This is a genomic window from Acinetobacter sp. YH01022, from assembly GCF_013420235.1.
Lineage (GTDB): Bacteria > Pseudomonadota > Gammaproteobacteria > Pseudomonadales > Moraxellaceae > Acinetobacter.
The window spans coordinates 1-105,741 of record NZ_VOYP01000003.1 but is presented as its reverse complement, the minus strand read 5'-3'; the positions used below and the strand labels follow the sequence as shown (position 1 = coordinate 105,741).

Genomic DNA, 105,741 nt, shown 5'->3' with positions numbered 1-105,741 from the left:
AAACTGCTGAAACTGCTGAAACTGCTGAAACTGCTGAAACTGCTGAAACTGCTGAAACTGCTGAAACTGCTGAAACTGCTGAAACTGCTGAAACTGCTGAAACTGCTGAAACTGCTGAAACTGCTGAAACTGCTGAAGAAATCGAAAAAAAACTAACTATGATTCAAATTAGATTAGTCTCTTATCTAGCAACAGTAAATCATCCTCGTCCCAAATCTTTAACTGGATTCACCAGCGTTTTAAAGAAATGTATTCCAGATCAAGATGTGGATGAAGCTATTAGCTTACTCAAGAAATATGATCTAATTCAAATAAATAGCAAGCGTCAGATAAGCTATAGTTCAATCCTGTTACCGAATTAAATGTATGTCGATACTTGCGTTTTATATTCAGCTTATGCAACTCTAATAAAGGAATAAAAAGGTTGTACTATGGAAAATACTGGAATTTGGATTACAGTCTTCATCGTGCTGTTTGTGCTCGGCTCAATTTTCGGGCTACGTGTCAGCCCAAGAGAGAAAGCATTAGGTCTGATGCGTGAAAGAGCGCGCAAGATGGCTTTGCATCCGCGTTTAGTGGCCGCTCCCGATTGGACCAAAGTGCCCATGGCAACGGAAAAACGCGCCAGCATGGTGGCCTATTACAGCGTCTTAATTCCAGATGCCCGACTGCCATTGATGCGTGCACGGGTCGAAGATCAAAAACTCAAAGTTGTGCAGGGCGATGAAAAGTTTAACGATTTGCCCATTGCATTAAAGGGCATTTATGCTATTGATATGCAGGCAAACTGTGTAGGACTCTATTGGGATGAAGAATCAGACCTTCGGGCAACACAGTTAGATGACATCAAAGCTTATTTAACGTCTTTGGCTGAACTTTAATTTATAACTCCATCAAACAGGATTAACGGTTAACTATGGCGAACGCTCCTCGGTCCACATCCAAAAGCACCACAGCAAAATCACCGAGTGCTGCGAACAAACGTGCCTTAGTGATTGTGGAGTCGCCTGCAAAAGCGAAAACAATCAACAAATATTTGGGTCCAAATTACATCGTAAAATCATCGGTGGGCCATGTCCGTGACTTGCCGACGGGTGGTTCGAAAACGGTAGAAAAAAAACCGGCAACCCGTACCAAACTGACCGATGAACAAAAAGCGGAAAAAGCGCAACAGGCTTTGGTCAACCGTATGGGCGTTGACCCTGAGCATGGCTGGAAAGCGCATTATGAAGTGCTTCCGGGTAAAGAAAATGTCGTGGCGGAACTGAAAAAACTGGCATCGCAAGTCGATGAAGTCTACCTTGCAACGGATTTGGACCGTGAAGGGGAAGCCATTGCCTGGCATTTAAAAGAAGTCATTGGCGGAGATGATTCACGCTATCAGCGCGTGGTGTTTAACGAAATTACTAAAAATGCCATTCAGGAAGCTTTTAAACAGCCGGCACGCCTGGATATCGATAAGGTCAATGCGCAGCAAGCCCGCCGTTTCCTCGACCGTGTTGTAGGCTTTATGATCTCGCCACTGTTATGGGAAAAAATTGCCCGCGGTTTGTCGGCAGGTCGTGTACAGTCGGTTGCCGTCAAACTGGTAGTGGAACGCGAACGTGAAATTCGTGCCTTCATTCCTGAAGAATACTGGCAGGTTTTTGCAGATACCAAATCTCAAAAAGATGATATCCGCCTTGAAGCGGTGAAGCAGGGCGGTAAAATCCTCAAGCTGCACAATAAGGCTGAAACCGATGCCTTATTGAATCTGATCAAAGATGCTGAATATAAAGTTGCCAGTCGTGAAGATAAACCGACCAAGGTCAACCCAAGCGCACCATATATCACCTCAACCCTGCAACAGGCTGCAAGCACACGTTTAGGTTTTTCTGTAAAGAAAACCATGATGCTGGCGCAGCGTCTGTATGAAGCAGGTTTTATCACCTACATGCGTACCGACTCCACTTTCCTGAGCGATGATGCAGTCAATATGGTGCGTGGTCATATTGAATCTGAGTTTGGTGCAAAATATCTGCCTGCCAAGCCAAACCGTTATGGCAACAAGGCGGGTGCACAAGAAGCCCATGAAGCCATTCGCCCTTCAAATGTGGCGTTGAAAGGCGACAGCCTTGCAGGCGTAGAACGTGATGCACAGCGTTTGTATGACCTGATCTGGCGCCAGTTTGTAGCCTGTCAGATGACTCCGGCAGAATATCTGTCTTCGACCATTTTAGTCGATGCCAACGGTGTGGGGCTGAAAGCCAAAGGCCGTACTCTGGTCTTTGATGGTTTCACCAAAGTGCGCGGACAAAACAAGTCGGATGATGATGTGTTATTGCCTGCCGTGAAAGTGGGTGAAATACTGAAACTGGAAAAACTGGATCCATCACAGCACTTCACCAAACCGCCGGCACGTTTCACTGAAGCCTCACTGGTAAAAGAATTAGAGAAAAAAGGGATTGGTCGTCCTTCGACTTATGCCGCCATTATTTCCACCATTCAGGATCGTGGCTATGTGAAGCTGGATAATCGTCGTCTTTTTGCCGAAAAGATGGGCGAAATTGTGACCGATCGTCTGGATGAAAGTTTCAATAACCTGATGAACTATGACTTTACCGCAGATCTTGAAGGTCAGCTGGATAAAGTGGCAGATGGTCAGCGGAACTGGAAAGAGTTGCTGGATAATTTCTACGGCGACTTTAAGAAGCGCTTGACCACAGCACAAGGCGAGCACGGCATGCGCCGTAACCTGCCTGTGGAAGTGGAAGCGGTACATTGCCCTGAATGTTCGCGTCCAATGCAGATTCGTACTGGAACCACAGGCGTATTTTTGGGATGTTCAGGCTATAACCTGCCGCCTAAAGAGCGTTGTAAAGGCACGCTGAATTTAACCCCGGTTGAGTCTCTGGCCGCGCTGTCGGATGACGACGCAGCAGAAACGGCTGACTTGATGTCGAAAAAACGCTGTCCGATTTGTGGTACAGCCATGGACAGCTATGTAATTGATGGCGGCCGTAAACTGCATATATGCGGGAACAATCCGGACTGTGCCGGTTTTGAACTGGAAGAAGGCGAGTTCAAGATCAAGGGGTATGATGGTCCAACCATTCCATGTGATAAATGTCATGGCGAGATGCAGCTCAAGACCGGTCGTTTTGGACCTTACTTTGCCTGCACCAGTTGTGACAATACCCGTAAAGTGTTAAAGAATGGTCAGCCTGCACCTCCGCGTGTAGATCCAATTAAAATGGAACACCTGCGTTCGACCAAGCATGATGACTTCTTTGTCCTTCGTGATGGTGCAGCCGGTCTGTTCCTGGCAGCCAGCAAATTCCCGAAAGTGCGTGAAACCCGCGCACCGAAAGTGGCTGAACTCCGTACCGTGGCCGAGCAGCTGGATCCCAAATATCAGTTTATTTTACAAGCACCGGATGTCGACCCTGAAGGCAACCCAACCTTGGTGAAATTCAGTCGTAAGAATCAGGCGCAATATATTGGTTCGGAAACGCCTGAAGGTAAGCAAACCAAATGGTCACTGGTTTTCAATGATGGAAAATGGGTTGAAGCTTAAGTTTTAAGAAATGCAAAAAATGCTGACGGAAGTCGGCATTTTTTATGCTAATAGCACGACGGAACTTTATCGTGAATAAATTAAATTGGAGAAGCTCATCTGTGACTTTGGCTTTGCCTAAATGAGAAGTAAAGCTTCGCAAGAAAGGCATTGTCATCCACATAACTCGCCAGTTACCGTTAGCTTTTTCATTCTTAGCAGGAATATTCTATATTTTATAAAGGTTTGTCTTGGACAGTTACGGATGATTTCTTGTGTATCCAATGTTTGGATGGATTGTTAAAATTTGATTGCTTAATAACGAGAAAAATTAATGTGGAAAAATATTCGCATACTGTGTTTACTCATCATTCTGTTGATTGTTGCAGTTAATGCCTACCGTGACCAGAACCAGGACTGGTCCAAACCCATTATTGTCATGCTGCATCCTGTCAATGCAGATGGGCGAGCTGCGACTCAACATTACATTCAATCGCTGAATTTGTCTGAACTGAATGGAGCACAAGCATATCTCCAGCAGATGTCGGCACAGTATCGCGGACAGCCAATTGCCATTTACTTTCAGTTGGGTCGTGAACTGAAACGATTGCCCCCGAAAGTACCCCCACAGGCAACCATGCTGGATAATATTTTATGGAGTCTGAAATTCCGTTTTTATGCATGGAAACAGCATGAAGGTGCTGACGGTTCACCCAGTGTGACCCTGTATTTAAATTATTATGATCCCCAAAAAATTAAAGAGTTGAAACATTCCACTGCCTTGCAAAAAGGCCGTATTGGCTCGGTGAATTTATTTGCATCGAAAAAACAGGCTGAACAAAACAAGATTGTACTGGTACATGAGTTGCTCCATGCTTTTGGTGCAAGTGACAAATATGATTTAACGACGGGTCAGCCCATTTATCCACTGGGTTATGCCTATCCAAAGCAGCAGCCTTTATTTCCTCAAGCCAAGGCCGAGCTGATGGCCGGGCATATTCCAGTTTCGCAACAAAAAAGTAAAATGCCGGATTCATTGAAACAGACTTTGATTAATGAAATCACCGCAATCGAGCTGGGCTGGAAAAAATAATCCTTGGGGATAACGATGCTTTTATCCACAGTTGCATATCGGGCTGTGGATTAAAATGCAGAGAAATAACAGACTTTTGACCGAAAATCAGCTAAAACTACAGGTATTCCTAAACAAAAGACTTGAGAAAAAACATGAGAACAGTAGGAAATGATTTAGTTCGACATCAGCTGCATGAAAATCGAAAGTGGTATTTAGGTCTGGGCATTGTGCTGACCTTGTTTGCTCTTGTACTGCTTGCTTCACTGCCTTTTGCTACGCTTTCTGTGGTATTCCTGTTTGGCATACTGATGATGATTGGCGGTATTCTGCACTTTGTTGCAGCTTTTAAAATTTTTGAAGGGGGGACTCGCTGGCTATGGGCCCTGTTTGGTGTACTGTATCTGGTCGCTGGTTATTATGCTTTTAGCACACCGGTAAAAACCGCGATTGTGCTGACCAATCTGTTGGCCATTGTATTGATTGTTGCGGGTATCATCCGTATTTTTAGTGCCATTATTTTTAAAGCCTATCAAGGTTGGGGCTGGATCTTATTTTCGGGCCTGTTAACCCTGGTGACCGGGATTATGATTTTAAAATCACCTGATGCACCGTTCTGGGTACTGGGGCTGTTCCTGGCGATAGATGTTTTATTTCAGGGAATTAATTATTTGACTTTAGCGTCGTATATCAAACGTGAAGTACCGCAAAGTTCGGCAGATGTATAACAGTGAACTGGGAGAAAAGGGCGCATAGAGCGCTCTTTTTTATTGTATAAAGATTTATTGCTTTCATTTTTTGTTGCTTATGCCTAAAACCTTTGTGCTTGCCCCCGATTCCTTTAAAGAAAGTATGACCGCCGAACAGGCCTGTCAGGCGATGCAGCGTGGCATTCAAAATGTATATCCAGATGCGGTGTGTATTTCGGTGCCCATTGCAGATGGTGGTGAAGGTACGCTGGATGCTTTGATCACAGCATTGTATGGACAGAAGATTGCATGTGAAGTCAGTGGTCCTTTTGCCTCGCAAAAAATCCAAACCTACTTCGGTTTAGTCGATGGGAGAAAAACAGCCATTATCGAAATGGCCAAAGCCAATGGCATCCATCTTTTAGAACCTGCCCAGCGCAATCCTTTATTCACCTCCACTTTGGGTACGGGAGAAATGATCAAAGCAGCTTTGGACTTGGGCGTCGCTAAAATCATTATTGGTTTGGGTGGCAGTGTCACCAATGATGGCGGAAGTGGTATGGCACAAGCCTTAGGCGTCAAGTTTCTGGATGCTCAAGGCCAAGCGGTTGCTTTAGGCGGTGGTCAGCTTGATCAGATTCAAAGTATCAATCTTTCCGGTTTGGATGCCCGTTTAGCACAGACTGAGATCGTTATCGCCAGCGATGTGAACAATCCTTTATGTGGTGCAAATGGTGCATCTGCTGTTTTTGGTTCGCAGAAAGGGGCGACAGCTGAAATGGTGAAAATACTGGACCGAAATCTTGCTCATTTTGCATATGTGATTGAATCAGCATTAAACATCAGCAAACAAAATATCGCAGGGGCTGGTGCAGCAGGTGGTCTAGGCTTTGGTTTGATGGTGTTTGCAGGTGCCAAGATTCGTTCAGGTGTAGAGCTGGTAATTGAACAGACCAAATTGACAGAAAAAATTGCTCAGGCTGATTATGTATTGACGGGTGAAGGCAAAATTGATTTTCAAACTAAATTTGGCAAAACACCATTTGGGGTGGCGCAGGTCGCGAAGCGATTGAATAAGCCTGTGATTGCTTTTGCGGGTCTAGTTGGCGATGGTATTGATGAACTTTATGACTTGGGTTTTAGTCAAATTATCGGGATTAATCCTCCTGAAATTTCAATGGAACATGCAATTGCGCATGCTTCAATGTATTTGGAAGAAGCAGTTGAGCAATATGTAAGAAACTATAATTTTAATGAACTTATATTAAATAGTTAAGACATCATCAAATTTGTGAAGTTCCTTCTCCCTCAGGGAGAAGGCTAGGATGAGGGGAGTTTTAAATAGTAACCTCTCCCTAACCCTCTCCTTAAAAAGGAGAGGGAATAACGATGGGCATTTGATTGAGTAAACACAGTATTCAGTTTTTGAAAAAATGCTTAAGGAATAAAAAAATGAATCAAGGCGCATTACTCAGGTTTTACTAAAACCTCTGTTAAACTATTCATCTCCCTAGCACGATGAGACACCATGAGTTTAGCCACCCTGATTAATGAATTAAACCCGCAACAAAAACAGGCTGCCACCACGGAGGCAAAGCATAGTCTGGTACTTGCAGGGGCAGGCTGTGGCAAAACCAAAACCATTGTGGCTCGTGCAGCTTACCTGATTGATCAAGGTGTACCAGCTAATCAAATTCAAATTTTGACCTTTACCCGCCGTTCCGCTAGTGAAATTGTGGCACGTGTCGAATTGGCTTTGGGTGAGCAGGCCAAAGGTTTACGCGCATCCACCTTTCATACTTTTTGTATGTATCTGCTGCGCCGTATTCCGAAAGCTTTTGGTCTGGAACAGTTTTCGATTATCGACCGTGATGATCAGTTGATGATGTTCCGCTTAATTCGCGGTAAGGATGATAAAAAAAATCCCAATGCACTGCCAAAACCGAAAGAGCTGTGTGATCTGTATTCCTTTGCCCGCAATACCCGACAAAAACTCAGTATTGCTTTAGAGAAACAGCATCCTGAATTTTTGGAATATAAAGATCAGATTGCTGACATTATGAAAGAGTATGAGGCACGAAAACGTGCGCGCAGCTTTCTGGATTATGACGATATTCTGGCAGTTGTGGCATCGGCACTGGCTCAATCGGAAGGTCTCAGTGATTATGTCGCCTCGATTTGCCAGCATATGCTGGTGGATGAAATGCAGGATACTAATCCGCTGCAATGGGCTTTGCTGGAACCATTAAAAGATAAAGTCAGCCTGTTCTGTGTGGGGGATGATGCCCAGTCGATTTACGGTTTTCGTGGCGCAGACTTTGAAAATATCCACCATTTTAAAGAACGCGTACCGGATGCACAGATTTTTAAACTGGAACAGAATTACCGTTCTACACAGCAAATTTTAGATCTGTCCAACTGGTTGCTTGATCAAAGTCCAATCAAGTATGAGAAACGTCTGGATGCACATCGTGGCGAGGGCATTAAACCCAAACTGCATATCTTCCCGAACGAGTTTGATGAAGCCAAATGGATTGCCATTGATATCAAAGAGCGGCATTTTCTGCAAGGCACGCCGTGGCATGATCATATGGTACTGGTGCGTTCCAGTTTTGCCGCACGTCACATTGAGGCGGCCTTTATTCAGGCCAATGTGCCGTACCGTTTTATTGGTGGCATGAAACTGCTGGAAACCGCACATGTCAAAGACCTACTTAGTTTATTGCGGGTGATTGCCAATCCGCTGGATGATATTGCCTGGATGCGTTTTCTGACCTTATGGAATGGCGTGGGAGATGTTGGAGCCAGTAAGCTGGCGCAGCAATTATTGCAGCAGGACAATCCAGAACTGATTTTCGACAAACTGGAAAAATTTGGCCGCATTCCCGAGAAAACGCTGCTGATCATGAAGCAGATGTCGGTATTAAAAGATCAGGTGCAGGCTTGTGTCACTTTGGGGATAGAAGCACTGCTCGAACAGCTGGAAGAAAACTACGCCAAGAAAGACTGGTCGAAACGCATGGGTGATTTTGACCTGGTCAAGCAGCTGGCCACCAAACATGATCAGCTGAGTGAATTTCTGGAAGAATATGTGCTCGATCCGGTCTCGATCAGTGAAATAGAACGCCAGTCTGAAGATGATGTGGTGACGCTGATTACCATCCATTCGGCCAAAGGCACAGAACAGAAAATTTGTTATGTGGCCAATGTTTCTGCCGGACAGTATCCGCACGCACGTGCGCAAGGCAATTTTGATGAAGTGGAAGAAGAACGCCGGGTGCTCTATGTGGCTTTAACCCGTGCCAAAAATGAACTGATTTTAACCAAGCAAAATCTGAATCTTTGGGCGCGGGATCAGGTCGATGAACAGGGACGAAAAATTGAAAGCTATTTCCTGAATGACCTGACCCGCAACCTGTGTACGACCGAGACCCATTACAAGCCGCGTCAGCAAACCGTAAAAAGTGCCTTAATTGAGCGGCAATCGATTAATTTAGATTTTGGTATCGATCTCGATTAAACTATCTCAATATTGAAGTGCAAAAAGTAAGTAGGCGAGTGCTTTTTGGTTTTTTTAGCCTATTGAAAGGTCATCAGATGAAAATTTTAGTCCGTAATTTAGAACGTACAGTGACAGAAGCTGAATTGCTGGAATTGTTTAAGCAATATGGCACGGTAGAGTCATGCACCTTGGTTCTAGATGCTGCAACAGGTAAATCAAAGGGTTTTGCTTTTGTGGAAATGCCACATGGCCGTGAAGCGGTGAAAGCGATTAAAGGCTTAAATACCCTGCGTTTGCATGGAGCGGGGATTCGTGTGAAGCAGGCTGAAGACAAGCCAGCGGCGGAATAAAAACTAAAAGGAGCCATGCTCCTTTTTTTATGGATAAAATAACCAGGCTTTGATCAGGTTGAATTGGTCTATTGAATCCCCATCTCTTGATCTGGAAGGATGTAAATTCTTCTGGCTGAAATCATCCATGATCATTGAAGTGACACTCGATATCTCACTCATTGAAATGAATCTTCCACAATTTTTATTGTAATTTTTCTGAAAGACCGTTTAATCTTAACGGTGTAATCATGCCAAATCTTAGGAAATCACCATGTCTCGTGTTGCTCGCTTTCATGCCGATCGTACCAATCAGAAACTGTATTTTGCACGTCTTGCATGCCAACAAGCAGAACAAACCGATCATATTCAGCAAGCTCAGGCACATCGTGAAGCGGCGGTATTTCATTTGCATGGTGCGGTATTGGCATTTTTGCAGGAACTGGTTCGTTACTACCGTTTAAATGATTTTGCCCCGACCTTGAAATCGATTGAAGAACATATGGCAGAAAAAGGACAGATTTCGCCTGAAGTGACTGTGATGCAGCAGCTGGCGAAACAGGGTTTTATTGCCGAGCTAAAACGTGCCTACCGTATGTGTCAATATGCACCGGAACCGAGTGCTCCAGAACCTGAAGATGAAACCTCTTCCAACCTGATTATTAAAGTGACTCAAACGCCTCAAGCCTGGCTGCCGGATACCAAGATTCTTCGTGAATGGCATCGTGACCTGACCCAGTTAATTGACGGTTTTCGTAATGAGATGGTTGAATTTTAAACTTTAGCACCGGTACTCTTGAAGTTTCTGTCATCGACCTTATATAAATAGTCTAAGTAATGCAAAGTGCAACAGCCCTTTGCCACCATGTTGAACATGGAGGATATATGTCTATAGAACATTTGAAAGAATTATTTGGTAGTCAAGAAGCGATTTTAGAACTTGTTCAACTTGAAGGTGGTGAGTTGGCATTGCGAAATGCAGGCTCTGAAAAAGAACCGCTGGTCAAGATTCAGTTTAATGATCAGGTCAAAGCGTTACTTGGTGATCAAACGCAAGTAATTGCCCAGCACATGATGCAGGCGGCTTTGTTTGCCATGATGGAAAAGCAGGTCAATGAATGGCAGGCTGAAGTCATGGATGAACAGCCGAAGTATCTGAGCTAAACTTGTTTAAACCTAAAAAGCGCACTTTGGTGCGCTTTTTTATGGGCTGCTGATTAGTGTGTCGGTGCTTGATGATGCGCAATCTGAATCTGATTTAAAATATGATTGGTCATGTTGATGGCCATTTCTTCTTTGGCAAAATAAACCTGACCAATATTTTCACGGCGAATCACTTCAGCTTCTTCCTTGCTTTCGGCACATACCAATACCTGAATTTGTGGGTTCAAGGTTTTGGCAATGTCGACAATTTTATGGATATCCAGAATATCCATTGGAGACAGTACCAGCAGGCGTGCATGCTGGATATGCGCCTGAATGAGTACCCCGGCTTCGGTCGCGTGTCCGGATACCGCCGCAATGCCTTTGTCACGTAGGCTTTCAACGATCTCACGGTTTTCCTCGGCAATTACCACTTTAATTTCTTGCTGCATTAAGGCTTTGGTAATACGACGACCGACTTCACCATGACCAACAATCACCACCTGATCACGCAAGTATTCTTGTGAGACTTCATCTGGCAACATCGATAGTGGGTCACCACTACGTTCAAGCAAGCGGGCCAAATGTGAGCGTTCACGAATCCAGTTTTGTACCGGTTCAATGGCAGAGAACACAAATGAATTTAGGGTAATCGAGATAAGCGCGCCGGCTAAAATCAGGTTTTGTCCTTCTAAAGACAATAGATTTAGTGAAACGCCTAAAGTTGCCAAAATAAAAGAAAACTCGCCAATTTGTGCAAGGCTGGCACCCACTGTTAAAGCGGTGTTAATTGGATAACGGAAGAACAGTACCAGTGCCATTGCTGCGATGGTCTTGCCAATCATAATAATCGCCACCACGGCCAGAACATGCCAGGGCTGCTGCACTAAAATCATGGGATCAAACAGCATCCCTACTGACACAAAGAATAAAATCGAGAAAATTTCACGTAAGGGTAAAGTTTCTTCTTCGGCACGATGGCTGAAATCGGACTCTTTCACCACCATCCCGGCGAAGAAAGCACCCAGTGCCATCGACACACCAAAAACCTTATAAGCACCAAAGGCTATAGAAACCGCAGCGGCCACTACGGTCAAGGTAAACAGTTCACGCGATCCCAGACGTGCAACGATCTGCATAATCCAGGGTACCAGACGTTTACCTACAATCAGCATAAAGGCAATAAAGCCGGCTACTTTCAATAGGGTGACAGCTAAAGTCATCCAGATATTGGCATTTGGGTCTGAGCCGGAAATGGCTGTTCCACCCAGTAAAACTGCAGTGGCAGGGAGCAGGACCAGTACCAGTACCATGACCAGATCTTCAACCAATAACCAGCCCACAGCAATCTTGCCGTTTACAGAGTTGATCAGACCTTGGTCTCCCAAGGCTTTCAGGAGGACCACGGTACTGGCACAGGACAGGCTTAGACCAAACACCAGTGCCGAGCCAAAACTCCAGCCCCAGATCATCGTTACGCCTATCCCAAGTAAGGTTGCTACAGCAATTTGCAGAACTGCACCTGGTAAGGCAATACGGCGTACCTGCATCAGGTCGGTTAAGGAAAAATGCATGCCAACCCCGAACATCAGGAACATGACCCCAAGTTCAGCCAGCTGGTTGGCAAGATGAATATCGCCTACAATGCCTGGTGTATTCGGGCTAATCACAATACCCGCAACTAAATAGCCAATCAGGGGAGGAAGATGAATACGTGCAGCAATATAGCCAAAAATGAGTGCCAGTCCAAAGCCAACGGCAAGTAATATAATCAGATCTACATCATGAGGCACTAAAGACTCCTTAAGCTTGAGCCAAAGTTAAGGGTAAAAAAGAATAAGCACAAAAAATGCCAAAAAAGAATGTCTAGAAGTGTAACAAGTCGGGTAAAAAAAATGCAAAAAAAAACGACCCGGAAGGGCCGCTTTTTTCAAGAAGTCAAAATTATTTAATTTTAGCTTCTTTGAAGATTACGTGTTGACGGATTTTTGGATCAAATTTTTTGATTTCCATTTTTTCCGGCATAGTACGTTTGTTCTTAGTCGTAGTATAGAAATAACCTGTACCAGCTGAAGAAACTAGGCGAATTTTATCACGCATTGTACTGACTCCTTAGATCTTTTGACCTTGAGCACGAAGATCAGCAACAACCTTTTCAATGCCCAATTTGTCGATAATACGCATACCCTTAGTGGTTAAACGAATACGTACGAAACGTTTTTCGCTTTCTAACCAGAAACGGTGGTGATGCAGGTTCGGCTCGAACCGGCGTTTGGTTTTGTTATTGGCGTGCGAGACATTGTTTCCAACGACTGGACGCTTGCCGGTAACTTGGCAAACCTTAGACATGGTGAACTCCATTGCTAGACAGCACCGATTGTGCGGCTAGTCATTAAAAGTAAACGGATGAAATCATTCAAGGGGCGTTTTATACCAAAAATACGCTTAAAAGACAAGCGAATTTAAGAAAAACGCGGCATGATCATGTGTGATAGATCATGCCTTGATCAGTTATCGAAGAAGGGTCTTGGAAATTAGTTTGTGAATCGGCTTGTTAAACGGTGGGAGAATGAATTTTAAGCTATACAGCTTTGGATTAGACATTACTGACCGTTCATGCGACAAACTGAAGAAACCTTCTGGACCATGATATTTGCCCATACCTGAAGCACCGACCCCACCAAAAGGTAAGTCATCCTGTGCTACATGGGTTAATACCATATTCTGTCCGAAATGCCCTGAATGAGTATGCTGTGCGACATAGTCGGCACGCGCCTGATCAAAGTCGAAATAGTATAATGCAAGTGGACGAGGACGGCTATTAATAAAGTCAATCACATCGTCAATTTGATCATATTCGAGAATAGGAAGGATCGGACCAAAAATTTCCTCTTTCATAATCCGCATTTCCGTTGTGACACCGGTCACGACGGTTGGCGCAATTTTTCGAACCTTGCTTAAATCTTCATGTGCCGGATTTAATTCAATAATTTTAGCGCCATGGGTACGGGCATCTTCCAGATAGCCCTGCAGGCGGTTGTATTGTTTGTCATTAATAATCGAGGTGTAATCCTGATTGTATTCAATACTTGGATACATCTCTTCCACACAGGCTTTAAAATGTTCAACAAATTCGGCGGTTTTACCTTTAGGCAGGAACATATAGTCCGGTGCCACACAGGTTTGACCTGAATTCCACAGTTTACCTGCAGCCAGGCGCTGTGCCACATCTTGCAAATCAATAGAAGGATGAACCAGTACCGGTGATTTTCCGCCCAGTTCTAAAATTACCGGCACCAGGTTTGCTGCGGCTGCTGCCATGACGGTTTTACCAATTTCGGTTGAACCGGTAAAAACAATTTTATCAAAGGCTAAATGGCTAAAAGCATCGGAAACTGGTCCGCCACCATTAATCACGGCAACCAGTTCGGTCGGAAATGCTTCACCTAATGCTTTTTCCAAGGCACGACCAAAATGGCTGGAGGCACTAGAAATCTTGATCATGGCATGGTTACCGGCGGCAATTGCACAAATCAGTGGACCAACCGACAACAATAATGGGTAGTTCCATGGAGCAATAATCCCGATCACACCCAAGGGTTGATATTGCACCCATGCTTTTGCCGGCTGATGGATAATTCCAACATGGCGCTTCGAAGGTTTCATCCAGCCGGTCAAATGCTTGCTATAATATCTGATCTGTTCAAGGCAGGTGAGTAGTTCACCGATTTTGGTTTCACCAATAGAACGGTTACCATAGTCCTGATTAATTGCTTCAGCAAATTGATCTTGATATTTAACTAAGATACGCTTGAGGCGTGCTAAACGGTCAATCCGCTCTTTTGCCGATGGAAAGGAATGACGCAGGTAAGCGTGCTTTTGCTGTTCTAGTACGTCGTGTAAGTGCTGAATATTAAACGAATGTGGTGTCATTGAAGTTGTTTTTGTCTGACTGTTCATGACCTGCTACCATTGAATAAAAAGCGATTAATTTAATTTTTAGAGTAAAAACTCTAAATAGTCAAGTTACTTTATGTGTTAGTTCGCTAACCTATTGAATGAATGGTTACTTTAGGATGTCTCACTCCAAAACGGTGAAAACCAAAGAACGTATTTTACAGCTCAGCTTACAGTTATTTAATGAACGCGGTGAGCGTTCGGTAACAACCAATCATATTGCAGCTGAACTAAATATGAGCCCGGGTAATTTGTATTACCATTTTCGCAATAAAAACGAAATCATCAAAGAGTTAATGGAGCAGTATCAAGGCGAAACTCTGGAGATGCTGGCATTGCCTGATGATCGTCCGCTTGATGCCAACGATAAAATTCGTTATTTTCAGGTGCTGAGCAGCCAGCTTTGGGCCTATCGCTTTTTGCATCGTGATGTCTATCATTTGGTTGAAAATAATGAAGATTTTAGAAAAATGTATCCACGCTTTGCCGGACAGGTGATGCAGCAGGGGCAAAAAATCTATAAAGCTTTCGTGAATGCGGGCTTAATGGAAATGACAGACTCAGAAATTGAAGCCCTGATTATTAACTTGTGGATTGTTTTGACCAACTGGACCAACTTCCTGTATATGTCAGGTCATATTACCGATTCGAACCATCTGGAAGAAAAGTGGGTCTGGCAGGCATTACGTCAAATGGTATTTCTGGAAGGGGCTTACCTGCGTGGTGAAAGCCGTCAAACCTATGAACATTTACTTGAAACGCTTGGCCCTTCAGAGCTTTTTGAAAGTTTATCGTCCAGTAAAAAACATGATGCAGGCTAGCCTATTTAGAAAGCCTAAAAAAAGCGTTAGAATACTCGGCTTGTTTTTCAATTTAACTGATTAGTGATATTAACCAACATGAATATGTCCACTGCTAACACGGCACGTTTACTGATTACTTGTGAAGATAAACCAGGTATCGTGCAAGCTGTTTCGAGCTTTTTGTATCATCAGGGAGCAAATATTACCGCACTTGATCAATACGCGACTGAAGCTCAGGGCGGACGTTATTTCATGCGTGTTGAATTTGAACTGGAAAATTTGCAAAGCCGTAAAGAAAGTTTAACCCAGACTTTTGCCACCAATGTGGCAGAACGCTATGACATGCACTGGCGTCTGGCACTGGTCAGTGATGTGAAAAAAGTCGGGATTCTGGTTTCTAAAGTCGATCATGCCTTGCTTGAGCTGTTATGGCGTCATGCGCGTGGCGGTTTACCATGTGAAATTACCAAAGTGGTTTCAAACCATGACACCTTGCGTGAAGCAGTAGAAAACTTTGGTATTCCATTTGAAGTGGTGCCGGTGAATAAAGAAAATAAACGTGAAGCCTATGCCAAAATTGATGAAATCATGCAGGGCAACGATTTACTGATTCTTGCGCGTTATATGCAAATTCTGGATGAAGAGTTTGTTAAAAACTGGGAAATGAAAATTATCAACATCCACCATTCTTTCTTGCCAGCCTTTGTTGGTGCGAACCCGTATAAACAGGCCTATGATAAAGGGGTGAAACTGATTGGTGCAACAGCGCATTATGTGACTGCTGACCTCGATCAGGGCCCGATCATTGAGCAAGATGTAGAACGAGTAAATCACGATTTTACCGTCGATCAACTACGTGAACTCGGACAAGATGTGGAACGTAATGTTTTGGCTCGTGCAGTGAAATGGTATCTGGAAGACCGTATTATTGTGGATGGCAACAAAACAGTTGTTTTTCAATAAATATTGCTAAAAATACCAGTTTAAAAGGCATGTTTTAGGCATGCCTTTTTCGTTTTCGATTCAAAAAACTCATCAAAACGGGCATTTTAATAGTTGCAAATGAAAACACTTCTCATTTATTATTACCATGCTTTAATTGTACTAACCGATGAGCCTGATTGCTGCAATCTTTATAGATCTACAATCGCTTAAATTAGGTAACTGATTTTAATGAGTCAATCCTCCGCTCTAAAGATGCAAACTCCCAATCCAATGAAAAAGAAAATGATCACTGCTTTGCTTGCGGTGGTGGTGGGTCACATGGGCGTGTTGTGGGCGGTAGGGCACATGAAAACTCCGGAACTGAAACCGATTGAAAAAGAACCGTTAAAGGTGCGTTTTGTAAAAATTCAAGAGCCAGCAAAACCGCTACCACCAAAGCCTAAAGCGGAACCGAAAAAGGAACCCCCAAAACCGAAAGAAGTGAAACAGGTTGAAATTGTAAAAAAACAGCTTCCACCCCCACCGAAAAAGGTAGAAAAGGTTCAACAAGTTAAAAAAGCAGAAACACAGAAACCCGTGATCAAACCGGTGGAAGCACCATCCAAACCGACAGTAACGACCGCGATTTCTGAAACCAAAGTGGTGAAACCTGTTCCGGTGACACCTCCACCTGCGCCAGTTACACCGCCTGCACCGGTTGCGCCTCCTGCATTGCCATCACCAAAAAATGTTTCGATTGGTGGTTCAGGCGTGCAATGGAGTCGTTCTCCTAAACCATCCTATAGCAATAGCGACCTGCAAGGGCAAACGCGTACAGCCATGGTGTATATTGAAGCGAATGAAAAAGGGGTAATTACCTCAGTGCGTATGGTACGTTCGACCGGTGTTCCTGCTTTAGATGAAAAGATTTTACGCTCAGTGCGTAGTTCCAAATTCAAACCGTACAAAGAAAATGGCGTGGCTTATCCAATCAAGGCTAACCTCCCATTGGAATTGACAGTGAATCCACGCGGCTAACATTTATTAGGAGTTCGAGTATGAACTTTTCAGTTTATTGGCAACATGCTGATGCAGTGAGTAAAACCCTGTATTTCGTGTTATTGGCAATGTCGATTGCGACATGGACCATCTTCATTTTACGTATAATGGGGACTCGCCAACTGAAGCAACAAGCTTATGCTCAACTTTCTCAAGCGTTAAGCAAGTTAAAAGCAAAATTTGCAGCTTTGAATTTTGAACAACGTAAAGCGGTCGCTGAACAGGCGTTGTTGCGTCAAATTTCAGTTGAAAAATCCAATGCTGAAAAAGGTGTGGCAGTTTTGGGTACCATTGCTTCACTGGCACCGTTTGTGGGTTTGTTTGGTACGGTTTGGGGTATTTTCCACGCGCTGGTTGCAGTAGGTAAGAGTGGTCAGGCAGGTCTGGCACAAGTGGCGACACCTGTTGGTGAAGCCTTGATTATGACCGGTCTAGGTTTGGCTGTCGCGATTCCTGCGGTACTGGCTTATAACATGTGTACCCGTGCCAATCGAAGTTTGTCACACGAGTTACAAGATCAGGCACACAGTTTGTTGATTGATACCATGTTGCAACAGGACAGTGCAGCTCAGGTAGAAACTAAAGCAGCAGCAAACAATCTGGTGGGAGGTCAGGCTTAATGGGCTTTCAATTGGGCGAAGACAACGATGTAGGTATGAATGAGATGAACCTCATTCCACTGATCGATATTATGTTGGTATTGATGATCATCTTCCTTGTGACAGCAACCGTTGCTAACCCGTCAATTCCATTAACCTTACCTAAAACAACAGCAGATATTACGGATTTGCCGCCTAAAAACGTCACCATCAGTATTAATGCCAGTGGAGAGGTTGCCTGGAATGGCAAGGTGCTCACGCTTGATGAATTGCAGACGAAATTTAACCAAGCGGGTCAGGAACAGCATCAGCCAACCATTATTTTGAAAGCAGATAAAGAATCACGTTATGATACGGTTGCACAAGTGATGTCTCGTGCGAGCGAAGCAGGGCTCAGCGATATTGCTTTTGCGACTGATAACTAATCTGATCCTTTAAAAAAGCGACCTTTAAGGTCGCTTTTTTATGGCTAGAATTTTCTACACAGTCGCTTATTCCGGTTTCAGCAGGTCCTGAAACTTGCTGCGCAATTTCATTAATTTCGGAGGGATGGTGAAATTGCAATAGCCTTGCGCAGGATTGCGAGCAAAGAAATTCTGGTGATATTCTTCGGCAGGGTAGAACTGCGGTGCAGGGCTTAGTTCAGTCACAATATTGAGACCTTCTGCTTTCAGGGCATTAATTGTGTGTTGTGCCTGCTGTTGCTGTTCATCATTAAAATAATAAATCACAGAACGATATTGAGTGCCGATGTCATTACCTTGACGGTTTAAGGTCGTTGGATCATGCGTGGTAAAAAAGACATCTAACAGCTGAACGAAGCTTATTTGCGTTTCATCATAATCAATCAGAATGACTTCGGCATGGTTGGTATCGCCACGGCAAATATCATCATAACTCGGATGTTCAGTATGGCCACCAGCATAACCACTGACCACTTTTTCCACACCTTTTAACTGTAAAAAAACGGCTTCGACACACCAGAAGCATCCACCACCGAATAAGGCCTGTTGCATAGTTTGATCCTGTATTTGCTTATTGTTTTTAATATAGAGGCTTTCTATGAAGCTAAAATGTATTGAAACATTTTAAACACAAAAGCCTGAGCTTTCAGGCTTTTATTTGAGCAGTTTAACGTGGTTGCACCGGACTGGTAAATTGCAGCAGCACGTTGCCGTAGCGATCAAGCAATTTAAGCGTTTTCCCGAAAACCTGATAGTGGGCTACTTTAGCCAAGGCTGCATTAAATTGTTCAGACGGATTGTTATTGTCCAGACAGGCCATTTTAGTCCCTGCCATTTGACTGAGCACCAGGGTATCTCGACCTGCTGCATAGCTGCCCATAATACGATTGCAGCCATCGGCACCGCTGACACGTTTAGTTATGGCATCAAATTGTAAACTTGGAATATTGTGTGCAGTCGGTGCTGTCTTGATTGCGGTATTGCCAATATGGGTGGCAATCCAGCTACGGTTTTGCAGTTGCACTAAATTGGCAGTTTCAATGGTAGCAGATGCACTTGGTGTGGTTTCACAACCTGTCAAAGCAATAGCAGTGCCCAGTATGCCAACAGCAAATATTTTTTTTAACATATTGGAGTTCTCATTCTTGGTTTAACTTGGAGTCTATATAAACAAAAAAACAGGCTTTTCACTAGGATTAAATGGATGTTTTTTATATTTTTAATTTTAAAATTCAGCTGATTCGTCTGTTATAGCTGCGGGGATGCCCTGACGAATCAGGCGTGAATATTGTGTGCTGGGGATATTCTTTAACTGGCTGACGCGCGGGTTAATGTAGGCAATCTTATACCACTGTTTCATGCTTAAGTCATGGGAAATGGCATTCAAGTCATAGAGGTAATTAGGTAAATATCCTGAAGCCAGCAGGCGGTAATTTGTTGGGAAAGGTCTTTTGGATATTGCCTGTACCATGTCAAATACCAGCGTGGTGCAGTTACTGGTTAGGCTGTTATACCATTTTGGCTGATGTTTTAATTCATTGGCTTTATGCAGATATTCTTCAAACAGGGCACGTATTTCACTTTTTGGCATATTAATTGGAAAAAAATAGACCTGTTCGCCACGAATATTGCTGCGGGTATAAATCAGATCCTTTTCATCGGCTGCAATCAGGCTGAGTTCATATTTTCTGAAAAAACCGCCATACGTGGAAAATTCTTCATTTTTCTGTTTACGAATTTCAATTGAAAAGGTCAGTGGCGGGCTGTTGGTAAAATCGAAACTGACCAGTGTATGAGCAATGCGTGGTCCCATCCAGTACGATGTAATAATATTTACACCGCTAATCTGGTTTAAATCAAACTGCCGGGTTTCCCAACGTTCATCATAACTGCCATCCGCATGCCAGTTAAAATTGCGTACATTGTGCAGTGTAACCAGATTGCCCTGTTGCTCATAAGATAGTATTTGGGCAACTTCCGGATTCCATTCACGATCCTGTCTGGCTTGCAGACCAAAATACCAGAATAAGCCGACAAGAAAGAACAGAACATAGATCAGAACATCAGTCTGACGGTTCAAAACATATTGGGTGATATAAAGGCCGAGTATGCTTAAGGCAAAAGCGATCCAGATGCCGATCAGTAATCGTGTGACTAAGCCGCCAAAGGGTTGCTGAAACCATAAGGCCAGACACAGCCAAATAGAGGACATAATAACGAACAGACCGAACGCAGTGTGGAGTAGCACCATGCCCAAGGCAAGAAGGAATTTTCTTGTTCCAGTATTATGCATATTTGACTGTTATCTATAATTATTGCCTTTATTTTCGGTACGTTGCGAACTCAAAAGCAATTCCAGTTTTGTCATCAATATGTTGTTCTGAGACGACCTTTTTAAATTCAGCTGGAATTTCCGGATAGTAGGCATCGCCTTGAACGTCTAGTTCAACATGGGTCAGCTCTAAACGGTCGGCAATGTTCATGGTCTGTTTAAAGATTTCACCGCCGCCAATCACAAAGATTGATTCAGGTTTTTCTGATGCTTTAACATCGGCAACGGCTTGAGCCAAGGCGTCTTCAATAGAGTAGGCTACTTTGGTGCCTTCAAATGACCAGTCGGTGTCACGGGTAATGACCCAGTTGACCCGTTTTGGCAAAGTGCGGCCCATAGACTCCAAGGTCTTGCGTCCCATGACCACCACACCGCCTTGGGTGATTTCCTTAAAGTGTTTGAGGTCAGCTGAAATGTGCCAAGGCAGGTCATTATTTTTGCCAATGCAGCGCTGTTGATCCATGGCCACAACATGCACAACTTCTAAATTTTGGAAGGTCATAAAGTTCGCCTTATCTGATTATATTCCCGGATTTTTTTATTCAATTCCCCCTTTTTTTTAAAGGGGGAATTAGGGGGATTAGGAATTTAAGTGGAATGATGAATGAGAAAAAATTAAACCGCTACTGGCGCTTTAATGCCGGGATGCGATTCATAGCCGACAATTTCAATATCTTCAAATTTAAACGCGAAGATATCTTTAATTTCTGGATTCAGTTTCAATTGGCAAAGCGGCAAAGGTTCACGGCTAAGTTGTAATTGAGCCTGTTCAAAATGGTTCACATATAAGTGCGTGTCGCCACCAGTCCAGACAAAGTCGCCTACACCTAAACCGCAAACTTGCGCAATCATGTGTGTGAGTAGGGCATAGCTGGCGATATTAAATGGAACGCCTAGAAATACGTCGGCACTACGCTGATACAACTGGCAGGATAGCTTGCCGTCCTGTACAAAAAACTGGAACAGGGTATGGCAGGGTGGCAGGGCAACCGTTCCCGCTTCTTTCGGATTCCAGCCCGACACAATTAAACGGCGTGAATTGGGATTGGTTTTAATTTCGTTGATCAGCCATGTGATCTGGTCAAAACCATCCTGTTCATATAAACCATTTTCTTTTTTGGTTGCGCCAAAATTACGCCACTGATGACCATAAACCGGACCCAATTCACCTTCAGGACGGCCAAAACGCGCCGTTTGTTCTGCAGTAGCCCATTCATCCCAAATCGTAACTTTGTTGTCTTGCAGATATTTAACGTTGGTATCGCCTTTGAGAAACCACAACAGTTCAATCACGATGGAACGAAAATGCACTTTTTTGGTGGTCAATAAAGGAAAACCTTGAGAAAGATCAAAGCGCATTTGGTGACCGAATACTGAACGTGTACCTGTGCCCGTGCGGTCGCCTTTATCGCCACCGTTGTCCAGGATATGTTGTAAAAGGTCTAAATATTGACGCATGTCTCTCTCATAATATTGTGAATTTCTTGTGGCACATATTAGCCTTTTTTTACCGGGGAGGAAACTGTATCCATTAAGGGAGAAAGCAAGTTTAAAATATGGTGATAATTTTTATAAATAAATGATTTATATGTTTTTTGTTGGTGTTTGCAAAGTGGTATAAATACTAGGGCCTAATCTTGACGGTGTTTAATTAAAAGTTATAGGGGGAAGGAAAATGGATTACATTTTATTGAATGTATTTTTCCCGGGCTTGATAAAAAATCTGATAGGCCTGCCAATAGCCAAGAATAAAAACATGGGTTCATCATTTAAATGAAGTAAAGCATGTGTGGAGAAAGCAATACATGATCTGCTGAACGCCAGATTGTGTATTTATTCTGTTCAATCCCAGCAATTTATCAATTGAAAATCCGGATTTCAATGACAGCGCAATGTGGATGGAGTGAGGATAAAATAAATTTATCAGCAGTATTGGATGATAAAAAACTACAAAAAATAGTCAGTTAACTCACTTATCGGTAATTTATTTATATTTAATTACATTTGTTATATGAAAAATCACATTTTAGGGGTTACCATCTTGCCGTCGAAATGAGTGAAAAGCCGGTAGTGTCAGGCTTAGGAGTGTTTGGTAAAGAATGGTTTATGATCATAATGTAAACATGAGTGAAGTTTATGCTCCTGTTCAGGCAAACATCATAATTCGTTCCCAATCGGGTAAAAAATCGAAAAAATCTTCAGAATTTCAGACTGGGCAGGCCATAGCTAAAAAGAATGTGCTTGCAAAGAATGGCCAGCGAATTGATATCAGTAAATTCACCGATTTCTTGCAGTCCGTTTCTTCAACCAGCAGTTCACAAAAATGTGCCAAAAGTATCAGACTTGCTTTGGAGTCGGCGGGTGCAAGATTTCAAAGTCATCCCGTCGCTGCGGCAGACTGGGGAAATACCCTGATGAAAATTGGTTATCGAGAAATTAATCCTAAGTTCGATGCCCCGAAAGAAGGTGATATTTATATTATTGATCGAACCGGCAAACATGTGTATGGACATATTGCAGGATTTAACGGCAAGCAATGGGTATCTGACTTTAAGCAAAGAAGTTATGATGTTTATAATGAAAAAGGCCTGATCTATAAATATTACCGCCCGAGCTTTTAACTTTTTAAAAAGTTAAAAATAGCTAAACAGAACATTTTCTCAGAAATTTTTCTGAAATAAAAAAGATGCCCAAATGGCATCTTTTTTATTTCACCTTTAACTTAAGGCAACGGTTTGACTGGACTGCCGCCTAAAGCCTGCATCAAGGTGACATAGGCATTGTATTGGCTCTGTTTGGTTTGAACCCAAGACAAACGGGCATTACGCGTGGTTTCCTGCGCATCAAGCAGGTTTTTCAGGGCAATGGCACCATTGCGGTAACGTACTTCAGTTAGATGCTCGGTTTTCTCTGCAAGCTGTACATTGCGTTCTTGCAGTGCCACCTGTTTGTTTAATTCGGTACGGGCAGATAAGGCATTTTCCACATCGGCAAAGGCCTGATACAGGTTTTGACGGTACTGGACAATCGCTTTTTCATAATCCAGGTTACTGATCGCCAGATCTTTTTTCATGTCGTTATATTGCAGGAACGGCAGGCTGAGATTGGCACCCAAAGTTAATACCGGATTTTGCAAGAGACTGGTTAAAGATGTGCTGGAAGAGCCCAGGTTTCCGGTCAGGTTAATGGAAGGATAATAACTGGCTTTGGTGGCATCTTTAGTGGCAAGTGCCTTGCGTAAACGCAGTTCACTGGTTTGTAAATCCGGACGACGTGACAACAGCTCTGCTGGCAAACCTGCAGAAATAGCCGGTAGGGCAATACGCGGTAAACGTTGCGGTTCGGCAATATTGAGCTGCTGTACAGGTTGATGCATCAACGCTGCCAATGCTGTTCGGGTTTCGACTTTCTGCTGTTCAATCTGGCTTAAGGTCGCTTTTTGACTTTGCACCGATTGTTCCGCAGAAGTTAAATCTAGACCGGAAACCGCGCCGGCACGATATTGGCTGCGCACCAGCTCAAAGGTTTTTTGCGTACTGGCTAGGTTTTGTCCGGCAATTTGATAGCGTTCATTTAAATAACCTAACTGCCAGTATAAATTGGTCGTAGTGGCAATGAGGCTTTGTGCAGTAGCTTGCAAATCCTGTTCAGTCGCTAAAGCTTCCCATCTGCTGGCTTCGGTTTGACGTGCCAGTTTGCCGAATAAATCCAGTTCATAGCTTACGCCGCCACTTAAAGACAAGCCGCGTGAAGCATCATCCCCTGAATTCAGATCAAATGTATGTCCAGCGGAAACACTGGAGTTGACCCGAGGGCCTTGCTGGTTTTTCGCCAAACCGGCCTGTAAACGTGCCTGCTGCAAATTAATGCCGGCAACCACCAGATCGCTATTGCTGGTTAAAACCTGATTGACCAGCTGGTTCAGCTGCGCATCGCCAAATAAGGTCCACCATTGATCGGCATAGACATCGGCATGCACCTGCTGACTGAGTGCTTTGCTATTCTGGAAGCTGCCTGGAATATTCACGGCAGGCTGTTCGTACGGTGTTTTAACCACCGCAGCACAACCGACCAGTGAGCCAGTTAAAATAAGACTAGCAATAAGTTTGGTAAAATTCATTTGTATTCTAGGTATCCTTATTCTCGAGAAAGTGCATCGACAGGATTGAGCTGTGCTGCATTACGGGCAGGGATAAAGCCGAAGATAATCCCGATCATGCTTGAGCAGACAAAGGCCGCTACAATAGAGGTGGTGGAATAAGCCATCTGGAAGGTACCGCCAGCAAAATGACTAAACAGCTGTCCAATACCTAAAGATAAAAGCACCCCCAATATTCCGCCTAAAATACAGACCAGTACCGCCTCAATCAGGAACTGCTGCAAGATGTCACTTTGCCGTGCACCGACGGCCATACGCACGCCAATTTCCTTAGTACGTTCAGTTACAGAGACCAGCATGATGTTCATAACCCCAATACCGCCGACAATCAAGGAAATTACTGCAATTGCAGACACCAACAAGGTCATGGTTTGTGTGGTTTGCTGAATAGTTTCACGGATACTGTCTGCATTTTGGGTAAACACATCCTGTGCGCCGTGGCGTTGTACCAATAAATTTAAAATGGCATTTTCAGCTGCCGCACTTGGGTATTCGTCTTTGACCCTGATAATGATGCTACGTACATTTGCCTGTCCTAACATACGGCTCATCACTGTGGAATAGGGTAGGTAAACATTCAGGCTGTCTGAATTACCCATCATCGATTTTTGTGCTTCAACTACGCCAATGATACGACTGGGAACACTGCCCAACAGAATGACCTGACCGACAGGGTCGGTACCATCACTAAAAAACGTCTTTTGGGTATTGTCATCAATCACCACGTCCTGAGCACGTTCAGTCACGCCTTCTTTGTCAAAAGGCTGTCCTGAGGCAAAGTTCATACCTTTTACATAAAAGAAGTCTTCACTGACACCATTCACTGTGGCAGAAGCTTCGGTATCTTTAAAACGTGCAGTGACGCTGCTATTGACTGAAGGACTGACCCCATCGACATAGGGCTGTTCGGCCAAGGCATCAGCATCGGCAGGAACCAGGGTTTTTGCCTGGGAAGTTTTGGAGTTATCCCCAAATCCACGACCCTGATAGACGGTAATGGTGTTGGTGCCGAGACTACTGATATTTTCCAGAATTTTTTTTTGTGAACCATTGCCCAGTGCGACTACAGATACCACCGATGCAATCCCGATAATGATCCCGAGCATGGTCAGGAAGGTACGCATGCGGTGCGCATTCATCGCCAGCAGTGCCATATGAAAGGCTTCGCCTAGCCGGTCCGCCGCAGAGCGCCAAGAAGATGTTTTTTTCTGTGCAGTTTGTTCTAAGGTCTGTTTTTCTACAACTTCATCTGTGGCAATTCCAGGTACATTCGGTTTATCTGAAATAATGTTGCCGTCACTAATTTCAATAATACGTGAGGCATTTTTGGCAACGTTATGATCGTGGGTAACAAGGATGATGGTATGACCTTTGGCATTCAGCTCGCGCAAAATACGCATCACCTCAATACCACTGTTTTTATCCAGTGCACCGGTCGGTTCATCGGCCAGAATCACGTCACCGCCGTTCATCAAGGCACGTGCGATGGAAACACGCTGCTGCTGGCCACCGGAAAGCTGACTGGGGCGGTTTTGGGTCTTTTCAGCCAATCCCAGGTCCGAGAGCAGCTGGGTGGAGCGCTGTTGACGGGCAGAGGCATCGACACCTGCATAAATGGCCGGAACTTCAACGTTAGCTGCCGCGCTTAAATCGCCCAACAGATGATAACGCTGGAAAATGAAACCGAAATATTCACGGCGCAATTGTGCCAGTTCATCTGCTTCTAATTGACGTGTTTCACGCCCTTTGACCTGATAGCTCCCGGAGGTCGGCTGATCTAGACATCCCAAAATATTCATCAGGGTGGATTTACCCGAACCGGACTGCCCGACAATCGCGACCAGTTCTCCGGGATAAATCTCTAAATTAATGCCCTTTAAAATCTGAATGGTGCTTTCCCCAGCGGGGAATTCACGAGTCAGATCTGTGACCTTGAGCAAAGGCTGTTGATCTTGACTCATGATTACATTCTCACTGGCCCGGCACCACCACCTACACGGTTACTGCGTTTGGCAGCATCATTTGAGGTATCTGAAGCATCTGCAATCACCACTTGGTCACCTGGCTTTAAGCCTTTAATTACTTGAGCAGTGACACGGTTGTTCAAGCCGACCAAAACAGGTTGCGGTTTGGCCGTACCATCTGGCTGAACTACACGGACCATCGACATGGAGGCCTTGCCTTGTTCAATCAGTGATTTTTCTTCCGCAGACAGTTGCAAGCGTTTAGGGCGGTCAGTTTGCGCTTGATCATGATCAGTCTGATTTTGTTGTTTTACCTGGTCTGCATTACGATCAGCACGTTTGCCTTGAGGGCGATTTGAACTTTGCAAGGCTGCTGCTGGTACAGTCAATACATTTTTTGCTTCAGCCAGGACTATATACACTTGCGCAGTCATATCAATACGCAGTTTGCCATCTTCATTGGGTACATCAAACAGGGCGTTGTAATACACAGCCGTGTTTGAAGATGAAGTGGATGAGTTATTGCTTTCTGTATTGATAGAGTTCGGTGCCGGTTCTACCTGGCGTAGTTTGGCATAATGTTTTTTATCGCTATTGCCCAAGGTGGTGAAATATACGGTTTGACCTTCTTCAACTTTCATCACATCAGCTTCAGAAATTTCAGCTTTAATCGTCATGTTGTCGAGCTTGGCCAGTTTGACAATGGTCGGTGCACTTTGATTGGCGTTAACGGTTTGACCTTCTTCAGTCACAATGGCCACGATGGTGCCATCCATAGGTGCAACAATCCGAGTGTAGCCCAAGTCTTCTTTGGCTGTTGCCAGGGTTAAGCGCGACTGTTCAATCTGGGCATTAATGGCCAAAATTTCCGCTTGGGCAGTTTTATAGCTGGCCAATGCAGCCTCAAGTTCTGCACGAGAAGTTGCATCTTGCGCATACATGGCTTGCTGGCGTTGATATTCCGCTTGAACTTTAGCCAAGTTTGCCTGTTTGACTGCCAGTTGAGCCTGCTGGTTTTTAATGCTTGCTTCAGCCGTTTTCAGGTCATTTTCCTGACGAATCGAATCAATTTGCGCAATCAGCTGACCCTGTTTCACCTGGTCACCCAATTGCACATACATTTTTTTCACCTGACCTGAAACCTGCGCCCCGACGCTGACCATTTTGGTGGCTTCAAGTACACCGGTTGCAAGTACAGAGTCTTCAATATCGCCACGCGTGACTTCACTGCTAATGTATTGCGGCGCTTGTTCTTTTGGTTTTAAAAAGAACCAGGCGGTGACTGCAATAACAAGAATACTGACTATGGCGACAACTATTTTAGACGGTTTTATTTTTGGCATAGTGAGCTGATAAATGAGGAAAATTGCAGCAATTATAAAAGCTAAATAAGGATAAAACGTGAACTTTTTAAAAACAAATGAGAATTATTTTCTTTTTGAAGTTCTATTAAAAATTTACTAAACAGAGAGTTGATTCCTTTTTAACAAAACTTTTAGCATGAATGAATAGAGCAGAGAAATTTTATTAAATTTCGATTCCATCAATTTTCTAAAAGATGGTTTTCAGCCTGATGCTTGAGTTTTTCAAAACGCTGTTGAGAAAGTGGAATGTCGTTCACAGAATCCGTGGTATCAAGATGTATTGGATTTTAGTCGAATGATAATAGATTTATTTAATGATTTTTATTTAGATAGCTTTTTCGTGCTGGAGATGTTGATTTCTTTTTTACCTTCACTCTCCTGAGTTTCCAACTGGTAGACATAATTTAAAAAATCTTTGTTTTATCTCTAGATTTAAATAAAAAAAGTTTGTAGTATTAAATCCATAAAATAATTATGGGTTTAATAATAAGAGCATTAATCCCCATAATTATGCGAAAAAGATCATAACTTTAATATTAAAATTTGTAAGAGGTAAGTGATGGAATGGAATCAAACCTATAATATTGGGATTGATGTGATTGATAATCAGCATCGTCAGATCTTGGATTATATTAATGCTTTGGAGCAGGTGAAAAACACGGGGCAGCGCGATAAAATTAAAGAGGTTTTGGAGGATTTAATTGACTACACCCAGTCGCATTTTAGCTTTGAAGAAAATTTGCTGGAACAAGTCAGTTATCAATACTTACCATCACATCGTGGTATCCATGACTTATTTGTAAAACGTCTGAATGATTACCGCCTGAAATTTGAAAAAGGTGAATCCATTGAAAAAGACTTGTATCGTCTGCTGTCCAAGTGGCTGATCAACCATATTCAGCATGATGATCAGGACTATGTCGATGCAGTGCGAGACAATATGTTGAGCTATCTACGTAAACAAGAAGAGAAAAAAGGCAAAAGCTGGTTTTCACGTTTCTTTAGTTAGGCGCTTGGCGATAAAAATAAGGTTTGACCACACATGCTGCTAATGGCTTGCAGAACCAGATGTTCGGGGTTTTCTTTGCCTAAACCTTTTATTGAAGCATCAATGCGTAACAATAGGGATGGCCAAGTCAGGAAACAGTTCGGATTGAGCCGTCTTAAGGCTTGTTGATATTGGCTAACTTTATTTTTCCAGATGCCCAACTGTAAGGCATTGTGTGGCTGTTCAAAAAGTTGCATCAGTAAACGCATTTCTTTGCTGATGCTCCACAAGATCAGGCTCATCGGTTCACCCGAGGCAATTAAATACTGGAAAATTTTAATTGCCTGAGCCAGATTGCCTGCAAGCAGGGCATCATTTAAATCATAAGTGGTGTAGCGCGACTGATCTTGTAGACATGAATACAAATGATCAATCTGGATGATCTCTACATCAGCAAAAGTATCACTGACGCGCATGAGGCTGTTTTTTGCAGCCAGCAGATTGTGCTCGTGGTGCTGTTCCAGCCAGGCCCAAGCATCAGGGGCCAGTTTGATGCCCAGCTTTTCGGCCTCAATACTTAAAATCCGTTGCCGGTCTTGCGGATAATTGGCCGCAAGTGACACTGTCACGCCATTGGCATCCACCACCTGAAAAAAACTGGATTTTAGGCTGCTGCTGTCCTGTTTCGGCATTACCACCAATAGCAGGTTTTGTTCATTATGCTGGATATAGCTTTTTAGTTGCTTGATGCCATTGGCATCGGGCTTGATATTGCCATGTACTTCAACAGCCAGTTGTGTGGAAAACAAGGACAGGCTGTTTAAAGCATTAAAGACATTTTTCCAGTCACTGACATTGCCAATATCATAACGCTGACGTTCAATTTCCTGTTTTTGCCAACTCTGCCGGAAAGCATCAAGTAAATTTTGTTCGAGCAGAGGTTCCTGACCATACATAATCCAGGCACCGCGAGCTTCATCAACACGTTTGAGTGCTTGGGGATAGTCAAGTTTCATCGCACGATTTTCTATATTTAAGGTTGGGTCGTAGAAGCCGCTGGTTTGGTCACGACTTTGGGTAAACGGTTGGATGAAATCTGACGCACAATTTGCTGTGCCACATCATCAACAATCACCTGATTGAGGTACTTCTGTTCCTGATCATCCGTGTTTACCGTAGCCACATCATATTGATAGCTGCGTGAAGCTGTGATGGCACGCGGTTCAGTAACCGGATTACCTTGTGCATCTTCAATACGGAAAGTCACGGTTAAGCGCAGTAGGGTTTCCACCAGTTTGCCATTCAATTCATGACGCTGTGGGGTGTAATCCAGTACACGCAACACATAAGCATCGGGACTATTGCTCAGCTGAATACCTGTTGCACCCAAATAAATTGCAAGTTTTTCATGCAATTGTCCTGCATTATCCGGCAATGCCAATTTCATTTTAGAATAAGCCACAGGAGCAGTTGTCGGGTTGGTGCCTTTTAAATGAAAGCCACAGCCCACTAAGCCTGCACTTAGACCACAAGTTAAAACAATTGCTGCTAAACGTTTGCCCAAATGCATGCGTTGTCCTCTGTATTGTTCTTCAAAGCAAAAAAGGAAGATCGAAAAATATGTAGTGATTGTATGTGCAAAGCCCGTTGATTGACAACGGGCTTTGTTTGGTAATTGTGAAATCTCCCCTAACCCCTCTTTGATAAAGAGGGGGAAAGCCTCCCTTTTTCAAAGGGAGGTTTGGAGGGATTCTTAAACCACCAAGTTTACTAACTTATTCGGCACCACAATTTCTTTCTTGGTTGGACCGGTCAAGAATTGTTGTACTTCAGGCAATGCTTTGGCTTGTGCCAAGATGTCATCTTTAGATGCATCCACAGACACTTCGAGCTTGCCGCGAAGTTTCCCGTTGATTTGAACCACAATCGTTTGTGTATTACGTGTTAATGCAGATTTATCTACAGCAGGGAACGCAGCAGTTGTTAATTCAATACCAAACTGAGCCAATAAAGTCTGGCTTACGTGTGGCGCAAATGGAGCTAATAAAGTCAGAAGTGTGGTGATGGATTCACGAGCAACAGCAACATCGTTGTCATCTTTCGTTTCGAACTTGTTGTTCGCATTTAACAATTCCATCATCGCTGCAATGGCAGTGTTGAAGGCATGACGACGTTCAATGTCATCACCCACTTTCTGGATGGTTTCATGCGTTTTACGGCGTAAGTCTTGCGCAGCCGTAGAAAGCGCCACTTTGTCGATGTTTGAAGCATTGTTACCTTGCTCAAGGAAACCGGTTGCCAAACGCCATACACGTTTCAAGAAACGGTTTGCACCTTCAACACCTGCATCAGACCATTCAAGAGATTGATCTGGTGGAGCAGCGAACATCATGAATACACGTGCAGTATCTGCGCCGTATTGGTCAATAATCGCTTGTGGGTCGATACCGTTGTTTTTCGATTTCGACATTTTTTCCTGACCGCCAACCACGACTTCTTGACCATCACCAGTGTATTTTGCAGAAAGCACACGACCTTTTTCGTCTTTTTCCAGCTCGATATCCGCAGGGTTAAACCAGGTTTTCTTGCCTGATTCTGCTTCACGGTAGTAAGTATCAGCCAGTACCATACCTTGTGTTAACAAGTTGGTGAACGGTTCGTTGCCTTGTACCACACCTTCATCACGCATCAATTTGTGGAAGAAGCGCGCATAGAGCAAGTGCAAAATCGCGTGTTCAACACCACCGATGTATTGATTCACAGGCAGCCAGGTTTGACCTGCTTCAGGTTTGACCATGCCATCTGTAAAGTCTGGAGATGCATAACGTGCATAGTACCAAGATGATTCTACGAATGTATCTAATGTATCTGTTTCACGACGTGCGTCGCCACCACAGCAAGGACATTTTGTCTCGTAGAACTCAGGCATTTTGTTCAATGGGTTACCTGAACCGTCTGGCACTACATCAGTTGGAAGGACAACAGGAAGTTGATCTTCTGGTACTGGCACTTGACCACAGGTGTCACAGTTAATCATTGGAATTGGACAACCCCAATAACGCTGACGAGACACACCCCAGTCACGTAGACGGAATTGAACTTTAACGTTGGCAAGACCTTGCGGCTCAAGTTTTGCAAGGAAGGCATCAAATGCACCCTGGAAGTCTAAACCGTCAAATTCGCCTGAATTAACCAGTTTACCTTCTTTAGAGCCGTACCATTCTTGCCATTGAGTTGCATCAAAGTCAGCATCATCAGCGCCTTTGGCATCAATCACTTGCTTGATGGTTAAGCTATATTTGTTGGCAAATTCGAAGTCGCGTTCATCGTGTGATGGAACCGCCATCACCGCACCTGAACCGTAAGACATGAGTACGTAGTTCGCGATCCAAACCGGAACTTCTTCACCCGTTACAGGGTGCTTCACAGAAAGACCGGTTGCCATGCCTTTCTTCTCGGCAGTGGCAAGATCTGCTTCTGCCACAGAACCCATACGGCATTCTTCGATGAATGCTTGTAATTTAGGGTTAGTTTCAGCTGCTTTTAGTGCCATAGGGTGTTCTGCTGCAACAGCAACATAAGTCACGCCCATTAAAGTGTCGGCACGAGTGGTAAATACAGTTAAACCATCTGCATAGACGTCTGGGTTCGCTGAAGGGAAGGTGATTTCCATCCCTTGTGAGCGACCAATCCAGTTACGTTGCATGGTTAAGACTTGTTGTGGCCAACCGTCTTTTAAAGTTTCTAAATCGTCCAGTAATTCTTGCGCATAGTCTGTGATGCGGAAGTAGTACATTGGAATATCACGTTTTTCAACCAATGCACCTGAACGCCAGCCGCGGCCATTTTCAACCTGTTCGTTTGCTAGAACAGTTTGGTCTACAGGATCCCAGTTCACGGTAGACAACTTACGGTAGATCAGACCTTTTTTATAAAGCTGAACGAATAACCATTGTTCCCAGCGGTAGTATTCTGGTGTACATGTTGCAAATTCGCGATCCCAGTCAATCGACAGACCGAGTTTTTTCAACTGATTACGCATGTAATCGATATTTTCAAAGGTCCATTTTGCAGGTGCAACCTGATGGGCAATCGCCGCGTTTTCAGCAGGTAGACCGAATGCATCCCAACCCATAGGTTGCAACACGGTTTCACCTTTTAGACGGTGGAAACGGCTGATTACGTCACCAATCGTATAGTTACGCACATGACCCATATGCAGTTTGCCACTTGGGTAAGGGAACATCGAGAGGATATAACGACGTGGACCTTCTACAGTGTCGGCAACTTTAAAGGCTTTGCGAGATTCCCAATCCTGCTGGACTTGAGGCTCAATCGCACTGGCTTGGTATTCAGAGTCAATGTGAGTAGTCATATACGTAATACAAGAGAACGGTTAAAAAATTTAGCCCACAGCATAGCGCAAAATGCGATGCAATGTCAGTTTTCAGATCAGGATTTTATCTTCCTGGTCACTAGACATGGAACTTTTAAACATATCCTTTAATGATCTCATGTTTTTGAATTCACAAGTTTCTCTTTGTTTTATAAATAAGCTGCTTCTATTGATGCGTGGATTTCTTGTTATCTGATCGCACCAAACATGCTTGCATAAGGATCTTTCTTATATGTTGTCTGGACAATGCTACTACTTTTTCAGCTTGTTCAGTTTTGTGTTGAAAGGTTGATATAAGTCTGGTCTCTATGCACGTTTCGGCGGAGATGCTTTGCCAGCATGCGTTGAATCCCTGTTATCCAATCCTTTATAAAAATCTTCAGCATACCTGGATGGGGAAAAATAATATGAGGGGCAATATTATTCGCAGCATCAACAAGCAGAAGTACTCATCTATTCATTACAGCGAATAAGGCTTAAGCATTTGCGACCCTTTTTTCTAAGGTGAATATAGGGTTCTGTTACCGCTCTTTTCATCTTTATAGTTTTTTAGATTATCTAGAGTGATTACCGGTTCGTAATCACTCCTGGGCACAATATAATATTATTGGACTTTAGGTGTTGCAGGAATGCTGCCTTCTGGAATTGCGGGAATTGTTGGATTAACGGGTTTGTTTTCTTGAGCAGTATTCTTGGCTTCTTTCACAGCATTTTTCACAGCATTATTTTCTTGAGCCGCAGGACTAGCAGAATGTGCGGTGCCATAAGTCTCCACTTTACCTTTCTTCTTTGCCGATTTTGGTGGTGGGGTGGTGGTGTAGTGCGTAGACCCTTTGGCATCCACCCATTTGTAATATTCTTTGGCAAAACTCGTGGTTGAGCTGAGACTGAAGCTAAAGCATGCAGCCATGAATGCAATTTTGATGAAAGATGATGCCATAATAATCAAGTCCTTATTGTCATAATCAGTTGGATAGAGTGTGGGATAAATAGAACTCCTGATTGCTTCAGTATTTTATATGATCTTGATCGTTTTGCAGAGAAAAAAGATAAACTGCCCCAAAATGCAGATAAATGAATGATTAGGCAATCGTACTATTTGATCTTCATTTAATTAGAAAGATACTCCTTGATTCGCTACGGTGTTGTGACTCTGAATACAAAAATATATCCAGATACAAAATCAAAGTGTAAGAAATACATTTGAATTAATAAAAACATTTTTTAATAAAATAAATATTCATTCCATTTTATTATAATTTTTATATTTATTTTTTATGAAAATATTTTTTAATTATTTGAAAAATATAAAAAAGTTAATTTTTTTTTATTATGGTGTGCACTGCTAAAGACAAAACTGATGAATAAAAAATGAATAATTTAAAATTAAGCTATAAAAAGCTAATTTTTAAACTTGACTTTAATACTCGAAACCACAAAAATGCTGCTTTAGTTTTATATGCCTTAGATCGATCACCCTTCGAATAAGAGCCTTTTAGCAATGGACTTCTTCTCTAGCCGAGAAGCTGAACAAAGCCAACAAAATATGTTTATCCCAACATGTTTTAGACCTCATATTGCTCAAACAGCGACCAGGTCAGATTTTTTTCTTATTGCTATGAAAACTATGAAATTTGTGTGCTATAACAGAGCACACAGTGAATGAATGAATCACCACAAATGCCCTCCATTTGTGCGTGAAAAAAGATTAGGGTGAATCACGTTGGAACTTTTATCTGGTGGTGAAATGCTTGTTCGCGCATTGGCGGACGAAGGCGTTGAACATGTTTTTGGATATCCAGGCGGCGCAGTACTGCATATTTACGATGCGCTCTTTCAACAAGACAAAATTAATCATTACCTTGTACGTCATGAACAGGCTGCCGGTCATATGGCTGATGCTTATTCGCGTGTAACAGGTAAAACTGGTGTGGTACTTGTCACATCAGGTCCAGGCGCGACAAATACCGTAACGCCAATTGCAACGGCTTATATGGACTCAATCCCAATGGTGATTTTGTCTGGTCAGGTTGCAAGCCATCTTATCGGTGAGGATGCGTTCCAGGAAACCGATATGGTCGGTATTTCTCGTCCAATCGTAAAACACAGTTTCCAAGTGCGTCATGCCAGCGAAATTCCTGCGATTATTAAAAAGGCATTCTATATTGCTTCTTCAGGCCGTCCAGGTCCTGTGGTTGTCGATATTCCTAAAGATGCGACTAATCCTGCAGAAAAATTTGCTTACGAATATCCTGAAAAAGTGAAGATGCGTTCGTATCAGCCACCACATCGTGGTCATTCAGGCCAGATCCGTAAAGCAATTGACGAATTGATCAGTGCTAAACGTCCAGTGATTTACACTGGCGGTGGTGTGGTACAGGGTAATGCCTCAGCATTATTGACTGAATTGGCTCATTTATTGGGCTATCCGGTAACCAATACTTTGATGGGCTTGGGTGCATTCCCGGGCAATGACCCTCAATTTATCGGTATGTTGGGTATGCATGGTACTTATGAAGCTAACATGACCATGCACAATGCAGACTTGATTCTGTGTGTAGGCGCACGTTTTGATGACCGTGTGACCAATAATCCGGCAAAATTCTGTCCAAATGCCAAAGTGATTCATATTGATATTGATCCGGCAACCATTTCTAAAACCATCATGGCGCATATTCCAATTGTGGGTGCGGTAGAGCCGGTACTTCAAGAGATGCTGGTACAGTTGAAACAAATGAATGTTTCAAAACCGAACCCTGAAGATATTGCAGCATGGTGGAAGCAAATTGATGAGTGGCGTGCAGCACACGGCTTAAAAGTTGTAGCCCCAACTGATGGTACGATGAAGCCACAACAAGTCGTTGCCGCTTTAGATAAAATTACCAATAGCCAGGCGATTATTACTTCTGACGTTGGTCAGCATCAGATGTTTGGTGCGTTGTATTACAAATACACGCGTCCACGTCAATGGATTAACTCAGGTGGTTTGGGAACCATGGGTGTAGGCCTGCCTTATGCCATGGCTGCGAAATTGGCATTCCCAGACCAGCAAGTGGTATGTATTACCGGTGAAGCATCGATTCAGATGTGTATCCAGGAATTATCAACATGTAAGCAATATGGCCTAAATGTGAAAATTCTTTGCCTCAACAACCGTGCCTTGGGTATGGTGAAACAGTGGCAGGATATGAACTACGAAGGTCGTCATTCAAGCTCTTATGTTGAATCATTGCCTGACTTTGCTAAGTTGATGGAAGCTTATGGTCACGTGGGCATCCAGATTAACCATGCTGATGAACTTGAATCCAAGCTTGAAGAAGCCATGGCCATCAACGATAAATGCGTATTTATTAACGTTATGGTTGACCGTAGCGAGCATGTATATCCAATGCTGGTTGCGGGTCAGTCGATGCAAGATATGTGGTTAGGAAAAGGGGAGCGCACTCAATGAGACATATCATCTCTGTTCTCGTAGAAAACGAAGCGGGTGCACTTTCACGTCTGGTGGGATTATTCTCTCAACGTGGTTATAACATTGAGACTTTGAATGTTGCACCAACCGAAGACCCAACCATGTCACGTTTGACGCTGACCACGTATGGTGATGATCATAAAATTGAACAAATCACCAAACAGCTGAATAAACTGGTTGAAGTAGTGAAAGTGGTTGATTTGTCTGAGGGTGCGCATATCGAGCGCGAACTGATGCTGATTAAAGTGAAATCACTTGGATCGGCACGTGCAGAAATCAAGCGTACCGCTGACATTTTCCGCGCACAAATTGTGGATGTAACCCCGACGACTTATACCATTCAGATTGCCGGTACAACTGAAAAGCTTGACGGTTTCATTGATGCGCTTGCAGAAAATACCATTCTTGAAGTAGTGCGTTCAGGTGTATCGGGCATCGCACGTGGCGAAAAAGTTTTAACAGTCTAATTTTTTAACACATTCTACTCATCGTGGAGATGAGGATCCAGGTCAATGAATACCAATAACATCATTGACCTGGATAAAAGGAAACATAAGCATTTAAGCGGAGACAGCAATGCAAATTTTTTACGATAAAGACGCAGACTTATCGATCATCCAATCTAAGAAAGTAGCGATCATTGGTTATGGTTCACAAGGTCACGCGCATGCGCTTAACCTTAAAGACTCTGGCGTTGACGTAACTGTAGGTTTACGTGCTGGTTCGACTTCTTGGAAAAAAGCTGAAAATGCTGGTCTTAAAGTTTCAGAAGTTCCTGCTGCTGTTGCTCAAGCTGACTTAGTCATGATTTTGACTCCAGATGAGTTCCAATCTCAACTTTACCGTGACGTGATCGAGCCAAACATCAAACAAGGCGCGACTCTAGCATTTGCTCACGGTTTCTCTGTTCTTTACAACCAAGTTGTGCCACGTGCTGACTTAGACGTAATCATGATTGCGCCTAAAGCACCAGGTCACACTGTACGTTCTGAATTCCAACGTGGTTCAGGTGTTCCTGATTTAATCGCGATTCACCAAGATGCTTCTGGTAACGCGCGTAATGTAGCACTTTCTTACGCTTCAGGCGTAGGTGGCGGCCGTACCGGTATCATCGAAACTTCATTCCGTGAAGAAACTGAAACTGACTTGTTCGGTGAGCAAGCGGTTCTTTGTGGTGGTGCTGTTGAACTGGTTAAAATGGGCTTCGAAACTCTTGTTGAAGCGGGTTATGCGCCTGAAATGGCTTACTTCGAATGTCTACACGAACTTAAATTGATCGTTGACTTGATGTTTGAAGGCGGTATCGCGGACATGAACTATTCAGTATCGAACAATGCTGAATATGGCGAATACGTAACTGGTGTTGAAGTGATCAACGAACAGTCTCGTGAAGCAATGCGTAATGCGCTTAAACGTATCCAATCTGGTGAATATGCGAAAATGTTCATCCAGGAAGGTGCGTTGAACTACCCATCTATGACTGCTCGTCGTCGTCAAAACGCTGCTCATGGTATCGAAGTAACAGGTAACAAGTTACGTGCAATGATGCCTTGGATTCAAGCGAACAAAATCGTTGACAAAGAGAAGAACTAATTTTTTAGTTTAATCTTTAAAAAACCCTTGTTGATACAAGGGTTTTTTATTGTCTAAAGTATTTTTAGTTTTTTGATGAAGATCAGTCTATTAATAATTCGCAACAAAACACAGCGGCTGAGGATAGATCAAATGTAATTTTAAGTGTGATAGAGTAGACATAATTTATTGTTAAGTTTGGCTGAGTAATGAAAACTCAAATCCTGCTATGTCTTACCACTTTATCTTTTGCATGTTTAAGTTTTGCAGAAACAGTGCCTGTAACCAGGATTGATCACCTTAAATCTTTCACAAATGTTCGGGTCTCTATGCAGCGAATGTTGCGTTCAGATGATGGACGCTATTTTCTTGATTTGTATGCAGGAATCTGGAATCCACACGGCAAATTCCATGATTTGAACGAGCAAAAAGCGATTGCTTTTAAAGGTTTGCAAAAAGGAGATCAGCTTAATCTTAAATCGGTAAGTGTAGAGGGGGAGGCAACAGCATCTGAACAATATCAGTTGAATGGAAATTTAAATGCCAATACAGGACAGATGTCATCAGTTTTGATCACAGCAAAGAATAACGAAAGTATTCCAATTCAATTTGGGCCTGCATTTACAGCAGTAGAAAAGCCGCTGTTCATATTTAAATTTTATGGTCTTGAAAATCTCCAACAGCCTTATGGAAGAGCCTTAAAACAAGTGGATGTATGGAATAAAACGACCAATACAGTCGTTCAAAGTTTGTCAGGGTTTACTGCTTATCCCAAGAGTATTGGCTATATGGATATTAATCTTGATGGCTATTATGACATCGTGCTTTCAGATACTTCCAATGAACGAAAAATTGAAGATAAGCGCTTTATCTACTGGATGTATAACCCTAAAACCCATCAATTTCAACGCTCCCCCCAATTAGAAAATATTACTGGATTTCCAGCTGTTCAGGGAGAAAAACAACAAATTGATTTCGGTTATGGGCAGGTCTATCAAGTAAAAGATGGCTTATTAAATCGGGTAGAAAATAATTGAAAAATATTTTATAAAATATTTTTTTAAAAAATATAAATAAAAAATGAATTTGCATTAATTATTATTAAAAGAAAAATATTTAATTGGATGAATGTTTATCTTATAAATTCCTTAAATATTTATATGAATAATATTTTTTACTAAATGGTTATATGTCAAATTTTTATAACCATAAAATATTACATGTTGTATTAAATAAAGTCAGATACATTACGGTTGAGAAAACATTGGTATTAAATAAAAACAAGACTAAAAATAATTTTTTCGCCTTCTCTTTTTTATAAAAATAATTTATATAAGTTTTATTTTTGTTTAAGTGGTTATTTTCTAAATGAATTTATTTTTTTTTGATGGAATTTGGAATTAAATTTATTGTGCCTAAAGAACAGTATTAATGTTTGAAAAATAAAGTAAAATTATCGATAAAATCACATATTTTTTAAATAATAAGCTGTAATTTACAAACTTTTGTAAATTATGTAACTTTATTTTAAACTAGTGTAAGTTGAGATAATTTTAAAAATAATAATAAAATTAGTGATTTAGTTGTTTTTATGTGTTTTGAAGATTATTTTATTGTTTTTTTATTTGACATAATTGGAAACATTTCTAAATTGTATCAATTTATTTTGTATCGTAACCTTATTATAAATATAGAATTAAAGTTGTAAAGCAAATAAAAAACAAACATTAAATTGATGTATTGTGAATAATACCATTTTTGCATTTTTTAAAATTAAAGATAATAAGATAGGTCAACGGTTACGTAACCTTACTCATAATAAAAAGAGTTACATCGTAATCGTTAAAATAACTATACACACATATTCTTTTAAAAAAAGAAATGGAGAAAATCATGAATAAAATGACCCAAGCTGCATTAGCGGCATTAGTACTTGGCGTTTGTGCAACAGGCGTGTATGCAGAAGATGATTTGGCAAGAGGGATACCAACTCCACCACCACCTTCAGGTTGTGATGTAGATTGTAGTGGTAAAATTGATATTAAACTTAAAGTTGAACCGCATTGTGAACTACAAGTACTTACTCCTACTTTGACTTTACAAGATAAAGTGGGTGGCGATACTGCACAGGGCAGTTTCCGTGTTGGGGCAAATGCACAGTTTAAGATTGGTTTAACAACTGCAAATGGTTCTAAACTTAAAATGGGTGCTAATGAAATTCCTGTTACAATTACCACCAAACGTAATGGTACAACCACTATTCCTTTGAATGCGACAACAGCAGGTCAACCATTTACGCCAGGAGGGTGGACGCCTTATGATGTTACTGTTGTAAGTCCACAAGTTGGTGTATCTAAACCAGTAGGTACTTATACTGAAGAATTGCGAATTGCTGTTTCATTCTAATTTTTAATTAGAAATAAAAAAAGTTGGTATCACTTTATAGTGATGCCAACTTCACTATAAAAAGATCAAAATTTAAAAATAAAAAATAATAGGTAGGGGAAAATGAATAAGTTATTTTCGATGTTCGCTATTTCTATTGTGTTGGCATGTTCACAGACAATTTATGCAGGACTAAAAATTACGCCTATCCAACTATATATATCGGATGTTAAAAAACAGCGTAGTGCTACCGTTACATTAGATTATAGTGAATCTGATCAAGCTAAAATATTTGAAGTTTCTGCCGTTAAATGGGGACAAAATGCAGAAGGGGAAGATGTTTTAGAGCCTGATAATTCCGTAGTGATTAATCCTAAAAACTTTGTATTACAACCCAATAGTAAGCAGATTGTTCGGGTAGGGTTTACTCAAATGCAAGCCCCAAAAAAAGAAGAAACTTGGCGAATCATTTTTAATGAAATTGCACCTACTGTAAAAGAGTCAAAAGTTAATTTCCTGTTTAATATTTCTGTCCCACTATTCGTAGGGGTACAAGAAAAAGTGAAGCTAAATTTTAACCCGGTATATAATGGATCACAGCTTTCATTAAATGTGAAAAATAATACCAATACACATGTTCAAATTAAAAAAATAACCATTCTAGATGACAAGAAAAAAGAAGTTGCAGTCACTACAGATATGAAATATTTACTTAATAATCAGCAACAAAAATTTAATTTTGGTGAGATTAAGTTGGGGAATTTCAATAAATATAAATTAATTATTGAAACAGATAGAAGTGAATTGCCGATGGAATTTAATTTGTCAGGGTGAGGGGTTATGCAAAAAATCATATTGTTTTTGCCATGTATATTTTTAAATATAGTCCTACCTATTCAGCGGGTAAATGCAGAGGAGAACAATGTTTTTTTTAGTAACGTCTGGTTAAATGGTATAGATAAAAATATAGAAACATTAGTATTTGAAGAAGATAAAAAAATATATATAGAGTGCCAATCTTTAAATGCTTTAGAGTTGAAAGGAGATTATTTTCCTGTCCATCCCATAAAAAAAGAGTTTTGCTTGGTTTCACTGAACCCAGCTCTTGCTGAAATAGATACACATGTACAGTCAGTAAAACTAACAGTACCCGCAGAGTATTTTCAAGCTAAAGAAATAGATCAAGAAAAATTGATTATGCCTAATAGGGCAGCTTTGGGTGCTTTTTTAAATTATGATCTTTTTTATGAGCAGACTTCACAGGATGACCAATTTAATTCATTAGCAGAATTAGGGGTGTTTAAAGATTATTGGTTATTTCAAAATTCTACGCTTATACGAAATTTAACTGAGAATGAACAGGCTCTGGCACCAGAAGAGGTAAAACAAGAAAAAATAGTTCGTCTAAGGTCCGCTTTTGATCTAGATTTTCCTGATAAGTTTTTAAGTTTAACCGTGGGTGATACCACTACTATTTCCAACCCCTTCGTTAATTCAGTACGTTATGGTGGTTTAAGTTTTGGAACAAATTTTACAGATCGGCCTGACTATATTTATTGGAATATGCCGACTTTAAAAGGAAGCGCTGTTTTACCCTCAACTGTGGATTTATATATTAATGGGGTTAGTATTTCTCAACAAAGAATTACTCCGGGGAATTATACTTTACAGCCTGGTGCATTGATTCAACAATCTGGAGATGCTCAGGTAGTGGTAGAAGATATTTTGGGTAATAAAACAGTCCAGAGTTTTCCTGTATATATTAATAATAAACTGCTTAAACCTGGGTTAAATGAATATAATATTTCTTTAGGTAAGATTAGATATAACTATGATCTTCAAAGTAATGATTATAGGGAATTTTTTTCTAATATCTATTTTAGGCGGGGTATAAGTAATTTAACTACCCTTGGGTTTAATGCTACATATAGTGAAGAAGTAAAGAATCTGGGTTTATTATGGACTCAAGCGATTAGTAAATATGCATTATTAGACGCTTTTATTGCAGGAAGTGATAGTAATGATGGATCTGGCTATTCGGTAGGTGGCTCGATTAGTCGTACTGTAAATAATATTTACTTGGGTTTTAGTGGGCAGTATTCCACTGATAATTATAAAACTTTGGGCTATAGCAATGAAGTACTTATTCCAAAATATGATTATATTTTTTATTTCAGTATGTATGATTTGCCAATAATAAATAATTTTAATTTAAATTATTTAGAACGAATTTATTATGAAAATGATAATTTTAATATTTCAGATAGCCGTATATTAAATCTAAGTATTTCTAAAATGCTGCGTTCAAATCTTTCATTTAGTATTTCAGGCTTTAAAGAGTTTGCTGGTGATAAAAATTCTGGTGCATATTTATCTTTAAACTATAGCTTAGGTAATAACAAGAATGCTTACTTCTCGCATTCAACAGATAATGAAACAAGGGTGCAATTTGTCAAAGCATCTCCAGCACAAACTGGGTTTGATTATGTTTTGGGGGCAAATCAGCGTCGTGGAAATTTAGCTTATCAAGCTGCGGGTTTATTAAAATCAAATGTAGGTGATTTACGTGTTCAATTGGACCAATCTGATGAATATGAAAATAATCAGGTGATTTATCGCGGGGCTATTGTCTGGTTGGGTGGAAAAGTAGCATTAACAAAATCTGTTGATAATGCATTCGCTTTAGTTAAAGTTCAGGATTCTCCAGAGATTGATGTTGCAAGGTCATTATCTCCTGTAGGAAGTACCAATAAAAATGGCTATTTATTTGTACATAATATTATTCCTTATGTGCCCTATGATATTTCGTTTGACCAAAATCAGTTAGCAATTGAAGATGCATTTGATTATTCGAGCCAAAAAATGATTGGCTTAAATCAACGGGGCTATATTCTAGATTTTCCTGTATATCATACCCAACAAGTCATTTTGCGTTTATTGGATCAAAATAATCAACAGATGCCTCGTACAAGCGAAGTATATATCAATGGTGAAGAGAGCCAGTATTTCCCTGTGGATGCCCAGGGTAGGGTGTATTTATATGGATTAAAACCGAATAAATATCGGTTTTTAGCGAAAGCCAAGGGTGGCGAGACATGTCAGGGTACTTTTGAGGTGTCAAATCAGAACCAAAAAGCGCTAGAGCAGTCAGTTATGGATGTTATTTGTCGCTAGAGAGGGTATTACAATGAAAAAAATTATCATGGTCATTTTACTCTATGCAAATTGTGCTTTCGCTTATGCGGGGCAATGCTATTTAAATGCTATATCCGAACCGGTCATGCATTTGGCAGATTATTATCATAGTTTTGCTGCAACTTCCTTTAAAGTCTTTTGTGACCAGTCCTATGCAATTAAATTTAGCAGTCAAAATTTGCGTAGCTCGGATGGTTCGAGTTATGTATCAAATGGTACTTACCGCTTGAAAACCCGAATGAATATTTCGGGTCCTGTGAGAAATCAGTGGAATGTGCCTCTTTCCCAGTCGGGAAATTCAAAAGATAGTAAATATGTCATTGCGGTACGATTGGAAGAACAGCCTTCTATACGTACGCCAGTTGGCATATATAGCGATGTAATATACGTAAACCTATTATTTTAATTATTTTGTATGCCAGTGAAGGACTGGTCTGTAATTGAACGTAAACGTAAAACTGAAAAGAGCTGTTTAAAATAGCTAGCTTTGGAAGAGGAGCGTGTTTTTATTGGCTGTTAGCATTATACAACGTTTCAATAAACAGTCATCTAAGAATCATCAAACTGAAAGAATTAACATCTAAGCTAAATCTAAAATAACGATATAGGTGCTGTATGGCAAATTTGTATGCGAGCAACCTGCTAAGACAACAAAATTTTCCAGAAAATTTCCAATTTTATTTTAAAAAAAATAAGCAAGACCGCATTTTTGATGATGTCGCGATACTCACTGGGTTAATTCGCCCACGGCTGAAAATTGCCATTGTGACAGAAACCTGGTCTCCAGAAATTAATGGCGTGGCACTGTCTCTATTGCAACTCTGCAAGGGTTTGCAGAAACAGGGCCATAAAATTTTACTGATTCGGCCGGAACAAAAGCAGCTGTGTGATCAATTTTTGCCAAATCAGCAGTGTTTAGTCAAAGCTCAGGCTATTCCTCAATATCCAAGCTTGCAATTTGGCTGGCCACAATTTTTAAAAGTTTCTCAGGCATTGGATCAGTTTGCACCAAATGTTGTGCATATTGTTACAGAAGGACCATTGGGATTAAGCGTTTTGCAGGCAGCGAAGACAAAGGGCATACCTGTTTCAAGTGCCTTCCATTCACCTTTTCAAGAATTTAGTCGCTATTTCGATTTAGCCTTTTTAATTAAGCCCATTCAGCGTTATTTACGTTGGTTTCATAACAATACACAACTGACCTGTATTCCCAGTAAAGATACTGAATATATTTTAAGAGAATTTGGCATTTGTTGTCCTTTTGTTGTGGTGGGGCGTGGCGTGGATGTTACGCATTTTTCACCCCAACATTACTCCAGCGTTTTACGTCAGCAATGGCAGGCAACACCGAGTACTCAGGTCATGCTTTATGTGGGACGGTTGTCACCTGAAAAGGAAATAGATGTTCTGGTTCAAGCCTATCTCTCCATGAAGAAAAATAACCCGGATATCAAACTGGTGATTGTGGGTGATGGTCCGGAGCGTGGTCGTCTCGAAACATTATGCCAAGGACATGATGTCATTTTTACAGGAAATTTATCAGGTCAGAAACTTGCCCAAGCTTATGCAAGTGCAAATGTTTTTGTATTTGCCAGTCAGGTTGAAACCTTTGGCAATGTGGTGCTGGAGGCCATGGCAAGCGGTTTGCCAGTGATTGCCTATAATTATGCCTGTGCACATTTGCATATTAAACACGGCTTGACAGGTTGGCTGAGTTCTTTGGGTGATAAGACAGGTTTTATGCAGTCAATGTATCAGTTGCCGAGCAATCAGCAATTGAAACATATGGGACTGGAAGCTCGAAAGGCCGTGCAACATATAGGTTGGCAATATCCAGTGCAACAATTTGAGCAAGCACTGTATACGGTAGCGATGGAGACAGCAATGACATCCTAAATTTTAAGCGACAGCTTAAAGGAGCATCATCATGGATTTAAAAAAAGCAAAAATAACGATGTTGGATCTGGATTTAAAAGGGTGCTTGTATTTGAATAATTTTTCACATTCACATACGGTAGCCCACTTTTTTAAAATAATCAGCCGTTTTGGCAATGGTTTGTTCTGGTTCATTATGCTCGCCAGTCTATGGGTGCTGGAAGGGGTATTTTATATTGTACAAGTGTTATATCTACTGGTTAGCGGATCGGTAGGTACCGTAATTTATAAAATCTTAAAACAAAAAACGGTACGTCCTCGACCTTATCAAGTACATCAGGTGATTCGATTGCAAGAACCGCCGCTCGACCATTTCAGTTTTCCTTCTGGTCATACCCTGCATGCTGTCATGGCCAGTACGGTCATGGGTTATATTCAGCCCATGCTATTGATTCTGATGTTACCTTTTACCATTCTGGTGGCGATATCACGGATGGTATTGGGGCTACATTATCCGAGTGACGTGCTGGTAGGCGCATTGATTGGTGTCGTGATTGCTGGTGGCATTATTGAGAGTGCGCCTTTTTTTAATATCATGTTGTAAAAATGCAGCTGATCAATCAGGAAAATCACGCGATTTTTCCAAAATTTGCTAAAGTATTGCCACTGATTTGAACATATTAGGAATAGCCATGGGTTTGCGTTGGACAGATACTATTGATATTGCGATTGAGCTTTCTGAAGCACATCCAGATGTAGATCCGCAATGGATTCGTTTTACCGATTTACACGCTTGGGTATGTGCATTACCAGACTTTAATGATGACCCAACCAAATCGACTGAAGGTTTGCTGGAAGGAATTCAAATGGCTTGGATTGATGAAGTGCGTTAAGCGCTACATCGAAAAAAGCAATTTTTTTACATATCAAAAGCAGAAAAAAGCCCATTATTCGGTATAATGCGGCAAATTTTCATGTCAACAATTGATTTAAGGAGCCAATCAATGGCTATTGAACGTACTTTATCTATCGTTAAACCAGACGCAGTTGCTAAAAACCACATCGGCGACATCTTTGCTCGTTTCGAAAAAGCTGGTCTTCAAATCGTTGCAACTAAAATGAAACACTTGACTCAAGCTGAAGCTGAAGGCTTCTATGCTGAGCACAAAGAACGTGGTTTCTTTGGTGATTTAGTTGCGTTCATGACTTCTGGTCCAGTTGTAGTTTCAGTTCTTGAAGGCGAAAACGCAGTTCTTGCTCACCGTGAAATCCTTGGCGCAACTAACCCTAAAGAAGCTGCTCCTGGTACTATCCGTGCAGACTTTGCTGTAAGCATCGACGAAAATGCTGCTCACGGTTCTGACTCTGTAGCATCTGCTGACCGCGAAATTAACTATTTCTTCGCGCAAACTGAGATTGCTCCACGTACTCGTTAATACGCAGTATTCAAGCCAGATAAGTGTTATTATACTTATCTGGTTTTTTTATTCTCTGAATAATCCTCTGCTCAGATATTGAGCTTCTCCTTTCATCTTTAGGCATGGTTTAGGTAATACACATGAGTACTGAAGTAGTCGCTACATCAGCAATTTCTGATGCACAGCAACCATCTCCATCCGCTCCGACGCAGCAAAATTCTGTGGAAAAAGTGAACTTACTTGGCATGTCACGTCCGCAAATGGAAAAATTCTTCGAAGATATGGGTGAGAAGAAATTTCGTGCCGGGCAGGTGATGAAATGGATTCACCAATTCTTCGTGACCGACTTTGCTGAAATGACCAATATTTCCGGCAAACTGCGTGAAAAATTAGAAAAGATTTGTGAAATTAAAGCCCCGGAAGTGGTGCATAAAAACTATTCCAAAGATGGTACCCGTAAGTGGGTGTTCCGTGTCGGTGATGGTGATGGTTCTCTGGTTGAAACCGTGCTGATTCCGGCAGAAGACAAAACCGGTTCTCGTAAAACCCTGTGTATTTCTTCACAGGTCGGCTGTGCACTGGACTGTTCATTTTGTTCTACGGGCAAACAGGGTTTCCAGCGTGATTTAAGCCAGGCTGAAATTATCGGTCAGCTGTGGATGGCAAATTATTCCTATATGGAAGATGTGCCTGTGGCAGAGCGTGAGCGTTCTGTGACCAATGTGGTGATGATGGGCATGGGTGAGCCATTGTTGAACTACGATGCCGTGCTGAATTCAATGCGTATCATGCTCGATGATTTTGCATATGGCATGTCTAAACGCCGTGTGACCTTGTCGACTTCGGGCGTGGTGCCAAAAATTGACCAGTTGGCGCAAGATATTGATGTCGCCTTGGCGATTTCATTGCATGCCACCAATGATGAGCTGCGTAACGAGCTGGTGCCGATCAATAAAAAATATCCTTTAGAGCAGTTGATTGCGGCTTGTCAGCGCTATATTGGCAAAGATGGCAATGAAAGCTCACGTAAGCACGTGACCATTGAATATGTGATGCTGGATGGCGTGAATGACCATCCTGAACATGCACAGCAAATGATTAAGCTGTTAAAGAACTTGCCAAGTAAAATTAACCTGATTCCATTTAATCCGTTCCCGCATGCACCCTATGGGCGTTCCAGCCGTAACCGGATTATTTCTTTCCAAAAAACTTTGTCTGATGCCGGTTTTGTGTGTACGATTCGTCAGACGCGTGGTGATGATATTGATGCCGCGTGTGGACAGTTAGTTGGACAAGTTGCTGACCGTACCCGTCGTGCGGAACAGTGGAAAAAGAAAGTGGCGCAGCAGAATGAGATTCTGCGCACTCAAGGATAATAAAGGGGATGTCAATTGAGAAAGCCCACATATAAATTAGCTTTTATTACAACAATTTGTATGTCCGCGATTTTTGTTGCCGGGTGCCAAGCACCAGCAACAATCGGGAAAAAAGATCCTGAGAAGGCAGTGAAAGTTCGCACTCAATTGGCGGCAGAATATATTAAGTCTGGTGATCTGGATTCAGCAAAACGTACTCTGGATCAGGCACTGGAAGTAGATTCACGTGATTCAACAGCAAATATGATGATGGGGGTTTTACTGCAACAAGAGGGCAGTAAAATCAGCATGGACAAAGCAGAGAGCTATTTTAAGCGCGCAATTTCTGCTGATCCGAAAAATGCACAAGCGCGTAACAACTACGGTACTTATTTGTATCAAATTGAGCGTTATAATGACGCGCTTGAACAACTCAATGTGGCCGGAACTACGTTGGGCTATGAACAACGCTACAGAGCATTGGAAAATGCGGGACGGATTTATTTAAAGCAAGGCGATATGGTGAATGCTGAAAAAACATTCAAACAGGCTCTGCAAGTAAATCGTGACTCTTATGTTTCAATGTTAGAGTTGTCAGAAATTTTTTATCTCAAACAGCAGACCGCCGCTGCAACACAATTGTATGAACAGTTTGTGCGCAGTGTTGGTCAAAAGAATCAAGGTGCGCGTGCGCTTTGGATTGGTATCCGAATTGCGCGGGCAAATAGCGACCCAATGGGAACGCAGGTGCTTGTCAATCAGTTGCGCGCGCTTTTTCCCGAGAGTCCGGAATACCAACGTTATCTGCAATTACAGTACAGTACTGAGGCCGTATGGAAGTAAATCCTAATTCACCGCAATCGAATGGTTCAAGCGTAGTACCCACTGCGTTAGGAAATGTTCAGCGTCCAGGCGAGTACTTACGTCAAGTTCGAATTGCACAAAAGCGTGAATTAAGTGAAGTGGTCAAAGATTTAAATATCCCTATAAAGACTTTGACTGCTTTAGAACAAGATGATTATAAGTCTTTGCCGGAAGCTACCTTTATTAAGGGTTATTATCGTACCTATGCGAAGTACCTGAAGGTGGATGCAAGTTCTATCATTCAACGTTTTGATGAAATTTATCAAAATGATACAGGATTGTTGCCCAATCATGCCTTAAACAATTCACCAATTAAAATCATGGGTAAGCTACCGGGTTCTAATCGTGATCGTAACAAGAAATGGTTAAAACGTATTCTGCTTGCTTTGGTGGCACTGATTGTCATCGCTGCTGTTGTGATGGGGATACAAAACTGGTCATCCAGCAAAGATGCCCAGAGCCCTGAAGCAGCACCTGCCGAATCCGATGTGCAGGTGCTGAATCTGGATAACTCGACTGTAGTTTCGGGCGACCAGCTTGAGTTAGAGTTTAGCCAGCCAACTTCTGTGCATATTGTAGATTCAACGGGTAAAGTGTTGGCAACAGGCCGTCAGGCATCTACCTTGAAGCTGAATGGTGAAACCCCTTTCCAGATTCGTCTGGATGATGCAGCATCGGTAACGTTGAAGTTAAACAATGAAAATATTGCATTGTCACCTTATACCGTCAACGGAAAAGCAGATTTCCGTTTGTCACGTTAATGAGTCAAGAATAGAGCGATAGCAATGATTGAAAATCCGATTAAGCGCCGTCCCACTCGTAAAATTCGTGTCGGTTCTGTGTATGTAGGTGGTGATGCCCCGATCAGCATCCAGAGTATGACCAATACCGAAACCTGTGATGTTGCTGCAACTGTTGCACAAATTCAGCGTTGTGTAGATGCCGGTGCCGATATCATGCGTGTTTCCGTACCCAGTATGGAAGCAGCGGCCGCATTCGGTGAAATTCGCAAGCAGGTGAATGTTCCGCTGGTGGCTGACATTCACTTCGACTATAAAATTGCTTTAGCGGTGGCGGATGCGGGTGCAGACTGTTTACGGATTAATCCGGGCAATATTGGCTCGGAAGCAAAAATTCGTGAAGTGGTGGCTGCGGCGAAACATCATGACATTTCTATGCGGATCGGGGTGAATGCCGGTTCACTGGAAAAAGATATCCAGAAAAAATATGGCGAACCAACTGGTCAGGCATTGCTTGAATCGGCCATGCGTCATATCGATATTTTAGACCGCTTAGACTTCCATGAGTTTAAAGTGTCGGTGAAAGCTTCGAACGTATTCCTGACTATGGATGCATATCGTCTTTTATCTCAACAAATTGATAATCCACTGCATTTAGGTGTGACCGAAGCCGGTATCTACCGTACCGGTTCAGTGAAGTCGGCGATCGCTTTAGGTGGTCTACTGATGGAAGGCATTGGCGATACCATGCGTATTTCACTGGCGGCCGAGCCTGAAGAAGAAATCAAGATCGGTTTTGATATTTTAAAATCACTGGGTCTTCGTTCCAACGGCATTAACTTCATTGCCTGCCCAAGCTGTTCACGCCAAGAATTTAACGTGATTAAAGTGATGCAGGCACTGGAAGAACGTCTGGAAGATATTCGTACTCCAATGGATGTATCCGTGATTGGCTGTAAAGTGAATGGTCCGGGTGAAGCCAAAGAAGCCGATATTGGCGTAGTAGGTGCAAGTCCGCGTTCACTGGTGTATCGTAATGGCGAGAAAAGCCATTTAATCGATACCAATCAATTGGTTGATGAAATCGAATCTATGGTTCGTCAACGTGTTTCCGAGCTTGAAGAAGCTAAATCTAAAGAGATTATTCGCACAGGTTTTTCTGAGTAGATCATGAGTTCAATTGTCGCAATCAAAGGTTTTAATGACATTCTTCCAACGCAAACCCCCGCGTGGAGATGTCTTGAACAACATTTAGCATCACTTATGGATGCTTATGGTTACCAGCAAATCCGTTTGCCGATGGTTGAGCAGACCAATCTGTTCAAGCGTTCAATTGGTGATGCAACCGATATCGTCGAAAAAGAAATGTACACTTTTCTGGACAAAGGTAATCCACCTGAGTCTTTGACGCTGCGTCCAGAAGGAACTGCAGGCTGTGTACGTGCCATGCTTGAGCATAACTTGCTTCGCGGTGCAACTCCGCGTGTGTGGTATATCGGGCCAATGTTCCGTTATGAAAAACCGCAAAAAGGCCGTTATCGCCAGTTCCACCAGTTTGGTGTGGAAACTTTTGGCGTGGCAACACCCGACCAAGATGCAGAACTGATTCTGATGACGGCACGTTTGTGGAAACGTATGGGTGTTGCGGACAAAGTTAAACTTGAACTCAACACCTTAGGTGAGTCGGATGAGCGTGCAGCATACCGTGCAGCACTGGTTGAATTCCTGGAATCGCATAAAGCCGATCTGGATGAAGATTCTCAGCGCCGTTTAACCACGAATCCGCTCCGTATTCTTGATTCTAAAGATGCGAAGACACAGTCGATTCTGGAAAATGCGCCTAAGCTGCATGATTTCATGGGTGAAGAAACCTTGGCGCATTTTGCTCAGCTTCAGCAATATTTGACTGATGCTGGCGTAAGCTTTGTTATTAACCAGAAGTTGGTACGTGGTCTGGACTACTACAACAAAACAGTCTTTGAATGGACCACCACGCATTTGGGTTCACAAGGTACCGTATGTGCCGGTGGTCGTTATGATGGTCTGGTTGGTCAGCTTAAAGGCAAGCCTGATCAGTCGGTGCCTGCGGTGGGCTTTGCCATGGGTATGGAGCGTTTGTTGCTGCTACTTGAACAGGTGGAAGACAATACGCCAGTCCGTGACTGTGAAATGTTCCTGGTTTCAGACCCTGCAACTCAAGGTCAAGCCTTGGTGCTTGCTGAACAGATCCGTGACCAGCTTGAAGCAGCCAATAGCCGTATCCGTTTAAAAACCGGTTCACAAGGTTCAATGAAGAGTCAGATGAAAAAAGCCGATCAGGCGGGTGCTGTTTATGCTTTAATCTTTGGTGGGCGTGAAGCTGAAGTGCAGCACATTCTGGTCAAAGAACTGGCAACAGCAGAACAGACTGAAATTGCAGTGACTGACTTTGTGCCATTTATCATTGAAAAATTTTCTTCAAAATAAGCCGAATAACATAAGGAAAAGGTAATCCCATGAACGCATTGAGTGATGCAGAACAACTTGATAGCTTAAAATCTTTCGCTAAAAAATATGGTTCTGCCATGATGAGCGGAATTTTAATTGCGTTGATTGCCTTTTTCGGCTGGGAATATTGGCAGAAGAAGAACCTGGCTGAATCACAAATGGAAACAGCCAAGGTTCAACAGTTGATGGACGATGCAAAAAGTGTCTCAGGCGATGCCAATGCATTTAATGCCTTATCTGCAACTGCGGACAAGATTGTTAAAGAAGCTCCGGATTCTGTACAGGCCATTCAAACTCAATTGTTAATGGCTAAACTGGCTTATGACAAAGCTGATTATGCACATGCAGAACGTGCCTTGAAAAAAGTTGAAAATTCCAAACTGGATGATGTCGGTCTGGTACAGGTGGTTAAGCTGCGTTTGGCTTATGCCCAGTTGGCACAAAAAAAATATGACGATGCCATTAAAACATTGGCTGCAGTGACCGATCCTGCCTTTAAGGCAACTGCTGATGAAGCACGCGGTGATGTCTATGTGGCTAAAAATGATATCGAAAATGCTAAAAAATCGTATATGAGCGCATGGGATGCGTTGCTTGAACGTAAGCAAGAACGTCAAATTTTACAAATTAAACTCGAAAGTGTTGGCGTTTTAGTTGATGATCCTGATGTTGAACGCCCAATTTTAGAAACACAAGTGGATGAGTCGTAATGGATAGAAAATACAAAATACCGTTTGCACTAACAATTTTAACATTTGCACTTGCTGGTTGTTCTACCAATAAAATCAAGGTAGAAGAGGTTAAACCGAATCCATTGCCTAAATTGGTGCAAGCAAAGACTCTTGTTCCTGTATTTTCTCAAAGTGTTTCTTCGACCAGTAAAGCAGACCCGTTACGTTTACGCTTGGATGCCGATAACGGCGTGATTTTTGCTGTCGATCCAAATGGTGAAGTGACTGCCTATCAGGGCAAACAACGCTTGTGGCAGAAAAAGGTGTCTAAGCTGGGCTTAAGCTCGGGTATAGAAGCAGCCGAAGGCCTGGTGGTGGTCGGTAATAAAAAAGGTCAACTGTTTGCTCTGGATCAGGCTACAGGTGAGCAAAAGTGGACAGCCCAGCTATCGGGTGCCATTTTATCTGCATCACTTATTCAGTCCGGTCGTGTCATTACGGTTAGCAATGATGACACGGTCTATGCGCATGATCTGGCTACTGGTCAGCAAGTCTGGACTTATAATCTGCCGAATGTACAGTTTAGCTTGCGTGGTGTTGCGACACCGGTTGCGCTTGATCCGCGTACTGTACTGATTGCTTCATCCAATGCCTATATTTATGCGCTGGATATTATTAGCGGTGTGCCGCGTATGCAGCGTCGTGTTGCTGTCAGTGATGGACGTTCGGATATTCAGCGTCTGAATGATCTGGATGGCGATCCTGTTGTGGCTGGACAATTCCTAGTAACAACCAGCTACCAGGGCCAGGTAACGGTGATGGATCTGGCGAGCCAACAAGTGGTGTGGAGCGAAGATGCCAGCAGTATCCAACGTCCGGAAGTCTTTAATAACACTGTTTATGTGGCTCAAGCCGATGGAAAAATTACCGCTTATTCACTGACCACCGGTGAACAATTATGGCAAAATGACAGTTTACTGAATCGCCAGCTCAGCAACCCGGTAATTCTAGGTCAGGATCTGGTGGTGGGTGATCTGGATGGCGTATTGCATCTCATTGATCCGGCTACAGGCCAGCTGATTGGTCGTTCAAAGACCAGTGGTGAAGTGCGTACCCTGCGTGTGATTGATAACCAACTTTATGTGGCGACCCGTAAGGGTGCTTTAAGCATCTGGCAGAACCGTTAATTTTTTTCAGCCTTATGTTAAACTAAGCTAACCGTATTTTTTTACACGGGGGATTGAGTATTCAATGCCCCGTGTTTTATTTATTTTTGGCTAATTATTTCTTCTATTGTTTCTGATTGTTCAGACCAGACCTACTGGCTGATCTTGAATAAAGGTTAATCTATGAAACCCGTAATTGCGCTCATTGGTCGTCCGAACGTCGGAAAATCAACGTTGTTTAACCAGATCACCAAGAGCCGTGATGCGCTTGTTGCTGACTTTGCCGGTCTGACCCGTGACCGCAAGTATGGCGATGCGACATATCAAAATAAATCATTCATCGTTGTCGATACTGGCGGTATTGGCGAAACTGAAGGTGGAATCGACTCCTACATGGCTGAACAGTCCAAAACAGCCATTCATGAAGCCGACATGATCATCTTTGTGGTAGACGCACGTGCCGGATTACTGGCATCTGATGAGCAGATTGCACGTGACCTGCGTACCCTCGGCAAAAAAGTATTCCTTGTTGCCAACAAAGTAGATGGCGTACATGCTGAAGCCGCACTAGTTGAATTCTACAAACTGGGGATGGGTGAACCATTACAAGTTGCTGCCAGCCATGGTCGTGGCGTACAGCAAATGCTTGAAGATGTGCTTGCTGATGTTCCTGAAGATGAAAACCCAGATCAGCACGATAAAGACACTGGTTTACGTTTAGCGATTATTGGTCGTCCCAATGTGGGTAAATCGACATTGGTCAATCGTCTGCTGGGTGAAGACCGTGTTGTAGCATTTGACCAACCAGGTACCACCCGCGATTCAGTATATATTCCATTTGAACGTGATGGCCGTAAATACACCTTGATTGACACTGCTGGTGTACGTCGTAAAGGTAAAGTGGATGAAATGATCGAGAAATTCTCAATCGTGAAAACTTTACAAGCGATGAAAGATGCTCATGTTGTGGTGATTGTGGTTGATGCACGTGACGGGATTGTTGAGCAAGACTTGCACTTGATTGGCTATGCACTTGAAGCGGGACGTGCCATGGTGATCGCGATCAACAAATGGGACAACATGTCTGAGTATGATCGTAAGCAATGCAAGCTGGATGTTGATCGTCGCTTTGACTTTATTCCTTGGGCGAAGATTCACTTAATCTCTGCACTACATGGTACAGGGGTAGGTGATCTCTATCCGTCAATTCACCGTGCCTATGATTCTTCACACTTGAAAGTATCTCCGGCAAAAATCACGCAAATTTTGAATGATGCAACCGATGCGCACCATCCACCGATGGTACAAGGTCGTCGTATTAAAATGCGTTATGCCCATATTGGTGGTCAAAATCCACCAACGATTGTCATTCATGGTAACAAGGTGGATAAAACCCCTGCAGACTACCGTCGTTATTTGGAAAACGTATTCCGTAAAGTGTATAAGCTTGAAGGCACGCCAGTAAAAATCGAATTTAGAACGTCTGAAAACCCGTTTGAAGGGCGTAAGTCACAAATTGATGAGCGCACGGCAGCACGTAAGCGTCGTTATGTTCAGAAGTTTAAGAAAGCCGAGAAGAAATTTAAACGTGGTTAAAGACCAGCTTTAAATAGTATTCAAAAAGCCCAAAGTGATCTTTGGGCTTTTTTCTTTTAAAATATACTTCTATTTTTGACAGGTGATCTTGGTGAGCAGACGGATAAGGGTAGAAGTAAATGCACTGGAGCAGATCGTTCATGTGGATCATGCACTTGATCGCAAGAGCAAAATCCAGTTGCAAAAACAGCAAATCCATCACTTTCGTAATCAATTACTTTCCGAGCAATTGCAGGTCACAATTCAACATGAGCAGTTGACGACTACTGAATATGGAAAACCATATTTGATTAATTTTCCTGAATTTTATTTTAATCATAGTCATAGCCAAAAAAATTATGCTTTAGCCACCAGTCATACTATGCCTGATATCGGGGTGGATATTGAAGATCTAGATCGCAAGGTTAGATTTGAAGCATTGGCGAATCATGCATTTCATCCTGATGAATTAAAATACTGGAACGAATTGCAACATGAGTCAGAATATTGGTTTAAAGTCTGGACCACCAAAGAAGCAGTATTGAAAGCTGCCGGACTGGGCGTGCGCTTAAATTTAAATGAGTTAAATACTTTTGTTCATCCAGTACATAATGGCGGATTGTGTAGTCATCCTTTAATTGGAACATTTGCTTATCAAAACTTTCATTTGGGGCATGTCATGCTTACGGTTGCCTGGCGTTCAGAAGCCTCCTGTAAGGGGTTTAGCTTTCCTGAAATAAAAATAATTTTGTCATCTTAAAATATGTGGTTCTTATTCATGCCCCTATAAGGTCATAACAGCTTTAAAGTCCAAGATTCATCTGGATAAACACAGATCAATAAAAATCGATAGGATAAAAAACAGTGACCTGTATCGCCTGTTTTAAAATCAAAACAGGCATTTTTATTTCAATGATCGATAGTGATGAATGTTTAGCGAGTGTGTGAAAAGATCCACGGATTATTGAAGGCCATCTTCGCTTTGGTCCACTTCGATTCGATATAATTTGGTTCCATTATTGGCGTAGATTAAGCGTCCAGCCTCTTTATAGTAGGTTTCAATCCGAAATTGATCCTTGGAAAAAGCACCTGCGACTGGAATCCAGGCTTTCGCTGTCTGATAGCTTCTTTGATCTGTTGAAGCACCAACTAAATCTTCTACCTGACCTTTAGACATACCAATTTTTAACTGGGAAAATTTAGAATTCTGGTAATCGCCAACAATTTCACCCGTATAGCTGCCATCAATCGAAACCTCTTTGGTGGCATTGCTATTCGGCTCCGAATTTAATGAGTTATTTTGAGTCTGTTTATTGGAAGGCATAGTCGAACAAGCCATTAAACTTAAGCTGCTGATTAAAATAAGAAGAGCATTTTTCATTTTCATTATTATCGCCTTATTCATGTTGAAGGATTCTAGGGATAATTTTAATCCCAGTTGCGATATTGCCAACAGCTATTTTTTAGCTAAAGTTTTACCAATTGTTAGGAAAGGAGTCTGTATTCTTTTGATCCAGCCCTTGCTGATGGAGGTGGTTTCTCAGGCGTATTCATGAGTATTTGCCCATTTTTTATGGGGGATGTCCTCCATTTATCCTGCTCAAGATGTTTCCTAAGTGACCCGTATGTTGTGATCAGACTAACGTGGATTTACTGTTCAGGCTATGTCTGTGCAGGGGATTGCAGTCCGTGATTTGGGGCTGTTGAGCTGCTGTACGAAATAATTTTAACAATGGTGTTTTAAATGCCTCTTTTTGTGTTTTAGATTGATTGAAATATGCTGAAATATTTATTCAAAATAAACCATCAAAATAGATTAATGAATTTGTGTCTAAAGGGATATTAATTTTACATATAAAATTATATTGTTGATTGAATGGTATAAAAATCAATAAAAAGTAAAATTTAGTGATGGAGTTAATCTTAATTTTTGTTATGATTTGTATGTTTTTTGTATTTTAAAAATCACGTTAAAAATATCTAAATTTCTTTATTAGTAAATCAGAAAAATTTAGTGAAAAAGGGTGTAAATCATGAAAAAGACCATATTGGCACTTTTGTGTCTGGGCGGTTTTCAGGCGGTTAATGCAGAAATTATTAAAGTGAATGGGGAAGGCACCGCGCCGATTATCAAAAAAGATCCGAATGCTACGCGTAACCAGGCTTTCCAGAATGCGAAAACTGATGCTGTCATTGCAATGATTAAAAAAATAAACGGTCCACAAGCAATGCAAGAGGCTCAGCAGTATCTGGATGAAATTGTGAAGCAAGTCGATTCCAGCTACCTCATTAACCGTGGCAGTTCAACTCAAGGCAATAATGAATTGCTGACCCAGGTCAGTCTTGAAATGGATGATCAAGAGTTCCGTTCTATTTTAAATGATCTGGGGCTAGCAAAAAAAAATAGCCGAACCAGCCCGATTATGATTGTCATGGATGAATACTTTGGTGTTCCCAAAGATAATTCCAAGCCGGTCAAAGAATTTACCTCTTATTTTTCCGATCGTAGTTACAGCTATGACGAAAATGCCAGCTACAAAGCCAGTGAAAGTGCTAAAGCCAGTGCTTCAGACTCTTATTTATCTAAAGGCCGTTCATCTGCTGCATCAGGCTATGCCTATGACAACTATTATGGTGCCGGTGTAGGTGTTTCGGCACGCTCGGCGAGCCACAATAATTCGGGTAAATCATCATCTTCAAGCAGTTACAATGCCAGTGAATCGGCAAAATATAGCCAGTCTGAACGGCAAAATGATATTCAAAGTTTCGTGAAATATGTGGAATATCAAACGCCAAGCACCAAGGCCGAACGCGATAACCAGACCTTGAATGCAATTGCTGAGTCAGCGGTTCGTTATGACCTGCGCTTACTCGATTCTGACCGTTTCAGAAGCCAGTATTTGAATGGCCGTAGTATGACGATTCAGCAGCTGACGAGTGATGCTGAACTGAATAAACTGGTGGCTGCTGCACGTAAGGAAAAAGCTGACTGGTTTATGGCTGGCAGTTCGTATATTTATGACCGTGGCCGTTCTCCTGTAACGGGCCAGTTTGTTTGTGACGGTGCGGTGAGCTTTAAAATTTATTCAGTGGATGACTCGACCCTAATGGGTGGCCAAACCCGTACTGAATCATCAACTGGTGCGACGACAGATGCCTGCCGAACCAATGTAGCAGCCAAACTCGGCGAGCTGGCGATTAGTCAAATCGGCCCGCAGATTTTGGGTTATGCAAAAAACCGTTCCATGTATGGTAAGGAAATCACCATTTTTGTGAAAAGCATTTCTGGCAATGTATCGAGCCGTTTAGGTGATGACTTGTATATTGCACTGGATGAAATGGACGGTGCGGAGAATATCGATATTCGTACGCAAGATGGAAAATTGGTTGAAATGACCATGACCTATAAAGGGGAAAAGCCGATGAGTGCAGAGTTGGCCAAAGCATTGCGCAAAGTCAATCCAACCCTGTCAAATGCTGAACGCTTACAGGCGGGCAATACCATCACACTGTGTATTGGCGGTACACAATGCAAGTAAAATTCAAAGCCCTGTGTCTGGCGATGCCAATGCTATTTTCGGCAGTGGCACATGCAGATATCCAGATTTATCCCTCAAAAGGGATTTTTGGCCTGGAGCAAGGGTGTCGTGCCGACCCGAATAAATATGAAGCCAATGGTGCATCCATAGTCTGTGACTTTAGCCAGGCCATTGATAATGATGTGATTCGTAAGCAAGCAGAGCAATTGTTTGTACAAGGTTTAAAGCAGAGCTTGGGCGAACAAATTGTCGACAGCATTTCACAAAAGACCAAGCACCGCACCTATGTCGCATCCTTGGACGTATTACGTGCCAGTGAATATATCGTTCAAAAAGAGTCAACGGCTGAAATTTTTCTGCCAGTGACCCTGAGTTTGAAGCTCACGAATGTCTTGTCGGGCGAAGTGATTTATAGCGACAGTGCGACCTTGTCTCAGCCAATCCAAGTGCTGAGCAGTGAGCTTGAGTCGGCAGCAACCAAAGCAGCGATTAAACAGAAATTTCAAAGTACCTTGTTGAGCTTGACACAGCAACTCACTCAAGACTTGAAAACCAAGTTCCAGGTGACTGAAATTGATACGCAGGTGATTGACCAGTGGAAATCCTATCTGGTGCTCGATAAAGGATTTAAGCAGGGAATTGCCATACAGGATGAACTCAGTTCTGCTGAAGGTGACCTGATTCGTGTGGTACATGCAGACAGCGATTATGCTGTTGCTGTACCGGTGCTGATGCAAGGCAATAGCAAGCACTTTAGCAAAGTATCGACCAATACACGTCAGGCCATGAATAAGCCTAAAGCCTTGGTGGTGGATGTATTGACCTATCAAGGTGAGTCTAAAGACCTGATTGAACAAATTTTTTCGGATGCGATCGGTGAGCAGGCATCTTTTACCCTGACACCAGTCAATCGCCGTTATAGTGCGATGGCACAAAGTATCAGTGAGCAGACGGCTTTGGCACAAAGTGCCGATATTAATCAGCGCGAGCTGCCAGAATTCTTTATTCGGGTTAATGTCATTCCTGTGATTGCCTATCAGCAGCGGATTGGCAAAATGACCCAACAGCAGATCTTTCATAGTGAAGTCTTTGCCGAAATGATTGATCGTTCCGGTCGGGTGATTTATTCAGCTCATGCAACAGATGAAATTAAGGACGTGATTTCTGAAGGAATGGGCTTTTCTTTGGAAGCTCGTAAAGAAGTGGTGCTGAAAAATGCGCTGTTGAAACTGGGTCAACAATTTCAGAAGGGTATTCAATTCACCCGCTCTGATTTAAAGGTTTCGGGTTCAAGCGGGCAAAGCATCACCATTGATGATGCCGGTGAGCGCTTAAGTCGAGGCATGAAAGTTCATGTCTATCACTCCGATCGGGCAGCAGGACGCAATATCCTGATTCCTACATGGGAAGCGACCATATTAGAACGTCAAGGCAAGAAAGTTACCGCGCAACTCGACTTCCCGGTTAGCAGCAATGAACGTTTGCCGGTGCGTTCTGGTGACAGTATTTTGCTGGACAGTTCTGCACCCATCGGTGATTCCAAGCAGGCACGGGTTTTATGTCTGGGCTTACATACCGAACAAGTGGGGGAAATTCCGTTTTACGGTTTTGGTCCATTGCTTTATAGCGCTTTTACCAGCCAGTCGAAGCGACCGTTTTATGCCACTGGTGCAGGTTTTAAAGGGCAAACCTTATTAAAAGACGCTGTTATTCGTATGACCGAAAATGCCGGTTTTAAAAAGAATATGGATGTGAATTTCTATCTTCCAAAAGATGAATGTTTGCAGCCTGTCTTTAAGATCGAGGTGAAAGAAAACTCGGTGAAATGTAATAGTGATCAATCCAGTTGTGATGCGACATTGGTCATGACGAGTGGTGCGCGCAGATTCAACCAGAACGCTGAAAAAATCGGTGCATATGGTTTCCAGCAGGAAATTCAACTCAAAGGCATTGTTCATCAGCATCGTCATGAAATGTATAACATTCAGATGTTTGATGCTTTGCCAAAAATTTTAAATCAAATCGTGCAAAAAGCCGATTCTTCACAATAAGGGTAATAGGGTATGAAAAAAATTTCGATTGTTTTAGCCATCAGTGCATCAATGGGAGCATCAAGTGTTTATGCTGGTTTTGGTTCACTTAGTAGCCTGGCTTCGACACTCACTGAATCGGCTACCGGGGTATCTTCGTCAAATATGGATCTGAATGGTTTCTTTACTCAAGCCAAAGCCGCGAATGCGATGTTTCTTCAGAGCCGTACTGCTTTAGCTTCATTGCTTGCAAGCAAAAAGGATTCGGATGAATTAAAAGCAAAACAGAAAAGCCTGAAAATAACTTCTGATCTGAAAGAAAAAGAAGCCATTCAAAAAGAAATTGTGGCGATGTCTAATGCTGTTTTAGAAGCTTCTCAAAAGGATGAGGCAGCAACAGTCGCAAAACTTGCATCATTGAATGCAGACCAAAAGAAACACTTGTTGGATTCTGCAACAAACTTTGTGATTGCAAGTTTAACCGCTCGTGAATTGGCGGTAGGGGCAAAACAGGTGAGTACCAGTTTGATCACAAATCCAGCCAGCTTGACCAATACTGGAATGTCATTGGTTGATGCTAAAAATGTAGTGGGTGATATTACCGGTATTGCAAAAAACTCAACCTTGGCTTTGGTAGAATATCCTAAGCTGTTTAAAAAAGCCGGTATTGAATTTAAGCTGCCAACCAGCTCTGCAGAAAAACCAAGAGTGCTTGATGATATTTAATATATTGATTGGGATGCAGATTTTAAATCGATTAAAATCGCTACCGTTCATTAAATATATTTAACACTAAAGAAGAGCCTGATCATCAGGCTCTTTTGCTGGTATTTTATTTATTCTCTCCCCATTTTTTTGCGCAGGCGATCGCTCATTAACAGCAAGTCGCGTAATTCCCCTGATCCTATCTAGTATTGTCTCACCCATACCGATCTAGTGCCCGTATGTGTTCTCTTTTCACTTTTATGATTGAGGTACTTTATTTTTGAGTGCAATGCGGTTCAATATCACTACAATGGAGCAGGAAAATGCTTGTATCTGAACATGTCGGGGAGTACTTAAAACATGGATAATTTATTGGCAGTGATGCGTGAGTTACGTGAGAAATGTCCATGGGATCAGCAGCAAACACCGCAAAGCCTCACCCGATATGCCATAGAAGAGGCCTATGAAGTCGAAGCGGCAGTCAGAGCAGGAAACGCAAATGATGTGCGCGATGAGCTGGGTGACTTGCTGTTACAGGTGGTGTTTCAGGCTCAAATGTACAGTGAGCAAGGTGCTTTTGATTTTAATGATGTGGTCAATGCCATTACCGAAAAACTGATTCGCCGTCATCCTCATGTCTTTCAGGCAGAACAATATTCCGAATTGAGTGCAGAATATGTATCCGTACTGTGGAAGCAAATTAAACAGCAGGAAAAGCAGGGCAAAGTACAATCACGCTTAGATGAGATCAAACATGGTCCTGCCATTCAGCAAGCACATGACATTCAAAAAAATGCGGCGAAAATTGGCTTTGACTTTCCAGATGTGGCAGGTGCTTATGGCAAACTGAATGAGGAATTAGGCGAATTACAACACGCCATGCAAAGGCAAAATTCCGACGAAATATTCGACGAATTTGGCGATTGTTTATTTTCACTGATCAATGTTGGACGTAAACTAGGACTTTCTAGTGAAATGGCACTGTTAAGTACCATTCATAAATTTAGAACACGTTTTGCTTTCATTGAAGATCAGGCTAAGCAACAAGATAAAAATATTGAAGCCCTATCATTAGAAGAAATGGATCAACTGTGGGAGCAAGCGAAACAACAATTAAAATAATAGGTTTCCCAATGAAAAAAATAATACCTATCCTGAAGGGGATTTCTTATATTTTTAGTCTGCTGTCTTTGTTGAGTGTATCCAGTAGTTATGCTCAACAGTTTGACCAGCAGTATTTAAAATGGAAGGTTGAACAGGAGGCCCAGGATGCACGGTTAAAAATACCGCGCGTCTCAACACGGAATTATTATTTGGCTAGGCCTGCTTTAAACTCTGCGACTTCAGCGACCAACAAGATCAACCTGAATCAGGCCAATGCGGAACAGCTACAAGAACTTTCAGGGGTAGGACAGAAGAAAGCTGAAGCCATTATTTCCTATCGACAAAAAAATGGAAAATTTAAAAATATTGAAGAATTGCAACAGGTCAAGGGGATTGGACCTGCGCTATTTAGCAAGAATAAAGACCGTTTAGGCTTGTAGAGGAATGGCAATAGCCGCTTAGAATATCGAACAAAGTATGATGCATTAAGATAATCAAATTGCCCTTTGATTGTGTTAGAGATATGATTAGCGTCATCTTAGATATTTTACGTTCAGACGTAGGAGACAGCGTCTTTTGCAAACTTTGCGCGCGTCAAAATGTGGTTTATCAACCGCTCAATTACCTTCTTACATATTAGATGTTATTGATGCCTTAACCAAGGCAGGCTATGAAGCTTATATCGTCGGTGGCGGCGTCCGTGACTTAATTTTAGGGCTGAATCCTAAAGATTTTGATGCGGTTACCAACGCAACTCCGGCTCAGGTCAAAGAAGTATTCGGACGACGTTGCCGTATTATCGGACGACGTTTTGAGCTTGCTCATGTCTATGCCGGTCGCGAACTGGTCGAGGTGGCCACTTTCCGTGCCCCGCCTAAAAAAGCAGTCACTTCTGCCTCAGGCATGATTCTGCGCGACAATAACTGGGGCACAATTGAACAGGATTTTGTGCGTCGTGATTTTTCCATTAATGCGATGTATTACCAGCCGCGTCAAGGGATTGTGCTGGATTTCTGTCATGCTATTGATGATATAAAAAATAAAACCTTGCGCTTGTTGGGTGACCCGACCTTACGTTTCGAAGAAGATCCGGTACGTATGCTGCGTACTTTACGTTTTGCTGCAAAATTAAATTTTAGTATTGCACCTGAAATTTTAGAGATTTTTACCCCAGAGCTGACCCAGCTGTTGCGTGATATCTCTCCACACCGCTTATATGATGAATCACAGAAGCTGTTCACCATGGGACATTTGAACCGGGTGCTGCCAATGCTGATTGATTTCGGTATTTGGCATCAGCTGTTTGCGGACATCAGCCCGGATATCTCCACCTTTATCGAACGCGCTGCGATCAATACCGATCAGCGCATTCAAATGGGCAAGACCATCAATCCTGCATTCTTCTATGCGGTATTGCTGTGGAAACCGTTCTTGGAGCGTTGTGACTTTTATTTAAGTAAAGGGATTGTTCCAGCAGAGGCAAGAGCGCAAGCCGGTTTGGATGTGTTAAAACGTCAGGCTACCCGGACCATCATTCCACGTTTTGCAGAAACCTTTATTCGTGAAGTCTGGGAAATGCAAACGCGTTTACTCAATCCGAAGCCGCAGCAAATACAGGCTTTATCGACCCATGCGCGTTTCCGTGCCGGATTTGACTTTCTGTTACTGCGCGAGAAATCGGGTGACGATACCACTCAAGGCATGGGTGTATGGTGGGATGCGTATCAACAGATGTCTACGGATGAAAAAGAACGTGCCATCAGTCAATATAACCGCCAGCGTGCAAAAAGCCGCCGTAAGGCAACTACAGACGATGTGGTGGAAACCAAACCGGTTGCTGCAATTACTGAAATTGAACCTTTGGTGAACGAGCCGGAACCGCGTAGTCGCCGTGAACGCAAGAGCCGGACAAAATCTGAAAGACCCGTTCAGTCCACTTCATCAAATGGCTCGGAAATTGGCTATGACCATCCGATTTTAAAACGCAAACGGGTCAAACGTGATTTAAGCCAGGTGATTTTTGGACCGACACAATGAGCACAGTAACCTACATCGGCCTAGGCAGTAATCTGGGTGATTCACGGCAAATTTTAGCAGAGGCAGTACAGAAGCTGGCGACGCTGGGAGCCGTGAAAACATCCAGATTGTATCAAAGCCCTCCAATGGGGCCACAAGACCAGCCCAATTACTTAAATGCGGCTGTACAGCTGGTTACAGACTTGGAACCCCTTGCATTGCTGGATGAATTGCAGCGTTTTGAGCAAGAATCAGGTCGAGTGCGACTGCGCCGTTGGGGTGAACGGACTTTGGACCTGGATCTCCTCATGTATGGCGAAGAACTGATTCATCATGAGCGTTTAACCGTGCCACATATTGGTGTTATGGAACGTGATTTCGTGCTGATGCCATTGCTTGATTTAGAGGCAAATTTACAACTCAAAGGACAATTATTAAAAGATTTACCGATATTGCAACATCCATCGCTTACCGTATTGGATGAGGGAAATTGGGCAAATATTTAATTTTTTGCATGACCGCTTGAGAAAGTCGTCATAAGAGGAATATCCGGATGATTAGTCTAAGTGACTTAAGAAAATTTAAAGCGCAAGGCCGCAAATTCTCTTGCCTGACTTGCTATGATGCGAGCATGGCGAAAGCAATGGAAGTTGCTGAAATTGATACGATTCTGGTGGGTGATTCTTTAGGAATGACCATTCAGGGCTGTGATTCTACTCTGCCTGTGACGGTACAGGATATGGCTTATCACACCGCAGCTGTTCGCCGTGGTAATCAGCATGCTTTTATTCTGACTGATTTGCCGTTTATGAGTTATGCCACGCTGAATGATGCCTTAATCAGTGCCAAACAAGTGATGCAGGCTGGTGCGCACATGGTGAAAATTGAAGGCGGTGCATGGCTGGCTGAAACCGTTCAGGTCTTGACCCGCAATGGTATTCCTGTATGTGTGCATTTGGGCCTAACTCCACAATCTGTGCATGTGTTTGGCGGCTATAAGGTTCAGGCGCGTACCCGTGAAGCTGCCGATCAGCTGATTGCCGATTGTAAGGCTGTGGTGGAAGCCGGTGCTGCGGTACTGCTACTGGAATGTGTTCCGGCGCAGGTGGGTAAGGAAATTAGTGAGTTGTTTCCACATACGCCTGTGATTGGCATTGGGGCGGGGGCAGATACGGACGGCCAAGTATTGGTTGTACAGGACATGCTTGGACTGACCGGTGGTCATGTGGCCAAATTTGTACGTAATTTTATGAAAGAACAGGCAGGGGAAACTGCAATTCTGGATGCTTTTAAAGCTTACCATGCAGCGGTACAAGATCAATCTTTTCCTGCTAAAGAACAAACTTTTCAAGTTGAGCTGTAAACATGAAAACAGAAACTACCATTCAGGGATTAAGCGCTTCACTGAGTCCAGCTCGATCGGCACGAAAAATTATCGGTTTTGTTCCGACCATGGGGAATTTGCATGAAGGGCATTTAAACCTGGTGCGTGAAGCAAAAAAAATCTGTGATGTTGTTGTGGTCAGTATTTTTGTCAATCCGATTCAATTTGGGCCTAATGAAGACTTTGACAGCTATCCGCGTACTCTGGAGCAGGATAGTCATTTGTTGGCAGATGTCGGCTGTGACATTATTTTTGCCCCTAGCGTTGAGCAAATGTATGGTAACAAGCCGCGTTTAACCAACATTAGCGTGTCTGAGATTACCAATGACTTATGCGGGTTGCAGCGTCCGGGTCATTTTGATGGCGTGGCGGTAGTGGTTACTAAACTGTTTAATATTGTGCAGCCAAATTTTGCCTTCTTCGGGCAAAAGGACTACCAGCAACTGGCGGTGATTCGTCAGTTTGTACGTGACCTGAATATTCCGCTAGAAGTGATTGGGGTGCCGATTACCCGTGCCAAAGATGGTTTGGCCCTTAGTTCGCGTAATGGTTATTTGAGTGCAGAACACCGTGCCATTGCTCCGACCATTTACCAGAGTTTAACTGCTGCCGAGCAGGAACTGCACAGTGGTATCAGCCTTGCGGACGTGTTAGAAAATATAAAGCAAAAGTTGACACAAGCTGGTTTTATTGTGGATTATGTGGAAGCACGCACTCCGGAATTACAAAAAATAGAAGCCTTTGATCAGGATGTGGTGCTGTTTGTTGCCGCTAAATTGGGCACTACCAGACTGATTGATAACTTGCAGGTTAAGCATACTGCATAGACTTCACTATTAAGGACAGCCTTGCCATGAAGCGTATTTTAATCGTCACAGGACAATCTGGATCGGGAAAATCATCTGCCCTGCAGGTGCTTGAAGATTTGGGCTATTACTGTATTGATAATTTACCGCTGGCATTGCTGCCGGAAATTGTGGAAAAACTGGATCGTGACAATAATCTTGAACAGCTGGCACTGGGCGTAGATGTACGCAGTACGCGTGCAGATTTGCAGGAATTTGATCATGTTTTTGAACAACTGCAGAAATCTGGTTCGGTGGATATCATTTATTTGACTACGCAAGATCAGGAACTGATTTCGCGTTTTAGTGCATCGCGGCGTCCGCATCCTTTAGCCAGTCGTTTTAAAAGCCTGACTGAATGTATACAGGAAGAAAAAAACTTATTGCTTCCGATACAGTTGCGTTCAACGGTACATATTGATACTACCGATAAAAGCGTACATGATCTGAAACATACCTTGTTGTCTAAACTTGGACAATCAGATAACCTCATTTTAATTTTACAATCATTTGGTTATAAACACGGTATTCCGCTTGATGCCGATTATGTCTTTGACGTACGTCATTTGCCGAATCCGCATTGGGATCTGGAATTGCGAAAATATTCAGGTTTGGATTTGCCTGTACAACAGTTTTTGCTGCAAAGTGAACAAACCAATGAAATGTTCCAAGACATTTATCATTTTTTAGATAAGTGGTTGCCTGCCTTTGCAGAAGGGCATCGTCACTATATGACGGTATCCATTGGCTGTACCGGCGGGCAGCATCGTTCCGTATATATCGTAGATAGACTCAAAAAAGCCCTTGAGGAAAAATGGTCTATCCAAGTCCTCCACAGAGAAATGAAGCACTGGTCATGATTGACACAACTGTTGACGTAATTAATAAACTAGGTTTACATGCGCGTGCGTCTGGAAAGCTAATCGAAGTTACCACCAAATTTCGTTCATCGATTCAAATTGGTAAAGGCAACAAATTAGTAGATGCAAAAAATATTATGGCTTTGCTGATGCTCGGTGCAGGCAAAGGCACAACTTTACGTTTAGTGCTTGAAGGTACAGATGAAGAACAGGCTTTATCTGAAATTCAGGCATTATTTGCAGCAAAATTTTACGAGGCAGATTAATCGTGGCACGTCGACCGAACCGTTTTACTGAAGATGACTTTGAAAGTTTAGAAGGGCGGGCGAGTAAAACCGAACAGAAAAAAGCAGTTCAGCGTATGGCTGCTTTAGGTGAGCAACTGGCTCAGTTGAGTATCAAACAAATTAAAAACCTTCCGGTGGAAGAACGTTTGATTGATGCTTTACTGGATGTGCAAACCATTACTTCACATGAAGCACGTCGCCGTCAGTTTCAGCGTGTAGGAAAATTATTGCGTAATGAAGATGAAACCATGATTTTGTCTTACCTTACTCCACAGCAAGGCGCGAAAAAAACTGCGCAGTTGCAACGTTGGGTCGATCGTATGATCGCGCAAGGTGATCCGGTGATTAAAGAATTCATGAAAGCGCATAATGCTGCCGAGCATCATGCCATTCGTCAGCATATTTTGCGTATCCATCGTGATATCAAAAATCAGGTGACGGAAGAAGAGCTGGCTGCATCCAAGTTAAAACTGTTCAACTATATTCAGCAAGTGGCTTTGATTTCAGATAACTGACTTTCTTATTTCTATACTCAAACTAAAAAAGCGACTCATGAAGTCGCTTTTTTTCTTCTCTCATTTAAAAGGTGATAAATGATGTTTCACAAGGGGTAATCCCCCTAAGTCCCCCTTTGAAAAGGGGGACTTTACCCATCAGATGATGGATTACTGAAACTCGCCTGTAGCACGTTCTTTGGCCCAGTCACGCAAGATGAATTTTTGCAGTTTGCCTGTAGATGTCTTTGGAATCTCGGTAATCACCACATCTTTAGGTACTTTAAAACGGGCCAAATGCTGTTTACAGTATTCAATCAGTTCTTCAGCTGTTGCAGTTTTACCTTGTTTGAGTTCCACAAAGGCACATGGAACTTCCTGCCAGCGTGGATCAGGTTTTGCCACTACCGCTGCCGTCAGGACTGCAGGGTGCTGATACAGCACTTCTTCCACTTCGAGTGAAGAAATATTTTCACCGCCGGAAATAATCACATCTTTAGAGCGGTCGGTAATTTTGGCATAGCCATCCGGTTGGCAAACGGCAAGGTCACCGGTATGGAACCAGCCACCAGCAAAGGCTTCGGCGGTTGCTTCAGGATTCTTTAAATAGCCTTTCATGACGATATTGCCGCGGAACATGATCTCGCCCATGGTTTTACCATCATGCGGCACTTCGTGCATGGTCTCCGGATCAAGTACTTTCATGCCATCTTGCAGTGGATATGGAACTCCTTGACGAGAGTGCAAGTGTGCCTGTTCCTGAATCGATAGATCGCTCCAGCCCGCTTGTGATGCACACAGTGCAGAAGGGCCGTAAGTTTCAGTTAAACCATAGACGTGAGTGACATTAATGCCAATATTACGCATGCCTTCAATAATCGCCGCAGGAGGCGCGGCACCGGCCACCATCACTTCAACACGGTGATCAATCTGGGTCTTTTTCTCTTCAGGGGTATTGATCAGCATCGACAGGACAATCGGTGCGCCACAGAAGTAGTCGACTTTATGTTCGGCAATCAATTTGAAAATCTGTTCTGCATCAACTTTGCGCAAGCAGACGTTGGTACCGCCATTGGCAGCCATGGTCCAGGCAAAGCACCAGCCATTGCAGTGGAACAATGGCAGGGTCCATAAATAGGTCGCGCGAGGCATCATGCCGCAAGCAATGATGTTACTGGCTGCATTAATGTAGGCCCCCCGGTGATGATAGACCACACCTTTCGGGTTCCCCGTGGTGCCCGAGGTGTAGCTTAAGCTAATGGCATCCCATTCATCCGCGGGTAAATGCCACTCAAAATTGGTATCACCTTGTGCAATCCAGTCTTCATATTCAATCTGGCCAATACGGGTATCCTCACCCTCATATTCTTCATCGGCGACATCAATGACATAGATTTCTTGCGGAATCAGCGCCAAGGCTTCTGTAGCAAGCTGGCTGAATTCGGGGTCAACCAGCAATACCTTACTTTCGGCGTGTTCCAGCATGAAGGCAACTGTTTTGGCATCCAGACGGGTATTTAAGGTATTCAGTACGGCACCTGCCATTGGTACGGCAAAATGTGCTTCAATCATTGCCGGCACATTAGGCAGCAGTACCGAAACGGTATCATTTTTACCGATCCCGAGTTTTTGGAGTTGGTGGGCAAACTGGCGGCAACGATTATATTTTTCACGCCAGGTAATACGACGTTTACCATGAATAATTGCATTTTGATTCGGGTAAATATAAGCAGCCCGATCCAGATAGCGTAAAGGTGACAACGCTACAAAATTTGCGGGGGTACGCGGTAATTCATCATATGCGCTAACCATGTTAAAACTCCATTCTATATTTGTTTTCATATCCTTTTGAAAAAGATATGCATTTATCAGAAATCTTGCAGTTATGCTTTAGTCGAGTGCTATTTTATAATTTTTAACATATTGAAAATTAAAAAAATTATTTTATGGGGTGGATTTTTTTTGAACGCATGGGTTCCCATATTTGCTTTTTTAGGTATTTTACTCTAAATGGGCAATTTAAATAACATTAGCTAGGGAATAATAATGAAAATACAACAGGCGGATAAAGGATGGCGTAATTGGTCTGGAAGCCAGCAGGCACATCCATAAATTTTTCAACCTCAGCATGTCAATGAATTACAAAAATGAGTCAAATTCTATGGTCATATTCCTGTCGTTGGTGCAAGGCATTCATTTAGTGTGTTGGCCAAGACGGATGAAACTTTGCTTAATCTCGATCAGTTCAAAGGCGTGCTGGCCTTTGATGAAGATAAAAGTCAATGCACAGTTTAAGCGGGTACACGCTTATATGACTTAGGGAAATATGTTGTTCCGATCAATCAGTCTTTAGCCAATCAGGGGGATATTGACCAGCAAAGTCTGGCTGAACTGCAAGGTGCCTTATGAATAGCTACACCCATGTTAAAAGTTTTGCACTATAGCCAGTTACCTGATCTGGAACTGCTGCTGGTGCCGAAATCCTGTGAGATTGACCGGGCTGATTATGTGTTTTTAAGACCCACCCAGAGCGAAGCTGTGATTCCGCAATTTGCTCCGCTTTCTGCCTATGCTCAGTGCAAGTTCTAAGCATGGGATAACTTTAGAGCATAAAAAGGGAAGTGAAAATTCCTTGATTGAGCTAGAGCTAGAGCTAAGGCATTGGCAAATAAATTCAAAATGTGCCAAATTGCGAATTTTATAGGTGAAAAGGTTTAATCCTGTGGATAAGACGTGTAAAATTCGAATCGATTTTTATTTATCCACCGTTTTTATCTTTTGAGGTTCTGCCTCGATCATAATCTCGCGGTGACATGCCCTATGGTACGGGGCATCACTCCTTAAGGATTTTTTTATGCCAATTATCACTTTGCCAAATGGCGATCAAAAACAGTTTGATCAAGCCGTATCTGTGATGGACGTTGCACTGAGCATTGGTCCGGGTCTTGCAAAAAATACAGTTGCGGGTCGCGTAAACGACCGTTTGGTTGATGCGTCTGATCTCATCACTGAAGATGCAACCTTACAAATTATCACGCCTAAAGATGAAGATGGTATTCACATCATTCGTCACTCTTGTGCGCACCTGGTCGGCCATGCAGTTAAGCAATTGTTCCCCGAAGCAAAGATGGTGATTGGCCCGGTCATTGAAGAAGGTTTCTACTATGACATCTGGATGCCACGTCCGTTTACTTTAGATGACTTGGCGGCGATTGAAGAGCGTATGAAAAAGCTCATCGACCAAGACTATGATGTCATCAAAAAAATGACCCCACGCGATGAAGTGATTGCAGAATTCACTGCGCGTGGCGAAGAATACAAACTCCGCTTGATTGAAGACATGCCTGAAGAAACGCAAATGGGCTTGTACTACCATCAAGACTATCTGGATATGTGCCGTGGTCCGCACGTACCGAATACCAAATTCTTAAAATCGTTCAAGCTGACTAAAATCTCTGGTGCTTACTGGCGCGGTGATGCGAAGAATGAACAGCTGCAACGTATTTACGGTACAGCATGGGCGGATAAAAAACAGCTTGCGGCTTATGTAAAACGTATTGAAGAAGCAGAAAAACGCGATCACCGGAAAATCGGTAAAGCTTTAGACTTGTTCCATATGCAGGAAGAAGCACCGGGTATGGTGTTCTGGCATCCGAATGGCTGGACCATTTACCAGGTACTGGAACAGTACATGCGTAAAGTTCAGCAAGATAATGGTTATCTTGAGATTCGTACCCCGCAAGTGGTGGACTTCACGCTTTGGGAAAAATCGGGTCATGCGGCAAACTATGCAGACAACATGTTTACGACTCATTCAGAGAACCGTAACTATGCGGTTAAACCAATGAACTGTCCATGTCACGTACAGGTATTCAACCAGGGGTTGAAATCTTACCGTGATCTTCCGATCCGTCTGGCTGAGTTTGGTTCGTGTCACCGTAACGAGCCATCAGGTTCATTACACGGCATTATGCGTGTTCGTGGCTTTACCCAAGATGATGCACACATTTTCTGTACCAAAGAACAGATTGGAACTGAAGTTGCAGATTTCATTAAATTGACTTTAGATGTGTACAAAGACTTCGGTTTTGAAGACGTTCAAATGAAACTGTCTACACGTCCGGAAAAACGTGTCGGTGATGACAAACTTTGGGACATGGCGGAAAAATCTTTGGCTGATGCTTTAGATGCTGCTGGTCTGGAATGGGAACTGCAACCGGGTGAAGGCGCATTCTACGGTCCTAAGATCGAATTCTCATTGAAAGACTGCCTAGGTCGTGTATGGCAGTGCGGTACCATTCAGTGTGACTTCAACCTGCCAGAGCGTCTGGATGCATCTTACGTAACAGAAGATAACGACCGTGATCAGCCTGTTATGTTACATCGTGCAATTCTTGGTAGTTTCGAGCGTTTTATTGGTATACTGATTGAACACTACGCAGGCTTTATGCCACCTTGGTTGGCACCTACACAAGCGTGCGTGATGAACATTACCGATTCTCAAGCGGAAGCATGTGAGTCAGTCGTCGCTAAACTTAAAGAAAACGGTATTCGTGCCATTTCCGACTTGAGAAATGAGAAAATCGGCTTTAAGATTCGTGAACGTACTTTAGAGCGTATTCCTTACTTACTGGTACTTGGCGACCGTGAAGTAGAGGAAGGTACAGTGAATGTGCGTACCCGCTCAGGAAAAAATTTGGGTACTATGTCAATCGATGCTTTCGTTGACCTAGTAAAAGCAGCCGTTGCCGAACGCGGCCGGTATATTGTGGAGTAAAAGCGATTAAACAGCCTGACCGTAATCAACAGGGCGGTAACAAATCAAACCGTCCTGCTTTGAATGATGAAATTCGTGCAAAAGAAGTCCGTCTTGTAGACGAAAATGGCGAGCAAAAAGGCATCGTAAGCTTAAATGATGCTTTACGTGCAGCTGAAGCTGTCGATCTTGACCTGGTTGAGATTGTTGCAAATGCTGAGCCACCCGTGTGTAAAATCATGGACTTCAACAAGCATTTGTTTGATCTGAAACAAAAGCAGAAAGAAGCGAAGAAAAAACAGCATCAAGTACAGGTGAAAGAAATCAAGCTCCGCCCTGCGACTGATGTTGGTGATTACAACGTAAAATTACGTGCCATTATCAAGTTCCTTGAAGAAGGCAACAAGGTAAAAATCACTTTACGCTTCCGTGGTCGTGAAATGGCTCACCAACAGTTGGGTCTGGCTCAATTGCAAAAAGTTGAAGCAGATGTGGCTGAATTCGGTGTAGTTGAACAAGCACCAAAAATGGAAGGTCGTCAAATGGGTATGCTACTTGGTCCTAAAAAGAAAAAGTAAGCCTCTATTGATGAAGAAAGCCCTGCAAAAGCAGGGCTTTTTTATAGCGATGATTTTTTGAATCGGTTTTTTAAGAGATCGTTTCAATTATTTAAAAGACCAGTCATTGACCAGTCTTTTGGGGGTGTTATTTTGTTGTTTCCTGTTGAGGTGACGCAAGTTTTTCCGTGGTTTTGCTGCCAATCGGAATCTGGCGAGGTAATTTTTCTTCTGGAACATTGCGCTGTAAGTCGATTTTTAACAAACCGTTTGCAAAGTCAGCTTGTTGTACTTCTACATGTTCATCCAGACGTAAAGACAGTTTAAAGGAACGGTGGGCGATACCTTTGTGTAAAAATTCTACCGTAGTATCCGATTTTTCTTCAACCGCTTTGCCGCTAATGGTCAGAACTTGATTTTCCAGGTTGATCTCGAGTTGGTCTTCGTTAAATCCAGCTGCAGAGACGACAATGCGGTAATTATTATCGCCGGTTTTTTCAATATTGTAATGTGGATAATTCGGTGTTTCACTTTGCATTGCGTAGTCAAACAGGTCATTAAAACGGTCAAAACCGATGCTACGTCGGAACAGTGGGGTAAGACTGGAATTGCTCATGGATAGAACCTCCGGTTCTCAGAAAAGTTATAGAAGCATGATGATAATTCTGTAATGGATGGCATAAGTAATGTGAAGCAATATCCTGAATGGATGATTGCTTCATGTCTAATATAAGATTGGGTGGAGGCTTTTCAAGCATCAATATGTAACAACATCCGGGGCGGATTTTTGCCTGAAAATAATGCTTTATATTTAGTGGTTTTATTGATGAATCTATAATTAAATATGCGGATGTATGGTACTAAATCATGCTATAACTGGAATAAATTTTAAGCATGTCATGTAAAACGAAAAAGGCAAAAGGTAGGAAACATGATTGATCTCTATTATTGGGGAACACCCAATGGTCATAAAATTACAATAGCATTAGAAGAAATGGGTTTGGAATACCAAATTTTTCCAGTCAATATTTTAGAAAATGATCAGTTTCAGCCTGACTTTTTACGTATTTCACCTAACAATAAAATTCCCGCGATTGTGGATCAGGATGGACCGCGTGGTGAAGCCATTTCAGTATTTGAGTCTGGGGCAATTTTGCAATATTTGGGCCGTAAAACCGGATTGTATTATCCAGTAGATGAGCAACAGCGTGTTGAAGTCGAGCAATGGCTGATGTGGCAAATGGGTGGTTTCGGGCCGATGCTAGGGCAAAACCATCATTTTGGCCGCTTTGCGCCGGAAAAAATTCCCTATGCCATAGACCGTTATGTCAATGAAACCAAGCGTCTGTATGGTGTGCTGAATAAGCAGCTGGTGGGGCAGAAGTATGTGGCGGGCGAGTATTCGATTGCCGATATGGCGATTTTACCGTGGATCCTACGCCATGAATGGCAGCAAATTCAGCTGGAAGATTATCCCTATGTAAAAGAATATGTTGATCGCCTGACTGCACGTCCTGCTATTCAGAAAGCATTGTCGATTCAGGTCGCTGGCTAAAATGACTTGAACTACAGTTGTGTTAAGATGGCGGTATAGAAAAATAAACCACCCATGCGGTGGTTTTTTATTGGATCAGCACCTTATGAAAGCATTTTTTTTAAATTCAACGCGTATTCTGGAACACAATGCCAAAATCTATTGGAGCATTATCTTTGGTATAGCAGCTTGTTTGATTCTTTTTATTGCCGAAGCCGTGCACATCCAGAATTTTATGGCGACTTTAAATACGCAGGACCAGAATGCTTTATACGCAGCCATCCAGCCTTTGACGCAGCGCTATAGCTATAGCCGTTATCTGGTTCTGGTTCTGGCTTTGCTTTGGAGCGTTTATGAATATACCTCAACCAAGAAAAAACTCGGGCTTTAAACCGGTTGCAGCCTGATGCCGGCTTACCTGCTGCTGTTTATTTCTGCCTTTGGTGCGGCCACCTTATTGCCTTTGCAGTCCGAAGCGGTTTTATTGGCTTTATTGGCTGAGGGTAGCCATTCAGTTCCGTGGCTACTGTTTGTTGCAAGCTTGGGAAATATTTTGGGATCCTGCGTGAACTGGTGGCTCGGTTTTAAGGTTGAACACTACAAAGACAAAAAATGGTTTCCTGTTTCACAGCAGCAAATGATGAAAGCACAGGCGAAATATCACAAATATGGCTACTGGTCATTATTGCTGAGTTGGGTGCCCATCATTGGCGATCCGATTACTCTTATTGCCGGTCTGCTAAAAGAAAATTTTGCCCGATTCCTGTTGATGGTTTCGATAGCTAAAATAGGGCGCTATTTGTTTATCTATTTGGTTTTTAGTCTGTTTTAAAAAAACGGGATGCTTGTGCATCCCGTTTTTAATTTTGCTTATTCACAGTGATTTAAGTCGAACTTAATTTCATCTTTAAAACTGGATTTTTTATACATCCATAAAGTGCTGGCAGTGCGCTTAACATTAATTTGGCTATTGGATACGGCCTGAACAACTTTTTGGTCTAAAGCATAAATCCCCGAACCCTGAGTAACTTTGACTTTTTTCACATCACCGTGTTTATTCACTTTAAAGTTGAATTTAACGCTACGATTGTGGCCAGCCAGTAAGTCAGAATCAAGCTCTAGCTGGGGCTGAGCGCGGTATGAGAAAGCTGTTTTTCTGTTCTGCTGTTGAGCCTGCCAATTTTTCGATTCAAACTGATAGGGGCAGGCTTCAACATCCTCCTGGTCTAACTTTAAGCTAAAGGTTTGATAGCCAATAAGCGGTGTCGCCGTGTCATTTTCGATATGGGGTTTGACATGTGCTTCACGCACGGCTTGAACCAACAGGTTATCCAGATGGCTTAAGCCGGTACTTTCCTGTACGCTGGCCTTGGTGACATTGCCGGTTTCATCTGCATAAATGCGAATAATGGCACTGCGGTTTTGCTCTTTTAAATCTTCATTTTTATAGTTTGGATGCGGAAATTTGGTCCACTGAATGCGTGTGGTCAAATGCGCGGGAAGGGCTGCGCTTTTCTGAACGGCAAGCTGTTTGGTTGCTTTAGATTCAGCACTGTAAACAGTACTGAAGGGTACACACATGAGTAGAGAAAAACACAGTATTTGCTTCATAAATATTTATTTCTTAGTCAAACCAGATGTTGCAGTGGTAGCGGAGTATTATGAGTGCGCAGTATTTCCTGAATTGGAAATACTGGCAAGTCTAAAAACTCAATTAATGTTCATGATCATGCACTTTGGTAATGTCGACGCCAAATAAATCGCGGGTTTTTGCCCAGCTCAGCGCTACTACTACCACGGTCATACAGCCTCCAAAGACGGTTGCCATGATGGTGCCCATATATTTGGCGGCTAAGCCGGATTCAAAAGCACCAAGTTCATTACTGGATGAGACAAACATGCCATTCACCGCGGCGACACGGCCACGCATATTTTCTGGCGGATAAATTTGCAGAATGGTCTGGCGAATCACCACTGAAATACTGTCACAGGCACCAGTCATGGCCAAAGCGAACAGCGATAGCCACAGGTTATTTGAGAAGGCAAACAGCAGGGTAAATAGGCCAAATCCGGCAACGGCGAGCAACATATTACGCCAGGCATTTTGGGTTGGTGGAAATCTGGTTAAGGCAATCATGGTGATGAGAGCACCAATCGATGGCGCTGCACGCAAGTAACCCAAACCTTCAGGACCGACTTTTAAAATATCTTCGGCAAAGATCGGCAGTAAGGCAATGACCCCGCCAAACAGCACCGAAACCAGATCTAGCGAAATCGCCCAAAGTACGATTTTGGTTTTCCAGATAAAGCGGAAACCATCGCCTAAACTTTCGATTAAATTATTTGTTTCGATTTTTGGAAAACTGCGCTTTTGTAGCAGGTTAATCAGGATGAAACAGATGGACAATAAACCGGTTACCGCCCATAAACTGTTTTCAGGACCTAAAAAAGCCAGCATAAAACCGCCCAGCATGGGACCAATAATCACGCCACTTTGCCAGCCGATGGTGGTCCAGGTGGCACCATTGGCATAGAGCTCGCGTGGAATCAGGAAAGGTTTTAATGATGTGGCGGAGGGATTATAAAAACCGCGAATTGTACCCAAACCAAAAATAACCGCATAAATCCCCCAAGACAGTGTAGTAACGTCGATCTGTCCTAATCCATAGGAATGGAATAGCCACCATAAAACCACAGGCAAGGGCACGGCAAAAAACAGACATATTTTCATGATGGTCTGTTTGTTAAAGCGGTCGGCAAAATAACCGCCCCACAAGGACAAGGCAATAAAAGGGATGGCTTCGGCCAGACCAATTAAACCCAGTGTTAAAGGATCTTTGGTAATCCGATACAGCGAATACGCGACAATAATTTCTTGAATTAAAATGGCGAGCGTTAGGCAGAACTGGTTCATCGTGACAATAGAAAAGTCACGATAACGCAGGGCGGCAAAAGCATCCTGTGCAGGGTTCATAGCAGTCCAGTATTCTTATGGGCTGATAATTATAATGCCGAATAGTGGATTTATTAATAAAAACATCCCGCTTTTGATAGTGAAAATAAGACTAAGAGAATCTGATCATTGGTGTGCAATTTTCAGTATCTCTGCTTTTGTTTTGAGCAAAGATGCTTTAGAATACTTGCTCCCTTACCTGCAGGTCGTTTTTGCAATGGTGCAGACGTGCTGAACAGGTGTTTAAAGAGGTTGTTATGGCTAAGTTAAAAACTCGCCGTGGTGCAGCTAAACGTTTCAAAGCGACTGCTAACGGTTTCAAGCGTAAACAAGCGTTCAAACGCCACATTTTGACCAAAAAATCTGCTAAACGTATCCGTCAATTGCGCGGCTGTGTGATGGTTCACGTAAGTGACGTTGCTTCAGTTCGTGCTATGTGCCCATACATCTAAGGAGATTTATAAATGGCTCGTGTAAAACGTGGTGTACAGGCTCATCGCCGTCATAAAAAAATTCTTGCTCGTGCTAAAGGTTACTATGGCGCTCGCTCACGCGTTTACCGCGTTGCGTTCCAAGCAGTAATCAAAGCAGGTCAATACGCTTACCGTGACCGTCGTCAAAAGAAACGTCAATTCCGCGCTTTGTGGATTGCACGTATCAACGCTGGTGCTCGTCAAAATGGTTTGTCGTACAGCCGTATGATCGATGGCTTGAAAAAAGCTCAAGTGATCATCGACCGTCGCGTACTTGCTGACATCGCTATGCATGACGCAGTTGCATTTGCTGCTTTAGCTGAAAAAGCTAAAGGTGCATTAGCTGCTTAATCATCTCTCGATGATTGAAAAAGACCGCTTTTTAGCGGTCTTTTTTATTTTGGCTTTTTAAAATACATTCAATATGGATTTCGGCTTATTTAAGGGTGTGAAATACACGAGAAGCTAATTCAGTTCAATCTAATCAAACTTGCGCTTTGGAAAGCCCGATAATATAAATAGGCCAATGGCAGCAAAGCCAATCGCCTGAATGGCGAGCATCAGCTTATGCTGGGTAGGCAATGCAGAAATTAAGGTAATGAATGCCATCAGCGGCATAATGAACACAAGAATCTCAAAACCTTTCTTATAAGGGTTATCTGCCGCAATTTTTAAGCTTAACGCTCTTAATACATGTATGCCCATACCAATGCCTACACTTATTCCTGTCAACATGGGGGAAAGTTGCTGTACCGTAGAGCAGAGATAAATGATCATACAGGTTGCAATACAGACCATCAGTTTCAGCTCGCGGCTACATTGGTCGGAATACCAGAACTTCAGCATTATTTTTGCTCATCCAAGGGGGCATTTTTATTCAATAAAGACAAGGGTGAAAACAGGCAAATGGCCAAAGCCATAAAACCGATGCCTTGGGCACCGGGGATGAGAATTTCACCATTCTGCATATGCATGAAAATCAGGGCCAACAGCAAGGCAAGAGGAATCCAGACCAAGAGTCGATAGAACAGGCCGGTCGGGTTTTTAGCAGCAAAATGAATTTTACAGTAACGGCAAATCAGGAAAATAATACCTGTACCCATGAACATCAGGATAGCATCCGGTTTTAAAGGTTCCATCCAGTACAGTCCGCCCGTTGCAATTGCGATGACCACAAAGATCAGCAGTTTATGAAGAATGGAAGCTTTAGGATTGAACCAAAATTCGAGCATGTTTTTCTATTGGATGAATAAGAACTAAGGGCACTTTAGCATACGAGTGAGAGGGAAGCACAGATTCAACCTACCTGTAGATTATTTTAAATCTCTTTCTTAAGAGCACACATAACCAGAGAGATAAAAAAAGGAGACATTTTTTGTCTCCCTCATCCTAACCTTCTCTTACACTTAAATTTAAAGCAGTGCTTAAACTTAAGTTCAGGGAGAAGGAATTTTATTCAGCTATTTTTCTGTGGACCCCAATCATAGATTTTCTTTTGATAGGCATACCACATCATCCAGAGGCCAATCAAAATCATCGGTACAGTCAGGAACTGGCCTTTACTCATCCAGCCAATAAATAGCTGGCCATTATCGGGTTCACGGAAGAATTCCACCACAAAACGGGCAATACCATAACCGATCAGGAACAGGGCAGAAACTGCCATACGTGGACGCGGCTTGGAGCTGAACCACCACAATACAATAAACAGGATTAAACCTTCGCCCAAAGCCTGATAAAGCTGTGAGGGATGACGGACCAATTGCAAGGGATCGGTAGGGAAGATCATCCCCAGTGCAAAGTTTGAATCAGAAACCGGGCGGCCATACAGTTCACCACCAATGAAATTGCCAATACGACCGAACATCAGGCCAGTCGGGACACAAGGGGCAATAAAGTCCAGCGTTTGAAACCAGGTTTTCTGGTATTTTTTGCACCAGAATAGCATGGCAAGCATCACACCCAGGAATCCACCATGGAAGCTCATGCCGCCGGTCCAGACCTGAAATAACCATAGTGGATTGGCCATGAACTGTTCAAAGCCATAAAAGAATACGTAGCCTACACGACCACCGACCACGACCCCTAAGGCACCATAGAAGATCAGGTCAGAGACCATGTCAGGTGTCCAGCCATCACGTTGTTTGGTTCTATAGGTGGCAAGTCCCCAGGCAAATAAAAATGCCAGTAAATACATCAATCCATACCAGTGGACTTGTAATGGTCCCAGCGATACCGCAACCGGGTCTATATTTGGATAGGTCAGCATTCCTGTTCCTTGTCATTATGTTTTGCACAGATTTTAGCTGAAACCTGGGAAAAATGTTGTACATTCAATGTGTAAAGATGAAGAGCATGAATTATGTGTATTGTCGCTTTAGCCTGGCAAGTTTTGCCGGATACTCCTCTATGTCTGATTTCCAATCGGGATGAGTTTTATCAGCGGCCGAGTGCAGCATTGTACGCTTGGGAAAACAGTCCGATTATTGCCGGAAAAGATTTGCAGTCCGGTGGTACGTGGATGGGGATTACTGCATCAGGTCGCTGGGCAGTGTTAACCAATTTCAGGGATGCCAGCGATAAAACACAGTATCCGACTTCACGCGGTCATTTGATTCAGGCTTTTCTGGAATCCGATTTAACCCCGATCCGCTTTGCTCAAGCGCTGGAAAAACGCCAGCGTGATTATGCCGGCTTTAATTTATTTTTAGGTGATTCAAATCAGGCGGTTTATATGAGTAACCGTGGTGAAGCACCGCAGGTTTTAGCCCAAGGCGTGTATGTGGTGTCCAATGGTTTAATGACCGAGCATTGGGAAAAGACCCGACATTTACGTAAACGTTTTACCCAGGAATTTTTACCGATGCTCCAGCAGACAACGACATCCGAAGCAGATCTGGAATTTGCGGTTTGGGATATTCTGGAAGATGAACGGAAAATTATTCCCGAGCTTTTGCCCCAAACCGGCATTAGTTTAGAGATGGAGGAATTGCTTTCATCCACTTTTATTCAAAGCCCGGTCTATGGTACACGCTGTTCCAATTTTCTACGGATGAAAAATCAGCAATGGCAATGGCAGGAAAAATCCCAGCAAGGGACAACCCAAGGCAATATTATCCAGATAAATTTACCTTTAAGCCCATAAAAAATGCCGACACGAGGTCGGCATTTTTAGAAGGCAGTTTATTTACTTGGTATTGCTTTCTTTTGCATTGATGGAGCGATTGGGTCAGCCGTAATATAACCCACCGCCGCAGCGAACTTTTTGTTGTAGTTTGCATCAATTGCAGTGTCAATTTGCGTCAGTAAATCTGTGCTTAAGCCGCTACGTGCACCAGTTACAGCATCGATTTTATAGAAACGATTCCATTCATCACCTGGGTGCTGGAAGTTACTCATGATGTAGGTCCAGCCATTCACTTCATCTACGGCATGCAAACCTGTTGATTCTGCACCTGCTGGGGTAGATAAGATACGGTCCAATGTTTTTGCATCAACATTATATGCCCATAGATAGTTATTTAAATGGTTGCCTGAATCTTCACCGATGAACAAAGTGCGTAGTTTTTCTGAGAACTTTAAGTTATCTGGACTAGCAATTTTTTCTGGATTTGCCGTATTACCAAAAGTATCAATGCTAATATCTTCACCCATTAGTAACATATGACTTTGCGCAGGTATCCATTCACTTTGAATAAGTGTTCCTGTGCTGTCAACTTGATTACCTTTAAGGTCATGTGCAAGCACGCCACCGGCTTTTAATGCTTTTGCGAATTTAATATTATGCGCAGCAACGTAACTGCTTGTATTTACAACCATTGAGTCTTGTATGTTGGCAAGTGCCGAGTAAGCCACTTTATCCTTGATATTTACCGTTGTGCCTTCCATTTTGGTAAATGCCATGCTCGCACCCATCAGGGCCGCATAACGATGAGTTTCCAGGAAAGCGGCTACTTTTTCCATACCTGGTTTGATTTTGACCCAAAGCTTTTTCTTCGCCAATGTGATTTCAGTATAGCTGGCATCATTTGGATTTACGTTTAAGCTTTCCATGATGTCTGTTGGTTGAATATTCTGAACATTGACCAGATCTTCAATTTCTTTGCTGGTTGCAGAACCAAGCTTAATCCACTCGATACGTGCTGTAGAGGTTTCATTTAATTCATCTTTGTATTTAGCAGCATAGAGTGTTCCCGCAGAAAGGTCTTTCTCTTTATCTGCAATGAACATAAAGAAACCGCCATTGGTATAGTCATCACCCATGATGACGGTTTTATTGTCAGGCATGACCTGAACTAGTTCATGTGAAATACGACCTAAACAATAATGCTTCTTGATGCTACCTGTACCATCTAAGTTCACGATCACTTCGGGTAAATGGCCATAGTTATATGGTTTTACTTTGGTCATATCATTATTAAAGAAATATTTTCCAAATCCAGTTGGAGCTGGACCACCAATGCCTTGGTTGAAAGCATCAGGTTCATATTCTTCACTTGAAAGATGGGTATTCCACGGAGAAAGACTTGCACCACAAGTAATCCATAAACCGTGCACCGGTGCAGTATTCACGTTGAAATATTTTTTAAGTTCTAGATGACCTGTTTTTTGATCTTGGTCAAGTGTAAGAATAGCAATTGGAGAAGGCAATTGACCGTAGGTATCTGCACCTGACTGGTCTTTTGAATTATATTCAAACTGAACCACATGGAATATTGGGGTCGTCACACCGTCTACTTTTGCATCTTTCAAATGAATTAAAGATGAACCATCTGGAGCATCAGAAAAGAATTGACGTTCTTGTCCTACGACGGATTTATCCATAATTGGGTTGCCATTCACATCAAAATAGCCACCGGCAACAATTGTTCCACCACCATGTTTTGGCACAGTTTGACCTGTAACAAAGAAGGGTTTATATGCAAGCTGATATTCTGTATTTGTTGCATCATCCCAAGTAATTTGTAGTTTTGATTTAACCGATGTCGTCGCCATGTCAGCAACCGTGTTCGGCGCAACCATTGGGGTAAATTTAGCACTTTTAAAATTGACAGGTTTTGTCGGTGGAGTGGTAATGATGTCTGAATCACTATTATTACACCCCGTTAATGCTGCTGTTGTGGCCATTGCCCCAAGCGGTAAAAAAGGAATTCCAGAAAACCATTTTAAAAGATCGCGACGAGTTGGCTGATGAGAAGTGGTTGTCATATTAAATCCGTAAAGTGTAATTAAGTTATTGTTTAGTTGATTATCATGAGCGATTGTATAAACGGGTGATGACAGTTTTTTTACACTTTTTGGTCAATTTAAAGACAATTTATTTTATTTAAAAATAATAAAATCAATACCTTAATATATATAAATAAAAACTCCAAACTTGCGTTTCAGGTTTGGAGCCGAGTAAAAGCAGTGTGATTATGGTTTGAATGCATGGCGCTTTTCTAACATCTTTCCAAGAAATAATCCTATTTCAAATAATAACCACATGGGAATGGCAAGCATCACCATGGAAAGTGCATCCGGTGGCGTCACAAACATGGCGACAAAGAAACAGCCCACCACAATGAAGCGGCGTTTTTCTGCCAGACTTTGCGTGCTGACCACACCAATCAGAATCAGGACTAAAGTGATAATTGGAATTTCAAAGGTTAATCCAAACACCAAAAACAGTTTTAAACAAAAGCCTAAATAACTGTTGATGTCGGTCATTGGTGCAACGCTCTCCGGCGACACACTGATAAAGAAATGCAAAATTGCCGGCAAGGTAATGAAGTAGGCAAAAGCTATGCCTAAGTAAAATAAAGAAATACTACCAGCTAAAAGTGGAATAGCGAGGTGACGCTCTTTTTCATACAGGGCCGGGCGTACAAATGACCATAGGAAGTATATGATGAGCGGCATCGCCAGCATCAAGGCCACAAATAAGTTCAGCTTAAACGGTGCCATAAAGGTTGCAGTAACATCGGTGGCAATCATGGTGGAACTGACAGGCAGTTGTTGTCTGAGCGGTTCTGACAAAAGCTGATAAGTATAATTGCGAAATGGCAATAAGCAGAAAAACAGCAGCAGGGTAATAGCAACGATTTTAAATAGATACTGACGCAGAACGATTAAATGCTGCATCACAGGCATTTGTTCCAGATTTTCAGTCTCTGATTTGACTTCAGCAGTAGGCAATTGACTTTGGCTCATACGGCAATCTTCAATGTAGAGGGGAGATAAGAGCGTGAAACCTTGACTGCATCAGCGCCATGTAACTGAACAAAATTCGCTGAAAAGGGTGTCAAACGACACGGACTGAGCCAGGTATAATAAAGGGGGGAAGATGGCTCTTGAGTCTTTTCTTGTTGTGTTGACTGGGTCAAATGATCCAGCTGCTTTTGCAAGCGTTGTTCTATTTCTGTCATGCGGTCAATTTCTTTCTGAATTTCTTCACGAAACTCTGAAAGTTTCAGTTCCCGATCGACTTCGGTTTGAACACTATGAATAAAGCGCTTCGCTTTACCATACCATTTCGCGGCAAAACGCGCAGCTTCGGGCAGTTTTTCAGGACCCAAAACCAGCAGTGCAATAATGGCAAAGCACAGCAGTTCAGTCATACCGACATTTAGCATGGCTGCACTCGCTTAGCTTTTTACAGTATTTTCAGTGTTTTTAACCTGAGCATCAATGGTGCGGGGTTCTTGCAGTTGAGCATGTTCAGCATCATCATCTTTGATCGATTTTTTAAAATCCTTAACGGCCCCCCCGATATCCTTACCCAGATTTTTCAGTTTGGATGTGCCAAACAATAAAATCACCACAATTGCAAAAATGACAACGTGCCAAATTGATAATCCTGCCATGTTATTTTCCTCTATTTTTGTTGTCCTTATCTCAACAGGCTTTGATGACAAAGCGGTGACGTTTCTGTTTCGGTTTTAAGACAAAGCGATTCATGGCTAGATGAATATGAAAAATGAGTCCTGCAAGATCATGTTTGAATATCAGCTGTGCTAGGATGGATTTCTTAAGTAAAAAACCAAGTTTGCACCCTCATGGCACTGATTCTTCCTCTTATTTCTTTTCTTGCCGGATATTGGGGAGTGCATGTTTTAAAGCCGATCCGGCCATTATTGGCAGCTTTGCTGGCCCGTCTCTTTATACCGCTACTGATCATTTACAATATGGTGTTTTATAAAGAAGGCAGTCTATGGCTGATCGGTTTCAGCTTGTTCAGTTCGATTATTTTCTTCAGTGGTTTTTATTATTTTCAACAAGACAAATTACGTGCCCTGTGTTTTAGTTATTTGAATGGTGCATGGTTAGGCCTTCCTTTTGCTTTAGCCGTCTTTGGGCCGGAAGCCAGCAGCACCATTGTCGCCTTATATATCGGCGGCTCTTTATTTGGCAATATCTGTGCAGTGATGGCGGTGAGTGAAACCCGGCAGGATAGGGGATTTATTATTAAAAATGTGCTGCTTTCACCACCTGTTATTGCATTAAGTATCGCCACCCTGCTATCTGGTTGGGATTTAAGCAAATATGAATTTCATCCGGTAATTCAGCTGATTTACCAAACCAATAAGGTCTTGGTGACTTTTGCTGGGATGTGCATTTTGGGCATGTGGCTGAGTAAAGTCAGAATCGGCTGGAGGGATTTGAAACGTAGCTTATTGATCATCAGTAGCCGTATGCTGTTGGCTGTTTTATTGTGTGCAGCAGCTTATCTGTTTTTGCCGATTCCGCATCAATGGCTGACGTTTGCGGTGATGTTGATGTTCTTTATATTGCCGCCAGCAGCGAATATTGTGGCACTGGAAACGCATTATCAGGGGACGGGCTATTCAGCAAAATATATTGCGTCGGGTACTGTGGCCAGTGCGATATTGATCGGGATTTATGGCGTAATGTTGCATGCATTGGTGTCGGGTTTATAAAAATATAAAAAAGTCCTCTCTCCCTGTGGGAGAGAGTTAGAGAGAGGGTCTAAAAGCTTTGCTTTAGAGAAAGATAATTTTTTTCTCTCCTACTAGGAGTAGGTTTAGGGAGAGATGTATTTTAAAAATCCCTCACCCCAGCCCTCTCCCAAAAGGAGAGGAGGTAATAAGAGGCGGAAATTACTTCTCTAGGCTCGCCTTAAACAACTGCATCGCCTGACCACGATGGCTGATTTTATTTTTATCTTCCTTACTCATCTCTGCACTAGAAATACCCAGTTCAGGCAACCAGAATAGCGGGTCATAACCAAAACCGTTTTCGCCACGAGGCGCTTCCAGCACTTCACCTGTCCAGATGCCTTGAAAAATTTGAGGCAGCGGATCTTCAGCATGTTGAACCAGCGCAAGTACGCAAACAAACATGCCCTCAATACTTTCACCTTCTTTACGAAGCGGTTTAAGTCGGGTTAACAGTTTTTCATTGTTGGAGGTATCATTACCATGTTCGCCGGCAAAGCGAGCAGAATAAATACCTGGCGCACCACCCAGTACAGGAACACAAATCCCGGAATCATCGGCAATTGCCGGTTTGCCTGAAATTTTAGATGCATGACGGGCTTTAATAATGGCATTTTCAACAAAGCTCAAACCATCTTCAATTGCATCTTCAATATTCAGTTTGCCTTGAGGAATCACTTCAACAGGCAGATTTAACTCGGCAAACATTTTTTCAAATTCAGCAATTTTCCCTTTGTTGTTACTCGCAAGAACAAGTGTGCCTTGAGATAACCAATCTTGTGCAGACATTCTATAAAAACTCTAATCTTTAAAATAAGTTCAATTTTACCTGAAATAGGGACTAACAATCAGCCAATAAAAAAGCACCCGAAGGTGCTTTATAGAATTAGGCAGAATTACTGTGCCTGAATCCACTTGTCCGCACGGTCACGCGCTTGACGAATCTGTTCTTGGCTCAAGTTAGCAGCCAAAGCGGTTTTCTTGCCTTCAGACAGTGAAATCACTTTATTGTCGAGCATGCCATCACGGGTAGACAATTCATACCACTGATATGCGCCGACATAGTTTTTCTTTTGTTCTTCCATCATGGCCAGATTAAAGCTGGCACGGTTATCGCCACGGCTTGCTGCTTTTTCAAAATATTTACGTGCTAAAGCTTCATCTTTTTTGGTGCCAATACCATCAGCCAGCATACGACCGACATTCAATTGTGCAGCAGTCAGACCTTGATCGGCAGCAGCTTTGTACCAGGAAAAAGCTTGCTGCTCATCCTTCTGGACCTCTCTGCCTTGCTGATATCGGGTACCGAGATAAAATTGTGCAGCGGGTTGACCGGCTTTGGCAGCTTTGGTCAGGTTGTTAATATCCATAACAGAATACTGCGCAGCCTGGCTCGAAACCGATGCCGTAGGTGCAACATATTCTGCATGGGCTTGAATGCTAAACAGTCCAGCCAATAGTGTGCTTAATAATATTTTTTTCATAGTGCGCTCACTCGATAAATAGCGACTTCACCAAACAGATTCGGGATATGTTTACTGAGTAAACTACCTTGCTGATCCCCATTCACGGCAAGTCGATTAATAATCCGGATATCATTTTCCGCACACAGTGCTTCAAAATCACGGAAAGTACATAAATGAATATTTGGCGTGTTATACCACATATACGGTAAAGCTTCCGAAACCGGCATCCTTCCTTTTAATGCCAAGAAAGACCGGGTCTTCCAGTGGGCAAAGTTAGGAAAGGTGATAATCGCCTGTTTCCCCACACGCACCATATCACGCAATAATACGTCTGGTGCATCTACAGCTTGCAAGGCCTGTGCCATCACCACATAGTCGAAGGACTGGTCTGCAAAGCGGCTTAAACCGAGGTTTAAGTCTTGTTGGATAATATTTAACCCCCGACTTACCGCAATTGCAATCTTTTCCTGATCAATTTCTAGGCCATATGCACGAATATTGTGCTTTTTACTCATATGTGCCAGCAGTTCGCCATCACCACAGCCTAAATCCAGTACGCTGGAATCGGGTTTAATCCATTTTTCTGCCAGTTGATGATCGATACGCATTACACAGTCTCCTTAGGTGTGGCTTCGAGGTGTTCTGCACCACCTAAAAATGCACGTAATGATTTAACGTAAAGCGGAATCGGGAACAGGAACGAGTCGTGACCCTGTTCTGCATCAATATCGACATAGCTGACAGGTTTATGGTTGCTGATCAGTGCATCGACAATTTCTTGTGAACGCTGCGGGGTAAAACGCCAGTCGGTGGTAAAGGACACCACCAGAAACTTGCATTGGGTATTGGCCATGGCTTTTTTCAAGGACTGCTCGTACTCGCGTGATGGGTCAAAGTAGTCCAGCGCCTTGGTCATAATCAGGTAAGTGTTGGCATCAAAGTTACGACTGAACTGCTCGCCCTGATAACGCAAATAACTTTCAACCTGGAACTCGACATCAAAACCGTACATAAATTTGCCCGACTTCAAGTCACGGCCAAATTTCTGTTTCATGGCTTCTTCAGACAGATAGGTAATATGACCGACCATACGTGCCAGAATCAGGCCACGTTTAGGATAGCTATCATTTTCCAGATAACGGCCATTATGGAAGTCGGGATCAGACAGAATCGACTGACGTGCCACTTCGTTAAAGGCAATATTCTGTGCCGATAGTTTTGGAGCACTGGCAATGATCACGCATTTTTTTAAACGGTCCGGATAATCCACCGACCATTGCAAAGCCTGCATGCCGCCCAGAGAACCGCCAATAATGGCATACCAGACATCAATGCCCATGCGGTCAGAGAGCAGGGCCTGGGTTTTGACCCAGTCACGCACGGTGACCAGAGGAAAATCCGGTCCATAAGGACGGTTGTCATTTTCCGGATTGGGCGAAATCGGGCCGGTTGAACCGCTGCAACCGCCAATATTATTCAGGGCGACGACAAAGAATTTAGAGGTATCAATGGCTTTACCTGGTCCAATACATGCATCCCACCAACCCGGTTTGCGGTCATCTTCATGATGATAACCTGCCGCATGGTGATGGCCAGACAAGGCATGACAAATCAGAATGGCATTGGATTTGTCGGCATTGAGTTCGCCATAAGTTTCGACCATGAGCTCAAAACGTGGAAGAATTCGGTCACATTCGAGCTCTAACGGCTCTTCGAAAATAAACTTTTGCGGGGTAACTAAGCCCACTGAGTCAGCTGGAAAAGACACAGGAAATTTTCGCCTTAAATCTTTAGGATGAATAACAAAAGGATACCACTTGAGGGTATCCTTTCTAAAGTTTTTTATTTGATATTGCTTATACGGCAGCAGCAATGACCTGATCGGTACTTAATACACCCTGGTCAATCAAGCGGTTGGTGCAGGCAATAATCGCTTCGATAGATGAGGTCACGATGTTGTCATGCACTCCAGCACCAAAGGCTGATTTACCGGCACCTTTGACCTGAAGCTCAACCAAGGCCAAGGCTTTGGCATTTGCACCAGAACCGATACTGCGTTCTTCATAGTTCAACACATCAATTGGCAACTGTAATGCATTCAAGATGGCAGAAATCGGACCGTTACCTTCACCACGCAAGTGCTGAACTTCGCCGTTTACTTCAATATCTAACTCAATGACTTGATTGCCATTTTCATCGGACAATTTGTAGTTTTTAGCAGAGTAATGTGAATCTTTCACGGCCACATAAGTATCTTTAAACAATGCCCAGATGTCTTGTGCAGAAACTTCTTTGGCTTGCTCGTCAGTCACCTGTTGAACCACTTGCGAAAATTCAATCTGTAAACGACGCGGCAACACCACGTTGTAATTGGATTCTAACAAGTAGGCAATACCACCTTTACCCGACTGTGAATTCACGCGAATCACGGCATCGTAATCACGGCCCAAGTCTTTAGGATCGATTGGCAAGTAAGGCATATCCCAGATTTCTTCATTTTTCTGGAATTCAAAACCTTTCTTGATGGCATCCTGATGTGAACCGGAGAATGCAGTGAACACCAAGTCGCCTGCATATGGATGGCGAGGGTGGACTGGCAAGCCTGTGCATTCTTCAACAGTGGCAATAATTTCGTTAATGTTGGAGAAATCTAGGTGCGGTGCAACACCCTGGGTATACATGTTCAAGGCCACAGCTGCCACATCGACGTTACCAGTACGTTCGCCATTGCCAAATACACAACCTTCGACACGGTCTGCACCCGCCATAATCGCCAATTCAGTCGCTGCGATACCACAACCACGGTCATTGTGGCAGTGTACGGAAATAATCACACCATCACGACGCTCGATATTGCGGTGCATCCACTCGACCTGGTCGGCATAGATATTCGGGCTAGATACCTCTACGGTTGCAGGTAAGTTTAAAATGACTTTATTTTCAGGTGATGCTTCCCAGATTTCAGTCACGGCATCACAGGCTGCTTTCGCCACTTCCAATTCGGTTGCAGAGAAACATTCTGGACTGTACTGGAATACAAATTCAGTTTCAGGATATTGTGCTGCGTATTGTTTCACTTTGGTCGCAGCATTGATCGCCAACTGACGAGCACCTTCCACATCGACATTCAAAACTTTTTGACGGAAAGTCGGAGAGTTGGAGTTGTAGATATGCACGATGGCACGTTTCGCACCGACCAAGGATTCGAAAGTACGCTGAATTAAATGATCACGAGCCTGCACCAAAACTTCAATGTACACGTCATGCGGAATATGACCTTCTTCAATCAATTTACGGGTGAAGTCAAAGTCAATTTGCGATGCAGACGGGAAGCCAATTTCAATATGTTTGAAACCAATTTTCACCAACATCTGGAACATCTTGAATTTTTGATCCATATCCATCGGTTCAAAAATGGCTTGGTTACCATCACGTAAGTCGGTACTCATCCATATTGGCGCTTTGGTAATTTCGTTATTTGGCCATTGGCGGTCTGGCAAGTCTACACGCTGGTACATGCGACGATATTTTTTACTTGGATCAGCCAACATCATGAGGTAACTCCTTGAGTAGCATGGGTTGCTTTCAGTGGGTAGATCACGGCAACGTACTACGAATATAGATTGTGTCTATTCTATTAATTTGCAAGCTGGGTACCTAAAAGGATGGGTCGAAAGTTATAAAAAAACCATCAATTCCTATCACTTGGCTTTATCGCAGCTTTTGCAAAGCTATAACTTAATCTTACTGGATTTATTCTGGAAATATTTTTCTTTTTTTGCATATAAAACTGGAGCGTGGGAAATATTTTCCATAAGCAGTACTATTTATGGAAAATATACTCATCAGTGATGTCATTTAGCGTGGCTGTTCCCATTAATGCCATGGTAATCTCAAATTCTTCCTTCAGTATTTTAATCACATGTGCCACACCCAGTGCTCCCGCAGTTGCCAGTCCATAAATATAAGGACGCCCGATGAAAACCGCCGCAGCACCCAGGGCAAGGGCTTTAAACACATCTGAACCACGGCGAATCCCACCATCATAGAGCAGCGGAAAATCGGCCGGCAGCACTTTTTTAATCAACTGCAATGCAGTCAGTGGAGGAATGCAAGTATCTAATACACGACCACCATGATTGGATACAATCAGGCATTGTACGCCGTGCTGTATGGCCAGCAGCGCATCCTGCGGATTGACGATTCCTTTTAAAATAACCGGTAATGAGGTCTGATGAACCATCCAGGCAATATCCTCCCAAGTCGGTGCAATTTTCATCAAACCATTAAATACGGGATGATCCCCCTCATGCAGTTCAGGCAAGGGGATATGCGCCGCTGTATGCGGATGCTGCATGCCTTCCGGCAAATGGAAAAATACCCGGCGTTCACGGTCACGGATACCAGTATGCGGTGAATCCACGGTAATCACCAGGGCTTTAAAATTGTGCTGTTCGGCCAGTTTTACCAGCACCAGCGATTTTTCCCGGTCACCTTGCCAATAGAGTTGAAACCACTTGTATGGATTGTCCTGTTTCAGTTGGCGCATGTCAGTATTGCTAAAGGTACTGAGTACCATATTGCTGCCCAATACTTCTGCGGCCAGTGCGGTTGCTGCTTCAGCTTCAGGATGGAACTGCTGCTGGTGTCCAATCGGGGCCAGAAAAATTGGGTGCGGATATTCCTGCCCTAAAATTTTACAGCGGGTATGACCTTGAGTCAGGTCTTTGAGCATTCGGGGCAATAAGTGAATCTGTTGAAACTGATCCAGATTGGCGCGAACGCTGACCTCATCCATAGAGCCGCCTTGCAAGTATTGCCATACCATATCAGGCAGATGCTTTTGTGCTTCAATTTCATAATCGGCAATGGTTTGTAAATAAGCCGGAATCTGCGAGAGGGGAGCAAGGGGTGCAACGGTTTTCATAGGTCGCCCCATTGGCGTAATAGGTTATGGTAATGACTGGTCAAACCCAGAATTTCTTCGTTATCGCCAATCTGCTGGCGCAATTTAATAATGTTCATGTCGAGGTTAAACAGCATGCTGCGTTGCCAGTCATCTTTGACTATGCTTTGTATCCAGGTACATGCCGCTATCCGTTTGCCTTGGGTCACCGGTTCCACCCGATGTAAACTGGTGGCCGGGTAGAGTATGGCATCTCCCGCATCGAGCTTGACTTCATGACTGCCATAATTGTCTTCCACAATCAGTTCACCACCTGCATATTCATCCGGTTCAGATAAAAACACGGTGATGGAAACGTCAGTACGAATAGCTTGTCCGATGCTGCTGGAATATTGCACGGCATTATCGACATGATTGCCATAATGCCCCTGATCCTGATAGCAGTTAAATAAAGGCGGAAGAATATGCTTGGGCAATGCCGCAGATTTGAGCTGGAGGTTGTGTTGTAAGGCCTGAAGAATTTTGGCCGCAAAGGATTGATAAGCAATGCTGTTGGGATCAATCTGTAGATTATTTTTTATTTTTTGTGCCTGAAAGCCGGCACTGTGCTGACCCTGAATCCAGGCCTGACTGTTATCTAATTGTTGTCGTAGCTCGACAACCTGCTGTTTGCTTAGAATTTCAGGAATATGTAACATCATCAGCTTGATCTGCATCCCTAACATTAATTGGATTCAAAAATAAATCATGTAGTGCATTAGGTACAGTTGCTATTTCATACACGAGGAGTCAACAGTCACTAAATCTAACACACTATATTTATACTCAATCTGCTAAGACTTGGCGAATGGCTTAAAACTTATAGTTAAAGGTTAAAGCTGCAGAACGCGGTTGTCCTAATATCACACGGCCACCGCCATTATTGAGGGTACTGATGTATTCCTTGTCTGCCAGATTATAGACATTCAAGTTGACCGAAGCGTTCTTATTCAAGCTGTAGCCCGCCATGGCATCAAATACCACATAGCCTGGAATGTTAGGCATATTCGCCGCTGCCGTGCTGTCGGTAATGACACGTTTTTGTTCGTCTACATAGCGCGCACCCAAGCCCAGTTTAAAGCCGGAAACATCATAAGTAGACCATAAGCTTGCAGTCCATTCCGGTGACCAGCGCACATTGTTGGTTCGGGTAATTGCTCCTGTGGTTGCATTCACGCTGAGCTGATCTTCTTGTTCAGTTTTCATATGAGCCACGCCGGCAGATACATTCCATGCATCCGTGATTTTGCCCACAGCACTCAGTTCAACCCCTTTCACGGTCGTTTTACCTTGTTGAATGGATTCTTGGGTAATGGCATCCTGAGTAAACTGGTTTTCATTTTCAGTGTAATAGGCAGCAGCATTGAGTGCCAGTTGATCATTGAGCAAATCCCACTTGGTGCCAATTTCATAGTGATGGGTTTCTTGCGGTTTGGCAGCAGCACTGTTAATTCCGGTTGCTGAAAGGCTAAAGTTGGCGCTTCCCGGAGGAGTCAGGGATTTGGCATAAGAAGCATATACGCTACTTTTAGCCGTAGGTTTAAATAGGCCTCCCAGTTTCCAGCTGACCAAGGTGTCATGTGCACCAAAACTAGCAGGGACCAAGCTGCTGCTACCCGATGGCAAGGTCAAAGCATCATATTCGGTGTCGTAATAGTCGACCCGTACTCCACCATTCAGCTGGAAGCGCTCGCCAAATTTAAGCGTGTCGAATAAATAGGCGGCAGCTGTATCAGTTTCACCATGGGTATAGCCCCCATTATACATCAGGCCAGGCATTGCTTCATTGCGATCTGGATCATAAAGATTGGCCCAAGATGTGGCTACTGTCGCTTGACCCGGCATTTGCGTAGCCATAGTTTTCGTATGTTGCTGTTCTTTTAAAAATTCCAAACCTGCAACTACATCATGCTCAATGGCACCGGTTGTTAAATTCAGGTTCAAAGTACTCTGGTTAGCAAGAATCTTATTTTCCTGATCGACACCCTGACGTGAACGGTTAACTTCCCAGTCTTTTGGATCATTTGAACCATTGGTTCTTAAACCGGCTGAACCGGTATTTATCCCGGTTAAAACACGGTTCATACTGGTTTTACCCAAACGGGTGATGTTGGTCAGTTTGACCTTTTCAGCCAGATCACTTTCGATCTTTGCCGTATACATATCTGCATCGACATCTTCATGGTCATCGACGTGACCATAAAAGTTTTCGCGATTCACTTTAGGTGCTGAAGCTAAAGCAGAATCGGCATTGTAGAAACCCTTCATGCCAATAGTTGGGATACCGCCATCCGGAATATTGCGTTGACGAATATGCTGTGAATAGAGATACAGGCGGGTATCGCTATCCAGGCCAAAAGCAATCGAGGGTGCAATGGCCCAGCCGTTGTTTTCAATAAAGTCGCGGCCTTCAACGCCGCCGTCCTGTCCCATGGCATTTAAACGAACTGCAATGCCATCATTAATTACCTGATTGATATCAGCAGTCAGGCGGGCATGTTCTGCAGTATTGTAAGTGGCAGAAACTTCACGGCTATTTTCAGTCTGTGGTAGTTTGCTGACCAGGTTGATATACCCTGATGCTGCACCACGACCAGCTTCCGCACCAGAAGGGCCTTTGACCACTTCAATCTGTTCCAGGTTAAAGACATCGCGGGTGACTGCACCCAAATCGCGAATACCATCGACATAGGTAGAGGTTTGAGTCGAAAAACCGCGCATTTGAAAGGCATCGCCGGCACTGGTATTGCCATTTTCACCCAGTTGCAGGGTAATTCCCGGTGTGTTTCTTAAGGCTTCAACCAAAGACGTCGCACCTTGTTCTTTTAATAGTTCTTTTTTAATCACGGAAACGGTTTGCGGGGTATCGACCAGTGGCTGGGTATATTTTGGGGAACTGACGCTATCGGCTTTATATTTATTTTCCGCTTTAGATTCCACGGTAATGGTTGGCAGCTGGGTGACACCATTGCTTGCTGCTGCATGATTCATGAGCGGGAACGAGGCTGCTAAGGCAACCAGTTGAGCATTTCTGTGGTGTTTACGGCTTTTGATTTGTGCCATGGTCAGTCATCCCTAGTTTCGTATAAGACAGAATTCCAATACTGTTTTGCAACTTTTGTGGTCAGTAATCTGGAACTAAAAGTGGATAGATTGTTATGTATTGTAACAATGGTGCAAATATTAATGATAATTATTATTATTTGCAATAAATTTATAGAAGATTATTCGTTTTTATTTAAAATGTGGTTTAAAAAAGCGCAGTGGATGTGCTCAATCCATTGCGCTAATGAAAAAGAATGATGATTAGGCTGGGATTTTTATACTGACTTACAATGAAATGCTTAACTCTGCTGCTCAGTTTTAGGAAAATTAAAATCATCCTCAACATTCATGCAGCACTTGAATCATGCGCTTTTCATGATTTTAAGCTTAGAGTTCAGCCCATTTACGCATTAAATTATGATAGAGATTGGTGAGTTTAATGACCTCTTCGTGCTTGTCACCCAACTGCATACGCAAGTTCTGAATGGACTGATCCAGATTAAACAGCATGTGGCGTTCCGCATCATCACGGATCATGCTTTGTACCCAAAAGAAAGACGCGAGACGGCAGCCGGAGGTTACTGGCGTGACTTCATGCACACTGGTGGAAGGGTAGAGGATCATATCGCCCGCGGGTAGTTTAACCTCATGATAGCCATAGGTGTCTTCAACCACCAGGTCGCCACCTTCATATTCTTCCGGGTCGCTTAAAAAAACCGTGCAGGATAAATCCGTTCGTAAGCGGTCATTGCTGCCACGGATACGGCGGATGGAATTGTCGACATGAAAACCAAAAGCTTCATTGTTTTCATAACGGTTAAACAGTGGCGGAATAATGTCGAGAGGAATGGCCGCAGATAAAAACAAGGGATGCTGACCCAATGATTCTAAAATGATGGTACTTAAGTGATGAGTCAGGGGATGATCTTCAGGCAGTTGCTGGTTTTGTTTGACTGTGGCAGACAGTGTACCGGCAGTGACTTTACCATTGACCCATTCAATTTTTGCCATTTCTTCACGGAAATATTGAACTTGTTCTTTACTCAGGACGTTAGGAATATGATGGATCACGACAATACACCTTTGGAAGAATGAATTCTTTTAGCTATAAAAATAGCCTCATTATTATGAGGCTATTTTAGATTAAATCCATAATTAATTTATGGTTTTAATTGAGCTTAGTATTTGAAATTTAGTGACAATACTGCGCTACGACCTTCTGCTTCAGTGGCGTAGTGAGATGCATATGCTTTAGTGAAATAGCGTTCATCAGACAGGTTATTGACATTCAATTGCAGGTCAACATTTTCGTTAACGTTGTAACGTGCCATGGCATCGTAACGTACATAACCTGGAACGTATTTGGTATTGGCCAAATCACCATAGACTTTGTCCATAGCAGTTGCACCAGCACCAAGTTGCAGTTGTGGCAGAACCTGATAGGTTGTCCAAAGTGTAGCGCTGTTTTTAGGAACATTCGGCATTTGGTTGCCGTTAAATACCGTTTGGTCAGTACAGGTTGTACCGCGACAGCTGACGCCATTCTTGGTCGCTTCACTATCAAGATAGGTATAGCCTGCACTGATCTCCCATTGATCTGTAATTTTACCGTTCAAGCCCAGCTCGATACCGTCAACTTTGCTTTCGCCAATATTACTATAAGTAGTAGGACTCAACTGGATACGCGCATTCTGCTTTTCAGTACGGAAAATAGCGGCAGTTAAATTCAAGCGATCTTGTAAAAGGTCCCATTTGGTCCCAATTTCGAAAGTCTGGCTTTCTTCAGGATCCAAGTTGCTATAATTTGCACCAATACCTTCAGAACCGTCACCAGCATCTACACCCACAGGGTTTGCAGATGTTGCATAGCTGGCATAGATTGAAGCGTTTTCAACCGGTTTAAAAGTAAGGCCTGCTTGATAAGTAAAGAAGTCAGTATCACTTTCTGTTGTTACTTTGTCGCCAGCTTGAGCTGTAGGGGTTGTTGCAGTCACAGCACTATTTCGTGCACCATAGGTCATGGTTTGCTCTGTATCAAACTTATCCCAACGCACGCCCAAATCTAAAATCCATTGTGGATGGAACTCAATGCTGTCCAGGAAGTAAACAGAAGTGGACTTGGTTTTTGTATTGTATTGGTCTGCACCTTCAGTACTGATACTTCCTGTCCATGGTCCCCGATTAGGGTTTTGAACAGCAGTACACCAGCCCGAAGCAATATCGGCAGGGCTACATTTGTTGTATTCTGCACCTGTGGCAGACAAGCCATTAATAATATATTGGGTACGATCTGTTTCTTGATCTGAATACTCTGCGCCTAAGTTAAAGCTATGCTTTAAGGCACCAGTATTGAATTTACCGGTTAATGCTAATTGGTCGGTAAAGGTATCTGTATCGGCAACACGAGAGTTTACACGTGCCCATACATTACCGGTTTTATAAATGTTCCCTTGAGAATCATCTGGGTTGGTCCACAGATAATCATTTTTAGAGTTGTTATAAACAGCTGTATTTGAAATGGTTAGATTGTCAGTCAGGTCATGTTCTAACTTGATTGTACCCACCTGATTTTCCTGTTTCTGGAAATCACGGTCTTCCCAACCGTAGTAAATGCCTTGTTTGACATCAATTGGTTTTCCTGAATATTGGGAATATCCAGTTGGGTTGTTGTAGGGTACACCTGAATCAGGGGTATCATCTGTTTTTAGGTAGTAATAATTTAAAGTTGCACGGGTAGGGGTGTCTAAACCAAAAGTAATACTTGGAGCGATCCCGGCACGTTTGTATTCAGTCCCATCGGCTTGACCTGCTTTTTCATTGTGGTGTCCTAATACTGCAACACGCGCTGCAATACCATTACCAAAATCTTTGTTGCCATCTAGGGTAATACGCTGGTAATTATCGGTACCTGCACCAACAGAGCCTTCCAAAAAGTCACCTTTTTTTGCGACTTTAGAAATCATGTTAACGCTACCACCCGCAGCACCCGCACCACTTAAAGCAGAAGCTGAACCTTTAGTGACTTCAACCTGTTCTACAGCAAACATTTCACGGTTTTGTGAAGTCGCGTTGCGCACACCATCGACATACATGGAACTTTCTGAGTTATAACCGCGAATAAATGGACGGTCACCATTCGGGTTACCCCCTTCACCAGCCCCTAAAGTAATACCGGGCACTGTACGCAAAGCATCGCTTAAAGTTGTCACTTGAGTATCTTCAATCAATTGCTTTGAAATTACAGAAACTGATTTAGGCGTATCCAGCAAAGGAGCAACAAACTTGGAGTTGGCAGATTGGTCTACTTTTAAACCTTGAGCTGTTTCTACTTCCGCCTGAGTATGAATAGTTTCAAGTTGAGCAACTTGATCTTGTGCAAATGTATTCGCTGACATCACTGAAAGTGAGGAAACAATCGCAGAAGATACGATTTTTTTGCGTGTTTTAATGAAGGCCATTTCGAACTCAAAAGGGTACTGTGAAAACGTATGAGAATAATAATGATTCTTATTTTTTATCACTATGAGTTATAATTGTAATTGGTAATCATTTTTAAGTTATCAATTTGTTTTTTGAATCAAATAATGTGGCTATTTAAAGTTAATTTATTGATTTATATATGTATCTTATATTTTAATGGTTTTTCTATTTTTAATTGGGAATATTGATGTTAATTTTTTTAACAGTGATATAGCCAATTACCAACAAAAATTTCATTTTGTATTCAATGTTTATGCTGAGTCCAAGCGTGTAATTCTACTTTTAAAGGCTATTCCTGATTTTAAGTAAATAATCTTTTTCGTAAAAAATAAAAACAGGGAATGCGATCATGAAATTTCTACTCAAAAGAGCTTTTTGCAGGAGGAACAGGGGATTTAGACAAAAATTATGAACTGTGGCTAAAACAGGGCTGAATGAGAACCACAAAAGATAGCCAGAAAAAATACTGAAATAAAAAGTATCAAACAGCGAAAAATAGGCGAAAGCGGTAAAAAAATATAGAAAATGGCGATGTTTATGCACTACAGATGTTCAAAGTTGTAATTAAGCCAGACTTTTATGATCAGAATACTTAAAATTTAATGGTTAAAACATCCGGTTTTGTATATCTTTCAATGTTGTCATATAATGTGGCACTTTCAAAATTGCAATTACTATTTCTATATCGAGGAAGCCATGCAAGTAACTTCTGAAGCGGTTTCGGGCGTTGCCCGTCGTTTAAATGTATCTGTACCGACGAGCCGTGTGAACGAGCAATTTGAAGCTCGTTTAAAACGCACTGCTAAAACTGTGAAGATCAACGGCTTCCGTCCAGGTAAAGTGCCTTTAAATGTAGTACGTCGTGAATATGGCGCAGGTATTTATCAAGAAGTTGTGAACGATGTAATTCGTGACACAGTATTCGAAGCGATTCAACAAGAGAAAATCAATGCTGTTGGCATGCCAAACATTGAAAAAGTTGAAAACAAAGAAGACGCTCTTGTTTATGAAGCAACTGTAGAAGTTTATCCAGAAGTTGAAGTGAAATTTGACGGCTTGGAAGTTGAACGTAAAGCAACTGAAGTCAACGACAAAGACGTCGATCAAATGATCGAAAACCTTCAAAAGCAACGTGCAAGCTGGACTGAAACCAAAGGCATGGCTAAAAAAGACATGCAAGTTACTTTCGACTTTGAAGGTACTGTAGACGGTGAAAAATTCGAAGGCGGTGCTGCTGAAGACTTTAAACTGGTTCTAGGTTCTGGTCGTATGATCCCTGGCTTCGAAGACGGTATCGTTGGTATGAAGAAAGGCGAAGAGAAAGTAATTGATGTTACTTTCCCTGAAGACTACCAGGCTGAAAACCTTGCGGGTAAAGCTGCTCAATTCAAAATCACTGTGAAGCTAGTTGAAAAACAAAAACTTCCAGAAGTTGATGCTGAATTCTTGAAAATCTTCGGTCTAACTGAAGAAGAAGGCGTTGAAAAATTAAAAGCTGACGTTCGTAAAAACATGGAACGTGAAGTGAAAAATGGTCTTCGTAATCAGGTAAAAGGCGCGACTTTCGATGCACTTGTAGCTGCAAACGAAGTTGAAGTTCCTGCTTCTATGTTGTCTCAAGAAATTGACCGTCAACGTCAACAAATGATTCAACAGTTCACTCAACAGTTTGGTGCTCAAGGTGCAAAAGCATTTGACAGCAGCATGCTTCCAGATGAGTTGTTCAAAGAACAAGCTGAAAAATCTGTAAAACTTGGCGTGTTGGTGAGCAAGGTTTTAGCGGACGCTAAAATTGAAGTTGATGCTGCTCGCGTTGAAGCTTACATCGAAGACATGGCTTCTTCTTACGAAGACCCAACTGAAGTGATTGAATACTTCAAAAATGACAAACAGCAACGTGCTCAAATCGAAGCTGTTGTATTAGAAGATCAAGTAGTTGATCACATCTTGGCATCTGCTAAAGTGACTGACAAAAAAGTAAGCTATGAAGACTTATTGAAAGAGCAACAAGCTCGTCAACAAGGCTAAGCTTAGCTGACCGAAAAAAGGCGCATCATGCGCCTTTTTTTATGTACAGGCTTATCGTGACCTGTCCTGAATTCACAATGCTTATATAAAAAATATCTGTTATTTAATTGGGAATATTTTGCATTTTCGGCAATTATCCCTCATATTGTGACTATGAGTTGAGTAACAAAAAATTTAGGAATAAATAACGTATGTATGTTCCAACAATTGATAACGCTTTAGTGCCAGTGGTGGTTGAACAGTCTTCTCGTGGTGAGCGTTCTTTCGATATTTTCTCACGTCTTTTGCGTGAACGCGTCATCTTCTTAACCGGTGAAGTTGAAGACAACATGGCAAATTTAATTGTTGCTCAAATGTTGTTTTTAGAAGCAGAGAACCCAGATAAAGATATACACCTCTATATTAATTCACCAGGAGGTTCAGTGACTGCAGGTATGGCCATTTACGATACCATGCAATTCATTAAACCGGATGTCGTGACATATTGTATGGGACAGGCAGCCTCTATGGGTGCATTCCTGCTTAATGCAGGTGCTAAGGGTAAACGTTATTGCCTGGAAAATGCCCGTGTGATGATTCACCAGCCACTAGGTGGTTTCCGTGGTCAGGCATCGGATATTGAAATTCACGCGCGTGAAATTCTATTTATTAAAGAACGTTTAAACCGTTTAATGGCAGAGCATAGTGGTCAAGACTATGAAACTGTTGCTAGAGATACTGACCGTGATAACTTTATGACAGCACAGGCTGCTAAAGAATACGGTCTCGTGGATGAAGTACTTACTAAACGTCCATAATTTTCAGATTTTTATATTGGAGTGAATATGTCCGATCATCCTCAAGGACAAAAGCATTGTTCATTTTGCGGTAAAACGCAGTCTGAAGTCGGGAAACTGATTGCAGGTGAGGACGCTTACATCTGTAATGAGTGTGTGGACGTATGCCTAGATTTAGTCCAAACCAGCCAGCAAGTTGAATCGGGCGATTGGGCGAGCAAACCGTTGCCTAAGCCACACGAAATTCGTGCCGCACTTGATCAATATGTCATTGGTCAGGATGTTGCCAAGAAAACGCTTTCAGTTGCAGTGTATAACCATTACAAGCGTCTAAAAGTGACCCATAGCGGCCATAAGCATGATGATGCGGTTGAACTGGCAAAAAGTAATATTTTACTGGTTGGACCAACAGGTTCAGGTAAAACTTTGCTGGCACAAACTTTAGCGCGTTTGCTTGATGTTCCATTTGCCATGGCCGATGCGACCACTTTGACCGAAGCGGGTTATGTCGGTGAAGATGTGGAAAACATCGTACAGAAGCTGTTGCAAAAAGCCGACTATGATGTAGAAAAAGCGCAAAAGGGTATTATCTATATCGACGAGATTGACAAGATTACCCGTAAATCTGAAAACCCGTCGATTACCCGTGATGTATCTGGTGAAGGTGTCCAGCAGGCGTTGTTGAAAATGATCGAAGGTACGGTTGCCTCAATCCCGCCACAAGGTGGTCGTAAGCATCCGCAGCAAGAGTTCATTCAGATTGATACCTCAAATATCCTGTTTATCTGTGGCGGTGCCTTCTCTGGTCTAGAGAAAATCGTGCAACAGCGTCAGGAAAAAGGCGGGATCGGTTTCACTGCTGAAGTGAAGAACAAAAATGAAACCCGAAAGTTGTCTGATTTGTTCCGTCAGGTTGAAGCAACAGACTTGGTGAAATTTGGCTTGATTCCAGAATTTATTGGCCGTTTGCCGGTCATCGCAACTCTGGATGAGCTGGATGAAGAAGCCTTAATGCAGATTCTGACTGAGCCAAAAAATGCCTTAACCCGTCAATATCAATATTTGTTTGATATGGAGCATGTGGATCTGGTATTTGAAGATTCAGCATTACGTGCCGTAGCGAAAAAAGCTTTGGAACGTAATACAGGTGCACGTGGTCTGCGTTCAATTCTGGAAAATGCATTACTTGAAACCATGTATGATTTACCAAGCCGTACCGATGTCGGGACTGTGATTGTGAATGATGCAGTGATTTCTGGTGAAGCAAAACCGGTGTTAAAAGCAGAACGTCAGCCTAAATCAGAGACTGAAAATGAGGCTAAAGTAGATTTAAAAGTGATAAATTCTAAATCTGCTTAATTCGCTATTCGTCAGAAACGCGCGGAAAACTTGTGTTTTCGCGCGTTTTTTATTTCCAAAAATAAAACCTAATGTTAATCTCAAGAACTCGGCGTGGAAGCCGAAATAAAATCAATATATAGCAAACAATGAAGTGCTTAATTCAGTTTAGTACAAAAATAAAAAAATACGCGGTGAGGGAAAATCATGCGTGGAGTCTGTATTGCAGTCTGTGCAAGCTTTATTTTATTGGGATGCCATGGCAAATCTGCTATGGAGCACACTCAAGCGACATCGACCTTAAAACCTGTCAATACTGAAAATGAACCGGGATTATTGGAACAGTACCGTTTTGGCATGTTTAGCATTGGTGCTTGGGTTAATCAAAAGATAGGACAGCGCTTTCAGCCAGTTCAGGCACAGAACGATCAGGCTGCGATTGTTTATTTATACCGTCCTGATAGTAAGTGGAACCGTCATGAAATTGTGGCATCCAGCTTGTTTATCAATAGTGAACATATTCCAAGTTTATTAAACAATCATTATTACTGGGTAGAACTACCTGCCGGAACCTATCGCATATCCACCAGCCGCCCTGTGGGGGTACAGCATTTCCAAAAACCCAAATATCTGGATTTTACCGTGCAGGCAGGACAGTCTTATTTTATTAAGTATGATGAAGAAAACTTAACTACCCGTCGTGAAGTTTCGGGGCCTTTAATCTTGATGCCGGAAAAAATGGGCTTAAATGAAATCGCCTATACTCAGCTGAAGTCAGAAAGTTATAACTTTGTTGCACTCGATCAAAATAGCGGGAAGTTGCGTAAGAAAGCGCAAAAGCTGAAACCTGCAAAATATGATCCAGCAGAAGATGTACAGCTGACCAAACCCTTTAAACTGTGGAATCCTTTAACCTGGTAAAGAAAGAATACTGGATGTGTGAAATAGACTTTAAGTAGTTTAGAGCAAACAAGTTATTTATCTTAAAACAAAAAGCACCCATTAGGGCACTACTGTCCCATAGTTTGCTTTAAATAAAAAAACCTGAGTCTAAATAGTTAAAATATGAGTGCAAACAAACACTTTAACTATAAAGGACTCAGGTTTTGTCACATCAGAATACCGTATTTCATCA

The 105,741-nt window shown here is 42.6% G+C and carries 102 protein-coding genes and 1 pseudogene; 65 read left to right on the top strand and 38 right to left on the bottom strand.

Features of this window, described 5'->3' with window-relative positions; genetic code table 11:
• The 10 genes from FTT87_RS02060 to FTT87_RS02015 form a co-directional block, all read left to right on the top strand.
• Positions 1-362 (top strand): hypothetical protein (locus FTT87_RS02060; protein WP_180174250.1); only part of this gene is annotated, 362 nt, incomplete at its 5' end.
• 69 nt (positions 363-431) lie between these two features.
• Positions 432-881: an ammonium transporter gene (locus tag FTT87_RS02055; RefSeq protein ID WP_092819059.1), complete on the top strand. Its 450-nt coding sequence runs from the start codon at positions 432-434 to the stop codon at positions 879-881.
• 35 nt (positions 882-916) lie between these two features.
• Entirely contained in the window at positions 917-3,556 is a 2,640-nt protein-coding gene (topA, locus tag FTT87_RS02050) for a type I DNA topoisomerase (RefSeq protein WP_180174249.1), read from the top strand.
• A 313-nt stretch (positions 3,557-3,869) separates the two neighbouring features.
• Positions 3,870-4,628, top strand: a complete 759-nt coding sequence (locus FTT87_RS02045) for a hypothetical protein (protein WP_180174248.1) — start codon at positions 3,870-3,872, stop codon at positions 4,626-4,628.
• 134 nt (positions 4,629-4,762) lie between these two features.
• Positions 4,763-5,335, top strand: coding sequence for an HdeD family acid-resistance protein (locus tag FTT87_RS02040; RefSeq protein WP_180082846.1), 573 nt, complete (start codon positions 4,763-4,765; stop codon positions 5,333-5,335).
• A 79-nt stretch (positions 5,336-5,414) separates the two neighbouring features.
• Positions 5,415-6,572 carry a glycerate kinase gene (locus tag FTT87_RS02035; RefSeq protein WP_180082118.1) on the top strand — a complete coding sequence of 386 codons (1,158 nt, stop codon included), beginning with the start codon at positions 5,415-5,417 and terminating at the stop codon, positions 6,570-6,572.
• A 252-nt stretch (positions 6,573-6,824) separates the two neighbouring features.
• A complete protein-coding gene (locus FTT87_RS02030; RefSeq protein ID WP_180082119.1) occupies positions 6,825-8,816 on the top strand; it encodes an ATP-dependent helicase in 1,992 nt (663 codons plus the stop codon).
• Between the two features lie 77 nt (positions 8,817-8,893).
• Positions 8,894-9,148 (top strand): RNA-binding protein, encoded by a 255-nt coding sequence (locus FTT87_RS02025; RefSeq protein WP_180082120.1) that lies wholly within the window; start codon positions 8,894-8,896, stop codon positions 9,146-9,148.
• A 253-nt stretch (positions 9,149-9,401) separates the two neighbouring features.
• Positions 9,402-9,905, top strand: a complete 504-nt coding sequence (locus FTT87_RS02020; RefSeq protein WP_086195331.1) for a DUF6586 family protein — start codon at positions 9,402-9,404, stop codon at positions 9,903-9,905.
• A 107-nt stretch (positions 9,906-10,012) separates the two neighbouring features.
• Positions 10,013-10,291, top strand: a complete 279-nt coding sequence (locus tag FTT87_RS02015; protein WP_180082121.1) for a hypothetical protein — start codon at positions 10,013-10,015, stop codon at positions 10,289-10,291.
• 53 nt (positions 10,292-10,344) lie between these two features.
• Here the strand turns inward: FTT87_RS02015 and FTT87_RS02010 are convergent, their stop codons facing one another.
• The 4 genes from FTT87_RS02010 to FTT87_RS01995 all read right to left on the bottom strand — a co-directional run bounded on the left by FTT87_RS02010 (position 10,345) and on the right by FTT87_RS01995 (position 14,230).
• Positions 10,345-12,063 carry a cation:proton antiporter gene (locus FTT87_RS02010; protein WP_180174247.1) on the bottom strand — a complete coding sequence of 573 codons (1,719 nt, stop codon included), beginning with the start codon at positions 12,061-12,063 and terminating at the stop codon, positions 10,345-10,347.
• 151 nt (positions 12,064-12,214) lie between these two features.
• Positions 12,215-12,370, bottom strand: a complete 156-nt coding sequence (gene rpmG / locus FTT87_RS02005) for a 50S ribosomal protein L33 (RefSeq protein WP_001205031.1) — start codon at positions 12,368-12,370, stop codon at positions 12,215-12,217.
• A gap of 12 nt (positions 12,371-12,382) precedes the next feature.
• Positions 12,383-12,619, bottom strand: coding sequence for a 50S ribosomal protein L28 (gene rpmB / locus FTT87_RS02000; protein WP_086195334.1), 237 nt, complete (start codon positions 12,617-12,619; stop codon positions 12,383-12,385).
• A 162-nt stretch (positions 12,620-12,781) separates the two neighbouring features.
• Positions 12,782-14,230, bottom strand: a complete 1,449-nt coding sequence (locus FTT87_RS01995) for a coniferyl aldehyde dehydrogenase (RefSeq protein ID WP_180174246.1) — start codon at positions 14,228-14,230, stop codon at positions 12,782-12,784.
• Positions 14,231-14,346: 116 nt separating this feature from the next.
• On the opposite strand from FTT87_RS01995, the gene FTT87_RS01990 reads away from it, so the two are divergent.
• The 5 genes from FTT87_RS01990 (at position 14,347) to FTT87_RS01970 (ending at position 18,037) form a co-directional block, all read left to right on the top strand.
• On the top strand, positions 14,347-15,048 hold the full coding sequence (locus FTT87_RS01990; RefSeq protein WP_086195336.1) for a TetR/AcrR family transcriptional regulator: 702 nt from the start codon (positions 14,347-14,349) through the stop codon (positions 15,046-15,048).
• A 78-nt stretch (positions 15,049-15,126) separates the two neighbouring features.
• Positions 15,127-15,993: a formyltetrahydrofolate deformylase gene (gene purU, locus FTT87_RS01985; protein ID WP_180082124.1), complete on the top strand. Its 867-nt coding sequence runs from the start codon at positions 15,127-15,129 to the stop codon at positions 15,991-15,993.
• 210 nt (positions 15,994-16,203) lie between these two features.
• The gene (locus FTT87_RS01980) at positions 16,204-16,992 is read left to right on the top strand and encodes an energy transducer TonB (RefSeq protein ID WP_180082125.1); all 789 of its coding nucleotides are present in this window, start codon (positions 16,204-16,206) and stop codon (positions 16,990-16,992) included.
• A 20-nt stretch (positions 16,993-17,012) separates the two neighbouring features.
• The gene (locus tag FTT87_RS01975) at positions 17,013-17,633 is read left to right on the top strand and encodes a MotA/TolQ/ExbB proton channel family protein (protein ID WP_180082126.1); all 621 of its coding nucleotides are present in this window, start codon (positions 17,013-17,015) and stop codon (positions 17,631-17,633) included.
• Positions 17,633-18,037 (top strand): biopolymer transporter ExbD, encoded by a 405-nt coding sequence (locus FTT87_RS01970; RefSeq protein WP_180082127.1) that lies wholly within the window; start codon positions 17,633-17,635, stop codon positions 18,035-18,037. The genes FTT87_RS01975 and FTT87_RS01970 overlap by 1 nt, the downstream gene beginning before the upstream one ends.
• A 66-nt stretch (positions 18,038-18,103) precedes the next feature.
• Here the strand turns inward: FTT87_RS01970 and msrA are convergent, their stop codons facing one another.
• The 5 genes from msrA to thyA all read right to left on the bottom strand — a co-directional run bounded on the left by msrA (position 18,104) and on the right by thyA (position 21,866).
• Positions 18,104-18,628 carry a peptide-methionine (S)-S-oxide reductase MsrA gene (gene msrA, locus FTT87_RS01965; RefSeq protein ID WP_180082128.1) on the bottom strand — a complete coding sequence of 175 codons (525 nt, stop codon included), beginning with the start codon at positions 18,626-18,628 and terminating at the stop codon, positions 18,104-18,106.
• Between the two features lie 115 nt (positions 18,629-18,743).
• On the bottom strand, positions 18,744-19,205 hold the full coding sequence (locus FTT87_RS01960; protein WP_180082129.1) for an META domain-containing protein: 462 nt from the start codon (positions 19,203-19,205) through the stop codon (positions 18,744-18,746).
• Positions 19,206-19,301: 96 nt separating this feature from the next.
• Positions 19,302-20,369: a DUF4105 domain-containing protein gene (locus FTT87_RS01955; RefSeq protein WP_180174245.1), complete on the bottom strand. Its 1,068-nt coding sequence runs from the start codon at positions 20,367-20,369 to the stop codon at positions 19,302-19,304.
• 28 nt (positions 20,370-20,397) lie between these two features.
• The gene (locus FTT87_RS01950) at positions 20,398-20,910 is read right to left on the bottom strand and encodes a dihydrofolate reductase (RefSeq protein WP_086195344.1); all 513 of its coding nucleotides are present in this window, start codon (positions 20,908-20,910) and stop codon (positions 20,398-20,400) included.
• A 113-nt stretch (positions 20,911-21,023) separates the two neighbouring features.
• Positions 21,024-21,866: a thymidylate synthase gene (gene thyA / locus FTT87_RS01945; protein ID WP_086195345.1), complete on the bottom strand. Its 843-nt coding sequence runs from the start codon at positions 21,864-21,866 to the stop codon at positions 21,024-21,026.
• A 641-nt stretch (positions 21,867-22,507) separates the two neighbouring features.
• On the opposite strand from thyA, the gene FTT87_RS01940 reads away from it, so the two are divergent.
• A complete protein-coding gene (locus FTT87_RS01940; RefSeq protein WP_086195346.1) occupies positions 22,508-23,029 on the top strand; it encodes a CHAP domain-containing protein in 522 nt (173 codons plus the stop codon).
• A 101-nt stretch (positions 23,030-23,130) separates the two neighbouring features.
• On the opposite strand, the gene FTT87_RS01935 is transcribed toward FTT87_RS01940, so the two are convergent.
• The 3 genes from FTT87_RS01935 to FTT87_RS01925 are packed head-to-tail and all read right to left on the bottom strand — an operon-like array spanning position 23,131 to position 27,874.
• Positions 23,131-24,528, bottom strand: a complete 1,398-nt coding sequence (locus FTT87_RS01935; RefSeq protein ID WP_171263148.1) for an efflux transporter outer membrane subunit — start codon at positions 24,526-24,528, stop codon at positions 23,131-23,133.
• Positions 24,529-24,545: 17 nt separating this feature from the next.
• A complete protein-coding gene (locus tag FTT87_RS01930; protein WP_180174244.1) occupies positions 24,546-26,528 on the bottom strand; it encodes a MacB family efflux pump subunit in 1,983 nt (660 codons plus the stop codon).
• 2 nt (positions 26,529-26,530) lie between these two features.
• Entirely contained in the window at positions 26,531-27,874 is a 1,344-nt protein-coding gene (locus FTT87_RS01925) for a MacA family efflux pump subunit (protein ID WP_086195349.1), read from the bottom strand.
• Positions 27,875-28,454: 580 nt separating this feature from the next.
• Between FTT87_RS01925 and FTT87_RS01920 the strand changes: the two genes are divergently transcribed.
• Complete coding sequence (locus tag FTT87_RS01920) at positions 28,455-28,904, top strand: bacteriohemerythrin (protein ID WP_086195350.1); 450 nt, start codon at positions 28,455-28,457, stop codon at positions 28,902-28,904.
• On the opposite strand, the gene holA is transcribed toward FTT87_RS01920, so the two are convergent.
• The 4 genes from holA to FTT87_RS01900 all read right to left on the bottom strand — a co-directional run bounded on the left by holA (position 28,901) and on the right by FTT87_RS01900 (position 34,219).
• Complete coding sequence (holA, locus tag FTT87_RS01915) at positions 28,901-29,899, bottom strand: DNA polymerase III subunit delta (RefSeq protein ID WP_086195351.1); 999 nt, start codon at positions 29,897-29,899, stop codon at positions 28,901-28,903. The genes FTT87_RS01920 and holA overlap by 4 nt on opposite strands.
• A 17-nt stretch (positions 29,900-29,916) precedes the next feature.
• Positions 29,917-30,453, bottom strand: coding sequence for an LPS assembly lipoprotein LptE (gene lptE, locus FTT87_RS01910; protein WP_086195352.1), 537 nt, complete (start codon positions 30,451-30,453; stop codon positions 29,917-29,919).
• A gap of 183 nt (positions 30,454-30,636) precedes the next feature.
• Positions 30,637-33,258 (bottom strand): leucine--tRNA ligase, encoded by a 2,622-nt coding sequence (gene leuS / locus FTT87_RS01905; protein ID WP_086195353.1) that lies wholly within the window; start codon positions 33,256-33,258, stop codon positions 30,637-30,639.
• 625 nt (positions 33,259-33,883) lie between these two features.
• On the bottom strand, positions 33,884-34,219 hold the full coding sequence (locus tag FTT87_RS01900; protein WP_180174243.1) for a DUF4124 domain-containing protein: 336 nt from the start codon (positions 34,217-34,219) through the stop codon (positions 33,884-33,886).
• A gap of 783 nt (positions 34,220-35,002) precedes the next feature.
• Between FTT87_RS01900 and FTT87_RS01895 the strand changes: the two genes are divergently transcribed.
• The 21 genes from FTT87_RS01895 to FTT87_RS01795 all read left to right on the top strand — a co-directional run bounded on the left by FTT87_RS01895 (position 35,003) and on the right by FTT87_RS01795 (position 56,814).
• On the top strand, positions 35,003-36,730 hold the full coding sequence (locus tag FTT87_RS01895) for an acetolactate synthase 3 large subunit (protein WP_086195355.1): 1,728 nt from the start codon (positions 35,003-35,005) through the stop codon (positions 36,728-36,730).
• Positions 36,727-37,218, top strand: coding sequence for an acetolactate synthase small subunit (gene ilvN, locus FTT87_RS01890; RefSeq protein WP_086195356.1), 492 nt, complete (start codon positions 36,727-36,729; stop codon positions 37,216-37,218). The genes FTT87_RS01895 and ilvN overlap by 4 nt, the downstream gene beginning before the upstream one ends.
• A 109-nt stretch (positions 37,219-37,327) precedes the next feature.
• Positions 37,328-38,344 carry a ketol-acid reductoisomerase gene (ilvC, locus tag FTT87_RS01885; protein ID WP_086195357.1) on the top strand — a complete coding sequence of 339 codons (1,017 nt, stop codon included), beginning with the start codon at positions 37,328-37,330 and terminating at the stop codon, positions 38,342-38,344.
• Between the two features lie 188 nt (positions 38,345-38,532).
• On the top strand, positions 38,533-39,360 hold the full coding sequence (locus FTT87_RS01880) for a hypothetical protein (protein ID WP_180174242.1): 828 nt from the start codon (positions 38,533-38,535) through the stop codon (positions 39,358-39,360).
• An 856-nt stretch (positions 39,361-40,216) separates the two neighbouring features.
• A complete protein-coding gene (locus tag FTT87_RS01875; RefSeq protein ID WP_086195359.1) occupies positions 40,217-40,729 on the top strand; it encodes a hypothetical protein in 513 nt (170 codons plus the stop codon).
• A 102-nt stretch (positions 40,730-40,831) separates the two neighbouring features.
• Positions 40,832-41,542, top strand: a complete 711-nt coding sequence (locus tag FTT87_RS01870) for a molecular chaperone (protein ID WP_086195360.1) — start codon at positions 40,832-40,834, stop codon at positions 41,540-41,542.
• A 6-nt stretch (positions 41,543-41,548) separates the two neighbouring features.
• A complete protein-coding gene (locus FTT87_RS01865; RefSeq protein WP_086195361.1) occupies positions 41,549-43,882 on the top strand; it encodes a fimbria/pilus outer membrane usher protein in 2,334 nt (777 codons plus the stop codon).
• 13 nt (positions 43,883-43,895) lie between these two features.
• The gene (locus tag FTT87_RS01860; RefSeq protein ID WP_171263149.1) at positions 43,896-44,309 is read left to right on the top strand and encodes a hypothetical protein; all 414 of its coding nucleotides are present in this window, start codon (positions 43,896-43,898) and stop codon (positions 44,307-44,309) included.
• 209 nt (positions 44,310-44,518) lie between these two features.
• A complete protein-coding gene (locus FTT87_RS01855; RefSeq protein ID WP_180174241.1) occupies positions 44,519-45,799 on the top strand; it encodes a glycosyltransferase family 1 protein in 1,281 nt (426 codons plus the stop codon).
• A 31-nt stretch (positions 45,800-45,830) separates the two neighbouring features.
• Complete coding sequence (locus FTT87_RS01850) at positions 45,831-46,382, top strand: phosphatase PAP2 family protein (protein WP_086195363.1); 552 nt, start codon at positions 45,831-45,833, stop codon at positions 46,380-46,382.
• Positions 46,383-46,470: 88 nt separating this feature from the next.
• Complete coding sequence (gene iscX, locus FTT87_RS01845) at positions 46,471-46,671, top strand: Fe-S cluster assembly protein IscX (protein ID WP_086195364.1); 201 nt, start codon at positions 46,471-46,473, stop codon at positions 46,669-46,671.
• A 111-nt stretch (positions 46,672-46,782) separates the two neighbouring features.
• Complete coding sequence (gene ndk / locus FTT87_RS01840) at positions 46,783-47,214, top strand: nucleoside-diphosphate kinase (RefSeq protein WP_086195365.1); 432 nt, start codon at positions 46,783-46,785, stop codon at positions 47,212-47,214.
• A 122-nt stretch (positions 47,215-47,336) separates the two neighbouring features.
• Entirely contained in the window at positions 47,337-48,572 is a 1,236-nt protein-coding gene (gene rlmN / locus FTT87_RS01835; protein WP_086195366.1) for a 23S rRNA (adenine(2503)-C(2))-methyltransferase RlmN, read from the top strand.
• 60 nt (positions 48,573-48,632) lie between these two features.
• Positions 48,633-49,394, top strand: coding sequence for a type IV pilus biogenesis/stability protein PilW (gene pilW, locus FTT87_RS01830; RefSeq protein WP_166169250.1), 762 nt, complete (start codon positions 48,633-48,635; stop codon positions 49,392-49,394).
• Positions 49,385-50,176: a helix-turn-helix domain-containing protein gene (locus tag FTT87_RS01825; protein ID WP_086195368.1), complete on the top strand. Its 792-nt coding sequence runs from the start codon at positions 49,385-49,387 to the stop codon at positions 50,174-50,176. The genes pilW and FTT87_RS01825 overlap by 10 nt, the downstream gene beginning before the upstream one ends.
• Before the next feature lie 24 nt (positions 50,177-50,200).
• A complete protein-coding gene (gene ispG / locus FTT87_RS01820) occupies positions 50,201-51,322 on the top strand; it encodes a flavodoxin-dependent (E)-4-hydroxy-3-methylbut-2-enyl-diphosphate synthase (protein WP_086195369.1) in 1,122 nt (373 codons plus the stop codon).
• Positions 51,323-51,325: 3 nt separating this feature from the next.
• On the top strand, positions 51,326-52,621 hold the full coding sequence (hisS, locus tag FTT87_RS01815; protein ID WP_180081659.1) for a histidine--tRNA ligase: 1,296 nt from the start codon (positions 51,326-51,328) through the stop codon (positions 52,619-52,621).
• 29 nt (positions 52,622-52,650) lie between these two features.
• Positions 52,651-53,352, top strand: coding sequence for a tetratricopeptide repeat protein (locus tag FTT87_RS01810; RefSeq protein WP_166169254.1), 702 nt, complete (start codon positions 52,651-52,653; stop codon positions 53,350-53,352).
• Positions 53,352-54,500 carry an outer membrane protein assembly factor BamB gene (gene bamB / locus FTT87_RS01805; protein ID WP_086195372.1) on the top strand — a complete coding sequence of 383 codons (1,149 nt, stop codon included), beginning with the start codon at positions 53,352-53,354 and terminating at the stop codon, positions 54,498-54,500. The genes FTT87_RS01810 and bamB overlap by 1 nt, the downstream gene beginning before the upstream one ends.
• A 162-nt stretch (positions 54,501-54,662) precedes the next feature.
• Positions 54,663-56,075 (top strand): ribosome biogenesis GTPase Der, encoded by a 1,413-nt coding sequence (der, locus tag FTT87_RS01800; RefSeq protein ID WP_086195373.1) that lies wholly within the window; start codon positions 54,663-54,665, stop codon positions 56,073-56,075.
• Between the two features lie 91 nt (positions 56,076-56,166).
• Entirely contained in the window at positions 56,167-56,814 is a 648-nt protein-coding gene (locus FTT87_RS01795; RefSeq protein ID WP_171263150.1) for a 4'-phosphopantetheinyl transferase superfamily protein, read from the top strand.
• 201 nt (positions 56,815-57,015) lie between these two features.
• Here the strand turns inward: FTT87_RS01795 and FTT87_RS01790 are convergent, their stop codons facing one another.
• Complete coding sequence (locus FTT87_RS01790) at positions 57,016-57,441, bottom strand: hypothetical protein (RefSeq protein WP_180174240.1); 426 nt, start codon at positions 57,439-57,441, stop codon at positions 57,016-57,018.
• Positions 57,442-58,087: 646 nt separating this feature from the next.
• On the opposite strand from FTT87_RS01790, the gene FTT87_RS01785 reads away from it, so the two are divergent.
• The 12 genes from FTT87_RS01785 (at position 58,088) to yjgA (ending at position 69,339) form a co-directional block, all read left to right on the top strand.
• Positions 58,088-59,593, top strand: a complete 1,506-nt coding sequence (locus tag FTT87_RS01785) for a hypothetical protein (RefSeq protein ID WP_180174239.1) — start codon at positions 58,088-58,090, stop codon at positions 59,591-59,593.
• On the top strand, positions 59,584-61,644 hold the full coding sequence (locus tag FTT87_RS01780) for a hypothetical protein (protein ID WP_257224439.1): 2,061 nt from the start codon (positions 59,584-59,586) through the stop codon (positions 61,642-61,644). Before FTT87_RS01785 ends, FTT87_RS01780 begins: the two co-directional genes overlap by 10 nt.
• A gap of 12 nt (positions 61,645-61,656) precedes the next feature.
• The gene (locus tag FTT87_RS01775; RefSeq protein WP_180043669.1) at positions 61,657-62,349 is read left to right on the top strand and encodes a hypothetical protein; all 693 of its coding nucleotides are present in this window, start codon (positions 61,657-61,659) and stop codon (positions 62,347-62,349) included.
• 339 nt (positions 62,350-62,688) lie between these two features.
• A complete protein-coding gene (mazG, locus tag FTT87_RS01770; RefSeq protein ID WP_180174238.1) occupies positions 62,689-63,450 on the top strand; it encodes a nucleoside triphosphate pyrophosphohydrolase in 762 nt (253 codons plus the stop codon).
• Positions 63,451-63,461: 11 nt separating this feature from the next.
• Positions 63,462-63,872 (top strand): ComEA family DNA-binding protein, encoded by a 411-nt coding sequence (locus tag FTT87_RS01765; RefSeq protein ID WP_180043673.1) that lies wholly within the window; start codon positions 63,462-63,464, stop codon positions 63,870-63,872.
• A gap of 136 nt (positions 63,873-64,008) precedes the next feature.
• Positions 64,009-65,469: a polynucleotide adenylyltransferase PcnB gene (gene pcnB, locus FTT87_RS01760; RefSeq protein WP_180174237.1), complete on the top strand. Its 1,461-nt coding sequence runs from the start codon at positions 64,009-64,011 to the stop codon at positions 65,467-65,469.
• Entirely contained in the window at positions 65,466-65,954 is a 489-nt protein-coding gene (gene folK, locus FTT87_RS01755; RefSeq protein ID WP_180174236.1) for a 2-amino-4-hydroxy-6-hydroxymethyldihydropteridine diphosphokinase, read from the top strand. The genes pcnB and folK overlap by 4 nt, the downstream gene beginning before the upstream one ends.
• 47 nt (positions 65,955-66,001) lie before the next feature.
• The gene (panB, locus tag FTT87_RS01750) at positions 66,002-66,811 is read left to right on the top strand and encodes a 3-methyl-2-oxobutanoate hydroxymethyltransferase (RefSeq protein ID WP_180081647.1); all 810 of its coding nucleotides are present in this window, start codon (positions 66,002-66,004) and stop codon (positions 66,809-66,811) included.
• Positions 66,812-66,813: 2 nt separating this feature from the next.
• The gene (panC, locus tag FTT87_RS01745; RefSeq protein ID WP_180174235.1) at positions 66,814-67,659 is read left to right on the top strand and encodes a pantoate--beta-alanine ligase; all 846 of its coding nucleotides are present in this window, start codon (positions 66,814-66,816) and stop codon (positions 67,657-67,659) included.
• Positions 67,660-67,685: 26 nt separating this feature from the next.
• Entirely contained in the window at positions 67,686-68,537 is an 852-nt protein-coding gene (gene rapZ, locus FTT87_RS01740; RefSeq protein WP_180174234.1) for an RNase adapter RapZ, read from the top strand.
• The gene (locus FTT87_RS01735; protein ID WP_180043686.1) at positions 68,534-68,803 is read left to right on the top strand and encodes an HPr family phosphocarrier protein; all 270 of its coding nucleotides are present in this window, start codon (positions 68,534-68,536) and stop codon (positions 68,801-68,803) included. Before rapZ ends, FTT87_RS01735 begins: the two co-directional genes overlap by 4 nt.
• Before the next feature lie 2 nt (positions 68,804-68,805).
• Complete coding sequence (gene yjgA / locus FTT87_RS01730) at positions 68,806-69,339, top strand: ribosome biogenesis factor YjgA (RefSeq protein WP_086195385.1); 534 nt, start codon at positions 68,806-68,808, stop codon at positions 69,337-69,339.
• A gap of 150 nt (positions 69,340-69,489) precedes the next feature.
• Here the strand turns inward: yjgA and FTT87_RS01725 are convergent, their stop codons facing one another.
• On the bottom strand, positions 69,490-71,130 hold the full coding sequence (locus FTT87_RS01725; RefSeq protein WP_180082064.1) for an acyl-CoA synthetase: 1,641 nt from the start codon (positions 71,128-71,130) through the stop codon (positions 69,490-69,492).
• A 300-nt stretch (positions 71,131-71,430) separates the two neighbouring features.
• On the opposite strand from FTT87_RS01725, the pseudogene FTT87_RS16205 reads away from it, so the two are divergent.
• The 4 genes and pseudogenes from FTT87_RS16205 to infC form a co-directional block, all read left to right on the top strand.
• Positions 71,431-71,706: pseudogene (locus tag FTT87_RS16205) on the top strand (FAD-binding protein); the annotation flags it as partial.
• 33 nt (positions 71,707-71,739) lie between these two features.
• Positions 71,740-71,907, top strand: a complete 168-nt coding sequence (locus tag FTT87_RS01720) for a hypothetical protein (RefSeq protein ID WP_171263151.1) — start codon at positions 71,740-71,742, stop codon at positions 71,905-71,907.
• 265 nt (positions 71,908-72,172) lie between these two features.
• Positions 72,173-74,095 (top strand): threonine--tRNA ligase, encoded by a 1,923-nt coding sequence (thrS, locus tag FTT87_RS01715; protein WP_180174233.1) that lies wholly within the window; start codon positions 72,173-72,175, stop codon positions 74,093-74,095.
• A 5-nt stretch (positions 74,096-74,100) separates the two neighbouring features.
• Positions 74,101-74,652 carry a translation initiation factor IF-3 gene (gene infC, locus FTT87_RS01710; protein WP_086195388.1) on the top strand — a complete coding sequence of 184 codons (552 nt, stop codon included), beginning with the start codon at positions 74,101-74,103 and terminating at the stop codon, positions 74,650-74,652.
• A gap of 127 nt (positions 74,653-74,779) precedes the next feature.
• On the opposite strand, the gene FTT87_RS01705 is transcribed toward infC, so the two are convergent.
• On the bottom strand, positions 74,780-75,247 hold the full coding sequence (locus tag FTT87_RS01705; protein ID WP_086195389.1) for an Hsp20 family protein: 468 nt from the start codon (positions 75,245-75,247) through the stop codon (positions 74,780-74,782).
• A gap of 315 nt (positions 75,248-75,562) precedes the next feature.
• Here FTT87_RS01705 and FTT87_RS01700 point away from each other — a divergent pair, with 315 nt between their 5' ends.
• The 3 genes from FTT87_RS01700 to FTT87_RS01690 all read left to right on the top strand — a co-directional run bounded on the left by FTT87_RS01700 (position 75,563) and on the right by FTT87_RS01690 (position 76,997).
• A complete protein-coding gene (locus tag FTT87_RS01700; RefSeq protein ID WP_180174232.1) occupies positions 75,563-76,186 on the top strand; it encodes a glutathione S-transferase N-terminal domain-containing protein in 624 nt (207 codons plus the stop codon).
• Between the two features lie 85 nt (positions 76,187-76,271).
• Positions 76,272-76,556 carry a hypothetical protein gene (locus FTT87_RS01695; protein ID WP_180174231.1) on the top strand — a complete coding sequence of 95 codons (285 nt, stop codon included), beginning with the start codon at positions 76,272-76,274 and terminating at the stop codon, positions 76,554-76,556.
• A gap of 15 nt (positions 76,557-76,571) precedes the next feature.
• Positions 76,572-76,997: a YqaA family protein gene (locus FTT87_RS01690; protein WP_180174230.1), complete on the top strand. Its 426-nt coding sequence runs from the start codon at positions 76,572-76,574 to the stop codon at positions 76,995-76,997.
• 38 nt (positions 76,998-77,035) lie between these two features.
• Here the strand turns inward: FTT87_RS01690 and FTT87_RS01685 are convergent, their stop codons facing one another.
• Positions 77,036-77,776 (bottom strand): TonB family protein, encoded by a 741-nt coding sequence (locus FTT87_RS01685; protein WP_180174229.1) that lies wholly within the window; start codon positions 77,774-77,776, stop codon positions 77,036-77,038.
• Positions 77,777-77,879: 103 nt separating this feature from the next.
• Positions 77,880-79,139, bottom strand: coding sequence for an MFS transporter (locus FTT87_RS01680; RefSeq protein WP_180174228.1), 1,260 nt, complete (start codon positions 79,137-79,139; stop codon positions 77,880-77,882).
• 236 nt (positions 79,140-79,375) lie between these two features.
• Here FTT87_RS01680 and rpmI point away from each other — a divergent pair, with 236 nt between their 5' ends.
• The gene (gene rpmI, locus FTT87_RS01675) at positions 79,376-79,570 is read left to right on the top strand and encodes a 50S ribosomal protein L35 (RefSeq protein WP_004637967.1); all 195 of its coding nucleotides are present in this window, start codon (positions 79,376-79,378) and stop codon (positions 79,568-79,570) included.
• Between the two features lie 12 nt (positions 79,571-79,582).
• Positions 79,583-79,942, top strand: coding sequence for a 50S ribosomal protein L20 (rplT, locus tag FTT87_RS01670; RefSeq protein WP_004867327.1), 360 nt, complete (start codon positions 79,583-79,585; stop codon positions 79,940-79,942).
• A 129-nt stretch (positions 79,943-80,071) separates the two neighbouring features.
• Here the strand turns inward: rplT and FTT87_RS01665 are convergent, their stop codons facing one another.
• The 3 genes from FTT87_RS01665 to lgt all read right to left on the bottom strand — a co-directional run bounded on the left by FTT87_RS01665 (position 80,072) and on the right by lgt (position 81,860).
• Positions 80,072-80,437, bottom strand: coding sequence for a hypothetical protein (locus FTT87_RS01665; protein WP_180174227.1), 366 nt, complete (start codon positions 80,435-80,437; stop codon positions 80,072-80,074).
• Positions 80,437-80,823, bottom strand: a complete 387-nt coding sequence (locus FTT87_RS01660) for a hypothetical protein (protein ID WP_086195397.1) — start codon at positions 80,821-80,823, stop codon at positions 80,437-80,439. The genes FTT87_RS01665 and FTT87_RS01660 overlap by 1 nt, the downstream gene beginning before the upstream one ends.
• A 224-nt stretch (positions 80,824-81,047) precedes the next feature.
• On the bottom strand, positions 81,048-81,860 hold the full coding sequence (gene lgt, locus FTT87_RS01655) for a prolipoprotein diacylglyceryl transferase (protein ID WP_180174226.1): 813 nt from the start codon (positions 81,858-81,860) through the stop codon (positions 81,048-81,050).
• A 93-nt stretch (positions 81,861-81,953) separates the two neighbouring features.
• On the opposite strand from lgt, the gene FTT87_RS01650 reads away from it, so the two are divergent.
• Positions 81,954-82,736, top strand: coding sequence for an NRDE family protein (locus FTT87_RS01650; protein ID WP_180174225.1), 783 nt, complete (start codon positions 81,954-81,956; stop codon positions 82,734-82,736).
• Between the two features lie 38 nt (positions 82,737-82,774).
• On the opposite strand, the gene FTT87_RS01645 is transcribed toward FTT87_RS01650, so the two are convergent.
• From FTT87_RS01645 to tatA, 4 genes are all read right to left on the bottom strand, one after another.
• Entirely contained in the window at positions 82,775-84,799 is a 2,025-nt protein-coding gene (locus FTT87_RS01645) for a PhoX family phosphatase (RefSeq protein ID WP_180174224.1), read from the bottom strand.
• A 207-nt stretch (positions 84,800-85,006) separates the two neighbouring features.
• The gene (gene tatC / locus FTT87_RS01640; RefSeq protein WP_180174223.1) at positions 85,007-85,783 is read right to left on the bottom strand and encodes a twin-arginine translocase subunit TatC; all 777 of its coding nucleotides are present in this window, start codon (positions 85,781-85,783) and stop codon (positions 85,007-85,009) included.
• Positions 85,780-86,205 (bottom strand): Sec-independent protein translocase protein TatB, encoded by a 426-nt coding sequence (gene tatB / locus FTT87_RS01635; RefSeq protein WP_180174222.1) that lies wholly within the window; start codon positions 86,203-86,205, stop codon positions 85,780-85,782. The genes tatC and tatB overlap by 4 nt, the downstream gene beginning before the upstream one ends.
• 12 nt (positions 86,206-86,217) lie before the next feature.
• Positions 86,218-86,436, bottom strand: a complete 219-nt coding sequence (gene tatA / locus FTT87_RS01630; RefSeq protein WP_180174221.1) for a Sec-independent protein translocase subunit TatA — start codon at positions 86,434-86,436, stop codon at positions 86,218-86,220.
• Positions 86,437-86,628: 192 nt separating this feature from the next.
• On the opposite strand from tatA, the gene FTT87_RS01625 reads away from it, so the two are divergent.
• Positions 86,629-87,510 (top strand): permease, encoded by an 882-nt coding sequence (locus tag FTT87_RS01625; RefSeq protein WP_180174220.1) that lies wholly within the window; start codon positions 86,629-86,631, stop codon positions 87,508-87,510.
• 180 nt (positions 87,511-87,690) lie between these two features.
• On the opposite strand, the gene rdgB is transcribed toward FTT87_RS01625, so the two are convergent.
• From rdgB to FTT87_RS01575, 10 genes are all read right to left on the bottom strand, one after another.
• Complete coding sequence (rdgB, locus tag FTT87_RS01620) at positions 87,691-88,317, bottom strand: RdgB/HAM1 family non-canonical purine NTP pyrophosphatase (RefSeq protein WP_180174219.1); 627 nt, start codon at positions 88,315-88,317, stop codon at positions 87,691-87,693.
• A gap of 107 nt (positions 88,318-88,424) precedes the next feature.
• The gene (locus FTT87_RS01615) at positions 88,425-89,012 is read right to left on the bottom strand and encodes a tetratricopeptide repeat protein (protein ID WP_086195405.1); all 588 of its coding nucleotides are present in this window, start codon (positions 89,010-89,012) and stop codon (positions 88,425-88,427) included.
• A complete protein-coding gene (gene metW, locus FTT87_RS01610; RefSeq protein ID WP_086175817.1) occupies positions 89,009-89,602 on the bottom strand; it encodes a methionine biosynthesis protein MetW in 594 nt (197 codons plus the stop codon). Before metW ends, FTT87_RS01615 begins: the two co-directional genes overlap by 4 nt.
• On the bottom strand, positions 89,602-90,762 hold the full coding sequence (locus tag FTT87_RS01605; RefSeq protein ID WP_086175816.1) for a homoserine O-acetyltransferase: 1,161 nt from the start codon (positions 90,760-90,762) through the stop codon (positions 89,602-89,604). Before FTT87_RS01605 ends, metW begins: the two co-directional genes overlap by 1 nt.
• An 88-nt stretch (positions 90,763-90,850) precedes the next feature.
• Positions 90,851-92,548 (bottom strand): 2-isopropylmalate synthase, encoded by a 1,698-nt coding sequence (gene leuA / locus FTT87_RS01600; protein ID WP_180174218.1) that lies wholly within the window; start codon positions 92,546-92,548, stop codon positions 90,851-90,853.
• A 269-nt stretch (positions 92,549-92,817) separates the two neighbouring features.
• Positions 92,818-93,921 (bottom strand): alpha-hydroxy acid oxidase, encoded by a 1,104-nt coding sequence (locus FTT87_RS01595; protein WP_180174217.1) that lies wholly within the window; start codon positions 93,919-93,921, stop codon positions 92,818-92,820.
• Positions 93,918-94,601 (bottom strand): Fe2+-dependent dioxygenase, encoded by a 684-nt coding sequence (locus tag FTT87_RS01590; RefSeq protein WP_180174251.1) that lies wholly within the window; start codon positions 94,599-94,601, stop codon positions 93,918-93,920. The genes FTT87_RS01595 and FTT87_RS01590 overlap by 4 nt, the downstream gene beginning before the upstream one ends.
• Before the next feature lie 151 nt (positions 94,602-94,752).
• A complete protein-coding gene (locus FTT87_RS01585; protein ID WP_180174216.1) occupies positions 94,753-97,002 on the bottom strand; it encodes a catecholate siderophore receptor Fiu in 2,250 nt (749 codons plus the stop codon).
• A 369-nt stretch (positions 97,003-97,371) separates the two neighbouring features.
• A complete protein-coding gene (locus FTT87_RS01580) occupies positions 97,372-98,055 on the bottom strand; it encodes a Fe2+-dependent dioxygenase (RefSeq protein WP_086195410.1) in 684 nt (227 codons plus the stop codon).
• A 107-nt stretch (positions 98,056-98,162) separates the two neighbouring features.
• Positions 98,163-100,442, bottom strand: coding sequence for a TonB-dependent siderophore receptor (locus FTT87_RS01575; RefSeq protein ID WP_180174215.1), 2,280 nt, complete (start codon positions 100,440-100,442; stop codon positions 98,163-98,165).
• Positions 100,443-101,160: 718 nt separating this feature from the next.
• On the opposite strand from FTT87_RS01575, the gene tig reads away from it, so the two are divergent.
• The 4 genes from tig (at position 101,161) to FTT87_RS01555 (ending at position 105,527) form a co-directional block, all read left to right on the top strand.
• Complete coding sequence (tig, locus tag FTT87_RS01570; protein ID WP_086195412.1) at positions 101,161-102,492, top strand: trigger factor; 1,332 nt, start codon at positions 101,161-101,163, stop codon at positions 102,490-102,492.
• Between the two features lie 191 nt (positions 102,493-102,683).
• Complete coding sequence (clpP, locus tag FTT87_RS01565) at positions 102,684-103,289, top strand: ATP-dependent Clp endopeptidase proteolytic subunit ClpP (RefSeq protein WP_086175809.1); 606 nt, start codon at positions 102,684-102,686, stop codon at positions 103,287-103,289.
• Positions 103,290-103,316: 27 nt separating this feature from the next.
• Positions 103,317-104,627, top strand: coding sequence for an ATP-dependent protease ATP-binding subunit ClpX (gene clpX, locus FTT87_RS01560; protein ID WP_180174214.1), 1,311 nt, complete (start codon positions 103,317-103,319; stop codon positions 104,625-104,627).
• Positions 104,628-104,813: 186 nt separating this feature from the next.
• The gene (locus FTT87_RS01555; protein WP_180174213.1) at positions 104,814-105,527 is read left to right on the top strand and encodes a DUF2846 domain-containing protein; all 714 of its coding nucleotides are present in this window, start codon (positions 104,814-104,816) and stop codon (positions 105,525-105,527) included.
• The last annotated feature ends 214 nt before the right edge of the window (positions 105,528-105,741 follow it).

Coding starts and splice junctions, on each gene's coding strand:
- FTT87_RS01960 (WP_180082129.1), bottom strand. CDS start 19,205: ATGTTAAAAAAAATATTTGCTGTTGGCATACTGGGCACTGCTATTGCT.
- rlmN (WP_086195366.1), top strand. CDS start 47,337: ATGAGTACTGAAGTAGTCGCTACATCAGCAATTTCTGATGCACAGCAA.
- FTT87_RS01975 (WP_180082126.1), top strand. CDS start 17,013: ATGAACTTTTCAGTTTATTGGCAACATGCTGATGCAGTGAGTAAAACC.
- pilW (WP_166169250.1), top strand. CDS start 48,633: ATGTCCGCGATTTTTGTTGCCGGGTGCCAAGCACCAGCAACAATCGGG.
- FTT87_RS02015 (WP_180082121.1), top strand. CDS start 10,013: ATGTCTATAGAACATTTGAAAGAATTATTTGGTAGTCAAGAAGCGATT.
- FTT87_RS01695 (WP_180174231.1), top strand. CDS start 76,272: ATGAAAGCATTTTTTTTAAATTCAACGCGTATTCTGGAACACAATGCC.
- clpX (WP_180174214.1), top strand. CDS start 103,317: ATGTCCGATCATCCTCAAGGACAAAAGCATTGTTCATTTTGCGGTAAA.
- FTT87_RS02030 (WP_180082119.1), top strand. CDS start 6,825: ATGAGTTTAGCCACCCTGATTAATGAATTAAACCCGCAACAAAAACAG.
- leuS (WP_086195353.1), bottom strand. CDS start 33,258: ATGACTACTCACATTGACTCTGAATACCAAGCCAGTGCGATTGAGCCT.
- holA (WP_086195351.1), bottom strand. CDS start 29,899: ATGAAACTTGACTATCCCCAAGCACTCAAACGTGTTGATGAAGCTCGC.
- folK (WP_180174236.1), top strand. CDS start 65,466: ATGAGCACAGTAACCTACATCGGCCTAGGCAGTAATCTGGGTGATTCA.
- FTT87_RS01880 (WP_180174242.1), top strand. CDS start 38,533: ATGAAAACTCAAATCCTGCTATGTCTTACCACTTTATCTTTTGCATGT.
- FTT87_RS01935 (WP_171263148.1), bottom strand. CDS start 24,528: ATGAATTTTACCAAACTTATTGCTAGTCTTATTTTAACTGGCTCACTG.
- FTT87_RS01705 (WP_086195389.1), bottom strand. CDS start 75,247: ATGAGCAATTCCAGTCTTACCCCACTGTTCCGACGTAGCATCGGTTTT.
- FTT87_RS01765 (WP_180043673.1), top strand. CDS start 63,462: ATGAAAAAAATAATACCTATCCTGAAGGGGATTTCTTATATTTTTAGT.
- bamB (WP_086195372.1), top strand. CDS start 53,352: ATGGATAGAAAATACAAAATACCGTTTGCACTAACAATTTTAACATTT.
- FTT87_RS01660 (WP_086195397.1), bottom strand. CDS start 80,823: ATGCTCGAATTTTGGTTCAATCCTAAAGCTTCCATTCTTCATAAACTG.
- msrA (WP_180082128.1), bottom strand. CDS start 18,628: ATGCAACAGGCCTTATTCGGTGGTGGATGCTTCTGGTGTGTCGAAGCC.
- FTT87_RS01735 (WP_180043686.1), top strand. CDS start 68,534: ATGATTGACACAACTGTTGACGTAATTAATAAACTAGGTTTACATGCG.
- FTT87_RS01930 (WP_180174244.1), bottom strand. CDS start 26,528: ATGAGTCAAGATCAACAGCCTTTGCTCAAGGTCACAGATCTGACTCGT.
- FTT87_RS01725 (WP_180082064.1), bottom strand. CDS start 71,130: ATGGTTAGCGCATATGATGAATTACCGCGTACCCCCGCAAATTTTGTA.
- purU (WP_180082124.1), top strand. CDS start 15,127: ATGAATATGTCCACTGCTAACACGGCACGTTTACTGATTACTTGTGAA.
- FTT87_RS01970 (WP_180082127.1), top strand. CDS start 17,633: ATGGGCTTTCAATTGGGCGAAGACAACGATGTAGGTATGAATGAGATG.
- FTT87_RS01690 (WP_180174230.1), top strand. CDS start 76,572: ATGCCGGCTTACCTGCTGCTGTTTATTTCTGCCTTTGGTGCGGCCACC.
- rpmB (WP_086195334.1), bottom strand. CDS start 12,619: ATGTCTAAGGTTTGCCAAGTTACCGGCAAGCGTCCAGTCGTTGGAAAC.
- lptE (WP_086195352.1), bottom strand. CDS start 30,453: ATGCATTTGGGCAAACGTTTAGCAGCAATTGTTTTAACTTGTGGTCTA.
- FTT87_RS02045 (WP_180174248.1), top strand. CDS start 3,870: ATGTGGAAAAATATTCGCATACTGTGTTTACTCATCATTCTGTTGATT.
- ilvC (WP_086195357.1), top strand. CDS start 37,328: ATGCAAATTTTTTACGATAAAGACGCAGACTTATCGATCATCCAATCT.
- FTT87_RS01720 (WP_171263151.1), top strand. CDS start 71,740: ATGTTAAAAGTTTTGCACTATAGCCAGTTACCTGATCTGGAACTGCTG.
- rplT (WP_004867327.1), top strand. CDS start 79,583: ATGGCTCGTGTAAAACGTGGTGTACAGGCTCATCGCCGTCATAAAAAA.
- tig (WP_086195412.1), top strand. CDS start 101,161: ATGCAAGTAACTTCTGAAGCGGTTTCGGGCGTTGCCCGTCGTTTAAAT.
- FTT87_RS01940 (WP_086195346.1), top strand. CDS start 22,508: ATGGTTTATGATCATAATGTAAACATGAGTGAAGTTTATGCTCCTGTT.
- FTT87_RS01825 (WP_086195368.1), top strand. CDS start 49,385: ATGGAAGTAAATCCTAATTCACCGCAATCGAATGGTTCAAGCGTAGTA.
- FTT87_RS01595 (WP_180174217.1), bottom strand. CDS start 93,921: ATGAAAACCGTTGCACCCCTTGCTCCCCTCTCGCAGATTCCGGCTTAT.
- rdgB (WP_180174219.1), bottom strand. CDS start 88,317: ATGTCTGCACAAGATTGGTTATCTCAAGGCACACTTGTTCTTGCGAGT.
- iscX (WP_086195364.1), top strand. CDS start 46,471: ATGGGTTTGCGTTGGACAGATACTATTGATATTGCGATTGAGCTTTCT.
- tatB (WP_180174222.1), bottom strand. CDS start 86,205: ATGCTAAATGTCGGTATGACTGAACTGCTGTGCTTTGCCATTATTGCA.
- leuA (WP_180174218.1), bottom strand. CDS start 92,548: ATGATGTTGGCTGATCCAAGTAAAAAATATCGTCGCATGTACCAGCGT.
- FTT87_RS02035 (WP_180082118.1), top strand. CDS start 5,415: ATGCCTAAAACCTTTGTGCTTGCCCCCGATTCCTTTAAAGAAAGTATG.
- FTT87_RS01790 (WP_180174240.1), bottom strand. CDS start 57,441: ATGAAAATGAAAAATGCTCTTCTTATTTTAATCAGCAGCTTAAGTTTA.
- FTT87_RS01990 (WP_086195336.1), top strand. CDS start 14,347: ATGTCTCACTCCAAAACGGTGAAAACCAAAGAACGTATTTTACAGCTC.
- FTT87_RS01955 (WP_180174245.1), bottom strand. CDS start 20,369: ATGCATAATACTGGAACAAGAAAATTCCTTCTTGCCTTGGGCATGGTG.
- tatC (WP_180174223.1), bottom strand. CDS start 85,783: ATGAGCCAAAGTCAATTGCCTACTGCTGAAGTCAAATCAGAGACTGAA.
- FTT87_RS01870 (WP_086195360.1), top strand. CDS start 40,832: ATGAATAAGTTATTTTCGATGTTCGCTATTTCTATTGTGTTGGCATGT.
- ilvN (WP_086195356.1), top strand. CDS start 36,727: ATGAGACATATCATCTCTGTTCTCGTAGAAAACGAAGCGGGTGCACTT.
- panC (WP_180174235.1), top strand. CDS start 66,814: ATGAAAACAGAAACTACCATTCAGGGATTAAGCGCTTCACTGAGTCCA.
- ispG (WP_086195369.1), top strand. CDS start 50,201: ATGATTGAAAATCCGATTAAGCGCCGTCCCACTCGTAAAATTCGTGTC.
- metW (WP_086175817.1), bottom strand. CDS start 89,602: ATGCGTATCGATCATCAACTGGCAGAAAAATGGATTAAACCCGATTCC.
- tatA (WP_180174221.1), bottom strand. CDS start 86,436: ATGGCAGGATTATCAATTTGGCACGTTGTCATTTTTGCAATTGTGGTG.
- FTT87_RS01625 (WP_180174220.1), top strand. CDS start 86,629: ATGGCACTGATTCTTCCTCTTATTTCTTTTCTTGCCGGATATTGGGGA.
- FTT87_RS01685 (WP_180174229.1), bottom strand. CDS start 77,776: ATGAAGCAAATACTGTGTTTTTCTCTACTCATGTGTGTACCCTTCAGT.
- FTT87_RS01950 (WP_086195344.1), bottom strand. CDS start 20,910: ATGACCTTCCAAAATTTAGAAGTTGTGCATGTTGTGGCCATGGATCAA.
- rpmG (WP_001205031.1), bottom strand. CDS start 12,370: ATGCGTGATAAAATTCGCCTAGTTTCTTCAGCTGGTACAGGTTATTTC.
- mazG (WP_180174238.1), top strand. CDS start 62,689: ATGGATAATTTATTGGCAGTGATGCGTGAGTTACGTGAGAAATGTCCA.
- thyA (WP_086195345.1), bottom strand. CDS start 21,866: ATGCGTCAATATTTAGACCTTTTACAACATATCCTGGACAACGGTGGC.
- FTT87_RS01855 (WP_180174241.1), top strand. CDS start 44,519: ATGGCAAATTTGTATGCGAGCAACCTGCTAAGACAACAAAATTTTCCA.
- clpP (WP_086175809.1), top strand. CDS start 102,684: ATGTATGTTCCAACAATTGATAACGCTTTAGTGCCAGTGGTGGTTGAA.
- FTT87_RS01875 (WP_086195359.1), top strand. CDS start 40,217: ATGAATAAAATGACCCAAGCTGCATTAGCGGCATTAGTACTTGGCGTT.
- FTT87_RS01980 (WP_180082125.1), top strand. CDS start 16,204: ATGAGTCAATCCTCCGCTCTAAAGATGCAAACTCCCAATCCAATGAAA.
- FTT87_RS01555 (WP_180174213.1), top strand. CDS start 104,814: ATGCGTGGAGTCTGTATTGCAGTCTGTGCAAGCTTTATTTTATTGGGA.
- FTT87_RS01860 (WP_171263149.1), top strand. CDS start 43,896: ATGAAAAAAATTATCATGGTCATTTTACTCTATGCAAATTGTGCTTTC.
- FTT87_RS01645 (WP_180174224.1), bottom strand. CDS start 84,799: ATGACAACCACTTCTCATCAGCCAACTCGTCGCGATCTTTTAAAATGG.
- FTT87_RS01665 (WP_180174227.1), bottom strand. CDS start 80,437: ATGCTGAAGTTCTGGTATTCCGACCAATGTAGCCGCGAGCTGAAACTG.
- der (WP_086195373.1), top strand. CDS start 54,663: ATGAAACCCGTAATTGCGCTCATTGGTCGTCCGAACGTCGGAAAATCA.
- FTT87_RS02020 (WP_086195331.1), top strand. CDS start 9,402: ATGTCTCGTGTTGCTCGCTTTCATGCCGATCGTACCAATCAGAAACTG.
- FTT87_RS01615 (WP_086195405.1), bottom strand. CDS start 89,012: ATGAAAAAAATATTATTAAGCACACTATTGGCTGGACTGTTTAGCATT.
- panB (WP_180081647.1), top strand. CDS start 66,002: ATGATTAGTCTAAGTGACTTAAGAAAATTTAAAGCGCAAGGCCGCAAA.
- FTT87_RS01920 (WP_086195350.1), top strand. CDS start 28,455: ATGGAATGGAATCAAACCTATAATATTGGGATTGATGTGATTGATAAT.
- FTT87_RS01850 (WP_086195363.1), top strand. CDS start 45,831: ATGGATTTAAAAAAAGCAAAAATAACGATGTTGGATCTGGATTTAAAA.
- FTT87_RS01575 (WP_180174215.1), bottom strand. CDS start 100,442: ATGGCCTTCATTAAAACACGCAAAAAAATCGTATCTTCTGCGATTGTT.
- FTT87_RS01865 (WP_086195361.1), top strand. CDS start 41,549: ATGCAAAAAATCATATTGTTTTTGCCATGTATATTTTTAAATATAGTC.
- FTT87_RS01700 (WP_180174232.1), top strand. CDS start 75,563: ATGATTGATCTCTATTATTGGGGAACACCCAATGGTCATAAAATTACA.
- FTT87_RS01785 (WP_180174239.1), top strand. CDS start 58,088: ATGAAAAAGACCATATTGGCACTTTTGTGTCTGGGCGGTTTTCAGGCG.
- thrS (WP_180174233.1), top strand. CDS start 72,173: ATGCCAATTATCACTTTGCCAAATGGCGATCAAAAACAGTTTGATCAA.
- FTT87_RS01775 (WP_180043669.1), top strand. CDS start 61,657: ATGAAAAAAATTTCGATTGTTTTAGCCATCAGTGCATCAATGGGAGCA.
- FTT87_RS01590 (WP_180174251.1), bottom strand. CDS start 94,601: ATGATGTTACATATTCCTGAAATTCTAAGCAAACAGCAGGTTGTCGAG.
- FTT87_RS02025 (WP_180082120.1), top strand. CDS start 8,894: ATGAAAATTTTAGTCCGTAATTTAGAACGTACAGTGACAGAAGCTGAA.
- FTT87_RS02055 (WP_092819059.1), top strand. CDS start 432: ATGGAAAATACTGGAATTTGGATTACAGTCTTCATCGTGCTGTTTGTG.
- FTT87_RS01680 (WP_180174228.1), bottom strand. CDS start 79,139: ATGAACCCTGCACAGGATGCTTTTGCCGCCCTGCGTTATCGTGACTTT.
- FTT87_RS02040 (WP_180082846.1), top strand. CDS start 4,763: ATGAGAACAGTAGGAAATGATTTAGTTCGACATCAGCTGCATGAAAAT.
- ndk (WP_086195365.1), top strand. CDS start 46,783: ATGGCTATTGAACGTACTTTATCTATCGTTAAACCAGACGCAGTTGCT.
- hisS (WP_180081659.1), top strand. CDS start 51,326: ATGAGTTCAATTGTCGCAATCAAAGGTTTTAATGACATTCTTCCAACG.
- FTT87_RS01585 (WP_180174216.1), bottom strand. CDS start 97,002: ATGGCACAAATCAAAAGCCGTAAACACCACAGAAATGCTCAACTGGTT.
- FTT87_RS01925 (WP_086195349.1), bottom strand. CDS start 27,874: ATGCCAAAAATAAAACCGTCTAAAATAGTTGTCGCCATAGTCAGTATT.
- FTT87_RS01810 (WP_166169254.1), top strand. CDS start 52,651: ATGAACGCATTGAGTGATGCAGAACAACTTGATAGCTTAAAATCTTTC.
- FTT87_RS01995 (WP_180174246.1), bottom strand. CDS start 14,230: ATGAACAGTCAGACAAAAACAACTTCAATGACACCACATTCGTTTAAT.
- rpmI (WP_004637967.1), top strand. CDS start 79,376: ATGGCTAAGTTAAAAACTCGCCGTGGTGCAGCTAAACGTTTCAAAGCG.
- FTT87_RS01650 (WP_180174225.1), top strand. CDS start 81,954: ATGTGTATTGTCGCTTTAGCCTGGCAAGTTTTGCCGGATACTCCTCTA.
- topA (WP_180174249.1), top strand. CDS start 917: ATGGCGAACGCTCCTCGGTCCACATCCAAAAGCACCACAGCAAAATCA.
- rapZ (WP_180174234.1), top strand. CDS start 67,686: ATGAAGCGTATTTTAATCGTCACAGGACAATCTGGATCGGGAAAATCA.
- lgt (WP_180174226.1), bottom strand. CDS start 81,860: ATGCTGACCTATCCAAATATAGACCCGGTTGCGGTATCGCTGGGACCA.
- FTT87_RS01900 (WP_180174243.1), bottom strand. CDS start 34,219: ATGGCATCATCTTTCATCAAAATTGCATTCATGGCTGCATGCTTTAGC.
- FTT87_RS01780 (WP_257224439.1), top strand. CDS start 59,584: ATGCAAGTAAAATTCAAAGCCCTGTGTCTGGCGATGCCAATGCTATTT.